We start from the raw sequence: 110832 nt of genomic DNA on the forward strand, positions 1-110832 counted from the left end.
CCGCATGTGCGCGGCACCGCGTCCATGGCCCGCGCCCAGAGCCCGGATTCCGCCAATTCGCAGTTCTTCATCTGCTTCGACGACGCGCCCTTCCTCAACCGCCAGTACACGGTCTGGGGCAAGGTCATCGAGGGCATGGAGAATGTCGATCAGATCAAGCGCGGCGAGCCGGTGCGCGATCCCGACAAGATCGTCTCCATGAAGGTCGCCGCCGACGCCTGATGCGCGTCGACGCCTTCGATTTCGACCTGCCGGAGCGCCTCATCGCGCTTCGGCCGGCCGTGCCGCGCGAAAGCGCGCGGCTTCTCGCGGTGGACGGGACCGGCGCGCTAGCCGACCGCGCCATCGCCGACCTGCCGTCGCTGCTTGAGCCGGGCGACGTTCTCGTCTTCAACGACACCCGCGTCATTCCCGCCCAGCTCGAAGGCCGCCGTCTCGGGCGCGGCGAGGCCGAGCCCGCCATCGGCGCCACCCTGCACCAGCGTCTCGATCCCGCCACCTGGAAGGCCTTCGTGCGCGGCGCGCGCAAATTGCGGCGCGGCGATCGCGTCCGCTTCGGCGAGGGCTCGGATGTCTGCCTTCTCGGCGCGCTGGAGGCCGAGGTGCGCGAGACGGGCGAGGGCGGCGAGGTGACCTTCGCCTTCGACCTGTCCGGGCCCGCTCTGGACGAGGCGATCGCCGCCGTCGGCCGCATCCCGCTGCCGCCCTATATCGCCTCGAAGCGGGCGGTGGATGAGGCCGACCGGCGCGACTACCAGACGATCCATGCCCGCGAGGAGGGCGCCGTCGCCGCCCCGACGGCCGGTCTTCACTTCACCGAGGCTTTGGTCGCGGCGCTGGACCGGCGCAAGATCGGGCGCGAATATCTGACGCTGCATGTCGGTGCCGGCACCTTCCTGCCGGTGAAGGCAGAGACGACCGAAGCGCATCGCATGCATGCCGAGAACGGCCATATCGACGCCGCGACGGCCGAGCGGCTGAATGCCGTGCGCGCGAAGGGCGGCCGGCTCGTCGCGGTCGGCACGACGTCGCTGCGCCTTCTCGAAAGCGCCGCCGATGCGGACGGCACCATCCGCCCGTTTTCCGGCGCCACCGACATCTTCATCACGCCCGGCTATCGCTTCCGGGCGGTCGATCGCCTGATGACGAATTTCCACCTGCCGCGCTCGACCCTCTTCATGCTGGTCTCCGCCTTCAGCGGTTTCGAGACGATGCGCCGCGCCTATGCGCATGCCATCGCCGCCGACTATCGCTTCTATTCCTATGGCGATGCCTGCCTTCTCGACCGATCCGCACCATGACCGACCATTTCGCCTTCCGCCTTCTCGCGACCGATGGACGGGCGCGACGCGGCGAGATCACCATGCCGCGCGGCACGATCCGCACGCCCGCCTTCATGCCGGTCGGCACCGGCGGCACGGTGAAGGCGATGTATCTCGACCAGGTGCGCGAACTCGGCGCCGACATCATTCTCGGCAATGTCTACCACCTGATGCTGCGGCCGGGCGCGGAGCGCGTGGCGCGGCTCGGCGGGCTGCATGAATTCGCCCGCTGGCCGCATCCGATCCTCACCGATTCCGGCGGCTTCCAGGTCATGTCGCTGGCGGGACTGCGCAAGCTCGACGAGACCGGCGTCGTCTTCAAGTCGCATATCGACGGCTCCGAACATTCGCTGACGCCCGAGCGCTCGATCGAGATCCAGGGCCTGCTCGACAGCGACATCCAGATGCAGCTCGACGAATGCATCCGCCTGCCGGCCGAGCGGGCCGAGATCGAGCGGGCGATGGAAATGTCGCTGCGCTGGGCCGAGCGCTGCAAGGTGGCCTTCGGCGACCAGCCGGGCAAGGCGATGTTCGGCATCGTGCAGGGCGGCGACGTGGTCGATCTGCGGTTGCGCTCGGCCGAGGCGCTCGCGGCGCTCGACCTCAAAGGCTATGCCATCGGCGGCCTCGCGGTCGGCGAGCCGCAGGCGGTGATGCTGTCGATCCTCCACGAGACCTTGCCCGCCATGCCTGAGGCGAAGCCGCGCTATCTCATGGGGGTCGGCACGCCGGACGATATCGTCGAATCGGTGCGGCGCGGCATCGACATGTTCGACTGCGTGATGCCGACGCGCGCCGGCCGGCATGGACTGGCCTTCACGCGGCGCGGCAAGGTGAACCTGAAGAACGCCCGCCATGCGGAAGACCCGCGTCCGCTGGACGAGACCTCCTCCTGCCCGGCGGCGCGCGACTACAGCCGCGCCTATCTGCATCATCTCGTCCGCTCCGACGAGCAGCTCGGCGCGATGCTGCTGACCTGGAACAATCTCGCCTATTACCAGTCGCTGATGGCGGACCTGCGCGACGCGATCGAGCGCGGCGCCTTCGAAAGCCGCGCGGGCGCCATCAAGGACGAATGGGCGCGCGGCGACATCCCGGCGCGTTGAAACCCCGTCAGGCGGACACGTCCTCGCCCTTGCGGATGCGGCAACTGGTGATCTTCAGCGAGCCGTCCGGTTGCCGGCTGAGCGTATAGCTCGCGATATAGCTCTGGCCTTTCGCGTCCGTCATGTTCACATCCTGGCGGAACCCGCCGCCTTCCGCCTGCAACGGCCCGAAGGTCACGTTGCGGGCATCGGCCACGACCGCATAGCCGCCGCGCACCATGGCCATGAAACTGTCGGGCGAGGGAAACATCGCCTTGATGCCGGGCGCCGCATAGGAATAGGCGGCAGCGCCGTCGCCGGCCTTGAACGCATTGAGCTGGGCGGAGATCACGGCCTGGATATCGCCGGCATCGTCGGCGCGCGCGACGAGCGGCGCGGAGAACGACAGCGCGGCGGCAAGGAAGAGGAGGATGCGCGAGCTCGGCATGACGGACCTCGGTTCTGTGGACGAAAGACACAATCTCGCGCAGCTACGGGGGCAGTCAGGACAGGGATGATCAAATCTTGTTGATCGAGGTGGCATTGCTCATCCTGCGTTCAGGTGGAGTCGCCGAGGTTCAGTGAGCGCCCTAGCTTGGTCTGGGGAGTTGAGGAGACATGACATGCGCCCGCTGATGATCGCGCTCGCGCTGGCAATGGCGGGAACGGGTTTGACGGCCTGTGAAACGGCCGGCGTCAACGAAGGGCCGGTCGAATATGCTACGCGTCCCGACTATCGCGACGTCTATCGGCGCCCGCCGCCTCCACCGGTGCGCTACGATACCTATCGCCGCTATGACGATCGCGACGCCTATTACGACGCGCCGCCCCCTCCGCCGCCGCCGCGCCGCTACTATCGTCCCTATGACGGTTATTCCCCCTACGACGCCTATTGAGACGCCGCCTGCCTCCGGCGGGCTTCACGCATCATATCGATTTTAACATTCCGGCAACCTTTCCGGGCCCGGCGCCATTTAGGCGGACGGGACGGAGAGACGGTTATGAAAGTGATCGACGGACGAAAGCGGCTCGGACCCTCGGAACTGACGGCCTATGGCAGTGTCGGCGCGGCGATCCTCTTCATCTTCGCGCTGACATTCGGCCTGTTCGATCACCCGCCGGCCGACCGGCAGGTGGCCTCCAACGCGAGTCAGGCCGAAGCTGTTTCTACGCCTTGAGCGGGATGGCTTTGCCGGCGCTTACCGCTTTCGGATCGGCGACCGCCTCGGCCCAGGGAGGTCGCCCAATATCCCTCGTCGCGGCTTTGAAACAAATTCGATAGTTGCTTCGATCACGTCGTCTTACGGCGTGATCTATTCCTTCGACCACGCACCGGCCCCATGGCCGGCACGCCGTCGAGGTCGATTTCTCTACTTCTCCCCCGGCAGAACCGACGCCAGAACCTGACGCGCCGTATTGGCGATGATGCCGCCCTCGCGCTGATCACCCTGCGCCAGCGTCGACATGAAGGCCTTGGCCTGCGCGAGCTTGATATGCGGCGGCAGCGGCGGAACCTCGGGATCGGTCTTGACCTCCAGCACTACGGGCCGCTCGCTGGCCAGCGCGACGTCCCAGGCGGCGCCGAGCTTTTCGGGATCGTCCACATAGATCCCCTTGAAGCCGATCAGCTCGCCGAACTTGTGATAGGGAACGTTCGGGATCTCCTGGCTCGCGACGAATTTCGGATCGCCCTCCATCACCCGCTGCTCCCAGGTCACCTGGTTCAAGTCCTCGTTGTTGAAGACGCAAACCACCCAGGTCTTGTTCGGGAAGCGGTCCCAATATTTGGCGAGCGTGATCAACTCGGCCATGTTGTTCATCTGCATGGCGCCGTCGCCGACCAGGGCCACCACCGGACGGTCGGGATGGGCGAATTTCGCGGCGATCGCATAGGGAACGGCCGCGCCCATCGAGGCGAGGCCGCCGGACAGTGAGCCCATCATGCCAGACCGCAGCTTCAGGTCGCGCGCATACCAATTGGCGCAGGAGCCGGAATCGGAGGTGACGATCGCCCGGTCCGGCAGGCGCGGCGACAATTCCCAGACGACGCGTTGCGGATTGACCGGATCGGCCTTGGCCGTGGCGCGGTCTTCCGCCAGTTTCCACCAGCGCGCGGTGCTCTTCTCCACGCGCTCGCGCCAGGACCGGTCGCTCTTGCGCACGAGAAGCGGTAGAAGCGCCTTCAGCGTTTCCTTCGCCTCGCCCTGAAGATTGACCTCCATTGGATAGCGGATCGACAGCATGTCCGCCTTGAGATCGATCTGGACCCCGCGCGCGGCGCCTTCCTTCGGCAGGAATTCCGAATAGGGGAAGCCCGAGCCGACCATCAGCAGCGTGTCGCAATGCTGCATGAGATCCCAGCTCGCCTCCGTGCCGAGGAGCCCGATGGAGCCGGTGACGAAGGGCAGGGCATCCGGCAGGACCGCCTTGCCGAGCAGGGCCTTCGCGACGCCGGCGCCAAGCACGTCCGCGACCGCCGCCACCTCGTCGCCGGCACCGAGCGCGCCGGCGCCGACGAGCATCGCCACCTTCTTGCCCTCGTTCAGCACCGCGGCGGCCCGTTGCAGGTCGGCGTCGAAGGGCACGACCTTCGGCCGGGAATAGCCGACGCCGGACAGGACTGCGCCATGCGCGCGCGGCGGCTCTTCGTAGGGCAGGTCCTGGAGGTCGTTCGGGAAGATCAGCGCCGCGACCTTCCGTTCGCCGAGCGCCGTGCGGATGCCGCGATCGATCATGTGGCGCACCTGGGCGGGCGCCATCGCCTGCTGCACATAGGCGCCGGCCACATCCTTGAACATCGAGACGAGATCGAGCTCCTGCTGGTAATGCGCCCCGACGGCGGTGCGCGCTTGCTGCCCGACCAGCGCGAGCACCGGCTGATGATCGAGCCGCGCATCGTAGAGACCGGTCAGGAGATGCGAGGCGCCGGGGCCGGAGGTCGCGATGCAGACGCCGAGTTCGCCGGTGAACTTGGCATGGGCGGAGGCCATGAAGGCCGCCATTTCCTCGTGACGCGCCTGCACGAACTCGATCGTTCCGAGCGAGCGGCGCATGGCGCCGAAGACGCCGTTGATGCCGTCGCCGGGATAGCCGAAGATCCGCTTCACGCCCCAGGCGGCAAGCCGCTCCACGATGAAGTCGCCGACGGTCTGGCTCATGAACGGCTCCGTTCGCTGCGAAAAGGAACGGGCACGGCCGAACGATCCGCGCCGCGCCCCTCCGCCTAACGCCGCGTCGCCCGATCTCGTTCACTGCGCGCGTCGTGTCCTGTGTTCTGAGGTCTCCACAGACGCTCGCCTTCGACGAAACGGAGCCACGCCGGCAAGCGATGGCGCGACGGACAGGACAGCCGTGATCGAAGCTTTTGAATCGGAGCGGAAAATGGTGAGCGCGCTGGGACTCGAACCCAGGACCTACAGATTAAAAGTCCGTTGCTCTACCAACTGAGCTACGCGCTCCCGAGCCCGCCGGGAGAATCCGGCAGGCGGGTCGCCTTCCCATAGGAAGCGGGCCGCCCACGGTCAACCGGAATCTCCGCGCGCCCGGCTCCGATTGGCATCGCTTTGGCGAGGTTTCCGCGGCTTTGGCGGGGTGCTAGAACGGCCGCGCGATGAGGATCGAAGCGACCGCCCCTTGATTTCCGACGTCACCTATTCCTGGGCGATCCTCGCCGGCGCGCTCTCCTTCCTGTCGCCCTGCGTCCTGCCGCTGGTGCCGCCCTATCTCTGCTACATGGCCGGCGTTTCGGTGGAGGAGCTGCGCGGCGGTCCGTCCCGAAGCGGCGCGCAGGCCGGATACGGCCGCGTCGTCGGCAGTGCCATGCTCTTCGTTCTCGGCTTCTCGACGGTCTTCGTCGCCCTCGGCGCGGGAGCGAGTTCGATCGGCCGCCTGCTCCGCGAGAATCTGTCCTGGCTCGGCATCGCCGCCGGCCTCGCGATCATCGTCATGGGTCTCAACTTCCTCGGCGTCTTCCGTCTGCGCTTTCTGGCGGGCGAGAAGCGCTTCCGCTCGCCCGATCGGCCGGGCAGCTTTCTCGGCGCCTATCTGATGGGCCTCGCCTTCGCCTTCGGCTGGACACCCTGTATCGGCCCGGTTCTCGGCGCGATTCTGGGGCTGGCCGGCGCGCGCGACACGGTGGGCGAGGGCGCCCTCATGCTCGGCGCCTATTCGCTCGGGCTCGGCATTCCCTTCCTCTTCGCCGCCGCCTTCTCAGGCCTTTTTCTCGCTTGGTCGCGGCGGCTTCGCCGCCATTTCGGCATGATCGAGAAGGCGATGGGCGGCCTTCTGGTCGTCACCGGCGTCCTGTTCCTGACCGGGGGAATGCAGAGCCTATCTTTCTGGCTGCTCGAGACCTTCCCGGCTCTTCAGAAGATCGGGTAACCCTTCCGCGCGGTTCTGGCCGCATCCGCAAGACGAGCCGGCCCTTCTCCACTATAGGTCGCGCCCACTGCTTCGCCGAGGTCGAGAATGTCGAGAACCTGCCTGTCCGTCATCCTGGCCGCCGGCGAGGGCACCCGCATGCGCTCGTCGCGCGCGAAGGTGCTGCACGAGGTCGCGGGCCTGCCGATGGTCGGGCATGTGGTGCGGGTGGCGGAGACGGTCGGTGCCGGCGGCATCGCCCTCGTGACGGGCCGCGACGCCGACAAGGTGGAAACCGCCGTGCGGGCGATCGCGCCGGAGGCGAGCTTCCATGTGCAGGAGCAAAGGCTCGGCACGGCCCATGCGGTGCTCGCGGCGCGTTCGGCCATTGCGGCAGGCTTCGACGACGTCCTCATCCTTTTCGCCGATACGCCGCTCGTGCGGCCGGAGACGCTCGAAAAGGCGCGGCGGTCATTGGCCGACGGGGCCGAGATCTGCGTCGTCGGCTTCCGCCCCGTCGATCCGTCCGGCTATGGCCGCCTGATCGAGGCGGAGGGCGAGCTCGTCGCCATCCGCGAGGACAAGGATGCCAGCGATGCCGAGCGGGCGGTCGGCTTCTGCAATGCCGGGCTGATGGCGGTGCGCGGCGCCGCTCTCCTTTCGCTGCTCGACGCGGTGGGCGATGCCAATGCCAAGGGCGAATTCTATCTGACCGACATCGTCGCGATCGCCCGCGAGCGCGGCGGCGTGGTGCGCGCCATCGAGGCGGATGCCGACGAGGTGCTGGGCGTCAATACGCGCGTCGAGCTCGCCGCCGTCGAGGCGATCTGGCAGGAGCGCCGACGCCGCGAGGCCATGCTGTCCGGCGCGACGCTGATCGCGCCGGGAACGGTGTTCTTCAGCCACGACACCGCGCTCGGCCGCGACGTCGTCGTGGAGCCGAATGTCGTCTTCGGACCGGGCGTCCATGTCGCGGACGGCGTCATCATCCATGCCTTCAGCCATATCGAGGGCGCCTCGGCCGCCAGCGGTGTCTCGGTCGGGCCGTTCGCGCGACTTCGGCCGGGCACGGACCTTGGCGAGGGCGCGAAGGTCGGCAATTTCTGCGAGACTAAGAACGCGCGGATCGAGGCTGGCGCGAAGGTCAATCACCTCACCTATATCGGCGACGCGCGCATCGGCGCGGGCTCGAATATCGGCGCCGGCACGATCACCTGCAATTACGACGGCGCCAACAAGTGGTTCACCGATATCGGCGCCAATGTCTTCGTCGGGTCCGACACGGCGCTGGTTGCGCCGGTGAAGGTCGGCGACGGGGCCTATATCGGCTCCGGCAGCGTGATCACCGAGGAAGTGCCGGCCGATGGCCTCGCCATCGCCCGCGGCCGGCAGGTGGTGAAGGAGGGGCGGGCCGTCGAGCTTCGCGCCCGCGCCGCGGCGATCAAGGCCGCGGCGAAGTCCGGCAAGTCCTGAAGCGCGAAAGGAAGGATCGGCTCCCATGTGCGGCATCATCGGCATCGTCGGCACCAATCCAGTCGCGCATCGCCTAGTCGAGGCGCTGAAGCGGCTCGAATATCGCGGCTATGATTCCGCCGGCATCGCGACGCTCGGGCCGGACGGGCTCGACCGGCGCCGCGCGGAAGGCAAGCTCGTCAATCTGGAACGCTTCGTCGGCGAGAACCCGTTGCCGGGCACGATCGGCATAGGCCATACGCGCTGGGCGACGCATGGCGTGCCGACGGTTCGCAACGCCCATCCTCATGCGACGCAGCGTCTCGCCGTCGTCCATAACGGCATCATCGAGAATTTCCGCGAGCTGCGCGCCGAACTGGAGCGCGACGGCTACCGCTTCGAGAGCGACACGGATTCCGAAGTCGTCGCCGTCCACGCGACGCGCGCGATGGATCGGGGCGCCGCGCCGCGCGAGGCGGTGCACACGACCCTCCGGCGGCTGGAAGGCGCCTTCTCGCTCGCCTTCATCTTCGCCGGCGAGGAGAATCTCCTGATCGGCGCGCGGCGCGGCAGCCCGCTCGCCGTCGGCGAGGGGCGGGGCGAAATGTTCCTCGGCTCCGACGCGATCGCGCTGTCGCCCTTCACCGACGCGATCCGCTATCTCGAGGATGGCGACTGGGTGGTTCTCGACCGCGACGGCGCCACGATCCTCGATGCCGAGGGGCGTGCGGTGGAGCGGGTGCTGACGCGCTCGGTCGGCAAGCCCTTCTATGTCGACAAGGGCAACTACCGGCACTTCATGCAGAAGGAGATCTACGAGCAGCCGGAAGTCGTCGGCCATACGCTCGGCGCCTATGTCGACATGACGAGCGGCCGCTCGCGCCTGCCGGGCGAGGTCGCGCTCGATTTCGGCGCCGTGCGGCGCATGGCGCTTTCCGCCTGCGGCACCGGCTATTACGCCGCCCTGACGGGGCGCTATTTCTTCGAGCGCTATGCGCGGATCGCCTGCGATCTCGATGTCGCGTCCGAGTTCCGCTATCGCGAAAGCCCGCTCGACGGCGTCGATCTGGCGCTTTTCGTGTCGCAGTCGGGCGAGACGGCCGATACGCTCGCCTCGCTGCGCTACGCCAAGGCCGCCGGCCTGAAGACGGCCGCGATCGTCAACGTTCCGGAATCGACCATCGCGCGCGAGGCCGATGCCGCGCTGCCGACGCTCGCCGGCCCGGAGATCGGCGTCGCCTCGACCAAGGCCTTCACCTGCCAGCTGACGGCGCTCGCGGCGCTTTCGGTGCGGGCGGGCGTCGAGCGGGGCCGAATTTCCGGCGCCGAGGAAGCGGAGTTGACGCGCGCGCTCAGCGAGGCGCCGCGCATGATCGCCGAAGCCTTCAAGCTGGAGTCGCAGATTGAGGCGATCGCCCGCGAGATGACGACGCATCGCCATGCGCTGTTCCTCGGGCGCGGCTCCTCCTTCCCCCTCGCGCTCGAAGGGGCGCTGAAGCTGAAGGAGATCAGCTATATCCATGCCGAAGGCTATGCCGCCGGCGAGCTGAAGCACGGGCCGATCGCCCTGATCGACGAGACGATGCCGGTGATCGTCATCGCGCCCTATGACGGCGTGTTCGAGAAGACGGTCTCCAACATGCAGGAAGTGGCGGCGCGGGGCGGCCGGATCATTCTCGTCACCGACGAGAAGGGGGCGAAGGCCGCGCCGGTCGCGGCGGCGGCGACGCTCGTCCTGCCGGACATGCCGGAGATTCTGACGCCGATCGTCTATGCCGTGCCGCTGCAGATGCTCGCCTATCACACGGCGGTGCATATGGGCACGGATGTCGACCAGCCGCGCAACCTGGCGAAATCGGTCACCGTCGAATAGGCGGCCGGCGGCACCGATCACGAAAGCGCTTGTCGCACTGCGGCATGGAGCCTGCTAACGTCCGGCTCCGACAACGGATCGTGCCGCCATGATGGTGAAGCTGCGTACCTATTTCCTCACCGGCTTCGTGATCTGCGCGCCGCTGGCCATCACCATCTGGATCACCTGGGCCTTCATGGAGTGGGTGGACAGCTGGGTGAAACCCTATATCCCGGCGCGCTACGACCCGGACAGCTATCTGTTCGTCAGCGTGCCGGGCTTCGGCCTGCTCGTCGCGCTCGTCCTCATCACGCTGATCGGCTTTCTCACCGCCAATCTCGTCGGCCGCACGATCGTCGGCTGGGGCGAGCGCCTGCTCGGCCGCATGCCGCTGGTGCGCACGCTCTATACGGCGCTGAAGCAGATCTTCGAGACGGTGTTCGCCGACCATTCGTCCTCGTTCAAGACGGCGGCGCTGATCGAATATCCGCGCAAGGGCCTCTGGTCGATCGCTCTCGTGGCGACGACGGCGAAGGGCGAACTCATCGAGAAGTTCGATGGACGCGAGATGCTGGCCGTCTTCCTGCCGCCGACGCCCAATCCGACCTCCGGCTTCCTCATCTACGTGCCGCGCGACGAGGTGAAGATCCTCGACATGCGCGTCGAGGACGCGATGAAGCTCATCGTCTCGGCCGGCATCGTCGGCCCGGAGGGCGACCGGGTGCTGACCCAGGTCGAGGCGTCGAAACTCGTCGCCGAGGAGGCGACGGGCCGGAAGGAAGCGGCCGAATAGAACCGGGCGCTCAGCCGGCGCGCAGCAGCCGGATCGCGTCGTCGCGGCCGAAGAGGTAGAGGAGCACGCGCAGCGCCTCGCCGCGCGGGCCTTCGAGATCGGGATCGGTCGCCATCACGAGCCGCGCGTCGTCGCGGGCGATCTCCATCAGGTCGCCATGGATCTCGAGATCGGCCAGACGGAAGCTCGGCAGGCCCGATTGCTTGGTGCCGAGAAGATCGCCTTCGCCGCGCAGCTTCAGATCCTCCTCGGCGATGCGGAACCCGTCCTCCGTTTCGCGCATCACCGCGAGCCGCGCCTTCGCCACTTCGCCGAGCGGCGCGCGGTAGAGCAGGACGCAGGAGGACGGCTTGTCGCCGCGCCCGACGCGGCCGCGCAGTTGGTGCAGCTGGGCGAGACCGAAGCGCTCGGCATGTTCGATGACGATGATCGTCGCGTCCGGGACGTCGACGCCGACTTCGATCACCGTCGTCGCGACGATGATGCGGGTGCGCCCCTCCTTGAAGGCCGCCATCGCCGCGTCCTTCTCCTCGCCCGGCATCTGGCCATGCACGAGGCCGACGAGATCGCCGAAGAGGCCGGCCAGCTGACGATGCCGCTCCTCGGCGGCCATGAGATCGCTCTTCTCCGATTCCTCCACCAGCGGACAGACCCAATAGACCTTGCCGCCCTCGGCGACGGCTGCCGCGATGCGCTCGACGATCTCGCGCAGCCGCTCCAGCGGCACGGCGACGGTGGTGATCGGCTTGCGGCCCGCCGGCTTGCCGTGCAGCCGCGACACGTCCATGTCGCCGAAGGCGGCGAGGACCAGCGTGCGCGGGATCGGCGTCGCCGTCATGACGAGAAGGTCGGGCGAGCGGCCCTTGCGCGCGAGGCTGAGGCGCTGGTGCACGCCGAAGCGATGCTGCTCGTCGACGACGACGAGGCCGAGATCGTGATACTCGACGCTTTCCTGGAAGAGGGCATGCGTGCCGACGACGATATCCGCCTTGCCGGAGGCGATGGCCTCCTGCTTGGCGGCGCGCACCTTGCCGGTATCGCGGCCGGTGAGGAGCACGATGTCGAGGCCGATCTTCTCGCAGATCGGCGCCAGGCCGTTGAAATGCTGGCGAGCCAGGATCTCGGTCGGCGCGAGAAGGGCGGATTGCGCGCCGGCTTCGGCGGCCGTCGCCATCGCCATCAGCGCCACCACCGTCTTGCCGGCGCCGACATCGCCCTGGAGGAGGCGCAGCATGCGGTCCTCCTCCGCCATGTCGGCCACGATTTCCGCAACGGCCATGTCCTGCGCGTCCGTCAGCCGGAAGGGCAGGGCGGCGGTCACCCGGGCCGTCAGGCGTCCGTCGCCCGCCAGCGGCCGCCCCTTCGCCTTCTTCATCCGCCGCCGCGACAAGGCGAGGGCGAGCTGGCCGGCGAGCAGCTCGTCATAGGCGAGACGGCGGCGATGCGCCGCCCGCCGATCGACATCGATCGCGTCCGCCGGATTGTGGGCCTGCCGCAACGCCTCGGCGAAGGGCACGAAGGACTGGCGCTGCACGACGCTCGGCTCGATCCATTCCGGCAGCGCCGGCAGGCGGGCGAGGCTCGCCGCGATCGCCTTGCGCAGCACCTTCGGCGACAGGCCCGCCGTCATCGGATAGATCGGCTCGACCAGCGGCACCGTATCGGCCTCGGCCAGCGGGATCACCAGGTCGGGATGCACCATCTGCGGCCGGCCGTTGAACCATTCGACCTTGCCGGAGACCAGCATCGCCTCGCCGACGGGCAGCAGCTTCTCCATCCATTGCGCCTGGGCGCGGAAATAGACGAGGGCGATCTCGCCGGTCTCGTCGCGGCCATAGACGCGATAGGGCGTCGAGCCTTGCCCGCGCTCCGGCGCCCGGTGCCGGTCGATCACGAGGTTCAGCGTCACCAGCGCGCCGTCCGGGGCGGTCGTCACCTCCTCCCGGCGGCGCCGGTCCACGAGGCCGCTCGGCAGGTGGAAGAGAAGATCGCGCACCCTGAGCGCCGCGTCGGAACCGGCGGGCAGGAGCAGGGCGCGGAAGAGTTCGGCGAGCTTCGGGCCGATGCCGTCGAGCGCCGTCAGGCCGGCAAAGAGAGGATCGAGAACGGGAGGCCGCATGCCTTCCTCATAACCGCCGGGCCGATGGAGACAAGTGCCATGGCTGACAGGGAGTTGCGCTCCCTATATATGCGGTGAAGACCCTCCCGAGGCATGCCATCCATGACCGGAACGTCCCGTTCCTCGACCGATCTCGACATCCGACGCCGCAAGGCCCTGTTCCGATCCTGGCATCGCGGCACGCGCGAGATGGATCTGGTGCTGGGCCGCTTCGCGGATGCCGAGATCGATCGGCTCGACGACGCCGAGATGGACGATTACGAGCTCCTGATGGAGGCGCCGGACCGCGACCTCTTCCAATGGCTGACGGGTGAGGCGGAAACCCCGCAAAACTACGACACTTCGGTGTTTCGCAGGATCCGCTCCTTCTACGCAGTGGACGGAGTGTTCCGGCCGTGACGAAGGCGGACGATCTGAAGAAGGCGCTCGCCTCCGGCGACGGGCTTGCCATCGGCAATGTGCTCGACGGCTACGAGCCGTTTCTCGTCGCCGAGATCGCGCGGCAGCGCGCCGCCAAGGCGCCGCTGGTCTTCGTCATGCGCAACGGCAACCGGCTGACGGAATTCGAGGACGCGCTGCGCTTCGTCGCGCCGGAACTGCCGGTCGTCGCCCTGCCGGCCTGGGACTGCCTACCCTATGACCGCGTCGGCCCGTCCGGCGAGGCGGCGGCGCTGCGGCTTTCCGCCATGTCGGCGATTCAGGCGTTGCGGGACGCGCCGCATCGCGCTGTGATCCTGACGACCGCGAATGCGCTGATCCAGAAGATGCCGCCGGCCGGTATGCTCGCCGCCGAGACGATCGATGCCAAGGCGGGCGGGCGCATCTCGATGGATGCCATCGTCAAGGTCCTCGTGCGCGGCGGTTTCGAGCGCGTCGCGACCGTGCGCGAGAGCGGCGAATATGCCGTACGCGGCGGTATCCTCGATCTCTTCGCGCCGGGCGACGAGGAGCCGATCCGGCTCGACTTCTTCGGCGACACGCTGGAATCGATCCGCACCTTCGATCCGGCGACGCAGCGCACCACGGCGCAGCGCAAGGCCTTCTCGCTGGCCCCCGTCAGCGAGGTCACGCTGAACGAGGCGACGATCAGCCGCTTCCGCACCAATTACGTCCGGCGCTTCGGCGCGCCGTCGCGCAATGACGGGCTCTACACCGCCGTCAGCGAGGGACGGCGCTTCGCCGGCCTCGAACATTGGCTGCCCTTCTTCTACGAGAAGCTCGACACGCTGTTCGACTATGTCGCGGGCTGGCCGGTCGTGCTCGACCATCTGGCGATCGAGGCGGTCGCCGAACGGCGCAAGACGATCGAGGATCATTACGACAGCCGCAAGCGCGGCGCCGGGGAGGGCACGGCCGATGCCGTTCCCTACAATCCCGTCGAGCCGGGCGAACTCTATCTGACGGAAGAGGAGATGGCCGGGGCGCTCGCCGTTTCCGATCCGATCCGCCTTTCCGCCTATGCCCTGACCGACGCCAGCCTTCGCCGCACGGTCAATCTCGACATCCAGCGTGGCCGCAATTTCGCGGCCGAGCGTGCGGCCGGCGACGTCAATGTCTTCGAGCAGGCGGTCGATCACATCGCGCGTCTGCGCGAGGCGGGCCGGCAGGTGATCCTCGCCGCCTGGACGGAAGGCTCGCGCGAGCGGCTGACGCAGGTGGTCGAGGAGCACGGTCTCGGCAATATCAAGGCGGTCGGAAGCCTGAAGCAGGCTCTGGAAGCCGGCCGCAACATGGTGGCGACGGCGGTGCTCGGCCTGGAGGCCGGCTTCGAGACCGACCGCTTCGTCGTCATCGGCGAACAGGACATTCTCGGCGACCGTCTCGTGCGCCGGGCGCGCAAGCGCAAGAAGGGCTCTGACTTCATCGCCGAGGTCACCGGGCTCAACGAGGGCGACATCGTCGTCCATGTCGATCACGGCATCGGCCGTTTCGTCGGCCTGCGCACGATCGAGGCGGCCGGCGCGCCGCATGACTGCGTCGAACTGCATTATGCCGGCGACGATCGCCTGTTCCTGCCGGTCGAGAATATCGAACTCCTGTCGCGCTATGGCGGCGAGGGGTCGGACGCGATTCTCGACAAGCTCGGCGGCGGCGCCTGGCAGGCGCGCAAGGCCAAGCTCAAGAAGCGTCTCCTCGACATGGCGGGCGGCCTCATCCGCATCGCCGCCGAACGGCAGATGCGCGGGGCGCCGAAGCTTTTGCCGCCGGAAGGCCTCTGGGGCGAGTTCGCGGCGCGTTTCCCCTATGAGGAGACGGAGGAGCAGCAGGGCGCGATCGACGCCGTCTCCGACGATCTGGCGCTCGGTCGGCCGATGGATCGCCTCGTCTGCGGCGATGTCGGCTTCGGCAAGACCGAGGTCGCGATCCGCGGCGCGTTCATCGCGGCGATGAACGGCCTCCAGGTCGCGGTCGTGGTGCCGACGACGCTGCTCGCCCGCCAGCATTTCAAGACCTTTGCCGAGCGCTTCCACGGGTTGCCGCTGAAGATCGCGCAGGCCTCCCGGCTCGTCACCGCCAAGGAACTCAACGCCACGAAGAAGGGAATCGCCGACGGCACCGTCGACATCGTCGTCGGCACCCATGCGCTGCTCGGCAAGGCGGTGGACTTCAAGCGGCTCGGCCTGCTGATCATCGACGAGGAGCAGCATTTCGGTGTGAAGCACAAGGAGCGGCTGAAGGAGCTGAAATCCGACGTGCATGTGCTGACGCTCTCGGCGACGCCGATTCCGCGCACGCTCCAGCTGGCGCTGACCGGCGTGCGTGAGCTCTCGCTGATCACCACGCCGCCGGTCGATCGCCTGGCGGTGCGTACCTTCGTCACGCCCTTCGACGCGCTGGTAGTGCGCGAGACCCTCTTGCGCGAGCGCTATCGCGGCGGTCAGAGCTTCTATGTCGCGCCGCGTCTCGCCGATCTCGCCGGCATCAAGGACTTCCTCGACGAGCACGTGCCGGAGCTGAAGGTGGCCGTCGCCCATGGCCAGATGGCGGCGGGCGAGCTCGAGGATATCATGAACGCCTTCTACGAGGGCCAGTACGACGTGCTGCTCTCGACGACGATCGTCGAATCCGGTCTCGATATCCCGACGGCCAATACGATGATCGTGCATCGCGCCGACATGTTCGGCCTTGCCCAGCTCTATCAGCTTCGCGGGCGCGTCGGCCGCTCCAAGCAGCGCGCCTATGCGCTTCTGACGATTCCCGCCAACAAGACGCCGACGCCGGGCGCCGACCGGCGCCTCAAGGTGCTGCAGTCGCTGGATACGCTGGGCGCCGGCTTCCAGCTGGCGAGCCACGATCTCGACCAGCGCGGCGCCGGCAATCTCCTCGGCGAGGAACAGTCCGGCCATGTGAAGGAGGTCGGCTTCGAGCTCTATCAGCAGATGCTGGAGGAGGCGGTCGCCGAGATGAAGGGCGAGCCGGAGGCCACAGACGGTCATTGGTCGCCGCAGATCACGCTCGGCACGGCGGTGATGATCCCGGATGCCTATATCCCGGACCTGCAACTGCGCATGGGCCTCTACCGGCGCCTCGCCGAACTCAACGACGCGCGCGAGATCGACGCCTTCGGCGCCGAACTCATCGACCGTTTCGGGCCGATGCCGGAGGAGGTGCAGCACCTTCTGAAGGTCGTGTTCATCAAGTCGCTCTGCCGCAAGGCGAATATCGAGAAGCTCGATGCGGGGCCGAAGGGCGTCGTCATCCAGTTCCGCGAGAAGAACTTCGCCAATCCGGCGGCTCTGGTCCGCTATATCGCCGAACAGGGCTCGGCCGCGAAGATCCGTCCCGACCAGTCGATCGTGCTGATCCGCGACTATCCGACGCCGGAAAAGCGCCTGAACGGCGCGGCGACCATCGCGACGCAGCTCGCGCGCTTCGTCGACGAGGCGCTGAAGAAGGCGGCATGAGGCCGTCCCGCTCGGTCGCCGCGCTCGCCGAATTCGGGCGGGTGCGGCTGTCGAAATCCTTCTTCATGCGCGATTTCCTGTTCTCGGATATCGCGGCGATCCATGGCTTGGCCAATGTGCCGGACGATCCGGGCCTCGCGATCGCGGCGGGAACACGGCTCTGCGAGGACCTGCTGGAGCCGTTGCAGGAGCGGTTCGGCCGGATCGCGATCCGCTCCGCCTTTCGCTCGGCCGAGGTGAACGGCTTCGGCAACGCGCGCCAGAAGGCCGGGCAGGCGGGCTATAACTGCGCGGAGAACCATAAGAACTTCGCCGGCCATATCTGGGACCGGCGCGACGCGGCTGGCAATATGGGCGCGACGGCCTGTATCGTGGTGCCGGCCGTCTGGGACCGCTTCCAGGCCGAAGGCGACTGGCGCCGTCTCGCCTGGTGGGTGCACGACCATCTGCCCTATGCCGACATGGAATTCTTCCCGCGCTACTGGGCGTGCAATCTCACCTGGCGCGAGAACCGGCTTCGCGAGGGAATCTACAGCTTCGCCAAGCCCAAGGGCTTCCTGACGAAGCCGGGCATGGCGAATTTCGAGGGCGGGCACGAGGCCGAATGGCGGGCGCTCGCCGATCAGTTCTCCGGCTCGCGCCAGAAGGACGGCAGATAGTAGCCGACGAGCGGCGTCCTGTCCGGATGGTGGACGAAGGTCCAGCGCGCCAGCCACTGCTTGCCGACATAGAAGAGCGGCACGACATAGGCTTCCGAGATCAGCACCCGGTCATAGGCGCGCACGGCGGAAACGAAGTCCTCGCGAGTGCGCGCCGAGGTCATGGCGTCGATCATCGCGTCCACCGCCGGATTGGCGGCGCCCGCATAGTTGAACGAGCCGTTGACCTTGGCCGAGCCCGAGCCCCAGCGGCCGCGCTGTTCGGCGCCGGGCGACAGGGTGGCGTTGAAGGGCGAGATGAGGACGTCGTAATCGAAGCGCTGCTTGCGCAGCTGATACTGCGCGTCGTCCACGAGCCGGATCGAGACCGCGATGCCGATGCGTCCGAGCGTGCGCTGATAGCCGAGCGCGATACGCTGCTGATCGGCATTCTGCGCGAGGATCTCGAAGCCGAAGGGCTGGCCGTTCGGATCGACCAGCCGGCCGTCGACGAAGGTGAAGCCGGCCGCCTTCAGCTGATCGACGGCCTCCTTTAGGAGCCGGCGGTCGGCGCCGGAAGCGTCGCTGACCGGCGGCGTCCAGCGGCCGTCGAGCACCTCGGGCGACACCGCGTCGGGGAAGGGGGCGAGGAGCGCCTTTTCCCTCGCATCCGCCGGCCGGCCGACGCTCGACAATTCGGAATTGGCGAAATATCCCGCGATGCGGCTATAGGCGCCGAAATAGAGATTCTTGTTCGCCCATTCGAAATCGTAGAGCAGGCCGAGCGCCTGCCGCACCCGCCGATCGTGGAAGATCGGCCGCCGCGTGTTGAAGAAGAAGCCGTAGGTGCCGGCCGGCCGGCCGGTCTCGAACTCCTCCTTGACGACGCGCCCGTCGCGCACCGCCGGAAAGTCGTAGGCCGTGCGCCAGTGCTGCGGGCTGCCATCGGCATAGACGTAGAAGAGGCCCTTCTGGAAGGCCTCGAACTGTGCGTCGGGGTTGCGATAATAGTCGATGACGATGGACTCGTAATTGTCGAGCCCGCGCTTCACCGGCAGGTCCTTCGCCCAATAGTCGGGGTTCCTGCGATAGGTGATGCGCCGCCCCGGATCGAGGCTTTCGATGCGATAGGGACCGGAGCCGATGACCGGCTTCAATGTCGTCTGAGCGAAGGTGGCGCGGTCGAAGGCATGTTCCGGCAGGACCGGCAGGCCGGCGAGCAAGAGCGGCAGTTCGCGATCGGCCTTCTCGTTGAAGGTGAAGCGGATGCCGCGTTCGCCGACCTTCTCGATCGTCGCGACGCGCGACAGCCAATCGGTATATTGCGGGCGCACCACGCCGACCTGCTTCATCATCTCGGTGGTGAAGAGAACGTCCTCCACCGTCACCGGCGTTCCGTCCGAGAAGCGCGCCTTCGGATTCAGCGTGAACTCGACGAAGCGGCGCTCGGCATCGGTCTCGACGCTTTCGGCGAGAAGGCCGTAGAGCGTGAAGGGCTCGTCCGGCGAGCGCCACATCAGCGGCTCGAAGACGAGACTGCCGAATTCCGGGTCGAACCAGATGCCGCGCGCCGTGGTGGTGGCGCCGCGCACGATGATCGGGTTGAGATTGTCGAAGGTGCCATAGACGCCGTAGCGCATCGTGCCGCCCTTCGGCGCCGCCGGATCGACGAAGGGCAGATGGTCGAAGCCGGCCTCGAGCTTCGGCTCGCCGTGCATCGCGATGGCATGGGCGGGCGCGGCAAGCGCCGGAAAGGCGCTCGCGGCGAGGAGCGCGAGCGTCGTGGCAAGTCTGGCGCAGGGCTTGCGGACTAGGGGTCCGGGCATCGACAACGGCCTCACGGCGAATGGTGACCGGCGCTTCTTACCCGCTTCGCGGGGCCTTGCCTACGGTTTCGCGGGGCCTCGCCTACGGCGCGAAACACCATGCGCGGCAGGGCTTTGGGCCTTCAAACGGCCTCATTTGCGAAAGAGCACCGCAGCGTCTAGAGAGGCGCCGTTCCGTCGACACCGACCATCGCGCGAGAGGATTGCAGGCCCGTGAAGAACCGTTCGCTCCATGTCACCGCCCATACGCTGGCTGCCGGCCTTCTCGGCCTGGCCGCCATGGGCGCCTTTGCGGGTGAGGCGGCCGCTCAAAGCGCGCAGAAGCCGGCCCCCGCCAAGCCCGCCGCGGCCGCGCCGGCCGCGGCGCAGCAGCCCGAGCCGGTGCCGGGCACGCAGTGGTTCAAGGTCTGCTCCAAGCAGGGCGACAACGAGATCTGCAACACCCAGTACACGCTGATCGCCGATACGCGCCAGCTGATCACCGCCGTGAACCTGATCGACGTGAAGGGCAAGGTGAACCAGAAGGTCGTGCAGGCCGTGGTGCCGACAGGCCGCGTGATCCCGGCCGGCGTGCAGCTGCAGATCGACACCGGCAAGCCGCAGACGATGAACTATTCGGTCTGCTTCCCGGATCGCTGCATCGCCGAGGCGCAGCTCACCGACGCGATGGTCGCGGCGATGAAGAAGGGCAACGCCATCACCGTCACCTCGATCAACTTCCAGCGCCAGCCGAACCCGATCAAGATCACGCTGGCCGGCATGGGCAAGGCCTATGACGGCGCCGCCGTGCAGCAGTCGGATCTCGCCAAGCGCCAGCAGGAGCTGAACGACGCGCTGAAGAAGCAGGCGGATGCCCGCCGCAAGAAGTTCGAGGACGCGCAGGCCCAGGCGAAGGCCGGTGCCGCCGACGCGCCGGCGGCCGCCGCGCAGTAATCACGGCGAAAGGCCCGCGCCCTTTCCGGCGCGGGCCCTGCTTCAGTTGCGGTGCTGGCCCTTCAGGCGATAGGCGCCGCCGATCGGTCCGTCGAAGATCTCCTCGATATGGGGATGGCGCACGGGCTGGCCGCTCTCGTCCGGCTCGAGATTCTGCTCGGAGACATAGGCGACATATTCCGTCTCCGCATTCTCGGCGAGGAGATGGTAGAAGGGCTGGTCCTTGCGCGGCCGCACCTCTTCGGGAATGGACATGTACCATTCCTCGGTATTGTCGAATTCGGGATCCACGTCGAAGATCACGCCACGAAACGGAAAGATCCGGTGGCGGACGATCTGGCCGATGAAAAATCTGGCGGTCTGCATCTCGAGACCTGAGATGGGCGGCCTGCCGGGCCGCCGCAAGACTTGTTCCATCTAACCACGATGAATTGTCGGACGGCGAAGGGCAAGAGCCTTGCCCCCACTCGTCCCCAGCTCTTCCGTCGAGCGCCGATCAGCGGACCCGCGCCGGCTCGGTTTCGCCCCGGTCCTCGCGCATCGAGGCAGGCAGGCCGAACAGGCCGGCGCCGGGCACCGTTCCCTCGCGCATCGCGAAGCGCCGGAGCGGGCCGAAGGCGGCCATGGCGGCGAGGCCGACCGAGCGCGCCGCCTGGATCGGCAGATAGCCGGCGAGCAGCGAACGGTTGAGGAGATCGACGCCGAGCGTGCGCGACAGGACGTCCTGGCGGCGCTCGGCCTCGTAGCGCAGCGTCACCGCGCGCCGGCCCGGATCGTCGCGGGCCGTCGCCGCGATCCGCGCGAGATCGGCCGCGTCCCGAAGGCCGAGATTGAGCCCCTGCGCCCCGATCGGCGGAAAGACATGGGCCGTCTCGCCGATCAGCGCGACGCGGCGGCCCGTCATCGTCTCCGCCACCGCGCCCTTCAGCGGAAAGGACTGCACCGGCCCGTCGATCCGCACCGTGCCGAGGATCGAATGCAGCTTCTCCTCGACGGTCATGGCCAGCCGCTCGGGCTTCAGGTCCACCAGGAGCGCGGCCGTTTCCGGCCGCTCGACCCAGACGAGCGAGGACCGGCGGCCCGGCAGCGGCACCTGGGTGAAGGGGCCGGTGCGGGTGTGGAACTCCGTCGAAACGCCGTTATGGGCGATGTCGTGCTCGAAATTGAGGACGAGCGCGGCCTGCGGATAGTGCCAGTCGCGCAGGCGGATGCCGGCCTCCCGGCGCAGCAACGAGTTGCGCCCGTCTGCCGCCACCGCGAGCGCGGCGACGACCCGCCCGCCCTCGAAATCGATTCTGACCTCGTCTTCCGAAACCGCGAAGCTCCGCGCGGCGCTCTCGACGATCGTCAGTCGCTCCGCGAGTTCGGCGGCGCGGGCTCGCAGCGCGGCGTTGAGTTCGGAATTCAGGACATTGTAGCCGAAGGCGGCAAGGCCGATCTCGCCGGCCTTGAACTCCACCGTCGGGGCGCGCAGCAGCCGGCCGGTATCGTCCACGATCCGCATCGTCGCCAGCGGCTGCGCCGACGCGCCGAGCCGGCCGACCACGCCGAGACGATCGAGAAAGCCGACGGAAGCGCCGAGCAGCGCGGTCGATCGGTGATCCTTGCCCGGGGGCGGCGCGAGGAGGGCGGTGGCGAACCCCTCCGCCGCGAAGGCGATCGCGGCGGAAAAGCCGGCGAGGCCGCCGCCCACCACGACTATTTCCCGTTTGAGCTCTGTCACGTAAGGAACTCCGAACATCGTCGCGCGATAGAACCGGCGAGGCGAACCGTTCTCGATCGGCACCCTGAAATACGAAAGATGAAGCTGATGACAATGGCAATCGCTAGCCCAGCTTCATCGGCGGAAGGAGAGCCCGCAATTCCCATGCCCGACCCGGTTTCGAAAATCGACGAATGGCGCGCCTTCTCGATCCATCTCCTGACGGCGAGCGGAGCGTTCTGGGCCTTTCTCTCGATCATCGCCGCCGCCGAGCGACGCTGGGCGGATATGTTCGGCTGGCTCGGCCTCGCGCTCTTCGTGGACGCGATCGACGGCCCGATGGCCCGTAAGGTGAATGTCCAGCGCATCCTGCCGAATTGGTCGGGCGACGTTCTCGACCAGATCATCGACTATGCGACCTATGTGATCATTCCCGCCTTCGCGCTCTACCAATCCGGCATCATCGGCCGGCCGCTGTCCTTCGTCGCGGCCGCGCTCATCGTCATCACCAGCGCGATCTACTATGCCGACACGCGGATGAAGACGTCGGACTATTACTTCCGCGGCTTCCCGGTGGCCTGGAACATGGTCGTCTTCACCTTCTTCGCCACGCAGCCGAACAGCATCACCGCGTTCCTCTTCGTCGCCTTCTGCGCGGTCGCGACCTTCCTGCCGATCAAGTTCGTCCATCCGACGCGGGTGAAGCGGCTGCGGACCCTCAGCCTCGCCGTCACGGCCGTCTGGGCGCTGCTCTCGACCGGCGCGATCTTCTACCATTTCGACGTTTCGGGCTGGGTGAAGCTCGGCATCGTGGCGACCGGGCTCTATCTCCTCGGCATCGGCGCGGTGCTGCAACTCGTCGACCGGTTCACCAGACGCAAGGAGGCTTGAGCGGCATGAAGGCGATCACCGTTCACCATGTCGGCGGTCCCGAGGTGCTGACCCTCGAAGATCGCGACGTACCGCAGCCGCAGGCCGGCGAGATCCTCGTCGCGCAGAAGGCGGCCGGTCTCAACTTCATCGACGTCTATTTCCGCACCGGCCTCTACAAGGCCGAGAGCCTGCCCTTCGTGCTCGGCAAGGAAGGGGCGGGGACTGTGGTGGCGCTGGGCGAGGGCGTCTCGTCCTTCGCGATCGGCGACCGCGTCGCCTATACCGCCGGCAAGGGCACCTATGCCGAACAGGTCCTGGTCGATGCGGCGATGGCGGTGAAGCTGCCGGACGAGATCGACGAGGAGACCGCCGCCGCCGCGATGCTGAAGGGCATGACGGCCGAATATCTCCTGCGGCGCACCTTCCGGGTGGGGCCGGAAACGGTCCTCCTCTTCCACGCCGCCGCGGGCGGCGTCGGCCTGATCGCGGGGCAATGGGCGAAGCATCTCGGCGCGACCGTCATCGGCACCGCCGGCTCGGCGGAAAAGTGCGAACTCGCGCGGGCGAACGGCTACGACCATGTCGTGAACTATCGCGAGGAGAATTTCGTCGAGCGCGTGCTGGAGATCACGGGAGGACGGAAATGCGACGTCGTCTATGATTCGGTCGGCAAGGACACGTTCCCCGCCAGCCTCGACTGCCTGAAGCCGCGCGGCCTCTGGGTGAGCTTCGGCCAGTCCTCCGGCAAGCTGCCCGACATCGATCTGGCGATCCTCAACCAGAAGGGATCGCTCTTCGCCACGCGGCCGAGCCTCTTCGGCTATGTCACGAACCGAGCCGAGCTTGACGAGTCTGCCGGTGCCCTGTTCGAGGTCATCCGCTCCGGCGCCGTGAAGATCCGCATCGACCAGCGCTATCCGCTGAACGAGGCGGCGGAGGCGCATCGGCATCTGGAAAGCCGCGCCACGACGGGCGCGACCATCCTGACGCTCGGCTGAGCGTCGCGCGTCACGCCGTTCGGATGATCGGCGTGACGCGGCTGCCTTCTTCCGGGTCCGGCTCGATGGGCGACACGCCATCGTCCGGCTCGCGGATGTCGTCCGGCTCCACGAGTTCGTCCGTATCAGGATCGATTTCGGGCGTGATGACGTCCGGCGGCCCCGGCGGCTTGGTCGGATCGATGATGTTCGGGTCGATATTCGACATTCGGCGTCTCCCGGAACCGTTTCGGCGCGCCGCGACTCGCGGCGCCTCGAAGAGGGAACGATCAATAGCCGGATTCGTCGCCCATCACGCGAGACTTCATCGGAACACCTGCAAGATGCCCGGTGGCGGGAGCGGTGTCAGCCGGCGACCTTCTCCTTCGCCGCGACGATGACGCCGCCGAGAACGAGGCCGATCACGCCGGAGATGATGGCGAAGACCGCCCAGGCGATCGCGGCGGAGGCGAAGGGCAGGAGGTGGCCGGCCGCTTCCGCCGCGTGTTCCGCGAGATCCGTCGGTCCGTGCCAGCCGAGCGAGCCCAGGCCGTGCAGCAGGATGCCGCCGCCGACCCAGAGCATCGCCGCCGTACCGACGACGGACAGGACCTGCATCACCTTCGGCATGCCGTTGACGAGGGCGCGGCCGAGGCGGCGCAGCCCGTCTGGCCCCCTCTCGACCAGATGCAAGCCGATATCGTCGATCTTCACGATCAGGGCGACGACGCCATAGACGCCAACGGTCATCAGAAGCCCGACCACCGCCAGGACCAGCGCCTGGGTGAGAATCGGCGATTGGGCGACATCGGCGAGCGCGATCGCCATGATCTCGGCGGACAGAATGAGATCGGTGCGGATCGCCCCGGACACCTTGGCCGCTTCCAGCGCGGCGGGGTCGGACATCTCCGTGGCCTCGTCGGCATGGGCACCATGGCCGTTGAAGGCATGCAGGACCTTCTCGGCACCCTCGAAGCAGAGATAAAGTCCGCCGAGCATCAGGATCGGCGTGATCGCCCAGGGTGCGAAGGCGCTGAGCAGCAGAGCTGCCGGCAGGATGATCAGGAGCTTGTTGCGCAGCGAGCCGAGCGCGATCTTGGCGATGATCGGCAATTCGCGCTGCGGCGAAAGACCCATCACATAGCGCGGCGTGACGGCGGTATCGTCGACGACGACGCCGGCCGCCTTGACGCTCGCACGGCCCGCCGCCGCCCCGACATCGTCGAGAGAGGCGGCCGCCAGCTTGGCGATCCCGGCAATGTCATCGAGAAGCGCAATCAGCCCGGATGCCATGGGCGACCCTCCAGCCACAGTAACCTGGAAGGGCTGGTAGATGGGGAAGCCGTCCGCGGCAAGCGCTGCTTTTCGCAGCGAAATCCCGGCCTCGGTCGGCGGGAGGCCGAAATGCCTTGCCGGGACGGAAACGGACGGTCAGCCGTTCGTTCGATGATCCCGCACGGCCTCGCCTGCCGCTCCGACGACATTCGAGATCTTGGAAGCGAGCGTGTCGCCGTCGCCTTTGGGCATCAGCCCTTGCTTCTCGGCTTCTTGGCTCGCCGCCTGATAGGTCTCGCTCGCGACATCCTTCACGGTCTCGAAGGCTTGCGTGCCGTAGTCGCGTGCCTGGTCGCGCAGGCGATCGCCGGCATCGCCGAGATATTCGTCCTCGATGCTGGTCGAGGGTAGGGACGCCCCGATGGCGGCGCCGACCGCGAGGGCGATGGCGCCGAAGACCAAGGGTTCGTCCTGGAGGGTGTCGAGAAGCCCGCGTCGCATCTGCGCGCCTGTCCGATAGGCACCGCCGCCGATCGAATGGATGCCGGACGAGGTCGCCTCGTGCGCCTGGCGAAGATGCGCTCCGGCGCCGGATGCCGTGGAGCCGACACGCGACGCCGCAGCCGATGCGCCGGATGCCAGGGACGAGGCCGCGTTCGACATGGCGCCCGTGGCGGAGGATGCCGCATCGGCGAGCCGGTCGCCGAGGCCGGGGGAACGTCCCTTATCCGATCCGGCCGCCATCGAGGACGCAATACCGCTTTCCGAGCCCAGACTTTCGTCATAGGCGGGATGGCTGTCCGACGACGCGCTGCCGCCATGGGGCGAGGCGGTTCGAGCGCCGTTGCCGAGAACGAGCCAGGCAAGGCCCGCGCCGACCAGTCCGAGAGCCAGTGGATTGTCCCGGACCTGGCGCCCGAGATTTTGCATGGCGGCATTCGCCTGTCCCTTGCCGAAATAATCCACCGCCTCGTCCAGGATCTGTCCCGGCGACATGCGGTTGCGCAGCTCCTCGATCGTCTCGTTGAGGGACGAGCGGCGGGCCTCGGCCTCGCGTTCGAGCCGTTCGGTATCCGTGCTCATCGCAGCTGTCCTTTCACCACCTTCGTATCTTCGCCGAGCTGACGCGCCGTCCGCGAGGGCGCGAGATCGACCGGCTCCAGATCGCGCCGACCCTTGGCCAGCAGCGCGGCGCCGATCACGGCGATGACGACACCGACGATCAGGGCGGCCCAGCCGGGGCCGATATCGGGATCGCCGATCTTCGACACGGCGGTCACCAGCGCCGCCGTCAGGGTCAGAAGGGCGACGAGAAGGCAGATGGCGCCGGCGACGAGCGAACCGCCCGCGACCTGCAACTGCGCGAACTTGTCGGAGACCTCGGAGCGCAGCAATTGCGCCTCGGTGCGAACGAGGTCCGTCGTCTCGCGGATGAGCCCGGTCAGGAGATCCGGGACGGATTTCGTTTCCCGCGGCTCATCGGGCATGGTCGTTGTCTCCCGGCAACGGCGTCGAAACGGAACTCGAAGCGGACTGCTTCTCCAGTCCGGCGCCGGCCGCCGCAGCGGCGTCGTCGCGGACCGCAGCGGAGGAGGGCGGTGCGTAAGCTCGCGCCGCCGATGGCGAACCGAAGCCGGGCGGCCTTTGCCCCGAAGCGGAAGGCGGAGCCGCCCCCGGTCGATCGCCGTCCGGAGCGGGCGAGCCCTGCCCGAGCGGCGTGCCGGCCGACCGCGTCTCGCTTCCGCCATGGCCGCCGGACGCGCGGGCAAGGCGTCCGAGCGCGATTCCCGCTAAAGTCGCGCCCAGCAGGAAGGCGGTGGGCTGGCGGCGAGCGAAGCCGGCGACCGATCGGCCGAGTTCCGGCAGGCTGCGCCCCTGGATCGAGGTCGCGGCCTGCTCGATGCCGGAAGCGACCTCGCGCATCATGTTCGCGGCCATCGACTGATCCCGCTCGCCGAGTTCCTCCGAGGCCTTGCGGATCGCACTCGCGAAATCGCCGAGGCTCGAACCCGCCTTGTCCATGCCGGCTTCGGCCTCGGCGGCAACATGCGCCTTGACCGAGGCGGACAGGTCTTCGGCCTGCTGCTTGGCTCCTTCATAGGCCGTGCGCGCCGCATCCTTGGCGTCCGCCGTCTCGCGCTTGATGGCGCTTTCCAGCCGATGCTTGTCGTCATGCAGCGCCGGGCCGGCACTCTGACGATCGCTCTTTCTGGGCACCTCATCGCGTGGGGTGGAGGCGACGCTCGCGGTATCTCTCCTGCGGCCGGGTTCTGGATCGAGCGTCTGCCCGAAGGCCCGCTCGTCCGGCAGAATTGACCTCTCGGATCCTGCCGATTGCGGCCGAGAAGGGTCATTCCCGCCGCCTGTGCCCGCAGGACCTGTCTTGTTGCGGTCGCCGAAATCAGAAGTCATGGGACTCATCCTCAACGCAAGCCGAAGAAGGAAAGGACAGCGAGAACGACGACGATCAGGCCGATCAGATAGATGATATTGTTCATGGTCTTTCGATCTTTGGGTTCGAAGACAGGCAAAGCGAGATCGCCTGCATCCGAAATTCGGATCAATAGTTGGAGTTCCAGCCGCAACCATTAGACATCGAAACTGTAGCTGTCTTAGAATGCTATGGATGCTTGCGAGAGGGCGTTCGACGCTGTCGTATCGAGCGACGGGCCGGAACCGCGAGGCGAAAGATGGCCCACCACATCCAGATCGGCCGAGCCGGTTGCCGATCAAATCGCGAACTCAGCGATGTGAATCGTAAGGCTGGAACGCTGCGTATCGCTGCGCTTTGAAATGCGCATGGAATATGTATTCGTCTACGGCACCCTGAAGCGCGGCTTTCCTCTGTTCGAGAAAGGGCTTTTCGGCGCCGAATTCGTCGGTGCCTGCCGGACGGTCCAGCCCTATCCGCTCGTCATCGCCATGCCGTTCTTCGGGCCGGTCATGCTGGATCGGCCGGGCATGGGGCTGCCTGTGCAGGGCGAACTCTACCGGGTGGCGGCCGAGGATCTGCCCCGTCTCGACGTCCTCGAGGATGTCGGGGAACCGGGCAGTTTCCGCAGTCGGCTCGACGTCGCGACGCTATCGGATCGGCGGACGATCGCCGCCATCGGCTTCATGAAGGACGAGCGCTGGCTGGACCCCGTCCATTCCGGCTTCATGACGGATTATCAGGACACCCGCTTCATACCTCCGTGGGATCGCTGAAGTCGAAGCTGGCGGCGGCCGGTGCAGCTGACGGACGATCCGACCAGTAGTCCCGGACCCAGGAAACCGGACCGAAGCCGAAGCGACGCCGGGTTCCCCAACGCCGGTTCCCTTCGCGCGCCACCTGATGCGGTCGCGGTTTGCCGTGGAAGACGACGATCCGCGCGCCGGCGGGCTTGCGCGGTTCGGGGAAGACGAGGTTGAGCGGATAATGCCAGACGCAGTGCTTCTTGAAGCTGACCGCCCAGCCCTGCGGCCAGTAATGCGGATGCGCCGCCGCATGGCCGATAAACTGCTGATCGTTCCGAAAGGCGGCGAGAACGCGGTCCGGCGCGCTGTGCAGCGCCTCGTATAGATGATGTTGTTCGCTCGGCCGCCACGCGAAGACGGAGGACTGCGCACCGCGATCGGGGCGAAGGGCGAGCGGCAGAAGATTCCAGAGGCCTGGGCTCCATTCCCGCAGGATATGGAGCCCTCCCAAGCTCCGCTGGCGCTCGACCAATGGATCGAGCCCACCCGTGATCACGACGTCGAGGTCGAGATACAGCGCCTGATCCTCCGCGATCAGCCCCGGCCGGAACAACCCGATCTTGGGCCAGCGCCCCCCATGCCAGCGCCGGTCGGGATCGGCGGAGAGCGTCGAATCCGGCAAGGGGCGAGCGATGATCCCGCTCGACAATCCGGCGGGATCGTCGGTGAAGCAGTAGAAGCGAAACGGCTGCGACAGGTGCGCGGCAACGCCGCGATACAGCACGTTGACATAGTCCGGTCCGAACGCCGTGCCCCATTTCATACACACGACGGCGATCAACGCGAATCTTTCCCATGCGGTCGATCGCAGAGATGTGAGGATACTGAGGCGCTTCGGCAAGATCCCTGCGGTTGAGGTGAGAAGGACGATGCGCGATTTTCGCGTGCGAACCTAGCGCTTTAAGGAGCGCACGAGATTGGCGGAGATCGGAAATTGGCGGATGGGGTGGGATTCGAACCCACGAGACGGTTTCCCGCCCGCCGGTTTTCAAGACCGGTGCCTTCAACCGCTCGGCCACCCATCCGTGCCTTGTTTTCGCTGAAGAATTCCGGCTGGCGCGAGGCCCGACAGGGGCGATCGCGGCCATTCTCCACCGAACGGTCTTTCTGCTCCGCCTTTACCGCTCGCCGGATCGTCGCGTCAACCTGTTGCGGACGCGCGATGTCCTTGCCCAATCGGAATCGCGAGACGTCGATAGCCTTGGATAGAACGATTGCCGAGCGGGCAGGCGTCACCGTTAGCAAGGCTTCACGGCGCTCCGCCGAGCCGTTGTCTTCGCAGATCGGACAACCCGGCCCAGGACCGCGGTTCGGGGAACCGAAGCGATCAGTACAGGCGTGAGCGCAACTCCGTCGCTTCCGCCGCGAGATGCGGCGCGAGTTCGAGCACGGCCTTGCGGTAAAGATCGTTGAGATCATCGACCATCGCCTGCTCCAAAGCCTCGTCTTCGGTGATCAGGTTGCGCTCGAGCGCCTTCACGGTTTCCGATGCGGACATGGCAGCTTCCCTCTTGGCTGACCAGGGACGAATCCACGAGGAGTCGCGCTGGTTCCATCGCCGCGTTTACGAGCACCTTTGCATGGCGCGTGCCGACCATACGGCTGCGCTTTGTTCGACTTTCCGCAACGCCCCGGCGAGGACGATGCCGGCGGCACGGAATATGTTTCGATATATCTTGATTGCGAACATATCTCGATATATATCGGAATCATGAAACACGATCATCATCACGGGTGCGACCCGCATTTCTTCCATGCCGAACGCAACGGCGATCATCATCCGCACCGCCATCATGGGCGGCATCGCGGCCCGCATCACGAAGGGGGGCGCCGTGGCGGGCGGCCCTTCGACTACGGCGAGTTGCGGCTCCTCGTTCTCGCCATGCTCGCCGAGACCCCGCGTCACGGTTACGAGATCATCAAGGCCATCGAAGAGCGTTTCGGCGGCAGCTACAGCCCGAGTCCGGGCGTCATCTACCCGACGCTCGCCTGGCTCGACGACATGGGCTACGCCGTCGTGGAAGCAGAAAGCGGTGCCCGCAAGCGCTACCGCGTCACGCCGGAGGGCGAGGCCTTCCTGACCGCCAACCGGGCGGCCGCCGACGATCTTCTGGCACGCGGCGCGCATGGGGAAGGCGGCCGCCGGCCGGACATGCCCCCGCCGGTGCTGCGCGCCATGGAGAACCTGAAGCTCGCGATGCGGCTGCGGCTGCGGACGGGACCGCTGGACGAGACGGCGGCCGAGGCCATCGCTTCCGCCCTCGACGCGGCGGCTCTCGCGGTGGAGCGCAGCCGATGAGCGGCCCTGCGACGGAACCGGCCGAGCTGGTCCGCCGCGAGGCGCGCATCACTACGGCCCATGCGAGCCGCTATCTCCAGCAGCTCTGCAAGCACTTCGCCCACAAGCGCCCTGTCTCTTTCGATGAGCGTGCCGGGCGGATCGAGTTCACGATCGGCGATTGCCGCCTGGCGGCAGACGACGAAGCCTTGACCTTGCGTCTCGAAGCGCCGGACGAGGCACAGTTGGAGCAACTCCAGGATGTCGTGATCCGCCATCTGGAGCGCTTCGCGTTCCGCGAAAGCCTCGCGGTTCGCTGGAAGGCGGCCTGAGGTAATGGGTCGCCATCGCACGGCTCGGATGACCGATGCGATGGCGGCCGGCTTCCGTCTCTCACATCCGATGGCAATCGAAGTCCGGGCGGCTTCGCCCAACGGTTCGACGCCGGCAACGTCCTCACAGCCGAGAACCGGGTCTCGCGACCGTATTTGTTACAATTCGTGAAGTCTTTCGATCAGATCGCAGAATCGGGCCATTTGATGGCGGATTCGAGGCGTCCCGAAGGTTTCAACTAGGTCTGTTTGATGCTTCGGCGCTGCGATGGTCCGCGCTTTGGAACAACAAAAACCCTTGTAGCACAGGCGTATAAACGAGATCCCCGTCGCCTGGAGTCGACTTCGGGACATACCTCCCGTTAACCATGCCATCGCATTGCTGCAATGTTGCAGATTGGCTGCGGTCAAGTTCGTTTTTCTTGCGTAGGGCCTGTCGAGACTCGGCCCGCGTGATTGAAACTCGATTTAATCTCTTGGTAACGTTCTGCGGCGAGGGATGGCGCGGGGGCGCCTCGAAGCCGGATGGCTGCGATCCCTTGCGAACGAAGCGGTCGGGGACCTTGGCATGCAGGATGGCCGGATGATGTGGGGGAAGGGCGCGACCGTTTCGGCTTTCGTCGTCGCTGCGCTTTTCCTCGGCGGGTGCCAGTCCGAGGTCAAGCACGAGACCGCCAAGCGCATCAAGAGCGATCCAAAGGAGCGGTTTACCGAATCCGAATATGGCGTGAAGGCCAGCCCGCGCGTCACCGATCTCGTCAAGGTTCCGAAGGGCGGCGGTCGCGAGCAGCTCGGTCGGCCCTACAAGGTCAAGGGCAAGTGGTACTATCCCAAGGAGCAGCCGGGCTATGTCCAGGTCGGCAATGCCTCCTGGTATGGTTCCAGCTTCCATGGTCGTCTGACCGCGAATGGCGAAGTCTACGACATGTTCGGCCTGTCGGGGGCTCATCCGACCTTTCCGCTGCCCTCCTATGCGCGCGTCACGAATATGGAGACCGGCGCGAATGTCGTCGTCCGCATCAACGATCGCGGCCCCTATGTGGCCGATCGAATGATGGACCTGTCGTCGAAGGCGGCCGACATGCTCGGCTACAAGTCGACCGGTCTCGGCCGGATCAAGGTGGAATATATCGGCAAGGCGCCGCTCGAGGGCGACGACACGCCCATGCTGATGGCGAGCTATCGGCCCGGCAACGTGGCGCCTTCCGTCAATGACGGGCTGCCGACCGGCGTGATGCTGGCGATGAACGAACAGTCGAACGTGCCGGGCTACGCCACCCTGGCACGGATGCCGGCGCGAACGGCGACGACCGCCGCGAAGCCGGCGAATGACGCGGCCAGCATCGACTCGATCATCCGCGACGCGGCGACGAGCGAGACGGGCCGGCGGGTGACGCTTCCGACCCGGCGCCCCGATCGCGTCCCCTCGGTGGTCGCCTCCTATGCGCCGGCGATCAAGGCGGCCTCGCGCCCCGGCGCGGCGGCGCCGCTCGGCGCCTTGGCGCGCCCGCTCGGGGCGAAACCCCAGCGCATCGAGATCGGCGCCGTTTCCGACGCCGCCAAGCTCGGCCTCCTGCGCGACCTCGCCGCCCGCAATGGCGGCGCGTTGATCGCCGACGCGGGCGAGGGGGCCATGACCTATGCCATGGAGATCGCGGCGGCAGCCGATGCCGATACCGTGCTGCGGGAACTCTGGCGGGACGGTGTCGCGGACGCCTTCGTTCTTCGCGATTGACGGGGCGCCGCGCCGCCGCGACGCGCGCTTTCCACTCACCTTTCGGGACCGATCTGCGCTATGCTCCATCGCAGCAGAATCCGCGCGCCCATTTCCATGATGCCCTTTCTTCAATTTGACGATCATCCCGCGGCCGGCGCGCCGGGCCGGCCGCGATCGCGCCGGATCGCCGCCTTGCTGGCGCTCGGGCTTTCGCTCGGTGCCGCCTTTCCCGCCACGGCGGCGGAGCCATGGGCGCCGGAGCAGACCAAGGCGAAACAGGCGCTCGTCCTCGACGGCGAGACGGGTGCGATCCTCTTCGAGAAGGATGCCGACCAGCCGTTCCGTCCGGCCTCGCTCGCGAAGCTGATGACGATGGAGGTCGTGTTCGAGGCACTTGAAACCAAGAAGCTGGCGCTCGATCAGAATTTTCGTGTCAGCGACCATGCCTGGCGCACCGGCGGCGCGCCCTCCGGCACCTCGACCATGTTCGCCAAGCTGAAATCCGACGTGCCGCTGGAGGCGCTGATCCGGGGCACGATCGTGCAGGCGGCCAATGACGCGGCGATCGTGATCGCGGAAGGCATGGCGGGGTCCGAGGAGGCCTTCGCCGGCCTGATGAACGAGCGCGCCCGCCAGCTCGGCCTGACAGGCTCGACCTTCGTCAATCCGACCGGTCTGCCGGCCGAGGGACAGAAGGTGACGGCGCGCGATCTCGTGGCGCTGGCGCGCCATATCGAGGAGCACCATCCCGACCTCTACCGGATCTATGCCGAGCCGCAGTTCGAGTGGAACAAGATCACCCAGCGCAACCGCAATCCGCTGCTGCAGGAAGGGCTTGGCGCCACCGGCATGGGCACCGGCTATACCGAGGCCTCCGGCTATTCGATCGTCGGCGTGACGGAGAAGGAGGGCCACACGACCTTCGTCGTCCTCGGCGGCCTGCCCTCGATCGCGGATCGGCAGGCGGACGCCCGGCGCATGATCGAATGGGCGGACGGCGCCTTCCGGCGCGAGACGCTGTTCCAGCCGGGACAGACGGTCGGCGCTGCGGCGGTCTATGGCGGCCTCGTGCCGAGTGTCGCCATGGTCGCCAGGGAGCCGATCCGCGCCTTCGTACCGCAAGCCAAGCCGGAGGAGGCCAGCGCCCGCATCGTCTATGACGGCCCCATCCAGGCGCCAGTGGCGGCCGGCCAGAAAATCGGCCATCTCGACATCCTGATCGGGCGGCAGGTCAGCGTGTCCTACGATCTCTTCGCGGCGCGGGCCGTGGAGCAGGGCACCTTCGCCGGGCGGGCGCTCGATGCCGCGCAGGAACTCGCCTTCGGCTGGATCCGGGCATTGTGAGGCCGGAGACGGGCGTGAGCGGCTTCTTCATCAGTTTCGAGGGCGGCGAGGGCAGCGGGAAGTCGACGCAGATCGCCCGGCTTGCCGAACGGCTCGCCGAGAAGGGCTACGATACCTTCACGACGCGCGAGCCGGGCGGCTCGCCGGGCGGCGAGGCCTTGCGCCATGTCATCCTGTCCGGCGCCGCCCGGCTGCTGGCGCCGGATCTCGAAATCCTGCTCTTCGCGGCGGCGCGGGCCGACCATGTGACGAGCGTCATCCGTCCGGCGCTGGCGCGAGGCTCCGTCGTCATCTGCGATCGCTTCCAGGATTCGACCCGCGTCTATCAGGGTCTCGCCGGCGCTGACCGGCGCCTCGTCGCGGCGCTCGAACACTTGGCGATCGGAGCCACGCAGCCGGACCTGACGGTGCTGCTCGACCTCCCGGCCGCGACCGGGCTCGCCCGGGCGGACCAACGCCGGGGCGGTGCCGTCGCCGACCGTTTCGAGAGCGAGGCGCTCGCCGTTCACGAGGCGCGTCGACAGCGATTTCTGGAGATCGCCCGAAGCGAGCCGCAGCGTTGCGTGATCGTCGACGGCGACCGTCCCATCGACGATGTGGCGCGCGAAGTGGCCTTCCTGGCGCTCGATCGACTCGACGGACGACGGCGCGAAGGACGGCTCCCGCCTGCCGAGCCCGCCGCGACCGTACCGGGTCCGGCATGAGCGACGTCGATCTCGCGCCGGCCGAGCACGATGCGCTCGAAGGCGTTCCGTCACCGGCCGAAAACGACCGGCTGCGGGGGCACGAGGCGGCTCTCGCGCAGCTGCTTGCAGCCCATCGCGCGGGTCGGCTTCATCACGCCTGGCTGCTTCAGGGGCCGCGCGGCATCGGCAAGGCGACGCTCGCCTTCGCCGTCGCCCGTCAGCTTCTCGGCGGGGACGATGCCGGGAACGCGGCGCGGCAGATCGCTTCCGGCTCCCATCCCAATCTCCTGCATCTGACGCGCGCCGAGGCCGATCGCGGCGGCTTCAAGACCCAGATCACCGTCGACGAGGTGCGCAAGCTCAACCGCTTCTTCCAGACGACCGCCGGCAACGACCGCTGGCGCATCGCGATCGTCGATCCGGCGGACGACCTGAACCGCAATGCCGCGAACGCACTGCTGAAGACGCTGGAAGAGCCGCCGGATCGCTCGCTGTTCCTCATCGTCAATCACTTGCCCGGCCGGCTGCTGCCGACGATCCGCTCGCGCTGCCGCGTGTTGCGTCTCGATCCGCTGCCGGCGCCGGTCTTGACCGGCATCCTGGACGAGCTCGCGATTCCCGCGACGGAGGCCGATCGCGGCTCGGCCGCTGCGCGGGCCGAAGGCAGCGTGCGCGGCGCCATCATGCTTCTCACCAGCGGTGGCCTGGAGATCGAGAAGCGACTCGATGCCCTGTTCGCGGCGCCCGAACCGGAATGGCACGGCATCCAGGCGCTGGCCGACGAGGTGACGCAGCGTGGCCGCGAAACCAGCTTCGACCTGACGCTGGCGGCGCTGTTCGCAAGGCTCGCGGCGGACGGCGAGGCGGCGGCGCTCAGCGGGCAGGGGCGCCGCGCGGCGCGCCTCGCCCGGCTCCATGCCGAGGAGGCGGCGCGCTTTCGCGAGGGGCTGGCCTTCAATCTCGACCGCAAGCAGATGCTGCTGACCCATTTCCATCGCCGGTTCGCCCTGGCAGGACCGTGACGGCGCGCCGATTGAGGCGGGCCGTTCGATCGCCTATAGGGCATGGACCCGATGCCCTCCGATGACGAGCCGATGGCCGAACGCTTCTATCTGACGACCGCAATCTCGTATCCGAACGGCAGGCCGCATATCGGCCATGCCTACGAGCTGATCGCCACCGACGCGATCGCCCGCTTCAAGCGGCTCGACGGCTACGACGTCATGTTCCTTACCGGCACGGACGAGCACGGCATGAAGATGCTGCAGACGGCCCGCGCCGAGGGCATCGCCGTGCGCGATCTCGCGGATCGCAACGCGGCCGAGTTCCAGCGCATGGCGGAGGTGCTCGGCGCGTCCAACGACGACTTCATCCGCACCACGGAAGAGCGGCACAAGCTGGCCTGCCAGGAGATCTGGCGCCGCATGGCGGCGTCGGGCGACATCTACAAGGATGCCTATTCCGGCTGGTATTCCGTCCGCGACGAGGCTTTCTACGCCGAAGACGAGACCGAGGTTCGGGCCGATGGCAACCGCTACGGCCCGCAGGGCACGCAGGTGACCTGGGTCGAGGAGGAAAGCTATTTCTTCCGCCTTTCGGCCTTCCAGGACCGGCTTCTCGCCCATTACGAGGCCAATCCCGATTTCGTCGGGCCGGCCGAGCGGCGCAACGAGGTCGTCTCCTTCGTCAGGCAGGGCCTGCGCGACCTGTCGGTCTCGCGCACGACCTTCGACTGGGGCATCCCTGTGCCCGGCGACGAGAAGCATGTGATGTATGTCTGGGTCGATGCCCTGACGAACTATCTGACGGCGACCGGCTTTCTCGATGACGGCGAGCGCGCGGCGTTCTGGCCGGCGGATCTGCATGTCATCGGCAAGGACATCGTCCGATTCCACGCCGTCTACTGGCCGGCCTTTCTGCTCTCGGCCGGCCTGCCGCTGCCCAAGCGCGTCTTCGCCCATGGCTTTCTCTTCAATCGCGGAGAGAAGATGTCGAAATCGGTCGGCAATGTCGTCGATCCGTTTTCGCTCGTCGCCAATTACGGGCTCGATGCGGCGCGCTACTTCTTCCTGCGCGAGGTGCCCTTCGGCCAGGATGGCAGCTATTCGCACGAGGCGATCGTCAACCGCACCAATTCCGAACTCGCCAACGATCTCGGCAATCTCGCGCAGCGCTCGCTCTCGATGATCGCCAAGCATTGCGATGGCCGGGTCCCGCAACCGGGCGCCTTCGGCGAGGCCGACAAGGCGATCCTGTCGACGAGCGGCGCGCTCCTGATCGCGGCGCGCGAGGCGGTCGACCGGCAGGAGATCCATGCCATGCTGGCGCCGATCTTCGCCGTCGTCGCCGAGGCGAACCGCTATTTCGCCGGCCAGGAGCCCTGGGCGCTGCGCAAGAGCGATCCGGCCCGCATGGCGACCGTGCTCTATGTCACGGCCGAGGTGCTGCGCCGCGTCGCGATCCTGCTTCAGCCGATCATGCCGGAAAGTATGGCGAAGCTTCTCGACATTCTCGCCGTGGCGGCGGACGAGCGCAGCTTCACCGAACTGACGCCCGACATCCGGCTGGAAGCCGGCCGCGCCATGCCGGCACCGGCGGCGATCTTCCCGCGCTACGTGGAACCGGACACCGTCTGACATGACTGCCGCGCCTTTCATCGTCGACAGCCACTGCCATCTGGATTTCCCGGATTTCGACGCCGATCGCGACGCCCTGATCGAGCGGGCGCAACAGGCCGACGTGCGGCTGATGGTGACGATCTCGACCCGCGTCGCCCGGCTGGCGCGCCTTCTGGAGCTGACGCGCGCCTATCCGAATGTCTATGCCTCGGTCGGCACCCATCCGCTCAGCGCCGGCGAGGAGCCGGATCTCGATACGGACGAGTATGTGCGCTGGTCCGCGGAGCCGAAGATCGTCGCGATCGGCGAAGCTGGGCTCGATTACTTCCACGAGGGCGCGCCGCCTGCGGTGCAGGAGCGCGTCTTCCGCAAGCAGATCGCGGCGGCGCGGGTTACCGGCCTGCCGCTCGTCATCCATTCGCGCGAATGCGATGCCGACATGATGCGCATCTTGACGGACGAGATCAGGCAGGAGCGGTTCGGCTTCGTCCTCCATTGCTTCACCGCAGGGCGCGAATTGGCCGAGCACGGTCTGGCGCTCGGCGGCTACGTCTCGTTCTCGGGCATCCTGGCCTTTAAGCGGTCCGAGGATCTGCGCGCGATCGCCGTGACGATCCCGGATGACCGGATTCTGGTCGAGACCGACGCGCCCTATCTCGCGCCGCCGCCGAACCGGGGCAAGCGCAACGAACCCGCCTTCGTGCGCGACACGGCGGCGGCGCTTGCCGAGGTGAAGGGGCTGACGCTCGAGGAACTCGCCACCCGGACCTCGGACAATTTCTTCCGGCTCTTCTCGAAAGTGCCGGACCCCCGCCAAGCCGCCGCCAAAGCCGCATGAGCGACCGGCTGCGCCTCACGATCCTCGGCTGCGGTTCCTCGCCCGGCACGCCGCGCATCACTGGCGACTGGGGCGCCTGCGACCCGACCAATCCGCGCAACCGGCGTCTGCGCGCTTCGGCCCTGGTGCAGCGCGTCTCGGCGCAAGGCGAAACGAATGTGCTGATCGATTGCGGGCCGGATCTGCGGGCGCAGATCATCGCCAGCGGCATCCGGCATCTCGACGCGGTGCTCGTGACGCATCCGCATGCCGACCATATCCACGGCATCGACGATCTGCGCGGCTTTGCCCTCGACCAGCGCCGCATCATTCCGATCCATGCGGACGACGCCACCTACGACCGCATGTTCGAGGCGTTCCGTTATTGCTTCGAACGCGCACCCGGCAGTTCCTACGATCCGATCGTGACGCGCCAAGCCATCATGGAAAGCCAGGGCTTCGCCATCGAAGGCGCCGGCGGCCGCCTCGACATCCTGCCGTTCCGCCAGATCCACGGCGCGATCCATTCGCTCGGCTTCCGCTTCGGGCCCTTGGCCTATTGCAGCGATGTCAGCGATTTTCCGCAGGGCGCCATCCGGGCGCTCGGCGGTTGCCGTCATATCGTCATCGACGCGCTCCAATACCGTCCGCATCCGAGCCATCTGTCGCTGGACCAGGCACTTGGCTGGATCGAGCGCCTCGGCGTCGAGAGCGCGACGCTGACGCATATGCACACGCCGCTCGACTACGAGACGCTGCTCGGCGAACTGCCGCGTCATGTGCGTCCGGCCTTCGACGGCATGGTCTTGGAATTCGATCTGACCTGAGCGGCACGCGCCGCCACGCGTTCGGAAATCCTCCTCAGATCTCTCGATGATATCCTGCGAAGGCGATGCACGCGTGCGAGCGCCGACTGGCTTGCGAGCGGCGTCCGGCGACAGGGGAGATGAAAGGCCGACGGCGACGCATGCTCCAAACAGCGTCCGCCCTTCGCGAAAGCAAATGTTCCATAATCTATCTTATGCAACTTATATGGATAGCGATGGCGCCCTACTTCGGCGGTTGACGCAGGACCCCTGGCCGGCTTTTGTCCTCTCTCCGACAAGGTCGGCTCCGGCCGCGAGCGACCTTGGCTCACATCGATTGCCATGAGGTTTCCGTCATGCAGCCTTCGCGCGATATCCGGCGCCTGGTCGAGATCATGGCCGCGCTGCGCGATCCGCAGCATGGGTGTCCCTGGGATATCGAGCAGAGCTTCGACACCATCGTGCCCTATACGCTGGAGGAAGCTTACGAAGTGGCCGACGCGATCGAGCGCCGGGATGCCGACGACCTGCGCGAGGAACTCGGCGATCTCCTGCTTCAGGTCGTCTATTACGCGCAGATGGCGGCGGAACGCGGCTTCTTCGATTTCGAGGACGTGGTCGAAGGCATCACGCGCAAGATGGTGCGCCGGCATCCGCATGTCTTCGGCGACGAGGTGGCGCGAAGCGCCCGTTCGGCCAAGGGCCAATGGGAGCGGATCAAGGCCGAGGAACGCGCCGAGAAGGCGCTGCGGCAGGCCGAACTCGCGACTCGGCTCGATGGACGCTCAGGCGCCGCCGGCGAAGACTGGAAGCAGTCCGCGCGGCTGGACGCGGCGCCGCTTCTGCTCGACAGCGTGCCGGGCAATTTTCCGGCGCTCGTCCTGGCGCTGAAGGTGCAGCAGAAGGCGGCGACGGTCGGGTTCGACTGGGACGCGGCCGAGCCGATCCGCGCCAAGATCGAGGAGGAATTCGCCGAGTTCGACCAGGCCTTCGCCAAGGACGACCGCGAGCACATGGTGGACGAGTTCGGCGATCTCCTGTTCAGCCTGGTCAATCTCGGCCGCTTCCACGGCCTCGACCCCGAAATGGCGCTGCGCGGCTGCGTCGCGAAGTTCCGCTACCGCTTCGGCCATATCGAGCGCCAGTTGGCGGCGGCTGGCCGCACGCTCACCGAGGCTTCGCTGGCCGAGATGGAAGCCTTATGGGTCGAAGCGAAGACCGCGCCGGCCGCCGCTCAGCCGGCGGGCGATGCCACGCGCACGTCCGGATAACGGGCGGTCATGCGTCGCAGCTCGGCCCGGGCCTGGGCCGTCATGCCGGCCGTCAGCGACACGCCGCCATCCTCGCGATCGGTGCGCTCCTGCACCGAGGCGTTCTCGTAGATCCAGGGCAGGATCGGCAGGCTGTCGGCCGGAATGTCGAGCGCGATGTCGCTGATCCGACCCGCGACCCGCGTCTCGATATTGGCGAGGAGGGCGTCGATCCCCTCGCCCGTCACAGCCGAAACCAGATGCACGTCCAATCCCTTGGCGCCGCTTTCCGAGGCCGTCACCAGCGCCGCCCGCGCCGCCTCGTCCAGGAGGTCGACCTTGTTCCAGACCTCGACCACGTGCTCGGCATCGGCCGTGTCGATCTCCAGATCGGCGAGGATCTTGTTGACGTCGCCCGCCTGCGCCGAGGCGTCGTGGTTCGCCATGTCGCGGACATGCAGCACGAGTTCCGCTTCGATCACCTCTTCGAGGGTCGCGCGGAAGGCCGCGACGAGATGGGTCGGGAGGTCCGAGATGAAGCCGACCGTATCCGACAGGATCACTTCCGTGCCATGCGGCAGCGTGATCCGCCGGAGCGTCGGATCGAGAGTCGCGAACAGGAGGTCCTTCGCCAGGACCTCGGCGCCGGTGATCGCGTTGAACAGCGTCGACTTGCCGGCATTGGTATAGCCGACCAGCGCCACGACCGGGTGCGGCGCCTTCTTGCGCTTGGAGCGATGCAGCGTGCGCGTGCGGCGCACCGCTTCGAGCTCCCGCTCTAGTCGGCCGATCTTCTCCTGCAACTGCCGACGATCCGACTCGATCTGCGTCTCGCCGGGACCGCCGAGAAAGCCGGCGCCACCGCGCTGGCGTTCGAGATGGGTCCAGCTGCGCACGAGCCGGCCCTTCTGATAGTTCAGATGCGCGAGCTCGACCTGCAGGCGGCCTTCCTTGGTGCGCGCGCGGCGGCCGAAGATCTCCAGGATCAGGCCGGTCCGGTCGAGGACCTTGGCGCCGAGTTCCTTTTCGAGATTGCGCTGCTGGACGGGCGTCAGGGGATGATCGACGATCACGAGGCCGATCTCCTCGGCCGCGACGACGCCCTTCAACTCTTCCACCTTGCCGGCGCCGATGAGCGTCGCCGGGCGCGGCTTCGACACCGGCACGATCACCGCCGAAACGATCTCGAGATCGATCGCCGCCGCGAGCCCGACCGCTTCCTCCAGACGGCTTTCGTCGGCGCGGGGCACCGTCTCGCCCTCTTCCGTCGCCTGCGTCTGCCGCAGCACCGGCACCACCACCGCGGCACGCGTCACCACGGTCTTGTGTTCAATCGGCTGGCGGGGCCGCCGTTCCTCGTATTCCGTCAAAATGCCGTCGCTCTCATTCTTCGGGCTCGTACATATGAACCGGTTGTGACGGCATGATGGTCGAGATCGCATGCTTGTAGACGAGCTGCGAATGACCGTCGCGTCGCAGAAGAACGCAGAAATTGTCGAAGGACGTGACGACGCCGGTGAGCTTCACGCCGTTCACCAGGAAGATCGTCAGCGAGATTTTCTGCTTGCGGACAGTGTTGAGAAAGAGGTCCTGAAGGCTCTGCGGGCGTTCGGCCATCGGGCGTCCGTTCTTGTCGTTGGCGGGAGCTTTCGATGCGGAAGGCCCCAGCATGTCCACGGCTCGCTGCCTAGCATTCGCGGCCGATTCGGCGCAACTGAATCAAATGCCGAGCGACTTCAGCTTGCGATGCAGGGCCGAGCGCTCCATGCCGACGAATTCCGCCGTGCGCGAGATATTGCCGCCGAAGCGGTTGATCTGCGCGACGAGATATTCCTTCTCGAACACCTCGCGCGCATCGCGCAGCGGCAGGGCCAGGATGCGCCCGTCCGCCTGCGAGGGCGTGCGCGGCAGCATCTCGCCGACCTCGTGCGGCAGCATGTCGACCGTGATGGCGCTGCCCTCGTCTTCGCGCGACAGGATCATCAGCCGTTCGACATTGTTACGCAGCTGCCGGATGTTGCCCGGCCAGTCGCTCGCCTGGAGCACGGCCATGGCCTCGCCGCTGATCTCCTTCGGCTTGATGCCGGTCTGCTCGCCGATCTGCTTCATGAAGGCCTCGATGAGCAAGGGAATGTCGGCCCGGCGTTCCGACAGCGGCGGCACGCTGATCGGCACCACCGACAGGCGGTGATAGAGGTCCTCGCGGAAGCTCCCCTCGGCGATCATCGATTCCAGATTGTGCGAGGTGGAGGAGATGATGCGCACATCGACCTTCACCTTCTTCGCGCCGCCGACGCGCTCGAAGGTCTGCTCGGTGAGAACGCGCAGGATCTTGTTCTGCGTCTCGCGCGGCATGTCGCCGATCTCGTCCAGGAACAGGACGCCGCCATGCGCTTCCTCGAAGGCGCCGACCTTGCGCTCGATGCCGGGCGGCGTTTCCGTGCCGAAGAGCTCCACTTCCATGCGGTCGGGCGTGATGGCGGCGGCGTTCAGCGCGACGAAGGGCCCTTTCGCCCGCGACGAGCGCGCGTGGATGGCGCGGGCGACCATCTCCTTGCCCGAGCCCGAGGGCCCAAGGATCATGATGCGGCTGTTGGTCGGGGCGACGCGCTCGATCGTCGTGCGCAACTGGTTCATCTGATGCGACTTGCCGACGAGTTCGGAGAAGTCGGCGGAGCGGCGGCGAAGATCCGAGACCTCCCGCTTCAGCTTCGAGGTTTCCAGCGCGCGCTCGGCGACGAGCACCAGCCGGTCCGCCTTGAACGGCTTCTCGATATAGTCGTAGGCGCCGCGCCGGATGGCGGAGACCGCCGTCTCGATATTGCCATGGCCGGAAATCATCACCACGGGCACTTCCGGATGCTGCGTCTTGATCGCTTCCAGGAGATCCAGCCCGTCGAGCCGGCTACCCTGCAGCCAGATGTCGAGAAACACCAGACGCGGAACGCGATCGGCGATCGCCTGCAGCGCCGCCTCGGAATTGCCGGCCATCCGGGTCTCGTGGCCCTCGTCCTCGAGGATCCCGGCAACCAGCTCACGAATGTCCGCTTCGTCGTCGACGACCAGGATGTCCGATGCCATCAGTTCGCAGTCCTCTCGTTGTTCGTGTCGCGGCGCGCGGTGGCGCCGAACTCATCGGCCTCGCCGGCCGGCAGACGGATGCGCACCACGGCGCCGCGCTCGCCCTCGGGCGCATCGTCGAGCTCGATCGAGCCGCCGTGCTCCTCGATGATCTTGCGCACGATCGCAAGGCCGAGCCCGGTCCCCTTTTCCCGCGTCGTCATATAGGGCTCGAGCAGGCGGTCTCGATCCTCGCGCGGGAAACCTTTGCCGTTGTCGGCGATCTCGACGCGGAACATGGCGCCGTCCCGCCTCGCCTCGATGCGGATCGCCGGATCGGCGACCTCGACGCCCTCGAAGGCTTCGGTCGCATTCTTCACCAGATTGCCGAAGGCCTGGCTGAGAAGGCGGATGTCGAAGGAGCCGAGCATCGGCTCGTCCTCGAAACGGGTGGTGAAGCGGATGCCGTGATCGCCCATTTCCCGCATGAACACGGCTTCCTTCAGCGCCTCGCGCAGGTCCTTGGCCTCCATCTTCGGCTTCGGCATGCGGGCGAAGGTCGAGAACTCGTCCACCATCCGGCCGATATCGGCGACCTGACGGCCGATCGTGTCGATGCAGCGATCGAAGATCTCGCGGTCGTTCTCGACATATTTGCCGTAGCGACGGCGGATGCGCTCGGCGGAGAGCTGGATCGGCGTCAGCGGGTTCTTGATCTCGTGCGCGATGCGCCGCGCCACATCCGCCCAGGCCGAGGAGCGTTGCGCCTCGACGAGATCGGTGATGTCGTCGAGCGTGATGACGCTCGAATGGCGGCCGACGACGCTCTCTTCCGAGGTGATCCGGACGACCAGCGCCCGGTCGCGGTCGCGCACGCGGAGCTTCAGCTCCTCCTGATATTCGGCCTTCTTGGAGGACCCGGCGGCGCGATAGATGCCGCCGAGCATCGGAAAGGCGTCGCTGAGATTGCGGCCGACGACATCGTCGGCCTGGACCGCCAGGATGCGCTCGGCCGAAGGGTTCAGCATCGCGATCGTGCCGTCGCTGCCGACGCCCATGACGCCGGCCGTGACGCCGGAGAGAACCGCCTCGGTGAAGCGGCGGCGCTCGTCGATGACGGCGTTCGTGGCGATCAGCTCGTCGCGCTGGCTGCGCAATTGCTGCGTCATGTTGTTGAAGGTGTTGGACAGCGAGCCGACATCGCCGTCCGAGCCGCGCACCGGCACCGAGACCGCGAGATTGCCCTCGCTCACCTCGTCCGCCGCCGTGATCAGCAGCCGGATCGGCCGCACCAGCCGGTCGGCGACGCCGATGCCGGTCCAGATCGCCGACAGGAGCACGATGAGAGTGATGCCGAGATAGAGGAGCGCGAAGGCGATCTGCGTGCCGACGCGGTTGTTCTGGAGATTGCGATATTCGCGGGTGCGGTCCTCCATCAGCCGGAGGGCCGCGACGACCTGCGGGTCGAGCGGGCGGATCGTGTAGAGATAGATGTCGCCGAGCGTCTGGAGCTTCAGCAGCGCGCCAACGAGATTGGTGGCACCCGGTGGAATGAAGACGAGATTGCCGGCCTTGGCGCGCGCCAGCGCATCCTCGGGCGGCGGCGGCAGCGGCTTGTCGGTCTGGATGTCGGCGGCCAGCACCTGGCTGCCGTCCGGCGCGATCAACTGGGCGCCGAGCAGCGAGCGGCCCCTCGCCTGCTCGTCGAACATCTCCTGGAAGCCGTTGCGGTCGAGATCGAACAACCGGCGCTGCGAATCGAGATCGTAGCGCATCGACAGGGTCGAGCCCTGGAGGTTCCGGGCATTCTCGTTGACATAGGCATGCGCGACGCTGACGGAGGAATCGACGATCGCGCGGGTGCGGATCTCGAACCAGCGGTCGAGGCCGAGATCGAGCGTGATGCCGGCGACGATCGCCACCAGCAGCGCGGGAATGGCGGCGACGATGGCGAAGAGCACGACGATGCGCACATGCAGCCGCGAGGCGGCCTTGCCCTTGCGCCGTGCGTTCAGCATGCGCACCGCCTCGCGGCCGATCAACCCGCAAAGGATGAGGACGAAGGCGCCGTTGACGAGCGTCGCGATCTTCACGACCTGCCCGTCCGGCTCGATCGGCGTCAGCCCCATCAGGACGACGAAGGAAATCGCGCCAGTGATCAGGGCACCGGCCACGGCGATCAGGCCGGGGACAAGCATGAAGCGGCGACGTTCCGGGAAGAACGGCGCCGCCTCGACCTGCGTCAAGGATCGCGCGGGCATCGAATCGCGTCGCTGAAATCACATCTCATCGTTGCGATAATGCAACGCTTTGTGTTCAAAATGCAACGACGCGGCGGATTTATTTATTTTTAACGGATGGAGCGGACGACCGAGATATCGAGGTCGCGGATCTTCTTGCGCAGCGTGTTGCGGTTCACGCCGAGAAGATCGGCTGCCTTTACCTGATTGCCGCGCGTCGCCGCAAGGGCCGCCGCGATCAGCGGGTATTCCACATCGCGCAGGATACGCCCGTGCAGGCCCGCCGGCGGCAGATCGTCGCCGAAGGAGGCAAAATATTCCGTTAGGTAGCGCTCGACCGAGGCGCTGAGATCGACGGGCTTCGTCCCGTCCACCGGCCCATCCAGCGTGCGGGCATGGTCGGCGGCGAGTTCGTGCTCGATGATCTCCGCCGAAATCTCGTCCTGCGGATAGAGCGCGGCGAGGCGGCGGATGAGGTTTTCTAGTTCACGCACATTGCCCGGCCAATGGTAGCGGCGCAGCACGTCGAGCGCGCCGGAGGTCAGAACCTTGCGGGGCAGGCCTTCCTTCTGCACGATCTGGAAGAAATGGCGGGCGAGATCGGGCAGGTCCTCGATGCGCTCGCGCAGGGGCGGCAGACGCAGCGGCACGACGTTCAGGCGATAGAAGAGATCCTCGCGGAACAGGCCCCGGCCGATGAGTTGGCGGAGGTCCTTGTTGGTGGCGGCGACGATGCGCACGTCGGTGGCGATCGGCGTGCGGCCGCCGACCACCGTATATTCGCCCTGCTGCAGGACGCGCAGCAGGCGCGTCTGCGCTTCCATCGGCATGTCGCCGATTTCGTCGAGAAAGAGCGTGCCGCCTTCGGCCTGCTCGAAACGGCCGCTGGATCGGGTCTGCGCGCCGGTGAAGGCGCCCTTCTCATGGCCGAAAAGCTCCGATTCGATGAGATCGCGCGGGATGGCCGCCATGTTGATCGCGACGAAGGGGCCCTTGCGGCGGCGGCCATAGTCGTGGAGCGCGCGCGCCACGAGTTCCTTGCCGGTGCCGGATTCGCCGGTGATCGTCACCGTCAGATCCGTCTGCATCATCCGCGCCAGAGCGCGATAGATGTCCTGCATCGCGGGCGAGCGGCCGACGAGCGGCATGTTCTCGCCCGCATCCTCCGCCTGGGTGGACTGCGCGCTCTTCGGCTCGGCCAGGGCCCGGCGGACGATCGAGACGAGCTCGGTCAGGTCGAAGGGCTTCGGCACGTAGTCGTAGGCGCCGCGCTCCGAGGCCTTGATCGCCGTCATGAACGTGTTCTGGGCGCTCATCACCACGACCGGCAGTTCCGGCCGCAGGTTCTTGATCCGCGGCAGGACGTCGAAGGCATTGCCGTCCGGCATCAGGACGTCGGTGATCACGAGATCCCCCTCGCCCGCCGAGATCCAGCGCCAGAGCGTCGCGATGTTCGAGGTGACGCGCACCTCGAAGCCGGCGCGGATCATGGCCTGCGAGATGACGGTTCGGATCGCGGCATCGTCGTCGGCGACGAGAATCTGAGCGGAGGCGGCCATGGGATCGTCTTATCTAGCTCCGGCGCGCATGGGCGGAACGCTTGTCGGTCTCGTCCTGCCAGGCCGGCATCAAAACGCGGAATACGGTGTGGCCCGGCTGGGACTCGCATTCGATGACGCCGCCATGATCGCCGATGATCTTCGCGACCAGGGCGAGGCCGAGACCGGACCCGCTGGGTTTGGTGGTGATGAAGGGATCGAAGATGTTCTCGCGAATATCGTCCGGCACGCCCGGCCCGTTATCCTCCACCACGAATTCGAGCGGCAGGGTCATCCGGGCCTTGGTGCCGGGAACCGACAGGCGCACGCCGGGCCTGAAGGCGGTCGAGAGCCGGATCTCGGCGCCCTCCTGGCCGTGCAGCGCCTCGGCGGCATTCTTCACGAGATTGAGGAAGACCTGGACGAGCTGGTCGCGGTTGCCGAAGACATAAGGAAGCGACGGATCGTAGGTCTCGAGGAACTTCACCTCGCGGGCGAAGCCGCTGCGCGCCAGCGTCTTCACATGTTCCAGCACGGAATGGATGTTCACCGCCGAACGCTCGATCGGCCGCTGGTCGGAGAAGACCTCCATGCGGTCGACCAGCTTGACGATGCGATCGCTCTCCTCGCCGATGAGACGCGTCAGGGCGCGATCCTCGTCGCTGGCCGATGCTTCGAGCAGCTGCGCCGCGCCCTTGATGCCGGACAGCGGGTTGCGGATCTCGTGCGCCAGCATCGCGGCGAGGCCCGTCACCGAACGCGCGGCGGAGCGATGCGTCAGCTGGCGGTCCATCTTGTCGGCAATCGAGCGCAGCTGGATCATGATCACGACATGATCGGTATCCTCGGCGAGGCTCGACACATAGAGGTCGACCAGCCGATCGGCTCCGAGCCGGGGCGAGGAGACGTCGACGCGATATTCGCTGATGCGCGAGCGATCGCCGCGCACCTGATCGATCAGCGCGAAGAGCGGACTGTCGGCGGGAATGAAATCGGCGAGCTTGCGCTTCGTCAGATAGGTGGCGCCGGCCGAGAAGAAGTGCTCGGCATCCGAATTGACGAAAACGAGCTGCCCCGCGCCGTCAATGACGACGACGGGATGCGGCAGGGCATTCAGCGTCTGAACCGCGATCTCCGCCGCGGGCTTGGCCGGCTTCATGTCAGGCCGCCTCCCGCCGCGAGACAGCCGCGCTGAACTCGGCATCGGCCGCGGACAGGCCGGCGAAGCGCCGGCGTACGAGACGCGGCACGAGGGCCGGATCGTCCGTGCTCAAGAGTTCCGTCCTCGCGGGCGAGGCTCCAGGCTCCAGGCGATCGAGATACCATCCGAGATGCTTGCGGGCGGCCTTCGCGCCGACCTCCTGGCCGTAATGCTCCAACATCGCTTCATAATGCTCGCAGATAAGATCGCTGAGGCTCACCGCTTCGAGATCGGCGCGACCGACGGCCCCGGCGACGAGCCCCGGCAGCCAGGGTCGCCCCTGCGCGCCGCGTCCGATCATCAGCGCATCGGCGCCGCTGAGACGGAGCATGGCTTGCGCCTCGTCCGGGCGGGTGAGATCGCCATTGGCGACGAGCGGCACCGACACGGCCGTCTTCACGGCCGCGATCGCCGGCCAGTCCGCCCGGCCGCTGTAGAATTGCATGCGGGTGCGGCCATGCACGGCGATCATGCGGATGCCCGCCGCCTCGGCACGGGCCGCGATCGCCGGCGCATTGATGGACTGCTCGTCCCAGCCGAGCCGCATCTTCAGCGTCACCGGCACCGAGCCCGCCCCGGCGACCGTCGCCTCGACGATGGCGAGCGCCAGTTCCGGCTCGCGCATCAGGGCCGAGCCGGAAAGACCGCCGACCACCTTCTTGGCCGGGCACCCCATATTGATATCGATCGCATCGGCGCCGAGATCGGCCAGCCGCTCGGCCGCCGCGCGCATCCACACCGGATCGCGCCCGGCGAGCTGCACGATATGGGCGCCCATGCCGTCACGCATCGCCCGCAACAGGCTTTCGGGGTGATTCTTCACCAGTTCGGCGCTGGCCACCATCTCCGAGACCACCGAGCCGGCACCGAAGCGGCGCGCGAGCCGGCGGAACGGCACGTCGGAGATGCCGGACAGCGGCGCGAGGAAGACGCGGTTCGGCAGTCGCAGCGAAGCGACCGCGAGCGGCTCCGCCAGCGACCGATCGGCCGGACGGGAGACACGCGGCATTTCGCTCAAAAGCTCAGCAGCCGGAACATGTGTCGATTCTTGCGCCATCGACTGCCAACTTATCCAGTGGTGCACAAAAGACAAGCAGTTTAGCTTGCAGCGCAGCAAAAGCTGTGGTCCATCCGAAGCCGATGATCATTCTTCCCGCAGAACCCGGGCTGCCGCGCCGATCCGCCGCCGCCATCGTCGTCGCGGCCGGTCGCGGCCTTCGGGCCGGCCCGCCCTTCGACGAGCCGAAGCAGTTCCGACTTCTCGCCGGCCGGCCGGTGCTGGAGCATGCCGTGGCCCGTCTGGTCGAAAGCGGGTTCTTCGCGACGATCGTCGTCGTCGTGCATCCCGACGACCTCGACCGGACACGGCAGCTTCTTTCCGTCTACGATGGAATCGACTTCGCCCTCGGCGGCGCGACCCGCCAGCAATCCGTCTTCGCCGGTCTCGACCGGCTGCGGGACGCGGCGCCCGAGGTGGTGCTGATACACGACGCCGCCCGGCCCTTCGTCGATCGCGACACCATCGGCCGGGTGATCGCGGCCATCGAGCCGCGCCTCGCCGCCCTGCCCGGCTCGGCCATCGCCGACACGCTGAAGCGCGTCGACGCGGCGGGACGGGTGCAGGCGACGGTCGACCGCACGGGCATCCATGGCGCGCAGACTCCCCAGGGCTTCGATTTCCGCACCATTCTCGCCGCCCACGAGCGCGCCGCCGCCGAGGGCCGGCACGACTTCACCGATGACACGGCGGTGGCCGAATGGGCGGGCTGCGCCGTCAGGCTGGTGGAAGGCTCGCCCGACAATGTGAAACTCACCTATCCCGGCGATTTCGAGCGGGCGGAGGCGCGACTGCGGATGATCGATGTCAGGACCGGCAACGGCTACGACGTGCACCAACTGGTGCCCGGCGACCATGTCACCCTTTGCGGCGTGCGGATCGCGCATGACGGCGCGCTGTCCGGCCATTCGGATGCCGATGTCGGCCTCCATGCCTTGACCGACGCGCTGCTCGCGACCTGCGGCGCGGGCGATATCGGGACGCATTTCCCCCCGACGGACGAGCGCTGGCGCGGGGCCGCCTCCCACATCTTCGTGCGGCATGCCGTCTCGATCGTGCGTGAGAACGGCGGACGCATCTGCAATGTCGACGTGACGCTGATCGCCGAGGCGCCGAAGATCATGCCGCATCGCGACGCCATGTGCGCCGCGCTCGCGGAGATGACCGGGCTCGATGCGGGCCGCGTCTCGGTGAAGGCGACCACCAACGAGGGGATCGGCTTCATCGGCCGGCGTGAGGGCATCGCGGCGATCGCGACGGCCAGCGTCAGCTATGGCGAGGCGGGTCCGCGATGACCGCGCGCCAGGATCTTCGGACGCGCGCCGAGGATCTCGTCGCCCGCCTCGCGGCGCGCGGCATGCGGATCGTCACGGCGGAATCCTGCACCGGCGGGTTGATCGCGGCCTTCGTCACCGATGTCCCCGGCTCTTCCGCTGTGCTCGATCGCGGCTTCGTCACCTATTCGAACGAGGCGAAGAGCGAGATGACCGGCGTCTCCCCCGCGCTCATTGCCGCCCATGGCGCGGTCTCGCCCGAGGTCGCGCGCGCCATGGCGGAAGGCGCCCTCGCCGCCTCGCGGGCCGAACTGGCGGTGGCCGTCACCGGCATCGCCGGGCCGGGCGGCGGCAGCGATGCCAAACCCGTCGGTCTCGTCCATTTCGGCCTCGCGAGCGGGTCCGGCACGCGGCATGTCGAGCGCCGCTTCGGCTCGCTGACGCGCGAGGAGATCCGCCATCGCAGCGTGGCGACCGCCTTCGATCTTCTGGAGGAAGCGCTTCAGGCGGCCGGCAGCGCCGAGGCGCGGCCGTAGACCTTGTTCGCCCGTTCCTCGAAGGCCTGGGCGAAGCGCCGGAAGGCATAGTCGAACATCGAGCCCATCAGCATGCCGAGCATGCGGCTCTTGAACTCGTAGTCGATGAAGAAGCGCACATTCGTGCCGCCGCCCTCGCGCGGCTCGAAGGTCCAGCGATTGTCGAGATAGCGGAACGGCCCCTCGATATATTTCACGTCGATCTCGCGGTCCTGCGGCTTCAGCAGGACCTGCGAGGCGAAGGTCTCGCGCACCATCTTATAGGCGACGGTCATGTCGGCGATCAGCAGGCGCTTGCCGTCGCGCTCCTGTTCCGAGCGCACCTCCAGCCGCTCGCAGAGCGGCAGGAATTCCGGGTATCGCTCCACGTCGGCGACGAGATCGAACATCTGTTCCGGCGCGTGCTCGACGGGGCGGACCGTCTCGAATTTCGGCATGCGAAGCGCTCTCCCTCAGGCCGCCGCCTGGCGTGCCAGCCGCGCGGCCTGGAGCCGGGCAAAGTCCTCGCCCGCATGATGCGAAGAGCGCGTCAGCGGGCTGGACGAGACGAGAAGGAAGCCGCGGGCATAGGCGACCGTCTCGTAGGACTTGAACTCGTCCGGCGTGACATAGCTCATCACGGCGTGGTGCTTCTTCGTCGGCTGCAGATATTGGCCGATGGTCAGGAAATCGACATCGGCGGTGCGCAGGTCGTCCATCAGCTGCAGGACCTCGTTCCGCGTCTCGCCGAGACCGACCATGATGCCGGACTTGGTGAACATCGTCGGGTCGAGTTCCTTCACCCGCTGCAGCAGGCGGATGGAATGGAAATAGCGCGCGCCGGGCCGCACCGTCAGATAGTTCGAGGGCACGGTTTCGAGATTGTGGTTGAAGACGTCAGGCTTTGCGGCGACCACCACCTCCAGCGCGCCCGGCTTCTTCAGGAAGTCCGGCGTCAGGATCTCGATGGTCGTGCCGGGCGCCGCGGCGCGGATCGCGCGAATCGTCTCGGCGAAATGTTCCGCGCCGCCATCGGCGAGATCGTCGCGATCGACCGAGGTGACGACGACATGGCTGAGCCCCATCGCCGCGACGGCGCGGGCGACGCTCTGCGGCTCGTCCCGGTCCAGGGCGTGCGGCTTGCCCGTCGCGACGTTGCAGAAGGCGCAGGCGCGCGTGCAGATGCCGCCCATGATCATGAAGGTCGCGTGCTTCTTCTCCCAGCACCCGCCGATATTGGGACAGCCCGCCTCCTCGCAGACCGTGACGAGCTTGTTCGAGCGGACGATCTCGCGCGTCTCGTCATAGCCCTTCGACACGGGCGCGCGGACCCGGATCCAGTCCGGCTTTGGCAGGCTCTCGTTGTCCGGCCGGTGGGCCTTTTCGGGGTGGCGCGGCCGGGGCGTGGCGGCGGCGGGAGCGCGGGTGTCGAGAATGGTGACCATGGCGAGGAATTTAAGCCCGCTGAGCTTGCCGTGCAAATGAAACAAGACGCCGCCCCCGGCGGACCGGGAGCGGCGTATCAGAATTCGGCCTCGGCGATCGAAGCGGTCGACGTCAGACCCTGCGGCCTCGGAACATCCGGGCCACCGCGATCAGCAGGCAGGCGCCGATGAAGCCGATGATCAGATAGGCGATGACGCCGACGAAGCCGACATTGAAGGCCGCCAGAATCGCATTGAGGACCACGGCACCGACAATGCCGAGGATGATGTTCATGAGGACGCCCATGTCGCTCTTCATGAACTGCTCGGCGAGCCAGCCGGCGATGCCGCCGATAATGATCGCACCGAGCCAACCAACGCCGTTCGTGCTCATTCCGTTACTCCATGCAGTGGTTTTCGTTACTGATGGAGATTGGGCGGCGGCCCGGCGCGGCAAGATGACGCCGCATCAAAATATCGAGGCGCGGCCGGGATTTCGCCCGGTTCCGCGCCCCGATCGGCCTCACATGTGGATGACGCGTCCGTAGGCGTCCAGCACGCTCTCATGCATCGTCTCCGACAGGGTCGGATGCGGGAAGACCGTGTGCATCAGGTCCTCCTCGGTGGTCTCCAGGCCCATCGCCACGACGAAGCCCTGGATCAGTTCCGTCACTTCCGCGCCGACCATGTGCGCGCCGAGCAGCTCGCCGGTCTTGGCGTCGAAGATGGTCTTCACCATGCCTTCCGGCTCGCCGAGAGCGATCGCCTTGCCGTTGCCGATGAAACGGAACCGGCCGATCTTCAACTCGCGACCGCTCTCCTTGGCCTTCGCCTCGGTCAGTCCGACGCTCGCCACCTGCGGCTGGCAATAGGTGCAGCCCGGGATGTGCTCCTTCTTCATCGGATGAGGATGCAGGCCCTTGATCGCCTCGACGCAGATGACGCCCTCATGCTCCGCCTTATGGGCAAGCATCGGCGGCCCGGCGACATCGCCGATGGCATAGATGCCGGCGACATTGGTGCGGCCGAGCCCGTCGGTCTTCACGATGCCGCGCTCGATGGCGACGCCGACGCCCTCGAGATTGAGCCCTTCCGAATTGCCCTGGACGCCGACGGCCGAGATCAGCCGCTCGGCCTTCAGCGTCTCGATCTTGCCCTTCGCCTCGATATCGACGCTGACGCCATCGGCACCCTTGGCGACCTTCGTCACCTTGGCGTCGGTCATGAAGCGGATGCCGAGCTTTTCCAGCTGCTTGCGGGCGACGCCGGCGATCTCCGCATCCTCCACCGGCAGGATCTGCGGCAGGAGTTCCACCACGGTCACCTCGGCGCCCATGGTGCGGTAGAAGGAGGCGAATTCGATGCCGATGGCACCCGACCCCATCACGACCAGCGACTTCGGCATGGCCTTCGGCTTCATCGCCTCGAAATAGGTCCAGATGCGGTCGCCGTCCGGCTCGATGCCGGGCAGGACGCGCGGCCGCGCGCCGGTGGCGACGATCACGTGCTTGGCCTTATAGGTCCCCTCGCCCAGCACCGTCTTCGGCACGGGATTCTGCGGCTCGACCGCCGGCTTCTTCATCTTGCCGACCGAGATCTCGACCGGGCCGCCCTGCGGCGCCTTCTCGATGCGGGCCTCGCCCCAGATCACGTCGACCTTGTTCTTCTTCAGAAGCATGCCGACGCCGCCATTGAGCTGCGCCGAGACCCCGCGCGAGCGCTTCACGACATCGGCGATGTCGAAGCCGGGCTTCTCGATCTTCAGGCCGTAATTCGCACCGTGCTCGGCATAGTGGAAGATCTCGGCCGAGCGCAGCAGCGCCTTGGTCGGGATGCAGCCCCAGTTGAGGCAGATGCCGCCGAGATGTTCGCGCTCGACGACGGCGGTCTTGAAACCGAGCTGCGCGGCGCGGATGGCGGCGACATAGCCGCCGGGGCCACCGCCGATGACGATGATGTCGTAAGTGTCAGCCATGGCTTGCAGGGTTCTCCAGAACGGGGCCGGCGAATGTCTGTCGGATCAGGAACGGGCGAGGATCGCGCGGACCGGCTCGACCAGGGCCTCGCCCAGCCGCTTCGTGTTCTCCGCGTCGAGATGGAAGCCGTCGCGCGGCGTCGTCTCGCAGACCTCGCCGGCATCGAAGAGGTCGCAGCCATATTCCTCCGCGACGAAGGCATAGCAGTAGGACAGTTTCTGCGATTCTTCGATCGCATGGCCGAGGAGCATCTGCGCTTCCGGGTCCTCCGTCGCGACGAAGCAGGGCGGCGAGACGATCAGGATCTTCGGCACCGCGTAGCCGCGCTGATAGGGGAAGGTCTGGACGATCTCCACCAGACGCTCGATGCCGATGCCCGCCTCGAAGGCACGGCCGCCGCCGGTATGGCGCTTCAGATCGTTCGTGCCGAGCAGGAAGATCACGAGATCGATCGGCTGATGCGTGCCGAGAATGGTCGGCAGAACGCGCGCACCGTTGCGATCCGCAACGGTGCTGGGATCATCGAAGATGGTCGTGCGGCCGTTGAGGCCCTCGGCGATCACCTCGATCTCCGGCCCGAGGCCCGCGGCGAGGACCGAGGGCCAGCGGGTTTCGTGGGAATGGCGGCCGGCGGTCTCCGCGTCGTAGCCCCAGGTCAACGAGTCGCCGTAGCAGAGAACCGTCGTCATGGCCGCGCTCCCTTAGACGAGCATGCTCATCGGATTTTCGATGAAGCCCTTGAAGGCCTGGAGCAGTTCGGCACCGAGCGCGCCGTCCACCGCCCGGTGATCCGTCGAGAGCGTCACCGACATCACCGTCGCGACCGTGACGGCGCCGTTCTTCACCACCGCCCGCTGCTCGCCCGCGCCGACCGCCAGAATCGTCGCATGCGGCGGATTGATGATGGCGGCGAAGTCGCGCACGCCGAACATGCCGAGATTGGAGACCGCCGTCGTGCCGCCCTGATATTCCTCCGGCTTCAGCTTGCGCGACCGGGCGCGGCTCGCGAGATCCTTCATCTCGTTGGAGATGGCGGAGAGCGTCTTCGCCTCGGCCTTGCGGATGATCGGGGTGATGAGACCGCCCTCGATCGACACCGCGACGCCGACATCCACCGCCTTGTGCTTCAGCATCGCGCCGTCGGTCCAGGAGACGTTGGCGTCCGGCACGGCCTTGAGGGCGAGGGCCATGGCCTTGATCACCATGTCGTTGACCGAGAGCTTGTAGGCCGGCTTCTCGCCGGCCGAGGTCTTGACCGTCGGCGAGGCGGAATTCAGCTGCGTGCGCAGGGCCAGAAGCGCGTCGAGCTCGCAATCGACCGTCAGATAGAAATGCGGAACCGTCGTCTTCGCCTCGACGAGGCGGCGGGCGATGGTCTTGCGCATGCCGTCATGCGGCACCTTCTCGTAGGAGCCTTCGGCGAAGAGCTTCGTCACCTGATCGTCGCTCGGCGCCTTCGGCGCTGCGGCGGCGGCCGGCGCTTCGGCAACCGGCGCGGCCGACTTCGGCGCCTCGGCGGCGGACGCGGCCTTGGCCGCCCCTCCCTTCGCGGCGCCTTCCAGATCCGCCTTCACGATACGGCCATGCGGACCGGAGCCCGTGACGGCGCCAAGATCGATGCCCTGCTCCTTGGCGAGGCGACGGGCGAGCGGCGAGGCGAAGACGCGCTCGCCGTTCGACGCCGAGGCTCCTTTCGGCGCCGCAGCGGCGCCGGCGCTCATCGCGTCGCTCTTCGCGTAGCCGCGCAGTTCCGGGTCCTTCGCCTCGGCTTCCGTGCCGATCACGGCATTGTCGGCCTTCGGATCGCCAACCGGCTTGGCATCGGCGGCCGGCGCAGCGCTGTTGCCGGCACCCGCTGCGCCCGCATCCTCGCCGTCGGCGGCGAGGATCGCGATGACGGCATTGACCTTCACGCCTTCCGTACCGGCAGGCACGACGATCTTCGCCACCGTGCCCTCGTCCACGGCCTCGACTTCCATCGTCGCCTTGTCGGTCTCGATCTCGGCGATGACGTCGCCGGAGGAGACCTTGTCTCCTTCCTTCACCAGCCACTTGGCGAGATTGCCCTCCTCCATGGTCGGGGAAAGCGCCGGCATCGTCACGTTGATCGGCATGGAGCGTCTCCGCGAATCAGGTCTCGGTTGCAGATGTCGCCGGAGCGGTTCCGGCGGCGGGCTCGGCGGTCTGGCTGAACGGCCAGAGCTCGGCGAGCGGAAAGGAAATCGCGTCGAACGGCGGCGCGGCAACCGCGTCGAGACCGGTATAGGTCCCGGTCAGCAGCCAGCCGCCGTCGCGACGCTCGAAGGTTTCGAGAAGCTCGGCCCGAGGGTCGAGCAGCCAGAGATAAGGAAGGCCGGCGCCGGCATAGATCTCGCGCTTCACGCCGCGATCGTAGGCCTCGGTGGAGGGCGAGACGACCTCGCAGATCCAGTCCGGAACGGTGGCGAAATAGGCCGTCTCCGGCAGGACCGGCATGCGCTCGCGCCGCCAGCCGGCGAGATCCGGCACCACGACATCCGTGCCGAGATGCAGTTCCGGCTCGTCGAGGATCAGCCAGCCGCCCGGTCCGCCCCGCCCGCGATCGAAGGGCGCGCCGATCGTCATGCCCAGCGCCGAGGAGGCACGAACATGCTTCGGCGCTGGGCGTGGATGAGTGACGAGCGAGCCGTGCAGGATCTCCGCCACGAGATGCGGCGGCACCCGTTCGAGATCGGCATAGGTGGCCGGGCGCGCGCGGGAAAGAGCCGACATCAGCGGCGACTCCTTCCGTCCTGTCTCGCGCTCCGGCCGCCCATGATCCGATCAGGTCCGGTAGCAGACCGCCTTCACCGCCTCGATCACGTCCTTGACCGACGGCAGAGCGAGCTTTTCCAGGTTGGCCGCGTAAGGCATCGGCACGTCCTTGCCCGTCACCTTCAGCACCGGCGCGTCGAGATGGTCGAAGGCGCGCTCCATCAGTTCGGAGGCGATGTGCGAGCCGATCGAGCTCTGCGGCCAGCCTTCCTCGACCGTGACGCAGCGATTGGTCTTCTTCACCGAGCGCACGACGGTGGCGATGTCGAGCGGGCGGATCGTGCGCAGATCGACGATCTCGGCCTCGATGCCCTCCTTCGCCAGTTCCTCCGCCGCCTTCACGGCATAGGTCATGCCGATGCCGAAGGAGACGATGGTGACGTCCTTGCCCTTGCGATGGATGCGGGCCTTGCCGATCGGCACGGTCCAGTCGTCCAGCTTCGGCACATCGAAGGAATGGCCGTAGAGGATCTCGTTCTCGAGAACGATGACCGGATTGGGATCACGGATGGCCGACTTCATCAGCCCCTTCGCGTCCGCTGCCGTATAGGGCATCACCACCTTGAGGCCCGGAATATGGCCGTACCAGGCGGCGTAGTCCTGGCTGTGCTGCGCGGCGACGCGGGCCGCCGCGCCGTTCGGGCCGCGGAACACGATGGGGCAGCCCATCTGGCCGCCGGCCATGTAGAGGGTCTTGGCCGCCGAATTGATGATCTGGTCGATCGCCTGCATGGCGAAGTTGAAGGTCATGAACTCGACGATCGGACGCAGGCCCCCGAAGGCCGCGCCGACGCCGAGGCCGGCGAAGCCATGTTCGGTGATCGGCGTGTCGACGACGCGGCGCGCGCCGAATTCGTCGAGCAGGCCCTGGCTGATCTTGTAGGCGCCCTGATATTCGGCGACTTCCTCGCCCATCAGGAACACGGCCTCGTCGCGCCGCATCTCCTCGGCCATCGCGTCGCGCAGGGCTTCGCGAACCGTCGTGGAAACCATCTCGGTGCCGGCCGGCACTTCCTCGGCGAGATCGCCATCGGCGTCCTCGGGCTCGGGATGCTTCATGCCCTCGGCCGGAACGGTCTTCGGGCCGGCCACCTTCTCGGACGTCGCCTTCTCGCCGGCCGAATCCTCGGTCGCCGCCTTGGCCGGCTTCTCCTCGGCGGGCTTGGCGCCCGCGGCCGCGCCGTTCAGCGCGGACTTGTCCTCGCCATCGGCGAGAAGCAGCGCGATCGGGGCGTTCACCTTCACGCCCTCGGTGCCGGCCTGGACGAGGATCTTGCCGAGGACGCCTTCGTCCACGGCCTCGACCTCCATCGTCGCCTTATCGGTCTCGATCTCGGCGATCACGTCGCCGGGGGCGACGGTGTCGCCCTCGTTCTTCACCCATTTCGAAAGGGTGCCCTCTTCCATCGTCGGCGAGAGGGCGGGCATCAAGATCTCGGTCGGCATGGTGCCCTCCAGTCCTTACTCGGCCGCCTGCGGAACTTCGCCCGCATAGATATCCGTCCAGAGTTCCGAAGCGTCCGGCTCGCGGTCGTTCTGGGCGAAGTCGGCGGAATCGGCGACGGTGTCGCGCACGTCCTTGTCGATCGACTTCAGATCGTCCTCGGACATCCCGTAGGTGTCGATGAGCCGCTGGCGGACCTTCTCGATCGGATCGTTCTCCGAGCGCATCCGCTGCACCTCGTCGCGCGTGCGGTACTTGGCGGGGTCCGACATCGAATGGCCGCGATAGCGATAGGTCAGCATCTCGAGGATGATCGGGCCGTTGCCCTCGCGGCAATGGGAGAGCGCCAGCTCGCCCGCCGCGCGCACGGCGCGGACATCCATGCCGTCGACCTGAATGCCGGGAATCTTGAAGGAGAGGCCGCGATGGGCGAAGTTCGTCTCCGCCGAAGCGCGGTTGACGGCCGTGCCCATGGCGTAGCGGTTGTTCTCGATCACATAGACCGCCGGCAGCTTCCAGAGCGAGGCCATGTTGAAGGCCTCGTAGACCTGGCCCTGGTTCGCCGCGCCGTCGCCGAAATAGGTGATCGAGGCGCTGCTATTGCCCTTGTAGCGGTTGGCGAAGGCGAGACCCGTGCCGATCGGCACCTGGGCGCCGACGATGCCATGGCCACCGTAGAAATGCTTCTCCTTGGAGAACATATGCATGGAGCCACCCTTGCCCTTGGAGTAGCCTCCACGGCGGCCGGTGAGCTCCGCCATCACGCCGCGTGCTTCCATGCCGGTGGCGAGCATATGGCCGTGGTCGCGATAGCCGGTGATGACCTGGTCGCCTTCCTGCATCGCCATCTGCATGCCGACGACGACGGCTTCCTGGCCGATATAGAGATGGCAGAAGCCGCCGATGAAGCCCATGCCGTAGAGCTGGCCGGCCTTCTCCTCGAAGCGGCGGATGAGAAGCATGTCGCGATAGGCGCGCAGCTCCTCGTCCTTCGAGAACTCGGCGGGCGCGGGCGCCTCAAACTGTTCCAGCGTCCTGACGATCGCCTCGGCGCCCGGCGCCGCCTCCGCCTCGCCCGCCTTCTTCTGCTTGACCGCCGGCATCGTGCGTCTCCGTTTCGCGGGCATCCCGGTGAAGGGATGCGACTGGCGCGCGAATATACCGATGGCGGGGGGCGCCGCAAGCCGGACGCCGCAGATAAACCTCTATCTGGTTGAATTGCTGCGATGCGGTAGAATTAACTCACGTTCGGTTCAATTTACCGCATGATCATGACTTCGTCCGGCGTCGAATAGTTCAACGCCTGACGCGCCCGTTCGTCGATCATGTCGCGATCGAGCGTGCCGTCGTGAAGAAGCTCCACACGCTTCTCCAAACGCTCGCGCTGGTCGCGCAACTTGTCGTAGCGCTCGGCGGCGGCGGCTAGGCTCTGCATCAACTCGCGCTTCGATTCCAGGCCGTAATGGCCGCTCTGGGCGTGGAAGGCGAAATAGGCCAGGAAGCTGCAGCTGACGACCGGGACAATCAGCCGCGCCAGCTTCGACTTCCGATATTGCTTCGTCAGGATCGATCTCGCCATGCCGCGATCCTATCCCGCGGCCATTAATGGGCGGTTAAGCATGTCGTCCTTCGCCACCCCGACGATCCGCTCCAGATCATTGCTCCGAGGGACGCGCGCATCGGGCGTGGGCGTCCGGCGGAAGCGGGTGGATGGACGAAGAGCGTCGAACGATCGAAGGCGAAGGCGCGAAGCCGGCCGGACGGAGCGAAACGGCTCGGGATCCCTCGAATCATGTCACGCGCCGGCGCCTGAACGACGAGGGCTCGTCCCTGTCGGAAACGGAACTGGAGGAGGTCAGGGAAAGCCGCAAGCTGCGGCCTCTCGCCGTCTACGAGACCGTGCGGCAGGAAGGTGAGGACGAACTGGCCCGGCCCGGTGCCAGTCTCTGGTGGTCGGGGCTTGCGGCTGGGCTTTCCATCGGCTTCTCGCTCTTCACGGAAGCTGCTCTACGCGCCCATCTGCCCGACGCGCCCTGGCGACCCCTGGTCGAGAACTGGGGCTATGCCGTCGGCTTTCTGATCGTGATTCTCGGCCGCCAGCAGCTCTTCACCGAGATCACGCTCACCGCGACGCTGCCGATCCTCGCCCGGCCGACCGCGAAGGGCGTCCTGGCGCTGCTGCGCCTCTGGGCCATCGTGCTTCTCGCCAACATGGTCGGGACGGCCATCTATGGCGGCGCCATGGCGCTGGAGGTGATGGGGGAGCCGGAGATCACCAGGGCGGCGCTGTCGATCGCCGAGGAGGCGGTGGCGTCGGGCGCCTCCGAAACGCTGCTTCACGGCATCGCCGCCGGCTGGATCATGGCGACCCTCGTCTGGCTGATGCCGTCGAGCGAGGCCTTCGGCTTCTTCGTGATCGCGCTCCTCACCTATCTGATCGCGCTCTTCGATCTCGCCCATATCGTGGCAGGGTCCGTCGAGGTCTTTCTCCTCGTCTTCCATGGCGAGCGGAGCTTTGGCGAGCTTCTCTGGAATTTCCAGATCCCTGCCCTTGCCGGCAATATCATCGGCGGCGCGGCGCTCTTCGCGCTCTTGTCCTATGGTCAGGTGGTCAAGGAGATGGACGGAAACGACAACGGGCGCGCCTGAGGCGCGCCCGCTTCGAAATCTGCTTTGCGGCGATGCGGATCAGCGACGCCGCAGGATCGAGCGGCCGGCATAGACCGCCTGCTCGCCGAGTTCCTGCTCGATGCGCAGCAGCTGGTTGTACTTGGCGAGCCGGTCGGAGCGCGACAGCGAGCCGGTCTTGATCTGCCCGCAATTGGTGGCGACGGCCAGGTCGGCGATGGTCGCGTCCTCGGTCTCGCCGGAGCGGTGCGACATGACCGCCGTATAGCCGGCACGGGTCGCGACATCGACCGCTTCCAGCGTCTCGGTGAGCGAGCCGATCTGGTTGACCTTCACGAGAATCGAATTGGCGACGCCGAGATCGATGCCTTGGCGCAGGCGCTTGGCGTTGGTGACGAAGAGATCGTCGCCGACGAGCTGCACCTTGTTGCCGACCTTCTCGGTGAGCGCCTTCCAGCCTTCCCAGTCGTCCTCGGCCATGCCGTCCTCGATCGAGATGATCGGATAGGCGGACGAGAGCTCAGCCAGGTAGTCGGCCATCTCGACGGAGGACAGCTTGCGGTTCTCGCCTTCGAGATCATAGACGCCGTTCTTGAAGAATTCGGTCGAGGCGCAGTCGAGCGCCAGAAACACGTCCTCGCCCGGCTTGTAGCCGGCGGTCTCGATCGACTTCAGCACGAAGTCGAGCGCGTCGCGAGCCGAGGCGAGGTTCGGAGCGAAACCGCCCTCGTCACCGACATTGGTGTTGTGTCCGGCGCGCTTCAGATCCTTCTTCAGCGCCTGGAAGATCTCGGCGCCGGCCCGCAGAGCCTCCGAGAAGCTGTCCATGCCGACCGGCATGATCATGAATTCCTGGAAGTCGATCGGATTGTCGGCATGCGCGCCGCCATTGATGATGTTCATCATCGGCACCGGCAGGACATGGGCATTGGCGCCGCCGACATAGCGGTAGAGCGGCAGGCCGCAGGATTCGGCGGAAGCCTTGGCGACGGCGAGCGAGGCACCGAGAATGGCGTTGGCGCCGAGCCGGCTCTTGTTTTCGGTCCCGTCCAGCTCGCGCAGCGTCTTGTCGATGGCGATCTGGTTCTCCGATTCGAGGCCGATCAGCGCTTCCATGATGTCGCCGTTCACGGCGTCCACGGCCTGACGCACGCCCTTGCCGCCGTAGCGCTCGTCGCCGTCGCGCAGTTCCACCGCCTCGTGGGCGCCGGTCGAGGCGCCCGAGGGCACGGCGGCCCGGCCCATGGCGCCGTCGTCGAGAATGACGTCGACCTCGACCGTCGGGTTGCCCCGGCTGTCCAGAATCTCGCGCCCGATGATGTCGATGATCGCGGCCATGTGTTCCTCCTTGCTCGAAGCGCCCGCATGGCGCGCCCGGCGAAACCGTTTGCGGAACCTGCGACGGCCGGGCCGCGTCGGATGTCTCGCGCTTCCGGATCGGCGCCCGTCGCCCCCGATGTCGAGGCAGCGACGCGGTTCGGCGGCGAACCGGAAGCGGAAAGGACCCGCCGGGCCAACCCGCAGACTTTCTCCAGCGGTCTCATAGAACAGGCCCGTGACGGTTTGAACAGGCGCGCGGCGAAAAACCGACGATCAGCGGCGCCGGGTCTCGAAGGCGAGAAAGATGCCGCTCTCGTCCCCGATCGGCACGACGAGGCGGCCCAGGATTTCGGTCGGCCGCCGGCCGGTTTCGGGGGCGAGCGCGCCGACGGTTTCCAACGCCTCCGTTTCCAGCAGCAGGCCGACGAGCCGCAGACCGCTCTCGGCCCGGACGCTCGTGCCGTAGCGCGCCGCGAGACCGTCCGGTGTCAGAACCTCGATCCGCGCATTGCCGATCGCCGCCGAAAAACCGAGGGAATTGATCACTTCGCTCTCGCAGCGCAGCACCGCTTCGAGGAACCCTCGAAAGCGGTCCGGCTCGTCGGCGGCGAAGACGAGATGGGCAATGCCCGTCACGCGGTTCGGATGGCGCGTCAGCGCCGAGCGGTCGAGCGCGAAATCGAACAGCCTCTGGCAGGCGAAGACGAAGGTTTCCGGCGCCGCGCGCTCGGCGGCGAAGGCGAGCCGGAACGAGAGATCGATCACCCGGCCGTCCGGCCCGGTGAAAGGCCGGCCGAATTCCAGGATCTCGCCGCCGTCGAAACCTGCGAAGGAAAAGGTGTCGCGATCCGCCAGCGCATCGGCGCTGCGAATGGCGACGCCGGTGAAGGCGGGAAGCGGATGGCGCAGGCGATAGGCGATGTCGCGGCGCAGAAAGGCGTTGCCCTCGGCGGCACGGGTTTCGGCGAGATCCCGGTCGAGCAGCGCCAGCGGCTCCAGATAGCTGCCATCCGCGAAGAAGACGCAGGCATTGCCGCTGCCGAAGGGATGGGAGGCTTCCGGCGCCACCGTGAAGCCGAGGCCTGTCAGAAGCTCGCGAGCGCTGCCGAGATCGGCGACGGGCATGACCACATGGTCGAGATCGCGCCCGCCGCGCATCGTCAGACGAGCCGCGAGCGTTCGACCGAGGCCGCGATGAAGGAGCGGAAGAGCGGATGCGGCTCGAAGGGCCGCGACTTCAGTTCGGGATGGTATTGCACGCCGATGAACCAGGGATGGTCGGGCAGTTCGACGGTCTCCGGCAGCAGCCCGTCCGGCGACATGCCGGCGAAGCGCAGTCCGGCCGCCTCCAACTGTTCCTTGTAGGCGCGGTTCACCTCGTAGCGGTGGCGGTGCCGCTCGACGATCTCCGTGTTCCCGTAGATCTCGGCGATGCGCGATCCCGGCGCCAGCGCGGCGCGATAGGAACCGAGCCGCATCGTGCCGCCGAGATCGCCCTCGGCGCGGCGCTGCTCAAGCTCGTTGCCGCGCATCCATTCCGTCATCAGGCCGACCAGCGGCTCCTCGGCGGGACCGAACTCCGTGGACGAGGCCTTCTCGATGCCGGCGAGCGAACGCGCCGCCTCGATCACCGCCATCTGCATGCCGAAGCAGATGCCGAAATAGGGCACCTGATGCTCGCGCGCGAATTTGGCGGCGAGGATCTTGCCTTCCGAGCCGCGCTCGCCGAAGCCGCCCGGCACGAGAATGCCGTTGACGCGCTCCAGATAGGGCGCCGGATCCTCCTGCTCGAAGACCTCGGAGGAGATCCAGTCCAGCTTGACGCTGACCCGATTCGCGAGGCCGCCATGATGCAGCGCCTCGATCAGCGACTTATAGGCGTCCTTCAGCCCGGTATATTTGCCGACGACGGCGATCGTGACCTCGCCTTCCGGGTTGCGGATGCCGTTGACGATCTGCTGCCAGCGCTCGAGCTTCGGCTTCGGCGCCGGATCGATGCCGAAGGCGGCCAGCACCTCGGTGTCCAGCCCTTCCGCGTGATAGGCGATCGGCACGTCGTAAATCGTCGCGACGTCGAGCGCCTGGATCACCGCCGTTTCCCGCACATTGCAGAAGAGGCTCATCTTCCGCCGCTCCTCCACCGGGATCGGCCGATCGGCGCGCACCAGGAGGATGTCCGGCTGGATGCCGATCGAGCGCAGCTCCTTCACCGAATGCTGGGTCGGCTTGGTCTTCAGCTCGCCCGCCGTCGGGATATAGGGCATCAGCGTCAGGTGGATGTAGACGGCGCCGTTGCGCGGCAGGTCGTTGCCGAGCTGGCGAATCGCCTCCATGAAGGGCATCGCCTCGATGTCGCCGACCGTGCCGCCGATCTCGCAAAGGACGAAATCGTAATCCTCGTTGCCGTCGAGGACGAAAGTCTTGATGGCGTCGGTCACGTGCGGAATCACCTGGACCGTCGCGCCGAGAAAGTCGCCGCGTCGCTCCTTGGCGATCAGATCCATATAGATCCGGCCGGTGGTGACGTTGTCGAGCCGGTTGGCCGAACGGCCGGTGAACCGCTCGTAATGGCCGAGATCGAGATCCGTCTCGGCGCCGTCCTCGGTGACGAAGACCTCGCCGTGCTGGGTCGGGCTCATCGTCCCGGGATCGACATTGAGATAGGGATCGAGCTTGCGAAGGCGCACGCGATAGCCGCGCGCCTGCAGCAGCGCGCCGAGCGCGGCCGATGCGATGCCCTTCCCAAGAGATGAAACCACGCCGCCGGTGATGAAGATGTAACGCGCCATGGACTTTCCCGATACTGCGATGCGCTGGATTCCGCCAGCCCGAAATGCGGCCGGAACGAAAAAGGGCGCCCGGCGGCGCCCTCTTCTCATGAGTTTCGGGCCGCGATCGAACGCGGCCGCTCGATCACTGCGCCGGCGTCGCCGGGGTCGCGGGCGCCTGTCCGCTCGCGGTCGGAGCCGGCGCCTCGGTGGCGGGGGCCGCCGGGGTCGGCGCCGCGCTGCCGCCGGCCGGAACGCCGGTCTGCGGGGTCGCATCGACGGGCGCCGTGGTCGTCGCGCTCGACGGAGCGATCGCGGGATCGGCGCTGGCCGGCGTGCCCGCCGGGGTCTGCACTTCCGACTGCGACTGCGACGCCGTGCCGCCGGCCGGGACGCCGCTCGTCGCCGGCATGCCGCCGATCTGATCGAGGAGATTGCCGCCTGTATTGCCGGCGGGCGCCCTCTGGTTCGCCGGAATCCGATCCAAAATGTCGGTCGGCCGCGCGCCGTAGCGGGCGGTGAGTCCGAGGGCGAGCGAGGTGATGAAGAAGCCCGCGGCGAGGATCGCGGTCGTCCGCGTCAGGGCGTTCGCCGCGCCGCGCGCCGTCATCAGACCGCCGCCGCCTCCGCCGATGCCGAGGGCACCGCCTTCCGAGCGCTGAAGCAGAACGACGACGATCAGCGCGAGCACGATCATCAGGTGGATGATGATAAGGATCGTATCCATGATTGTTTTTTCGGGCGGCGCGGCCGCCCCGATGGAGTTCGAAGTCGCCGGCTTCTTATAGGAGGCTCCGGCCAAATCCAAATGCTTTCACGACAGGAAAGCCGCGATAGCATGAAGGAATTCGCCGCCGGGCTCCTTGCGTCGGCGCCAGTCCTTTTCCTAATAGGGCCGACAAAGGTGGACGGAGACGCCCTATTCCATGCTGAAGACGTTGCGCCACAAGACGTCCGGCCTCATCGCCAAGCTGATCCTCGGTCTCGTCGTCCTCGCCTTCGTGGCGACGGGCTTCGCCGGCTTCTTTCAGAGCAGCCCATCCTCGACGATCGTCGCCGCCGGCCGCACGAAGCTGACGGCGGAGGATTATCTGCTCGCCTGGCGGCAGGCGGAGGTCGGCCTCGCGAACCGTCTTCAGCGCCGCCCGACGCGCGAGGAGGCCGAGGCGAGCGGCATCGAGTCGCAGGTGATGGCGCAACTCGTCAGCCAGGCGGCGCTGGACGAGCAGGCGCGCCGGCTGGATCTCGGCCTTTCGCAGGAGCGGCTGGCGCAGCTGATCGCCGACGATCCGTCCTTCCACGACGCCGCGGGCAATTTCTCGCGCGCCAATTTCCGCCAGCTCCTGTCGAGCATCGGCATGTCCGAGAACGACTTCATCCGCAATCGGCAGAAGGCGGCGGTCCGAAGCCAGATCACCGATGCCGTGGCACGCGGCGCGACCGCGCCGATGGCGCTGAAGACCGCCTTCGGCCTTTATACCGGCGAGCGGCGGACGGTCGATTACATCACGCTTTCGCCCGCCAGCGTCGAGCCCGTCGCGGAACCCGCCGCCGACGCCGTGCAGGCCTATTTCGACAAGTACAAGCAGCGCTATGCCGCGCCGGAATATCGCTCCGTCGCCTATGTCGTGGCGACGCCGGAGACGCTCGCCGATCCCGCCTCCATCTCGCAGGAGGCGATCGCCCAATATTACGACGCCAACAAGAGCCGCTTCGCCACGCCCGAGAAGCGTCAGGTGCAGCAGATCATCTTCCCGAATGCGGAGGCCGCCAAGGCCGCGAAGGGCGAGGCGACGTCCGGCAAGAGCTTCGAGGACATCGCGGCCGCGAGCGGCCGCAAGCTCGCCGATGGCGACCTCGGCCTGCGCACCAGGTCCGAAATCCCGGACAAGGCGATCGCCGAGGCCGCCTTCGCTCTCCCCGAGGGCCAGATCTCCGATGTCGTCCAGGGCGTGTTCGGGCCGGTGCTGCTGCGCGTCGCGAAGATCGAGCCGGAAAGCGTGAAGCCGCTCGCCGAGGTGCAGGACGAGATCCGGCGGCAGCTGGCGCTCCAGGCCGCCGGCGAGGAGATGCAGCAGGCGCAGAACAATTTCGACGATGCCCGCGCGGGCGGCGCGAGCTTCGAGGAAGCCGCGCAGCGCGCCGGCCTGGCGGTGAAGACCATTCCCGCCATGTCGCATTTCGGCGAGGGTCCGGACGGGCAGCGCCTCGCCGATCTGCCCGAGGCGGAGGGCTTCCTTCAGGCCATCTTCGCCGCCGATACCAATGCCGAGAACCCGCCGCTCGCCATGCAGCCGAGCGGCAGCCTGTTCTACGACGTGACGAAGGTCGAACCGGCGCGTGACCGCACGCTCGACGAGGCGCGCGCCCGCGTCATCGCCGATTGGAAGACCGACGAGGCGCAGCGCCTGCTCGGCGAGAAGGCGGAGGCGCTGAAGAAGCGCCTCGAAGGCGGCGAGACGCTGGATCAGGTCGCGGCCGGCGAGAAGCTGTCGAAGCAGACCGCCGCCGCCATCACCCGCCAGTCGGGTCCGGGGCAGCTCGGCGGCGAAGGCACCGAGGCCGCCTTCGCCGGCAGCGAAGGGCTCGCGGCGGTCGCCGTCGGACCCGACGGACAGTCGCGTCTCCTGCTGAAGGTCGTCTCAGTCGCGCCGCCGATCGATCCCGTCGCCTCGCTTCGCGCCGGCGACGTGCAGCAGCTCGATCAGCTGATGGTGAACGACCTCGTCCAGTCCTATGTCGACGGGCTGCGCGAGGCCTATCAGATCGTCTCCTATCCGCAGGCGATCGAGCGGGCCCAGGCGATGATCCGATGAGCGCTTCGCTGAAGCCCCTCATCGGCAAGGTCGCGGCGGGCGCCGCGCTGTCGCGGGCCGAGGCGGAAGAAGCCTTCGGCATCATGATGTCCGGCGAGGCGACGCCGACCCAGATCGGCGGCTTCCTGATGGCGCTGCGGGTGCGGGGCGAGACGGTGGACGAATTGGCGGGCGCGGTCTCCGTGCTGCGCGCCAACATGCTGAGGGTGGCGGCGCCGCCCGGCGCGATCGACATCGTCGGCACTGGCGGCGACCATGCGGGCACGCTGAATGTCTCCACCTGCTCCGCCTTCGTCGCGGCGGCCTGCGGCCTCGTCGTCGCCAAGCACGGCAACCGGGCGCTGTCCTCGCGCTCCGGCTCGGCCGATGTTCTCGTCTCGCTCGGCGTCAAGGTGGATCTCACGCCGGACGACATCGCCCGGACCATCTCGGAGGCGGGGCTCGGCTTCATGTTCGCGCCGCTGCATCATCCGGCGATGCGCTTCGTCGGCCCGAGCCGCGTCGAACTCGGCACGCGAACGATCTTCAACCTTCTCGGCCCCCTGTCGAACCCGGCGTCGGTGAAGCGCATGCTGGTCGGCGTCTATAGCGACGAATGGCTGCTGCCCGTCGCCGAGACGCTTCTGGAGCTCGGCGCCGAGGCCGCCTGGGTGGTGCATGGCGCCGGGCTCGACGAGATGACGGTCTGCGGCACGACCAGCATCGCCGCGGTCGAGGCCGGGCGCATCGAACGGTTCGACATCGAGCCCGAGGATGTCGGCCTCTCCCGCGCACCGGTCGACGCGATTCGCGGCGGCGACGCCGATGCGAATGCGGTGGCCCTTCGCGCCGTGCTCCGGGGCGAGCGGAACGCCTATCGCGACATCGTGCTCCTGAACGTCGCCGGGGCGCTCGTGATGGCCGGTGCGGCGGCGGACCTGCCCGCCGGCATCGCGCGCGCGGCGGAGGCGATCGATTCGGGATCGGCGCTCGCCGCGCTGGAGCGGCTCGTCATGTCCTCCAATCGAACGGTGGAACAAGCGCCATGACCGACATTCTGCGCCGGATCGAGACCTACAAGCGCGAGGAGATCGCCGAAGCGATACGCGCGCGCCCCCTGGCCGAGATCGAGGCCGCCGCCCGGGCCCAAGACGCGCCGCGCGGCTTCGCGGCGGCCATCCGCCGCAAGCATGCCGAAGGGCGCCACGCGCTGATCGCGGAGATCAAGAAGGCGAGCCCGTCGAAGGGGCTGATTCGCGCCGATTTCGATCCGCCGGCGCTCGCGAAAGCCTATGAGCGCGGCGGCGCCGCCTGCCTCAGCATCCTCACCGATGGACCGTCCTTCCAGGGCGAACCAGCCTTTCTCACGGCCGGGCGCGCCGCGACCGCGCTGCCGGCGCTGCGCAAGGACTTCCTGTTCGACACCTATCAGGTGGCGGAAGCCCGCGCCTGGGGCGCCGACGCGATCTTAATCATCATGGCGGCGGTGGACGACGCGCTGGCGGCGGATCTCGAAGCCGCCGCCTTCGACCATGGCATGGACGTCCTTCTCGAAGTCCATGACGAGGTGGAGACCGAGCGCGCCCTGAAGCTCCGCTCGCCGCTCTTCGGGATCAACAATCGTAATCTGCGCACGTTCGAGACCGATCTCGGCGTGGCGCTGCGGCTGGCGCGCCTCGTGCCGGAGGATCGCATCCTCGTCGGGGAAAGCGGCATCTTCACGCCGGCCGATTGCGCCCGTCTTGCAGAAGCGCGCATCCGCGCCTTCCTTGTCGGCGAGAGCCTGATGCGTCAGGCGGATGTGGAAGCCGCGACCCGCGCGCTTCTCGCCACCGATGCGGCGGAGGCGGCGTCGTGAGCGAAGCGCGCCTCACCCATCTCGACGCAGAGGGCGCCGCCGCGATGGTCGATGTCGGCGATAAGGCGGTCACGCGGCGCAGCGCCACGGCGGAAGGTCTGGTGATCATGGCGCCGGAAACGCTGGCGCTCATCCAGGCGGGCCAGGTCAAGAAGGGCGACGTCCTGTCGATCGCCCGCATCGCCGGCATCATGGGCGCGAAGCGGACGGCGGATCTCATTCCGCTCTGCCATCCCCTGTCCCTGAACAAGGTGGATGTGCGAATCGCGATCGAACCCGCCCTGCCCGGTCTGCGCGTCGCCGCCACCGCCAGCGTCACCGCGAAGACGGGCGTCGAGATGGAGGCGCTGACCGCCGTCTCGGTCGCGTGTCTCACGATCTACGACATGGCGAAGGCGGTCGATCGCGGCATGGAGATCACCGGGCTGCGACTGGTCGAGAAGTCGGGCGGCGCGTCCGGCGACTGGCGGACGGACGCGCGCCGGCCATGAGCCTGATCCCGGTCGAGGAAGCGTTCCGGCGCATCGTCGGCGATGCCGCCCCGATCGGCGACACCGAAACTCTGCCGCTCGGCGAGGCCTTCGGCCGTGTCCTGGCGCGGGATCTTCCGGCCGGCCGCAGCCAGCCGGGCTTCGACGCCTCGGCGATGGACGGCTACGCGCTCCGGTCCGAAGATATTGGCTACAAACCGGAGCCACTGCGGATCGTTGGCGAATCGGCCGCCGGGCGGGCCTTCGAGGGACGTTGCGACACCGGGGACTGCGTGCGGATCTTCACCGGCGCGCCGATGCCGGACGGCGCCGACGCCGTGCTGATCCAGGAAAATGCCGAGCGCCTCGCCGATGGCCGCCTCCTGCCCAGGACGGGGGTAAAGGTCGGCCAGCATGTCCGCCGGGCGGGCATCGACTTCCAGGCAGGTGACATCCTCGTTCCGGCGCGCGGGATCCTGACCGCCGGCCGCATCGCGCTCGCGGCGAGCGGCTCCCATCCAACCCTCGACGTCGTCCGCCGGCCGCGCGTCGCGATTCTGGCAACGGGTGACGAACTGGTCCCGCCCGGAGCGCCGGTCGGGCCGTCGCAGATCGTCGCGTCCAACAGCTTCGGCATCGCCGGTCTCGTCCGGGCGGCGGGCGGCGAGCCGCTCGATTACGGCATCGCGCCGGACGCGGCGGAGACGATCGGCCGGCTGGTCGATCGCGCCGTGGCCGAACGCGTCGACATTCTCGTCACGATCGGCGGGGCGTCGGTCGGCGATCACGATCTCATCGGGCCGGTCTTCGCCTCGCGCGGCGTGGCGCTCGATTTCTGGAAGCTGGCGATGCGTCCCGGCAAGCCGCTGATGGCGGGCCGTCTCGGTCCGCTGCGCCTGCTCGGCCTGCCGGGCAATCCGGCATCGAGCATGGTCACCGCCACGCTCTTCCTGCAACCCCTCGTCCGAGCCCTGCTCGGCCTTGTCGCGACGATTCCCTATCGCGAGGGGATCCTCGGCGCCGACATGGTCGCCAATGACGAGCGCGCCGACTTCATCCGCGCGACGATCGGCGATTCGACGGCCGTCGTGCCGATCGTCAGCCCGTTCGGACGTCAGGACTCCTCTCTGCTCTCGGTCTTCGCCCGCGCCGACGCCCTGCTCCTGCGCGAGCCGCATGCGCCGGCCGCGAAGGCGGGCGAACCTTGCCGGTTCATCGTGCTCGGCTGACGAAGTCAAAGCTTGAACGCTTGCGGAACACAACTAGAACATATAATCCTTGTTCAGGTTTTGTTTTGATGGACTCGCCGCGATGTTGACGCGCAAGCAGCACGACCTTCTCGTCTTCATTCATGAGCGCCTGCAGGAGGTCGGCGTTCCGCCCTCCTTCGACGAGATGAAGGACGCTCTCGACCTTCGTTCGAAATCCGGCATCCATCGCCTGATCACCGCGCTGGAGGAGCGCGGCTTCATCCGTCGTCTGCCCAACCGAGCGCGGGCCCTCGAAGTGCTGCGCCTGCCCGAATCCATGGCGCAGCGGGCGCCGAAGGGCCGCGCCGGGTTCACGCCGAGCGTCATCGACGGTTCGAAGGGCCTCCGGTCGGCGAGCCCGGCCGAGGCGGCGGAGCGGCGCCCGCGCGCCGCCGTTCCGGAAGCGGCGAACCAGTCGGTCGGCATTCCGGTGATGGGCCGAATCGCGGCGGGTGTGCCGATCTCGGCGATCCAGAACAACACCCATCATGTCCATATGCCGCCGGATATGCTCGGCACCGGCGAGCATTACGCGCTCGAAGTGAAGGGCGATTCGATGGTCGAGGCCGGCATTCTCGACGGCGACACGGTCATCATCCGCAAGGCGGAAACGGCTGCCCAGGGCGAGATCGTCGTGGCTCTCGTCGATGACGAGGAGGCGACGCTGAAGCGTTTCCGCCGTCGCGGCGACGCGATCGCTCTAGAAGCCGCCAATCCGGCCTATGAAACGCGCATCTTCGGCTCGGACCGGGTGAAGGTGCAGGGCAAGCTGGTGGCGCTGCTGCGCAAATATTGAGGCGCGGCCGCCCGGTCAGGGCGTCTCGTCTCCATTCGCGGCGGTCGCTCCGGTGGCGGGCCGGTGCCAGGCTTCCGGCCAGGGCGCCTGCCGATGCCGGTTCCACTCGACCTCGGTCGTGGCTATGGCGGCATCAAGGATCGGACCTGCCGCAACGGGATCGCGACGGATGGCGAGCGATCCGCTGAGACGCAGGCTGCGGAGCGTGAAGAGTCTCGCGCCGGAACGGCAGGTGGTCAGACGAATGGCGCGCGCGACGATGGCGAGGTCGGCTTCGTCGCAGGCCCGGCCGGTCCGGCGATAGTCGTCCGTCCAGACGACGCGCAGGCCGCTACGCGTCCGGGCCCGGCAATATTCCAGGGCCTTCGGCTTTTTCGGTTTTTGGATATCGGTCTCGCCCTTGGTCGGGCCGACCGGCTCCAGAATTGTCTCGCAGGCAAAGGCGAGATCGGACGGCGCCGTCGCGCCGCGCGGGGTCGGATAGGCGCGGCGCCATTGTTCGAGGACAAAGGCGTTCGGCTTGGCATGGAGCGGCACGAGATCTCCGGCCGTGTCGATCAACGCCGCCTCGCGGCCGTTCTCGAAAAGCAGCAGGTCGGGTCGTTCCCCGGCGCTTCGCCCGGAGATCAGCCCGGCGACGGCCAGCGGAATTGCCAAGAGGCGAAGATGGCTCGCCAGAAAGCAGGCGGTGAGCAGGGCTGCGGTCAGCATGAACAGTCCCGCCAGCGTGACGAGGCCGGTCGGATCGTCGGGCAAGTGGTCGTAAAGGAAACGGGCGACGGCGAAGACCAGTGTCAGGCCCTTACCTAAAAGCACGAGAAACGGCCCGTCGAGGCCGAAGGGCATGGCGACGACGGCGATCAGCGCCAGCGGCATGATCCAGAAGGAGAAGAGCGGCAGCGTCGCGAGATTGGCGAAGAGCCCGTAGGGCGCGATGCGCTGGAAGTGATAGGCGGCGTAGGGCGCCGTCGCGAGGCCGGCGACCGTCGAGGACAGGGCGATGCCGAAAAGCGCAAGGGAAAGGGTGACGAACGGACCGTCTTGGACCTCCCTCGCCCGCCGATGGCGCCAGCGCACGAAGCTGCCATAGCCGCCGACGATGGCGGCGGTCGCCGCGAAGGACATCTGGAAGCTGGCGGAAAGCAGGGCGTGCGGGGTCGTCGCGAAGATGATCAATGCGGCCAGCGCGACATTGCGCAAGGTAACGGCCGAGCGGTCGCAGATCACCGCGACGAGCATGATGGCGATCATGACGAAGGATCGCGTCGTCGCGACATCCATGCCGGAAAGGACGAGATAGAAGGCCGAGATCGCGAGCGCCGTGCCGGCCGCGATCTTCTTCGCCGGCAGATGGAGGGTGAGTCGCGGGATCGCCGCGCAGAACAGGCGGACGAGCGTCATCGCGAAGCCGGCAACGAGCGCCATGTGCAGGCCGGAGATCGAAAGGACGTGCGACAGCCCGGCGGCGCGCAGCCATGCATCGACCTCGCGTGGGATGCCGGTCCGCTCGCCGGTGATGATGGCGCTGGCGACGGCGCCCTCCCCGCCGCCGATCGCATCGCGGATCCGATCGCTCATCCACAGCCGGAGATCGATGAGCCGCTCGCCGAGGGACAGCGAGTTTTCGCCGGCTGCGGCCGGCTCGGGCGGGCCGAGCGCGAAGCCCTCTGCGCCGATTCCCTCGAAGAACGCTCCTTCGGCGAAGTCGTAGCCTCCCGGCAGCGCCGGACCGGACGGCGCCCGCAGCCGCACGAGCCCGCGATAGGAGGAGCCGACCGGCAGAGGCGCGTGGCGGTTGGAGACGAGGAGTTCCGCCCGGTTCGGCGGGCGCGACAGGGTCGGGCGCGTCGTCGCCTCAATCGCGACGAGATAATGCAGGCGTCCGCGCGCATCCCGGTCGCGCCAGAGCACGCGCCCTTCGATCCGCACCGTCGCTTCGCCGGAAAAGATCACGGTCTCGGTTCTGGAGAGTTCGAAACCCGCGCTGGCGGCGCCGAAGCAGGCGAAGGCGGCGAAGATCGACGCATGGCGCGCAAGCCCGCTCTCGATCCGCCACAGGGTCAGACCGAGGATCGCGCCGCCGGAGGCCAGAAGCATGGCCGGCTCCAGTCGCCAGCCAAGGCCGTCGATGGCGAGGATGCCGGCCATCATGGCGAGCGGCAGCAGATAGAAGGCGGTTCGCGCCTCGATCTCGGCGGCGATCTGCCTCCGGAACCAGAGCCACCATTCCGCTTCGCGCCAACGCCGGAGCGGGCGCGCGAGACGAAACATCGCCGGTGCCGAGGATCGCTTCGTTCGGGTCGCGCTCATCCCCTTCCGCCGCCACGCGCTTGTGTCGCCTTTCTCCTATGCTACACAGCCGCCTCGAAGACCCGATCGAAAATCTTCGATCCCCTATCGTTTCACACGGGACATTCGACATGACCGCAAAGGTGGTGACGCGCTTCGCCCCCTCGCCCACCGGATTCCTGCATATCGGCGGAGCCCGCACGGCGCTGTTCAACTGGCTCTACGCGCGCCATACCGGCGGTCGGATGCTGCTGCGGATCGAGGATACCGATCGCGAACGGTCCACCGACGCCGCCGTCGAGGCGATCATCGAAGGCCTCGACTGGCTAGGTCTGAAAGCCGACGAGCCGGCCGTCTCGCAGTTCGAGCGCGCGGCGCGCCATCGCGCCGTCGCGCAGGAGCTGCTGGCGGCCGGCAAGGCCTATCTCTGCTTCGCCACGCCGGCGGAACTCGAGGAAATGCGCGAGAAGGCCAAGGCGGAGAAGCGCCCGCCGCGCTATGACGGCCGCTGGCGCGACCGCGATCCGTCCGAGGCGCCCGCCGGGGTGAAGCCGGTCATCCGCCTGAAGGCGCCGCGCGAGGGCGAAACCGTCGTCCACGATCAGGTGCAGGGCGACGTCCGCTTTCCCAATCGCGATCTCGACGATTTCGTGCTGCTGCGCTCCGACGGCACGCCCACCTATATGCATGCCGTCGTCGTGGACGATCACGACATGGGCGTCACCCATATCATCCGGGGCGACGACCATCTGACCAATGCCGGCCGTCAGACGCTAATCTATCAGGCCATGGGCTGGGACGTGCCCCATATGGCGCATATCCCGCTGATTCACGGCGAGGACGGCGCCAAGCTGTCGAAGCGGCACGGCGCGCTCGGGGTCGAGGCCTACCGGGCCATGGGCTATCTGCCGGAGGCGCTTCTCAACTACCTAGCGCGTCTCGGCTGGAGCCATGGCGACGACGAGGTGATGTCCATCGCCCAGATGGTCGAATGGTTCGACGTCACCGACGTCAACAAGGGCGCCGCGCGCTTCGACTTCGCCAAGCTGAACGCACTGAACGGCCTCTATATCCGGGCGACGGCGGACGCGACGCTGGTCGACATGCTGATGGCGGAACGAGACCACCTGCCGAACGGCGCGATCCTGCGCGCCGCGCCGGACGACGCCGTCCGCGATGTCCTCGGCCGCGCCATGGCCGGCCTGAAGGACCGGGCGAAGACGCTGGTGGAACTCGTCGACATGGCCGGCTTCTATTTCGCGCAGCGTCCCCTCGCCTTCGACGATAAGGCGGCGGCGATTCTCGCGGAGGGTGGCCGCGACATCATCGCCAAGGTCCTGCCGGCATTGACCCGCTCCGCCCGATGGGAGCACGATGCCTTGGAAGAGGTGGTCCGGCAGAGCGCCGAGGAGCATGGGCTGAAGCTCGGCAAGGTGGCGCAGCCGCTGCGCGCGGCGCTGACCGGAAGGTCCACGTCGCCCGGCGTCTTCGACGTTATGGCCGTGCTCGGCCGGGAAGAGGCCTTGGCGCGACTCACGGATCAGGCGAAAATGTGACCGGCGGCAACCTCCCGGTAGGTTTGCACTGCCATATAAGGCCCATGTCGCGGCTTGTCGCAGGCGACACGAACGGATAGGCAGTGCGCTGCGACGGTTCTTGCACCGCAGCATGCGGGGCGGCCGCCGTGCTTCGAGAAAGGACCCTCGCATGAGCAACATACCGGCGACGATCGCGGTTGATGGCAAGACTGCGGAACTCAAGACCATGTCCGGCACCATCGGGCCGGATGTGGTCGATGTGACCTCGCTCTACAAGAACACCGGCGTCTTCACCTACGATCCCGGCTTCTCGTCGACCGCCTCCTGCGAGTCGAAGATCACCTATATCGACGGCGACGAGGGCATCCTCCTCCACCGCGGCTACCCGATCGAGCAGCTCGCCGAGAAGGGCGACTTCCTCGAGACCTGCTACCTGCTGCTCTATGGCGAATTGCCGAGCGAGCGCGAGATGGCTGATTTCCGCCATCGCGTCACCCATCACACGATGGTCCACGAGCAGATGTCGCGCTTCTATTCCGGCTTCCGTCGCGACGCGCATCCGATGGCCGTCATGGTCGGCTCGGTCGGCGCCCTCTCCGCCTTCTATCACGATTCGACCGACATCGCGGACCCGCACCAGCGGATGGTCGCCTCGATCCGCATGATCGCGAAGACGCCGACGCTTGCCGCGATGGCCTACAAGTACCATATCGGCCAGCCCTTCGTTTATCCGCAGAATCATCTGTCCTATGCGGAAAACTTCCTGAACATGTGCTTCGCCGTGCCCTGCGAGAAGTACGAGATCAACCCGATCCTCGCCAAGGCGATGGACCGGATCTTCATCCTGCATGCCGATCACGAGCAGAACGCCTCGACCTCGACGGTCCGCCTCGCCGGATCCTCGGGCGCCAACCCCTTCGCCTGCATCGCGGCGGGTATCGCCTGTCTCTGGGGGCCGGCGCATGGCGGCGCGAACGAGGCGGCGCTGAACATGCTGACCGAGATCGGCACCAAGGACCGCATCCCGGAATTCATCGCCCGCGCCAAGGACAAGAACGATCCGTTCCGCCTGATGGGCTTCGGCCATCGCGTCTACAAGAACTACGATCCGCGCGCCAAGATCATGCAGCAGACCTGCCATGAGGTTCTGGACGAGCTCGGCATCAAGGATGATCCGCTGCTCGAAGTGGCGATGGAGCTGGAGCAGATCGCGCTTCACGACGAATATTTCATCGAGAAGAAGCTCTATCCGAATGTCGACTTCTATTCCGGCATCACGCTGAAGGCGCTCGGCTTCCCCACCGCCATGTTCACGGTGCTCTTCGCCGTCGCGCGCACCGTCGGCTGGATCGCGCAGTGGAAGGAGATGATCGAGGACCCGCATCAGCGCATCGGCCGCCCGCGCCAGCTCTATACCGGCGCGCCGCAGCGCGACTATCTGGCGATGGATCAGCGCGGCTGATCCATCCTGCCGCGACGTCTCGCGAGTTCGTCCACCACGATCCCGGCGGCCATGTCGCCGGGATTTTTTTCGACCTGCATGCGCTCGGCGACAAGCCTCAACCCTTCCACCTGCGCCCGGCGTTCCGGCGTATCGGTGAGCAGCCGTTCCAGCCGGCGGGCCAGATGTTCGGGCCGCACCGTCTCGTGGAAATGTTCCGGCACCAGCGGATGGCCGGCGACATAGTTCGGCAGCGCCGCCGTCCAGCCCGTCATCCAATGCCGGAAGCGATAGCTGATCGGGTCGAGACGGTAGCAAAGCGCCATCGGCACGCCGGCAAGCGCGAGCTCCAGCGCCACGGTGCCGGACGCCGCGAGCGCGGCATCGGCCGCCGCGAAGGCCTGCCATTTCGCCGCCTCGCCGCTCACGATCTCGGGCTTCACCTCGAACCGCGCGACGCGATCGCGGATCTTCGCTTCGAGACGCGGCACCGCCGGCAACAGCGCACGAAGCTCCGGAAGCCGCTGTTTCAGGAGGGCGAGCGTCGCGCCGAAATCGTCCAGCAGCCGGTCGACCTCGCCGCTGCGCGAGCCAGGCAGAAGAAGCAGCGTGGGCACAGGTTTCGGCCGGCCATCCGCGACGCGCCGATGCTCCATGATGGCGCGAAGCGCGGGGTTGCCGACCAGCGGATGACCGACATAGGTCGCATCCGGCCCGCCGAGCGCGCGATAGGCCTCCGGCTCGAAGGGAAAGACCGACACGACCCGATCGATATAGGCCGTCATCGCCGCCGCCCGCTCGCCGTGATAGGCCCAGACCGCTGGCGGCACATAGTTGATGATCGGCAGATCCGGCAAACGTCTGCGTACGCGCCGCGCGACGCGATGCGAGAAGGCATAGTTGTCGATCACCACCAGCGCGTCCGGCCGCTCCGTGACGATGAAGCTCTCCATCTGGTGCAAACGGCGCAGCAATTGCGGCAGCCGGGACAGCACCGCGCCGATGCCGATGATCGAAAGCTCGTCGATATCGAACAGGCTGGCGACGCCCTCCTTCGCCATCTCGTCGCCGCCGAGCCCGATCGCCTCGACCTGCGATCCGAGCCGACGGCGCAAGCCGCGAATGAGCTCGGCTCCGAGCCGGTCGCTCGAATTCTCGCCGACGACGAAGGCGATGCGCGTCATGGCTGGTCCCGAGTCTCCGATTCGTACCCGATCACGAAGATCCGGCGGGCGTCGGCCATCCGGCGCAGATCGTCATAGTCCAGCATCAGCGCCTCGCCGGCGCTGATCGCGATCCCGGATAGGCCGGCATTCGCCGCCTCCTCGACCGTCGCCGCCCCGATGCTCGGCAAGTCGAGCCGTCGATCCTGGCCGGGCTTGCAGCGCTTCACCAGAACGCAACGTTCGGAACGGCCGATGCGCCCGCGTCGGTGCAGATCGGCAACGCGCTTCAGCATCTCGCGGGTGCCTTCGATCGCTTCGAGCGCGATCACCCGCTCGGCCGAGGCCACGGCCGCCTGGCCGATATCGAGCGCACCCAGCATCGCGGCCGCCCCGAAGCCGCGTTCGATCGCAGCCTCGTCGGCCACCGTCGCGGCCGGCCCGGCGATTCGCCCAGCCGGCGCCAGCAAGGCGGGAACGATCTCCTGCACACCGACCACCTCGAAGCCTCGCGCTTCGAAGGCTCGGGTCGCCGCCCGCAGCAACGAGTCGTCGCCACCGCGCACCACCGACAGGATCTGCGGCAGCATCAGCAGCGTGCGGATCGAAGGGAAAATCGAGCGAAAGTCGGGGCGTACGGAAATCGTACCGCACAGGACGAGCCGATGCGCACCCTTGTCACGAAGCCAGGCGAGGCCGTCGCCCAACTGACCCCAGGGCATCCGGCGTGACGGGTAGGGCGACCAGTCGGTCGCCAATCCGTCGCCGACGCCGAGCAGATGCGGGGACCAGCCATTGGCCGCCGCCGCATCGGCGACGACCCGTGGCAGGCTGCCGCCACCGCCGGCGATGCCGAGCGGCTCGCCCGTCGCGCGCGGCCGCAAAGGCGCAGCCGGCGGCATCGTCAATCCGGACGCGAATGCCGGGGGAAGCACAAGGCCCGGTCGCCGCCGGCACGGATGAAGGACAGAACGTCCTGCACCAGCGGATCCTCCGGATATTCCGCCTGGACCTCGTCCATATTCTCACGGAACGTCAGGTCGTCGGAGAAGAGCATGCGATAGGCGCGGCGGACATTGCGCACCGCTTCACGGTTGAAGCCGGCCCGCTTCATGCCGATAACGTTGAGGCCCGACAGATAGGCGCGGTTGCCGAGCACCATACCGAAGGGAATGACGTCGCCCTCCACCGCGGCGAGGCCGCCGATATAGGCATGATGGCCGATGCGCGTGAACTGGTGGATGCCGGAGCCGCCGGCGATCGTCGCGAAGTCGCCGACGACGCAATGGCCGGCGAGCATGACATTGTTGATGATCGTGACGTTGTCGCCGACGGTGCAGTCATGCGCGACATGTGCGGCGGTGAAGAAATTGCAGTTGTCGCCGATCGTCGTCTCGAACCGGCCCTGGCTCGTGCCCGGGTTCATCGTCACATGTTCGCGGATCAGGCAGTTGGCGCCGATGACGAGGCGCGTGTCCTCGCCTTTGTATTTCAGATGCTGCGGCGCGTGGCCGATCGAGGCGAAGGGGAAGATGTCCGCCTTCGGCCCGATCGACGTGTTGCCGGTCAGCACGACATGCGATCGAAGCTTGGAGCCGGCACCGAGCCGCACCTGCGGCCCGACGATGCAGAAGGGTCCGATGACCGACCCTTCCCCGATCTCGGCGCCATCCTCGATGATGGCGGTCGGATGAATTTCGCTGGACAAGGGCGTCAGGCCATTCCGTTCTCGGTCCGGGGCACCAGCATCGCGCTGATCGCCGCCTCAGCGACGCGCGCGTCGTCCACCTTGCCGACGCAGTCGAACCGCCAGATATTGCCGCGCCGCTTGGTCTGCTCGACATGGTATTCGAGCCGGTCGCCGGGGATCACCGGCTTGCGGAACTTCGCGCTGTCGATCGTCATGAAATAGACGAGCGGCGCCGTGCCCATATCGACATGCTTGCAGCAGATCGCGCCCGCGGTCTGGGCCATGCCCTCGATGATCAGGACGCCGGGCATCACCGGCGAGCCCGGAAAATGGCCGAGGAAATGCGGCTCGTTCGCGGTGACGTTCTTGATGCCGATGGCGCGCCGGTCCCCGTCGATGCCGATGATCCTGTCCACCATGAGAAAGGGATAGCGATGCGGCAGCAGCTCAAGGATCTTCAGGATGTCGATGCTCTCAAGCGTCGTCGTCTCTTGACTCATTCGCGTTTCCCCGGCGCCCTGCTTTGGCCATCTCGCTAACCCAAGTGATCTCGCGAAACCAGTCCCGAACAGGTTTTGCCGGACTTCCGCCGACCTTGGCGCCAGGGGCGATGTCGCCGGCGACGCTGCTGATGGCGGCGATGCGCGCGCCGTCGCCGATCACGGCATGGTTGTTGACGACCGTCTGGCCGCCGATCGACACGCCGTCACCGAGCGTCACGCTGCCGGCGAGCGCCACCTGCGACACAATGATGCAGGATCGGCCGATCCGCACATTATGGCCGATCTGAACCTGATTATCGATCTTCGTGCTCTCGCCGATCACCGTATCGCGAATCCCGCCGCGATCGACCGTCGTGTTGGCGCCGATCTCCACGTCGTCCTGAATGATGACACGGCCGATCTGCACCGTCTTGACGATACCCTTCGGACCGGCGGCATAGCCGAAACCGTCCTGGCCGATCCGCACGCCCGGATGCAGCACGACCCGATTGCCGATCAGGGCGAACTGGACCGTACTGCCAGCACCGATGCTGCAATGACGGCCGATCCGGCAGCCGGGACCGATCACCGCATTGGCGCCGATGCGCGTGCCCGCTCCGATCGCGACGCCCGCTCCGATCACGGCACCGGGCTCGACGGCGACCCCGTCCTCCAGCCTAGCGCTCGGATCGACATGGGCAGCCGGCGACACGCCCGCACCGCCAAGGCCGGCCGGCGACAGGGCCTCCGGATACAAGGCCTGTCCGGCGAGCGTGAAGGCGAGCCCCGGATCGCGCGCGACGATTCCCGGCAAATGCGACGGCAGATGCGGGAGGTTGCGCTTCGCGACGATCACGCAGCTCGCGGCCGTGGCGGCGAGCGCCGAGGCGTAGCGCGCATTGTCGAAGAACGAGAGATCGCCGGCCTTGGCTTCGTCGAGCGGCGCCAACCCGTCGATACGGATCTCGGCGGCGCTCGGCCCGACAAGCTCGCCACCGGTGAGCTCGGCGAGTTCCCGAAGGGTCAGCCCCTGCCCTTTGGCGAAGAAGGAAATGTCGGTCATCCGTGAATGGCCGCGCGCGCTGGCGCGCGGCCCTTTGCCATCAGAAGCGCGTCGAGAAGCCGAAGGACAGTTGCTGCGTCCGGTCGTATTCTTCCTTCAGGATGGGATAGGCGTAGTTGACGCGCAGCGGGCCGAAGGGCGAGGCCCAGATCAGGCCGACGCCGGCCGAGGCGCGGATCTTCAGATCGTCGCCGACGACACCCGGCTCGTCGGCGAATTCGGTGCCGAACAGCGTGCCGGCATCGGCGAAGACCGCACCACGAAAGCCGAAATCGCGCGAGATGCCGGGCAGCGGGAAGGTCGCTTCCGCCGAGGCGTTCAGATAGTTCTCGCCGCCGATCGCCACGCCCTTGCCGACGCGGTTGCCATTGGCGTCGAGCTCGAACTGGCGCGGACCCAGGCCCTTCGTCTCGAAGCCACGGACGATGTCCTGACCCTTGAAGAAGTTGTCGAAGACGCGGAGATCCTGGCCGAAGCCGAAGACATTGCCGCCACCGGCGCTGAGCTGGCCGACGACGTCATATTCCTCAACGAGCTGCTTGAAGTAGGAGGCCTTGCCGGTCGTCTTCAGGAACTGCGCGTCGCCGCCGAGGCCGGCCACTTCCTGGCCGATCGAGGCCAGAATGCCGTTATGCGGATCGTTGGACGAGTCGAGCGTGTTGTAGGTCAGCGCGTAGGAGACCGACGAGGTCGTGTACGGGCTTTCGCAGATCGCGGCATTAATGATGCGCGAGCGGGTGAACTTCGGCGCATTGGTGAAATCCGTCGCCTGCCCCGTCCGGGCACCGCTCACGAGCTGGAACGGATCGGGATCGCCGCAAGTCGCCTCGACCGATTTGAACTCGCCGTTGTAATTCGGGAAGGCCGTCGAATTCTCGAGGACTGGTCTGGCGACCACCAGATTGGTGTTCGGATCGATGTAGTTCGTACCGTCGTAATAGGCGCGGCCGATGCTGACGCCGTTATCGTCGCCGAACTTCTCGGACTTGAAGTTATAGGCGACCTGACCGGTCAGTTCCGTCGTGATCGGCGCCGCGAGGCGGACGTCGCCGCCCGTGCGCTCGACATCGTAGGATTCCGACGTGTTCTTGGTCGTATAGATGTCGAAGCCGGCCGCTAGGCGGCGCCCGAGGAAATAAGGCTCGGTGAAGGAGAGCTGATAGCTGCGCGTGTCGGTGCCGAAGCCGGCCGAGACCTTGATGAACTGGCCGCGCCCGAGGAAGTTGCGCTCCGTGACGCCGATCTCGGCGACCGGACCATCCGACTCGCCGCCGGTCGTATAGCCGCCGCCGATCGAGAACTCGCCGGTCGACTTCTCCTGCACGTCGACGATCACCACGACGCGATCCGGCTCCGAGCCCGGCGCCGTCGAGATGTTGACCTTCTCGAAGAAGCCGAGGCGCTCCAGGCGCTGCTTGGCGCGCTGCACCAGCACCTGGTTGAAGGCGTCGCCTTCCGAAACGTCGAATTCGCGGCGGATGACGTAGTCGCGCGTCTTCGTGTTGCCGCGGACCTCGAGCCGCTCGATATAGGCGCGCGGTCCCTGGTCGATGACGTAGTTGACCGAGATGGTGCGATTGTTGAAGTCGCGGTCGCCGCGCGGCGTCACCTGCGCGAAGGCGAAGCCGTTCGCCGCGACCCGGTTGGTGAGAGCGACGAGCGATTCCTCGATCTTCTGCGCGCTATAGACATCGCCCGGCCGGGTCTTCAGCTCGCCCTGCAGCGCCTGACCGTCGATGCCCGGAATCGCGCTGTCGACATTGACGTTGCCGAAGCTGTAGCGCTCGCCTTCCTCGACCGTGAAGGTGATGAAATACTTGTTCTGCGCGGCATCGAGATCGGCGGTGGCCGACACGATGCGGAAATCGGCATAGCCGCGATTGAAGTAGAAACGGCGCAGCGTCTCCTCGTCCGCGCGCAGACGGTCGTCGTCATAGACGTCGTTGCGCTGCAGGAAGCTGAGGATGCCGGATTCGCGGAGCGCGATGACTTCCTTCAGCCGGCCGTCGCTGAAGGCGTTGTTGCCGACGAAATTGATCTGGCCGATCTTGGTGCGGTCGCCTTCGTTGATGTCGAAGACGACGTTGACGCGGTTGTTTTCGATCGGAACCGTGCGGACCGACACCGTCGCGTCGCTGCGGCCGATGCGGGTATAGGCTTCCTTGATGCCCTGCACGTCGCTGTCGGCCGTCGCCTGCGAATAGGCCCCGCGCGCGGAGGTCTGGACGGCGGCGCGCAGCTGCTCGTCCTTCAGCTTGGAATTGCCCTGGAAGAGAACCTGATTGACGATCTGATTCTCGTTGACGTTGACGACGACGGTGCCGCCCTGCTGGCTGATCTTCACGTCGGAGAAGAGGCCGGTCGAGTAGAGCTTGCGGACGCCCTCGTCGATATCGGCGTCGCCGATATTCTGCCCGGCGCGGATCGCCAGGAGATTGCGGATCGTATCGGCCTCGACGCGCTGGTTGCCGCGCACCTCGATGCGGCTGACGACCGCCGCCTCGGCGGCGCCCACGATGAGGAAGCTCGCGCCGACGGAGGTTGCGAGGACCGTGGAGGAGAGCGCCAGCGCCGACGCGGCCCGCAGCAACTTAGATCCAGCCGTCATAGGCTTAACCACCTTTGTACAATGCCTTGGCGGGAGGCACCGTGAGCGCCCCGCACCCTCTGCCTTTTACCGGCTTTGGGCATGCATTCAAGCAAAGTGGACGCAATCTATTGAGGAATCGGAAAAGCGTTGCAGGGGGGCCACTGACAGCCAAAACATGGTTAATCTGCCATGAACGGCTTGCCCCAGCCTTTTGCGCTTCACGAGATGTCGTTCCAGAAGGCAAAGACCATCAAGGACATGACGAGGATCAGCCCGATCTTGAAGCCGGCCTCCTGCACGCGCTCGCTCAAAGGCCGGCCGCGCACGGCTTCCGCCAGATAGAACATCAGATGGCCGCCATCGAGCATGGGGATCGGCAGGAGATTGAGAAGGCCGATCGAGATCGAGAGCTGGGCCGCCAGCAGCATGATCGCGCCGAAGCCGATCGTCGCCATCTGGCTGGACACCTGCGCGATTCGGACCGGGCCGCCGATCTGTTCCGCGCCGTGCCCGCTGGAGAAGATGCCGCCGATGAAGCCGACCGTCGCCTTCGTGAAGAACCAGGTCTGCTCGGCGCCGTAGCGCAGCGATTCGAGCGCGCCGAGCTTCTCGACGCGAAAATCGGCGCTCGCCTTATCGGCGACGAGGCCGAGCAGCGGCCCCTCCATCTTGTTGCCGAACGGGTCGGTCTGCACTTCGATGCGCGGCGTGATCGAGAAGTCGCGAATCTCCTCGCCCCGCCGGACGGAGACATCGATCGCCGAGGTCGGATGCGTCGCGACATGTTCGAGAATGTCGCTGAAATAGCGGATCTTGTGTCCGTCCAGCGCGACGACGCGATCGCCCGGCAGGATGCCCGCCGCCTCGGCCGGCGAGCCGGGGCGGACCTGCGAGATCACCGGATCGCCGACGGTGCGGCCGGACACGAAGGCGACCGCCGCGAAGATGACGATCGCCAGGATGAAATTGGCCACCGGCCCGGCGAGCACCGTCGCGGCGCGGCGCCCGACGCTCTTGGCCGGGAAAGCCCCGTCCCGCTCGGCCGGGCTCATCCGGCGCAGGCCCTCGGCATCGGGCACGCTCGCGGCATTCTCGTCGCCGAAGAACTTCACATAGCCGCCGAGCGGGATCGCCGCGACGCGCCAACGGGTGCCCGAGCGATCGGTCCGGCCGAAGAGTTCCGGACCGAAGCCGATCGAGAAGGCGAGAACCCGGATGCCGCAGAGTCGGCCGACGATGTAATGGCCGAGTTCGTGGAAGAACACGATCACCGTCAGGACGAACAGAAAGGGCACGACCTTGATCAGGACCGTGTTCCAAAGGACATCGAAGCCGGTGACGAAGTCCATTCCGCTCGCTTTCTCAACCGTTGGATAGCGGCCGGCCCGTGGACCTACCGCATCGCCCTATATGGGAAGCGCGCGCCGCGCCCAAACACAAGGGCGCATCAATGCGCATGGCATCTAAGGCGTGAAGATGGCACGCGCCGGATGGTCGAAGCCGACGAGAAGGATGCCGACTAGCCAGGCGAAGCCGATCGAGACGATGAGGCCGTCGACGCGATCCATCAGACCGCCATGGCCGGGGATGAGGCTACCCGAATCCTTGACGCCGAAACGCCGCTTCACCCAGGATTCGAAGAAATCGCCGGCTTGACCGAGAACCGAAAGCGCGGCGGTGAAGAGCACGATGGTCGCATTGAGGCCGCCGGTCGCCCAGATGTGGAAGGCGCTGCCGAACAGGACACCGGCGACGAGACCGCCCACCGCGCCGGACACGGTCTTTTTCGGCGAGATCGCCGGAAGGATCTTCGGGCCGCCGAAGGTGCGTCCCGAGAAATAGGCGAAGATGTCCGTCGGCCAGACGACGCAGACGACGAGCCCCATCGCCAGCAGCCCGGAAAGGTCGTCGCTGCGCAACATGCCCGGCGCCAGCGACGCGAGGGCCGAATAGGCGAGGCCGCCGACGAGCCAGTTCGAACGCCGCCGGCGGATATCCACCAGAGCGACGGCGCAGCCGCTGGCGACCAGGATGACGATGGACAGGAAGTTGAAGCGGGAGAGGAAGGCGACGAGGCTGGCATAGAAGGCCCAGCGCGCGAGGCTGAACAGGAGGCCCTGCTCGCTTACTCGCGTCATCCGCGCCCATTCGCGGAAGACGATCACGCCGCTGAGACAGCAGAACAGGCGGAAGGCCCAGCCGCCGATCATCAGGAGCGCCAGGGATACCAGGCCGAGAATCACCGCCGACACGAGCCGGGACTTCAGGTCCTCCCAAGTCGGCGCATTGAGGATGCGCCCGATGCCCAGCCCCATCGCTTAGGACGCGATCTCGCGGGACAGGCCGCCATAGCGCCGGTCGCGCGCCCCATATTGGTGGAGAGCGTCCTCGAAGGCCTTGCGATCGAAATCCGGCCAGAAACAGGGCAGGAAGACGAATTCCGAATAGGCCGACTGCCACAGCAGGAAGTTGGACAGGCGAAGTTCGCCGCTCGTGCGGATGATGAGATCGGGATCCGGGATGCCGGCCGTGTCCATGTGGTCGGCGAGAAATTCCGGCGTCACGTCTTCGGGCCGGGCCTCGCCCCGCGCCACCTTCTCCGCGACGCGACGCGACGCGCGAGCGATCTCCTCGCGCGAGCCGTAATTGAAGGCGATGATGAGGGTCGTCGCCCGGTTGTCGCGGGTGAGATTCTCCGCCTCTTCCAGCAGGCAGCGGATGTCGGAGGCGAGATTGTCGCGCGCGCCGATCACCTTCACGCGGACGCCCTCCCGATGGAGATCGGCGAGATCGCGGCGGATGAAGAGCTTCAGGAGACCCATCAGCTCGCCCACTTCCTGGGGCGGCCGGCGCCAGTTCTCGGAAGAGAAGGCGAAGAGCGTCAGATAGGGGATCCGAAGCTCGCCGGCGGCCCGCACCGCCTGATGCACCGCATCGAGACCGCGACGATGACCGACCGTGCGTGGAAGACCGCGAGCCTGAGCCCATCGACCGTTGCCATCCATGATGATGGCGACATGCTGCGGATAGCGCACCGTGATCTCTTCTCCGGCTGGCATCTCTCGGAGCCGGACGACTCCGAGGCGAACGGGCGAGTGCTTCCCGTTGCGGGGAAGCGGTATCCGACGATCCTACACTTGCAGGATTTCCGCCTCTTTGTCGGCAAGGGTGCGATCGATGTCGGCGATGGTCTCGTCGGTCATCTTCTGCACGCGCTCGGACAACTGACGGCTTTCATCCTGCCCGATATCGCCGTCCTTCTCCATCTTTTTCAGCACATCCATGCCATCGCGCCGGACGTGGCGGGCCGCAACCTTGGCATTCTCGGCATAAGTCCCCGCAACCTTCACGAGTTCCTTGCGGCGCTGCTCGTTGAGTTCCGGCAGCGGGATGCGCAGCGTCGTGCCGTCGGTGATCGGGTTCAGGCCGAGATTGCTGTCACGAATCGCGCGCTCGACCTTGCCGACCAGCGTCTTGTCCCAGACGGAGACGGCCAGCATCCGGGGCTCCGGCACCGAGACGTTCGCCACCTGGTTCAGCGGCGTCTGCGCCCCATAGGCGTCGACATTAATCGGATCGAGCAGATTGGCGGAGGCGCGCCCGGTGCGCAGGCCGGCGAGGTCGTGCTTCAGCGAAGCCACGGCACCTTCCATGCGCCGCTTCAGTTCGTTGAAATCGAAATTGGCCATCGTCCTTCCCTGCCTTTCGTTATGCGTCGACGGGCGGCGCGAGCGAGCGGCACCACCCCATAGGAATATCGGTCAGTCGGACACGAAGGTGGCACGCCCTTCGCCCCGCAGGATATCGGCGAAACCGCCGGCCTGATGAATGGAGAAGACGACGATCGGGATACGGTTCTCGCGCGTCAGCGCCACGGCCGCGACATCCATGACGGCGAGACCGCGCTGCAGGACCTCGTCATGGGTCAGCTGATCGTAGCGCTCGGCATGCGGATTCTTCTTCGGGTCCTCGCTATAGATCCCGTCGACCTGCGTGCCCTTGAAGAGTGCTTCGGCGCCCATCTCCGCCGCGCGCAGCGCGGCGGCCGAATCGGTGGTGAAGAACGGGTTGCCCGTGCCGCCGGCGAAGATGACGACCCGCCCGGCCCCGGCATGCGACAGCGCGGCGCGCTGGGAGAAGCTTTCGCAGATTTCCGGCATCGGGATGGCCGAGAGCACGACCGTGTCGACGCCGAGCTTGGTGAGCGAGGTGCGCAGCGCCAGCGCGTTGATGACGGTGGCCAGCATGCCCATGTGATCGCCAGTCACCCGGTCGCCGCCCTTCGAGGCCACCGCGACGCCGCGGAAGATATTGCCGCCGCCGATGACGACGGACACCTCGACGCCGAGCTTGCGCGCCTCGGCGATGTCGCCGGCGATGCGGTCGGCCACCGCGACGTCGATGCCAAAGCCCTGGCTGCCCATCAGGGCCTCGCCCGAGACCTTGAGAAGCACGCGCTGGAAGCGAATTGGGTTCGTCATCGAATTCCCCGCCGGATGCCGACCTGCGATACAACAGGGGCGTCCGCTTGGGAAGCGAACGCCCCTATCGCGCGATAAATGCTGAATGCTTTACTTCTTGCCGGCGGCGGCGGCGACTTCGGCGGCGAAATCGCTCTTCTCGCGCTCGATGCCTTCACCGAGAGCGAAGCGGGCGAAGCCCGTAATCTTGGCCGGAGCGCCGAAATCCTTCTCGGCTTCCTTCAGCGCCTTCTCGACCGTCAGGTCGGGATTGATCACGAAGGCCTGGCTGAGCAGAACGGATTCCTCGAAGAACTTGCGCATGCGGCCCTCGACCATCTTCTCGATGATCGCGTCCGGCTTGCCGGAGGCACGCGACTGCTCGATGAAGATCGCCTTCTCGCGCTCGGCGACGGTCGGATCGACATCCTCCGCCTTCAGCGCCAGCGGATTGGTCGCCGCGACATGCATCGCGACTTGACGGCCGAAGGCGGCAAGCGCCGCAGCGTCGCCGGTCGACTCGATGGCGACGAGAACGCCCATCTTGCCGAGACCCTCGACGACCTGGTTGTGGATATAGGTGGCGACGACGCCCTGCCCGACCGACAGCATGGCCGAGCGGCGCAGCGTCATGTTTTCGCCGATCGTGCCGACCGCCTCGGCGATCGTCTCGGACACGGTCTTGGACGAGCCGGCATAGGTGGCGGCGCCGACCGCATCGACCGAGCCGTCGGTGCCGAGGCCCGTCTCGGCGATCTGGCGGACCATCGCCTGGAAGGCGTCGTTGCGCGCGACGAAGTCGGTTTCCGAATTCACCTCGACCAGGATGGCCTTCGAGTCGGCCGCCGCCGCGCCGACGAGACCCTCGGCCGCCGTGCGGCCCGACTTCTTGTCGGCCTTGGCGATGCCCTTGGCGCGCAGCCAGTCGATCGCGGCCTCCATGTCGCCATTGGTCTCGGCGAGCGCCGTCTTGCAGTCCATCATGCCTGCGCCGGACTTCTCGCGCAGTTCCTTTACCATCGCGGCGGTAACGGTCATTCGGTCGGCCTCATAAGGTCAAAGCAAATGGCGCACTCTTCGGCCCGCCGGGCGCGAAGAATGCGCTGGAATAATGACGGCGGCATGTCTCGGACGAGCGCCGCCGCGGAATGGCCGCCGGCAGAAGAACTGCCGGCGATGGGATCAGGCAGCCGTCTGGACGCCGTCCGAGGTCTCGTCGCCGGCGGCGCCGGTGGCCGAGGACTGCTCGGGCATGTCGAGATCCTCGACCGGAGCCTCGACGGCCGCGCCCGTGTCGACGCCCATGGCGCCGGCCTGACGGCCGATGCCGTCGACCGCCGCCTTGGCGATCAGGTCGCAATAGAGCGCGATGGCGCGCGCCGCGTCGTCATTGCCCGGGATCGGGAAGTCGATCAGGTCGGGATTGCTGTTGGAATCGACCACGGCGACGACCGGGATCTTGAGGCGCTTGGCTTCCTCGATCGCGATCGCTTCCTTGTTGGTGTCGATCACGAAGATCATGTCCGGCGTGCCGCCCATGTCGCGGATGCCGCCGAGGGCGCGGTCGAGCTTGTCGCGCTCGCGCTGGAGCGTCAGGCGCTCCTTCTTGGTGAAGCCCTGGGCCTCGCCGGCCAGCATCTCGTCGAGCTTGCGCAGGCGCTGGATCGAGTTGGAGATCGTCTTCCAGTTCGTCAGCATGCCCCCGAGCCAGCGGGAATTGACGTAATACTGGGCCGAGCGCTGGGCCGCGTCCGCCACGATCTCCGACGCCTGGCGCTTGGTGCCGACGAAGAGAAGACGGCCGCCGCGCGACACGGTGTTCGACACCGCCTGCAGCGCGCTGTGCAGCATCGGCACGGTCTGCGCGAGGTCGAGGATGTGGATGTTGTTGCGGGTGCCGAAGATGAAGGGCGACATCTTCGGGTTCCAGCGATGGGTCTGGTGACCGAAGTGGACGCCGGCCTCGAGCAGCTGGCGCATGGAATAATCGGGCAGTGCCATTCTTGATTGCCTTTCCGGTTGGCCTCCACGGAGAAGAGACGGCTTCGCCGCCACCGGTGGACCCGCTGCGCCCGAAAACCCGAGCGTTAAGGACCGAACTCCGTGTGTGGAATGAGGGGGCGCATACACGATCGCGGCCGCCGGGGCAAGGGAGACGCGCCCCCTCGCCCGGCGCTACTGGCAGCGCGGCGTGTCGAGAAGATCGAGCTTCTTCAGCGAGCCGCTCAGCGAATAGGTGCCGAAATCGAGCGTCAGGTCGTCGGACACGCCGTTTTCGTAGAGCACATAGGTGGTCTGGAACACCGGCATGCCGTCCGGATCGCTGTCGCTGTTGTAATAGCTCTCGGAAACGCGCCAGGCCGCCATGTTCTGAAGCTTGGCGCGGATCTCGGACCCCGCGCCGTCCGCCGTCGGCGCGGCGGCGGCCGTCGTCGGCTTGGCCTGGATCGGCGCGATGATCGCGGTGCTGCTCAGAAGCTTCTCGGCATCGTCGTCGCCGTCGAAGAGCTTGGTCTCGACGATGCGCTCGCCATTCGCCGCCCGCCGGATCAGCTCCTGCGTATGGGCGACGGGAAAGAGCGACAGCGGCAGCACGATCTCCTTCTTCTCCGGCGCCTCCATCGCGACGCGGGTCGCGCCCGCGTCGTGGCGCGCCTCGCCGCGGATCTCCTTTTCCGGCGAGCCGTCGACGAAGGTCTTGGTCGAGAAGGTGAAGACCTGACCCGGCACGTTTTCGGTCGACTTCGTCTGGAGGTCGGTCAGCGTCACTTCCTGCTCCTGCCGAAAGCGCGCGACGAAGCGATAGTCGAGATTCCAGACGCCGCAGGCATTCGAATCGAGCTTCATCGCGATCCGGCCATTGGCGTCGGCGATGTCGGAGTCCTGGGCGGAGAGTTTCAGATCGTAGATCGCCTGGTGGGCCGCGAAGGGCATGGCGGCGCCTGCGGCGGCGGGCGCGAGCATCGCGGCGGCCATGACCAGAAGGCGGATCGTCATCGGCATGTCCTTCCAATTGCGTGGCCGCGAGCTTAGACCATCGAGCGGAATCGGCTAGAGCCCCATCGAACCGCAAACAAAGGACAGACGATGACCGAAGCGATCGAAGAGCGTCTGCGGGCCGCCGGCGTCTCGCTGCCGGATGCTGCCGCGCCGGCCGCCAACTACGTCTCCTACGTACTGTTCGGCTCCATGCTCCAGACCTCCGGCCAGCTGCCGCTCGATGCCGGGCGAATCGCGGTGTCGGGCAAGCTCGGCGCGGATGTCGCGCTGGAGGACGGGCAGCGCGCCGCGCGCTTCTGCGCCATCAACATCCTCGCCCAGGCGAAAGCCGCGCTCGGCGGCGATCTCGGCCGCATTCGCCGCCTCCTGAAGCTCACCGTCTTCGTCGCCAGCGCCTCGACCTTCACCGAGCAGCATAAGGTGGCGAACGGCGCCTCGGACTTCCTGGTCGAAATCCTCGGCGATCTCGGCAAGCATGCCCGCTCCGCCGTCGGCGTGCCGAGCCTGCCGCTCGATGCCGCCGTCGAGATCGAGGCGCTGTTCGAGATCGCCTGACCGTCCATGACCGAACTCGGCTGGCTCACCGCGCGCCCGATCGCGCATCGCGGCTTCCATGACGCGCGATGGCCCGAAAACTCGCTCGGCGCCGCAAGGGCCGCCATGGCGCAGGGCTTCGCGATCGAATGCGACGTGCATCTCTCCCGCGACGGCGTGCCGATGGTCTTCCACGACGACACGCTCGATCGCCTGACTGGCGAGCCCGGACGCCTCGCCGAGCGGGATGCCGACGCGCTTTCGGTTCTGCCGCTGCTCGGCACGGGCGAGACGATCCCGACCGTCGCGGATTTCCTGAAGACGATCGACGGCGCGGTGCCGATCGTCATGGAGTTGAAGGGCGCCTCCGCCGACGCGGATCGAGGCTTCATGGCGCGTCTCGCTCCTCTTCTCGACGCCTATCGCGGCGAACTCGCCCTGATGTCTTTCGATGGCTGGCTGATCGATCAGGCGCTGGCCTATGGGCGCCGGCCGGTCGGGCTGACGGCGGAAGGTATCGCGGAGAGCGAACTGGCGGCGCATCGCGCGGTCTTCGATCGCGGCTGCGCCTTCGTGTCCTACAATGTCGAGCATCTGCCGAACGCCTTCACCGCCTATGTGCGGGAGGAACGTCGGGCGCCGCTCATCACCTGGACGGTGCGTGACGCGGCGGGCGTGGCGGCGACCCGCGCCCATGCCGACCAGATGACCTTCGAAGGCTTTCTGCCGCAGTCCTAGTGCTTGCGCTGCAGCATGGGAGGCCTAACTTCAGGCGCATGACATCCGACCCTTCGTCCTGCGCCGCGGATGACGCCTTCGCATCCGAGGAGACGTTCCAGATCCGCGTCGTGGACGATCTCCGCTCCATACCGGCGGAGCGCTGGGATCGGCTCGCCGGCAGCGGGCCGGCGCAGTCGAACGGCGTGCCGCGCGGCAATCCCTTTCTGCTCCACGCCTTCCTGCGTTCGCTCGAGGAAAGCCATGCCGTCGGGCCGAAATCCGGCTGGCTGCCGCAGCATCTCGTGCTCGAAAGCGCCAGCGGCGAGATGCTGGCGGCGGCCCCCGCCTATTTGAAGAGCCACAGCCAAGGCGAATATGTCTTCGACCACGGCTGGGCCGACGCCTTCGAGCGCGCCGGCGGCCGCTACTATCCGAAGCTCCAGCTCTCCGTGCCTTTCACGCCGGCCAGCGGCCCTCGCCTCCTCGTCGATGACAATGCCGCGAGCCCTGTCCTGCGCGATGCCCTGATCGCCGGAGTGAAGGGCTATGTCGCGCAGACCGGCGTCTCGTCCGCCCATGCCACCTTTCTCCAGTCGGACGACCTCGCGGCCCTGGAAGAGGCGGATTTCCTGCACCGCACCGATCAGCAGTTCCATTTCCGCAATCGCGGCTATCGCAACTACGACGACTTTCTCGAAACGCTCGCCTCGCGCAAGCGCAAGGGTCTGCGCAAGGAACGGCGCGAGGCTGTCGCGAACGGCATCGAGATCGTCCGGCTCACGGGCCGCGACCTGACCGAGGCGGCCTGGGACGCCTTCTTCGCCTTCTATATGGACACGGGCTCCCGCAAATGGGGTCGGCCCTATCTGAACCGCCGCTTCTTCTCGCTGATCGGCGAGCGGATGAGCGACCGCATCGTGCTCGTCATGGCGCGGCGCGCGGGGCGCTATGTCGCCGGCGCCCTGAACCTCGTCGGCGGCGACACGATCTACGGGCGCTATTGGGGCTGCACGGAGGATCACCCGTTTCTGCATTTCGAGGTCTGCTATCATCAGGCCATCGACTATGCGATCGAGCATGGGCTCGCCGTCGTGGAAGCCGGCGCGCAGGGCGAGCACAAGCTGGCGCGCGGCTACGAGCCCGTCATCACCCATTCGGCCCATTGGATCGCCCATGCCGGGCTTCGGCGCGCGATCGAGGAGCATCTCGACCACGAGCGCCGGCGCGTCGCCGAGATCCAGGAGGTTCTCGACACCCATACCCCGTTCCGCAAGGGGCCGAGGCTGGACGAGGAGGATGGCGGCGGCTAGCTCTTTCGCACCATCACCCGCGAGGCGCGCCATGAGCGACTACGATCCGTCCAACATCTTCGGCAAGATCCTGCGCGGCGAGATCCCGAGCGAGAAGCTTTTGGACACCGAGGACGCCCTCGTCATCATGGACGTGATGCCGCAGTCGAAGGGCCATTGCCTCGTGATCCCGAAGGCGCCCTCGCGCAATCTCCTCGATGCCAAGGACGCGACCTTGGAAAAGGTCATGCCGCTCGTCGCCCGCCTCGCCCGCGCAACGAAAGAGGCCTTCGCCGCCGATGGCGTCACCATCTGCCAGTATAACGAGGCGCCGGCCGGCCAGACCGTCTTCCATCTCCATTTCCACGTCATTCCCCGCTACGAAGGCGTGGAACTCGTCCGCCATGCCGGCGGCATGGCGGACCCGGCGCTCTTGAAGGAACAGGCGGACCGCATCCGCCAGGCTCTGGCCTGAACGCATGACGATCTCGGTTCGCGCGGCCACGGCCGCCGACCGGCACGCGTGGTCGCGGCTGCGCGGGCAGCTCTGGCTCGATGCCGGTGCCGATCACGATGCGAATATCGCCGCCATGCTCGCCCGACCGGACAGGGCCATGGCGTTCCTCGCCTTCGACGCGCCGGAAACACTCGTCGGATTCGCCGAAGCGAGCCTGCGCCACGACTATGTGAATGGCTGCGAGACCTCGCCCGTCGGCTTTCTGGAAGGCATCTTCGTGCTGGAGACCGCCCGCCGCCAGGGCGTGGCGAAACAGCTCTGCGAGGCGGCGGCAGCCTGGGCGGTCGCACAGGGTTGCCGCGAATTCGCATCGGACGCCGATATCGGGAATGCGCCGTCGCGTCGCTTTCATGCGGCGCTCGGCTTCGCCGAGACGGAAACGGTCGTCTATTTCCGCAAATCTCTCGACAGGCCGTAGCGGGGACATTTCTCCCCTATGCCGCAAAAAGGAACGGGGCGCTTTCGCGCCCCGCTCGATGGTCAAGGTCAGGTTCGGCGCGGCGGCTTTTGCGCCGTCGAGGGGCGCTTGGCGGTCTTCACCGCCACGTCGCCGTCCCCCTCGTCGCCGAAATCCTCGTCCTCGTCATAGTCGGGCTCGTCGGCCGACTTGCCCTTGCGGGCCTTCAGCGCGACCTCGTCGGCGATCGCCTCCAGCGCCAGCGTCTTAACCCCGGCGGCATCCTCGGCGATCGTCACCTTCACCGTGCCGCCGCGCCTCAGCTTGCCGAAGAGCAGCTCGTCGGCCAGCGGCTTCTTGATGTGCTCCTGGATCACGCGGCCGAGCGGCCGGGCGCCCATCTGCTCGTCATAGCCCTTGTTCGCCAGCCAGGCGATCGCCTCTTCCGAGAGATCGAAGGTGACGTTGCGCTCGGAAAGCTGCGCCTCGAGCTGCATGACGAACTTCTGCACCACCTGATGGATCACCGGCGTCGGCAGTCCGCCGAAGGCGATGACGGCATCGAGACGGTTGCGGAATTCCGGCGTGAACAGGCGGTTGATCGCCTCCACGTCGTCGCCCGTCCGCTTTGAGGAGCCGAAGCCGATCGCGGCCCGCGCGCCTTCCGCCGCGCCGGCATTGGTCGTCATGATCAGAATGACGTTCCGGAAGTCGATCTTCTTGCCGTTGTGATCGGTCAGCTTGCCGTGATCCATCACCTGCAGGAGGATGTTGAAGAGATCCGGATGCGCCTTCTCGATCTCGTCCAGGAGCAGCACGCAATGCGGATGCTGGTCGACGCCGTCCGTCAGGAGGCCGCCCTGGTCGAAGCCGACATAGCCGGGAGGCGCGCCGATCAGCCGCGAGACCGTATGGCGCTCCATATATTCCGACATGTCGAAGCGCAGCAGCTCGACGCCGAGCGAGGAGGCGAGCTGCTTGGCCACTTCCGTCTTGCCGACGCCGGTCGGGCCGGAGAACAGATAGGAGCCGATCGGCTTCTCCGGCTCGCGCAACCCGGCGCGGGCGAGCTTGATGGCCGAGGCGAGCGCCTCGATCGCCGCGTCCTGGCCGTAGACGACGCGCTTCAGCTGCTCGTCGAGATTGGCGAGCACTTCCTCGTCGTCCTTCGACACAGTCTTCGGCGGGATGCGGGCCATCGTGGCGATCGTCGCCTCGATCTCCTTGATGCCGATGCGCTTCTTCCGCTGCTCTTCCGGCAGGAGCATCTGCGAGGCGCCGGTCTCGTCGATCACGTCGATCGCCTTGTCCGGCAGCTTGCGGTCGTTGATGTAGCGGGCCGAGAGCTCGACCGCCGAGCGGATCGCGCCGGTCGAGAAGCGGACCTTGTGGAACTCCTCGAAATAGGGCTTCAGCCCCTTCATGATGGCGATCGCGTCCTCGATCGTCGGCTCCTTGACGTCGATCTTCTGGAAGCGCCGCACCAGGGCGCGGTCCTTCTCGAAGAACTGGCGATATTCCTTATAGGTCGTCGAGCCGATGCAGCGGATCGCGCCGGAGGACAGAGCCGGCTTCAGGAGATTGGACGCATCCATGGCGCCGCCCGAGGTGGCCCCCGCGCCGATCACCGTATGGATCTCGTCGATGAAGAGGATGGCGCCCGGATAGTCCTCGAGCTCCTTGACCACCTGCTTCAGCCGTTCCTCGAAATCGCCGCGATAGCGGGTGCCGGCGAGCAGCGTGCCCATGTCGAGCGAGAAGATGGTGGCGTCGGCCAGCACTTCCGGCACGTCGTTCTCGACGATTCGCTTGGCGAGGCCTTCGGCGATGGCGGTCTTGCCGACGCCGGGATCGCCGACATAGAGCGGGTTGTTCTTGGAGCGCCGGCAAAGGACCTGGATCGTGCGGTTGATCTCGTCCGTGCGGCCGATCAGCGGGTCGATCCGGCCGTTCTTCGCCTTCTCGTTCAGGTTGACGCAATAGGCCGTCAGCGCGTCCTGCGCGTTCTTGCGGCGGCCTTCGTCCTCCGTGCCGGTGGCGGCCTGCTCCTCCTCGGCGCCGCGCACGGCGCGGCTCTCCGAAGCGCCGGGCCGCTTGGCGATGCCATGGGCGATGAAGTTCACCGCGTCGTAGCGCGTCATCTCCTGCTCCTGCAGGAAATAGGCGGCATGGCTCTCTCGCTCGGCGAAGAGCGCGACGAGGACATTGGCGCCCGTCACCTCCTCGCGGCCGGACGACTGCACATGGATAACCGCGCGCTGGATGACGCGGTGGAAGCCGGCGGTCGGCTTCGATTCCTCGTCATGGCCGGTGACGAGATTGGCGAGCTCGGTGTCGATATATTCGACGAGATTGCCGCGCAGCGTATCGAGATCGACGCTGCAGCCCTTCATGACGGCGGCGGCGTCCTTGTCCTCGATCAGCGCGAGCAGCAGATGCTCGAGCGTCGCGAATTCCTGCTGGCGTTCATTGGCGAGCGTCAGGGCCTGATGCAGGCATTTTTCGAGGCTTTGGGAAAAGGTCGGCAAGGTTCACCTCAATTCTTTTCCATGACGCATTGAAGAGGATGCTGATGTTGGCGGGCGAAATCCATGACCTGCGTCACTTTGGTCTCCGCGACCTCGTAGGTGTAGATTCCGCATTCGCCGACCCCGTGATTGTGCACATGCAACATCACGCGCGTCGCGCTGTCATGGTCCTTTTGGAAGAACCGCTCCAGAACGTGGATGACGAACTCCATCGGGGTATAGTCGTCGTTCAGAAGCAGGACGCGGTAGAGGCTGGGCTTCTTCGTCTGGGGCTTGGTTCGCGTGATCACGGAGGTCCCGCGATCCGTCCCCGGCTCCTTGCTCCTGCCTGCCTGCGATCGCACCCTCGGCGCCCCGGCCATGGTGCTGGGTCGTTGAATGCTCACCGCCGCCACCTCTATCGTCGACCGATATGTATGATGCCGTTTCGCGATGTTAAGGGAAGCCCGCATACTGCTTACGGACGCTCCATTCTCGTTCGATGTCCTGCTCACCCAACGATCCTAGGACGGTTTGAAGGCAAGCGTCCATGACGATTTGCGCCTTCGCGCCCCCGAGTCCGATCGTCGCACCGTCCGAAACGACGAAGGACCCGGCGATCGCTCACCGAGTCCCTCGTTTTCGGGCATCCCGCCCGGCGGTCGCCGGGCGATGTCGGGATCGTCAGGCGGCCTGCTTGGCCAGCGACTGACCGAAATTCGCCGCGCTCATCATCGAGCTCTCGAACGGCTTGTAGACTTCCTTGGCGATCGAGCCGTAGAGCTCGCTCATCTTGGTCGCCTGGGCCAGCCAGTCCTGGTAGGCGCTCTTGGCGTAGTCGTTCTGGATCTCGACCGCCTTCTCGAAGCTGCGCGACTGCGCCAGCTGCTCGAACATGCGGGCGGACTGCTCGTAGGAGCGCTTGGTGAATTCCGTGGTCTCGGCCGCGATCTGCTGAAAGCCCTTGGTCATCGCGGAAAACGAACGCATCGCGCCGTCGAGCGATTCCTTGCCGACATTGCTGGCATCGTCGAGATTGCTCATTCCGGTTCTCCCTTCGAGGCGACCGGGATCGGCCGGCCGGCGGCAGCGATTGCTGCGACGCACCTTACATATTGCACTGCACAATAATGTCAAGGCGGCGCATTTTTGCGACAGGTCCGATGTCTTCGGCGCGGCCAACGCGAAGTTGAAGGCGAAGGCGGCGACCGGTCGCATTTTCGCCGCCTGCCCTTCGCAATCGCAAAGATGCGCCGGGTCTTCTGAAGACTCCGGCAACCATAAACGGATTGGTAACGGGCTTGCCCGTACGCTCCCCCCTCATGACAGGGCGCCGTCGACCGGGCGCTCTCCCCCGCATGCGACGGCTCTGCGCCGTCTCGAAGAGAGAAGAGCCGAAACGTGGGAACAGCACCGTCGCGCCTTCGCCGTCGTCTGGTTCAAGTGGTCAAGTCGGCGGGTGCCCTGGGCGTGGCTCTGGCGCTTCTGACGCAGGGCGCCGAGGCGGCCGGCCGCCATTCCGCCTTCGTGATCGACGCGAACAACGGCAAGGTGCTCTTCTCGGACGACGCGGACGAGCTGCGCTTCCCGGCCTCGCTGACGAAGATGATGACGCTCTACATGCTCTTCGAGGCCATGCATGACGGGCGGGTCAATCTCTCGACGCCGATGAAGGTCTCGGCCTATGCGTCGGCCCGGCCGCCGACGAAACTGCGGCTTCAGCCTGGATCGACGCTGACCGTGCAGGAGGCCATCCTCGGTCTCGTCACCCTTTCGGCGAACGACGCCTCTGTGGTGATTGCCGAACATCTCGGCGGCTCGGAGGCGCGCTTCGCCCAGATGATGACGGCGAAGGCCCACCAGCTCGGCATGAGCCGCACGGTGTTCCGCAACGCCAACGGCCTGCCGAACGAGAACCAGCATTCCACCGCCCGCGACATGGCGACGCTCGGCATCGCGCTGCGCGAGCACTTCCCGAGCGAATACCGCTTCTTCTCGACGAAGTCCTTCAACTTCCGGGGCCGCACGATCAACAGCCACAACAAGCTCGTCGGCCGCGTGAAGGGCGTCGACGGCATCAAGACTGGCTATATCAACGCCTCGGGCTTCAACCTCGTCTCCTCGCTATTCGACGGCGACCGCAAGATCGTCGGCGTCGTCTTCGGCGGCAACACGGCGGCCGCGCGCGACAACGAGATGGCGAAGCTTCTCGCGAAGTACCTGCCGTCCGCCAGCACCCGCTCCGCCGGGCCGCTCGTCGCCGAGCGCAAGCGCTCCGGCCGGGTGAATGCCGACATCCAGGTCGCCGCCGCCAGCGCCCTGCCCGCCGCCGGCAATGCGCCGGTGCCGCAATTCGCCGACCGCAAGGTCTCGATCAACGAGCGGATCGCCGAGGCCTACGGCTCCAGCGCCGGCGACGCCATCGCCCGCGTGACGAAGCCGGGCCGCCAGGTCATCGGCCGCGACGCCATCCGCGCGGCCCTCGCCTCGCGCCAGGATGCCGATCTGGTGCGCCCTACCGCGGCGCCGGCGCCCGTGGCGACCGCCTACGGCGAAAACCGCCCGGTGCCGCGCGCCGCCATTCCGAGCGCTGACCTCGATGCCGGCACGACGGGCGCGGTGGCCGAGGAGACGGCCGGCTCGCCCTGGGTCGTGCAGATCGCGGCGACCGCCGACCGGTCCCAGGCGCTGCAGATGCTGAACGACGCCAAGGACAAGGTCGGCAAGCCGCTGGCCCGCGCGATGCCGGTGGCGCAGCGCGTCGGCGCGCAGGGCCTCTACCGGGCGCGCTTCGCGGGCTTCGACACGAAGGACGCCGCGAATGCCGCCTGCGCGGCTCTCAAGAAGCGCTCCTACAGCTGCTTCGCCGTCGCCAACTAAGTCCTCTCCACCACGCTTCCCTCACGACAAAGCGCATAGCTGGGCATCGATGATGACGGTCGAATCGGAAATCCAGGCGCAGATCGATCCGCGCGCCCGCACCTCGATCATCCGCGCGGGGACGATCCATCCGCTGAAGCACGCCTCCACCAAGCTCGCGGAATTCCGCGAGGGGCGCTCCTCCTTCAAGGCCCGCGACCTCGTCGGCCTGCTCCTGTCGCATGGCGCCCGCGCCTGGCGCGCCTCGCAGCCGCAGACCGTCACCCGCCTGCGCGTCCGCTCGCCGAACGGCGTGCCGGCGGTGCGGCTGCGGATGTCGTGAGACGCCCGCCGTCGCGATCGGGTCAGAGAAGTCCCAGTTCGGCGAGTTCCCGCCGCAGGTCCGGCGGAACGGCCGCAAGATCCGCGTCGGCGCCGAGATCGCGCGGCGCGTCGTCCTCGGTGAGGTAGCGCCAGCCCTGGAAGGCGCGGCGCGGCTGCCATTCGGTCGGCACGAAGACCGGCTCCAGCACGATATGGCAGCGCCCGATGCCTTCCGCGTCCACCACCGGGCGCAGCGCCAGGATGCGCTGGCGCACCTGGATCGAGCCCTTGATCACCCAGTAGAGCGAACCGCCGGCGAGGACGTCCGTCTCTCGTTTCGGCTGCATGCGGGTCTGATGGATCTGTTCGACCGCGCGCCCGGTGCGCCGGGCCTCCTCCAGGCGGTCGGCGACCCAGGACTGAAGGTCCTCGATCGACTCGGCACCCACGCAAAGCTTGACCAGATGAAGCGGCATGGGGTTCTTCTGCCGCCGAGCTTTCGGCCGCGTCAAGCGTGGCGGCCGAGCCGCATGGCCATGGACGGATCGGCCCCATGACGCAAATCAGCCTGCCGGACATCTTCGTCCTTCTCGCCTTCCTGGCCGGCTGGGTGACCTATAACTGGGTCACCGATCGCAGCCCCTGGGCGCGCCACGGTCTCAGCGCGGCGATGAACGAGCAGCGGCGGCGCTGGATGGAGGTTCTGTCGCGCCGCGAACTGCGGATGATCGACACCGCGATCATGACCGGCCTGCAGCAGGGCACCGCCTTCTTCGCCTCCTCCTGCATCTTCGCCATCGGCGGCTGCTTCGCCCTTCTCGGCTCCAGCCGGCGGATCGCCGAGATCGCCGCCGACCTTCCCCTTCACAATCGCCTCGATGTCGGCCTGGTCGAGGCCAAGCTTCTCGGCCTCATCACCATCTTCGCCTATTCCTTCTTCAAGTTCGGCTGGTCCTACCGGCTGTTCAATTATTGCACGATCCTGATCGGTGCGATTCCGATGCGCGGCGATCGCGACGACGATCCGGTGCGGATGGAGGACGCCGTCCGGCGCGCTGCCCTGATGAACCAACTCGCCGCGACGCATTTCAACGCCGGGCTTCGGGGCATCTTCTTCGGCCTTGCCTATCTCGGCTGGTTTCTCGGCCCTTGGGTGCTGCTCCTGTCCACGAGCTTCGTCGTCGCCATCCTGGCGCATCGCCAGTTCTTCTCGGCAGCACGCTACGCGGCGGCCGAACTGCCGGTGCGCAAATGACGGACGAGATGCCGCCGGCCGAGCGGCTGGAGGCCGAGATCCTCGCCATGGTCGCGGCGCGCGGTGCCGACAAGACCATCTGCCCATCCGAAGTCGCACGGGCCCTGCTCGGCGCCGACGAGACGCGCTGGCGACTGGCCATGAAGCCGATCCGCCGCGTGGCGGTGCGGCTGGCGCAGGAAGGTCGCGTCGTGCTCCGCCGCAAGGGCCGGATCGTCGACCCGGCCGATTTCAAGGGAATCTACCGGATCGGCCCACCGGCCGACGAGGCGGGCGCGGGGAAAAGCGCATCCGTCCGGCCGGACAGCCGATAGGCGGCAAGCCCGATATATTCGCGGATCGCGAGTTGCACCTTATCGGCATTGCGCGCGACATCCGCCCAGGCCGGCCGCCAGCGGGCCGGCCCGGTCGGCGTCCGGTAATCGACCGGATAGGGCAGGACGTCGAAGCCGGCGACGCGAAAGCAGCCGACGCTGCGTGGCATGTGGAAGGCGGAGGTGACGAGCAGCCAGGTCTCCCCGGCCTTCGGCTGGACGAGGGCCTTGGTGAATTCGGCATTCTCGGCGGTGTTGCGGGCACGGCCTTCGAGAATCAGACGCTCGGGTTCGAGACCCAGCGACAGAAAGGCGCGCTCGGCGGCTTCCGTTTCGGGGATGTCGTCCTCGAACACCGCCGCGACGCCACCGGTGAAGGCGATCTTCGCCTTCGGATATCGCCGCGCGATGGCCATGGCCGCCGTCACGCGGTCGCCGGCCTCGCTCATCTCGTCATTGCCGCGCGACTTGGAGACGCGTGTGTCGAAGGAGCCGCCGAGGACGACGATGCCCGTCACGTCGTCGGGCAGCGGCGGGCGCGGAAAGCGATCCTCCAGCGCGCCAACCAGCACCAGCCCGAGGGGCGAGAACATCACGACGACATAGACGAGCGCCGAGACGACGAAGGACGCCGTCGCGAGATTGCGCAGGCCGAAGGCCAGGAGGACGAGGCCGAGGAGAACGAGCAGCGCGACGGCGACCAGCGGCTGGATGACGAACCAGACGAGCTTGGAGAGAACGAAGAACATGGCGGGCCGGCGCGATCAGACCCGGTCCCAGTTCGGCGCGAAGTCCGGATCGACCAGCCGTTGCCGGCGCTTCGTCAGGCCGGTGATCCGGTCCATCTCGTCTTCGGCGAGTTCGAACGAGAAGACGTCGAAATTCTCCCGCAGCCGGTCCGGGTTGCTCGTGCGCGGGATCGCCGCGACCCTTGCCTGCTGCACCTCCCAGCGCAAGACGATCTGCGCCGGCGTCCGCCCGTGGCGTTCGGCGATCGCGGAAATCACCGGGTCGTTCAGCAGTTCGCCGCCGCGCCCGATCGGCGAATAGGCGACGAGCGCCATGTCGTGCCGCGCGCAGGCGTCGAGAACCGCCTCCTGCGAAAGGAAGGGATGATATTCGACCTGGTTGCAGACGAGCGGCGCGGCGGAGATCGCCACCGCCTCGTCCATCATCGCGCTGGTGAAGTTCGCGACGCCGATATGGCGGGTGAGACCGCGACCGATCGTGTCGTTCAGCGCCCCGATCGATTCCTCGAGCGCGACGCCCGCATTCGGCCAGTGGATCAGGAGAAGATCGACCGGCCCGATGCCGAGCGCCTCGATCGCCGCTTCCGCGGCCTGCTGCAGCCGGCCCTCGGCGAGATCCTCCCACCAGACCTTGGTCGTGACGAAAAGCTCGTCGCGCGCGATGCCGGCGCGCCGGATGCCCTCGCCCACCTCGCGCTCGTTCGCATACATGCGGGCGGTGTCGATATGCCGGTAGCCGAACTCGATCGCCCGCGCCACGATGTCGCTCGCCGCCGGGCCTGAAAGCCGCCAGGTGCCGAGCCCGATCGCCGGGAGACGCGCCCCACCCGCTTCGATGATCTTCATGGCGAATTCCTTCTGTGGCATGACGCGACGGCGCGAGAGCGCCGCCCGCGTGGAAATAGGCGGGTGCCTCGTCCGTAAAGCCGCCGCGCGGCGCCGAGAAGCCCTTGACCGATTCCGTCCCGTCCGTCGGCGCTAGGCGCGCTCGCATCGAATTCATCGATATCCTGCGGGCGGTCGCGCTTCTGGCGATGGCCGTCTACCACTTCACCTGGGATCTCGATTTCCACGGTCTCGTCGCCCATGGCACGGCGACCGACGGTGGCTGGCGGCTTTTCGCGCGGGGCATCGCCGCGAGCTTCCTGTTTCTCGTCGGCATCAGCCTCGTCCTGGCGCATGGCCGCGCGATCCGCTGGCGGAGCTTCTGGATTCGCGAGGCGCAAGTTCTCGCCGGCGCCGTCGCGATCACCCTGGTCACGTCCTTCATCACGCCGGAGAGCTTCGTCTTCTTCGGCATCCTGCATCAGATCGCGCTGGCGAGCCTCGTCGGCCTTCTCTTCCTGCGCCTGCCGCCGCTTCTCACCGGCGTCCTCGGCATCGGCATCATCGTCACCGCCTTCCATGTCGCGACGCCGCTCACCGATCCGCGCTGGCTCGCCTGGATCGGACTGACGGCAGACGAGCCGCGCACCAACGACTATGTGCCCTTCTTCCCCTGGACAGGCGTCGTCCTCATCGGCATCGCCGCCGCCGGTCTCGCCGAGCGCTGGGGCGTGCCGGCGAAGCTCGCGCGGTTGAACACGTCGCTCCGGCCGCTGCGCGCGCTCGGCTGGCTGGGGCGCCATTCGCTGCTGTTCTACCTCCTGCACCAGCCGATCCTCTTCGGGCTCGTCGCCGGCTATGTGCAGATCTTTCCGCCGGATCAGGTGAAGCTCTTTGCCGCGAGCTGTCGGCACGAATGCCGCAAGGATCGCGACGGGCCGACATGCGAGGCCTTCTGCGGCTGCGTCGAGACCGATCTCGCCGCAAAGAACATCCTGGAGCGGCTGATCGCCGGAACGACGAGCGAGGCGGAGAACGCCACCGTCCGGCGCACCGTCCTGCAATGCTCGTTCCCCGGCCTGCCCGTCGATCCGTGACGGATGGGCGTCAGCTCGACGGCGAAACGCCGAGCTCCGCCATGCGGGTGAGGCAGGCTTCCTCGGCATTGTCGAGCTCGATCAGCAGCGCGTCGATGTCGCGCCGTTTCTGCTCCAGTTCCTTCCGGCGCTCCTCGACCCGGCGGATGATCGCCCGCAGCTGCCCGGCCTCGCCCGGCGGCTCCTTGTACATCTGGATGATCTCGCGGATCTCGGCGATGGAGAAGCCGAGGCGCTTGCCGCGCAGGATCATGCGCAGCAGCGTGCGGTCCGACTGGCGGAACAGGCGCGTGCGCCCGCGCCGCACCGGGGCGATCAGCCCTTCGTCCTCGTAGAAGCGGATGGTGCGGGTGGAAACGTCGAATTCCCGCGTGAGCTCGGTGATCGTGTAATACTCGCGCATCGTCGGTCCTGCCCTGGCCGTCCTGCATGGGGGCGGATCGACGGCGCTGTCAATCGAGGGCGGTCAAAGGCTTGAGGACAGGCCGAACCACCAGGCGGCGATGCCGAGGAAGGCGAAGAAGCCGATGACATCGGTGACGGTGGTGACGAAGGCGCCCGAGGCGATGGCCGGATCGGCGCCGAAGCGGTCGAGCACGATCGGGATCAGGATGCCGCCGAGCGCCGCCGCCAGCATGTTGATGATCAGCGCCAGCCCCATCACCTCGCCGAGGCCGAGATTGTCGAACCAGAGCCCCGCGACGACGCCGATGATCAGGGCGAAGGCAACGCCGTTGATGAGGCCGACCGCCAGTTCCTTTCGCACGATCCGCCCGGCATTGTAGATGTCGAGGTCGCGCGTCGCGAGCGAGCGCACCGCGACCGTCATCGTCTGCGTGCCGGCATTGCCGCCCATCGAGGCGACGATCGGCATCAGCACCGCCAGCGCCACCATCTGCTCGATCGTCGCGTCGAAGAGGCCAATCACCGCCGAGGCCAGCACGGCGGTGAGGAGATTGATGAACAGCCAGAGGAAGCGCGAGCGGACGATGGTGAGAACCGAATCCGACAGTTCCTCGTCGCCGACGCCGCCCAGACGCCGGATGTCCTCTTCCGCCTCGGCTTGGAGGACGTCCACCACGTCGTCGATCGTCAGGACGCCGACCAGCCGCTCGTTCTCGTCGACGACGGCCGCCGACAGGAGGTCGTATTGCTGGATGATCTGCGCCGCCTCTTCCTGGTCCATCGTGGCCGGAATGGCGTGGCGCGTCTCGCGCATGATGTCCTCGATCTTCGCCGGCCGCCGGGCCCGCAGGATGCGGTCGAGATCGACGGCGCCGAGCAGCTTGAACGAAGGATCGATGACGAAGATCTGCGTGAATTCCTCCGGCAGATCCGCCTCATCGCGCAGATAGTCGATCGTCTGGCCGACCGTCCAGAACGGCGGCACGGCGACGAATTCCGTCTGCATGCGGCGGCCGGCCGATTCGTCCGGATATTCCAGCGCCCGACGCAGCCGAACCCGCTCGCGGAACGGCAGGTTCTCCAGGATCTCCTTCTGATCGGCCTCATCGAGGTCCTCCAGAATGTAGACCGCGTCGTCCGAATCGAGTTCGCGCACCGCCTCGGCGATCTGCGCGTTCGGCATGGCGTCGACGATCTCGAGGCGGACGGCCTCGTCGACCTGCGTCAGCGCAGTATAGTCGAAATCCTCGCCGAGCAGGCGGACGAGCCCCTGCCGATCGTCGAAATTGATGTGCTGGAGGATGTCGCCGAGTTCCGAATCGTGCAGCGGCACGACGGAGGCGCGCAGCCTGTCCGCATCTTCTGCATGGATGGCGTCGCGGACCCGTTCGAGAAAGCCCTGATCGAGTTCGCCTTCCTCGTCGTAGATCTCGGGATGCTCGAAATCCTCGGCCTCCGCCGCGCGTTCGAGGACGCGATGATCGAGCTGTGAATCAGCCAAGGCCGCCCTCCGGACCGGATCAATTCCGTCGGTGGTCTAGCTCATCGATCATGGGATGGAATAGGCTGGAAACGCGCCCCGGACGGCTTTTCCGCACAGCGTCGCCGCAGAGCCTCACGCTCGCGCCAGCGCACTTGCGTGGTCATATGCCGGATGATCTTCGGGGGAGAAAGACTGGTGCGGTCGAGAAGACTCGAACTTCCACGGGTTGCCCCACAGCGACCTCAACGCTGCGCGTCTACCAATTCCGCCACGACCGCACGTCGTGTTTTTCTTCTTGTTCGCCGCCGTTCGTCGGCGGTGACGGGCATGTAACAAACCGGCCCGCACTGCACAAGCGGTTTTGCGAACTTCTTGTGAAAGAGATGGGCGGGAGGCGCTTCCGCGCCGGCTTCGGGATCGCTACATCTCGAACATGCTTGAGGAAACCGCCCTTTCCGCCGCGACCGACCGCCTTGCGGTGACGGCGCGCCAGTTCCTCCCCCTTCCTGGATCGCCGCCGGTGGAATGGCGAATCTGGCCGGGACTGACCGATTACGGACAGGCGGTCGAGGCGATGGAGCAGCGTGTCGCGGCGATCGCCGACGGCGCGCTGCCGGAGGCGGTCTTATTGGTCGAGCATCCGCCGCTCTACACGGCCGGCACCAGCGCGAATGCCGAGGATCTCGTCGATGCGACGCGCTTTCCGGTGCATCGGACGGGACGCGGCGGCGAATATACCTATCACGGCCCCGGCCAGCGCGTGGCCTATGTCCTTCTCGACCTGAAGCGCCGCCGGCAGGATGTCCGCGCCTTCGTCGCCGCGCTGGAGGAATGGCTGATCACGACGCTCGCCGAATTCCAGATTCGCGGCGAGCGGCGCGAGGACCGCGTCGGCGTCTGGGTGCGCCGCCCCGAACGGCCGCTCGGCTTCGACGGCGCCACGGCCGAAGACAAGATCGCCGCGATCGGCATAAGGGTGCGCCGCTGGGTGACCTTCCATGGCATCAGCCTGAACGTCGATCCCGAGCTCGAACATTTCTCCGGCATCGTGCCTTGCGGCATCCGGAAGCACGGCGTCACCAGCCTCCTCGATCTCGGCATCCCCGTCACCATGCCGGAGGTCGACATGCTGCTCCGCGCCCGATTCGAGGATGTTTTCGGGCCGACCCGCTAGGCCGTCTCGGTCACCAGGAAGCCGTCCGGCACGGCGCCGGTCCATTCCTGCGCCTCGACGTCATCGACGCCCCGGCCGGACGGGCCGTGCCGCAAGAGATCGAGCATGGCATCGACCATCGGCCCGTCGCCGGAGAGAATCGCCTCTACCGTGCCGTCGCGGCGGTTGCGCACCCATCCCGACAGGCGGCGCGCCTTCGCTTCCTTCGCGGTCCAGGCGCGAAAGCCGACGCCCTGCACCTTGCCCGTCACCCTCACCCGCACCGTCTTCGTCATCCCGCCGCTCCCCAAATCGCATGGGGCAAATGCACGGCCCCGGCACGGGTTCTCTGGCGCCACCCGCCACCGGCCGCTACATGCCCCGCATGCGCAGATTGTTCATCGATGCCGACGCCTGCCCGGTCAAGGAAGATGCCCACGAGATCGCCGGGCGCCACGGGGTCGAGGTGGTGCTCGTCTCAAATGGCGGCATCCGCCCGTCGCGCTTTCCCGGCGCGCGCGTCGTTACCGTGGCGGCGGGAGCGGACGAGGCCGACCACTGGATCGTGGAACAGGCGGCGGCGGGCGACATCGTCCTCACCGCCGACATTCCGCTCGCCGCCCGCGCGCTGGAGCGCGGCGCCGAGGTGCTCAATGCCGACGGCCGCTCGCTGACGACGGCGACGATCGGCACGGCGCTTTCCATGCGCGCCTTCCAGCAGCATCTACGCGAAACCGGCGAGAGCAAGGGCTATAATCGCAGCTTCTCGCCGGCCGACCGCTCGCGCTTCCGCCAGGCTCTCGACCGGCTGCTCCGCCGCGAATCGTGATCTCCCGCTGCATCCGCTGACGCGATCCTCACGTAAATGCGTCGAACCGGGACGAAGGGTCCGGTTGACGCGGCGTCTCGCGCGGCGGCAAGCGGAACGCGCCGCATGCAGCGGGACCGGATGGCAAGGCTCGGCACGATGACACTCGCAACAACGCCACGGGAAACGAGCGGAGGGCTGGTCTATCGCCAACGTCTCGCGACGCGCGTGACGCATTGGCTTTGGGCGATCAGCCTGTTCTTCCTCCTGCTCTCCGGCCTCCAGATCTTCATGGCAAGGCCGGATCTCTATATCGGCCAGCAATCCGGCTTCCAGTTCGACAATGCCGTCCTGTCGATCGACGCGGTACAGAATGCCGACGGCTCGCTGAGCGGGGTCACCGATCTCTTCGGCCATCGCTTCGACACGACCGGCTGGCTGGGCGTCGTCGAAACCGCCTCCGGCCCGACGCCGCGCGCCTTTCCCACCTGGGCGACGATCCCGTCCTATCGCGATCTCGGCTCGGGCCGGGTCGTCCATTTCTTCTTCGCCTGGCTGCTGGTCGGCACCCTTGCCCTCTGGCTGGTCGCCAGTCTCGCAAACGGCCATCTGCGGCGCGATCTCCTGCCCGGCCGCGCGGACTTTCGCGATCTGCCCCGCGACATCCGGCGCCATCTCCGGCTGCGCTTCGAGCATCGGCGTGAATACAACACGCTGCAGAAGCTCTCCTATGTCGCCGTGCTCCTCGTCGCCCTGCCGCTGATGATCGCGACGGGCCTTTCGATGTCGCCCGGCTTCAACGCCTTCGCGCCTTGGCTGCTGGATGTCTTCGGCGGCCGCCAGACCGCCCGCACGATCCACTTCCTCGCGATGCTCTTCCTCGTCGCCTTCTTCGTCGTCCATGTCCTGATGGTCGTCCTCGCCGGTCCTTTCAACGAATTGCGGTCCATCGTCACCGGCTGGTACCGCACGCGCCCGGAGGCGAGCGATGCGTAAGTTCGATCTGTCGCGCCGCCGCTTTCTCACGGCCTCGGCCGTCGGCGCCGCCTCGTTGCCGCTCGCCGGCTGCTTCGACGCGGCCGGGACGATCGGCGGGCCGGTGCGCGACACGCTGGAGCGCGCCAACTCGCTCACCTACCGCATCCAGCGCCTGCTGCTCGGCAGCGATCATCTGGCCGCCGAATATGCCGAAAGCGAAATCCGCCAGCCGCAGCGGCCGAACGGTACCGTCAGTCCGCAGGACGACGACTATCTCGCTCTCGCCGACAGCCAGTTCG

Annotated in this window: 109 protein-coding genes, 3 tRNA genes and 1 pseudogene (2 of these 113 only partly in view); 51 read left to right on the forward strand and 62 right to left on the reverse strand. The window is 67.0% G+C overall.

Going from position 1 to position 110832, the window contains the following annotated elements:
* The 3 genes in view from IEY14_RS02235 to tgt are tightly spaced (each overlapping or abutting the next) and all read left to right on the forward strand, a layout consistent with a single transcriptional unit that may run on beyond the window.
* Positions 1 to 222 carry the 3' portion of a peptidylprolyl isomerase gene (locus IEY14_RS02235; protein ID WP_188906586.1) on the forward strand. It extends 285 nt beyond the left edge of the window, so 222 of the gene's 507 nt are visible here — the last part of the coding sequence; its start codon lies off the left edge, out of view; it ends in the stop codon at positions 220 to 222.
* On the forward strand, positions 222 to 1301 hold the full coding sequence (gene queA, locus IEY14_RS02240; RefSeq protein WP_188906587.1) for a tRNA preQ1(34) S-adenosylmethionine ribosyltransferase-isomerase QueA: 1080 nt from the start codon (positions 222 to 224) through the stop codon (positions 1299 to 1301). The genes IEY14_RS02235 and queA overlap by 1 nt, the downstream gene beginning before the upstream one ends.
* Positions 1298 to 2428 (forward strand): tRNA guanosine(34) transglycosylase Tgt, encoded by a 1131-nt coding sequence (gene tgt / locus IEY14_RS02245; RefSeq protein ID WP_188906588.1) that lies wholly within the window; start codon positions 1298 to 1300, stop codon positions 2426 to 2428. Before queA ends, tgt begins: the two co-directional genes overlap by 4 nt.
* Positions 2429 to 2435: 7 nt before the next feature.
* Here tgt and IEY14_RS02250 read toward each other — a convergent pair whose 3' ends face one another.
* Positions 2436 to 2855, reverse strand: coding sequence for a DUF4864 domain-containing protein (locus tag IEY14_RS02250; RefSeq protein ID WP_188906589.1), 420 nt, complete (start codon positions 2853 to 2855; stop codon positions 2436 to 2438).
* Positions 2856 to 3030: 175 nt separating this feature from the next.
* Here IEY14_RS02250 and IEY14_RS02255 point away from each other — a divergent pair, with 175 nt between their 5' ends.
* Positions 3031 to 3303 (forward strand): hypothetical protein, encoded by a 273-nt coding sequence (locus tag IEY14_RS02255; RefSeq protein WP_188906590.1) that lies wholly within the window; start codon positions 3031 to 3033, stop codon positions 3301 to 3303.
* Between the two features lie 105 nt (positions 3304 to 3408).
* On the forward strand, positions 3409 to 3585 hold the full coding sequence (locus IEY14_RS02260) for a hypothetical protein (protein ID WP_188906591.1): 177 nt from the start codon (positions 3409 to 3411) through the stop codon (positions 3583 to 3585).
* Positions 3586 to 3777: 192 nt separating this feature from the next.
* On the opposite strand, the gene IEY14_RS02265 is transcribed toward IEY14_RS02260, so the two are convergent.
* Both IEY14_RS02265 and IEY14_RS02270 read right to left on the reverse strand, forming a co-directional pair.
* Positions 3778 to 5565 carry a thiamine pyrophosphate-requiring protein gene (locus IEY14_RS02265; protein ID WP_188906592.1) on the reverse strand — a complete coding sequence of 596 codons (1788 nt, stop codon included), beginning with the start codon at positions 5563 to 5565 and terminating at the stop codon, positions 3778 to 3780.
* A gap of 224 nt (positions 5566 to 5789) precedes the next feature.
* Positions 5790 to 5865, reverse strand: a tRNA-Lys gene (locus IEY14_RS02270).
* A gap of 178 nt (positions 5866 to 6043) precedes the next feature.
* Between IEY14_RS02270 and IEY14_RS02275 the strand changes: the two genes are divergently transcribed.
* From IEY14_RS02275 to IEY14_RS02290, 4 genes are all read left to right on the forward strand, one after another.
* Positions 6044 to 6787, forward strand: a complete 744-nt coding sequence (locus tag IEY14_RS02275) for a cytochrome c biogenesis CcdA family protein (protein ID WP_188907353.1) — start codon at positions 6044 to 6046, stop codon at positions 6785 to 6787.
* Between the two features lie 87 nt (positions 6788 to 6874).
* The gene (gene glmU / locus IEY14_RS02280; RefSeq protein WP_188906593.1) at positions 6875 to 8239 is read left to right on the forward strand and encodes a bifunctional UDP-N-acetylglucosamine diphosphorylase/glucosamine-1-phosphate N-acetyltransferase GlmU; all 1365 of its coding nucleotides are present in this window, start codon (positions 6875 to 6877) and stop codon (positions 8237 to 8239) included.
* Positions 8240 to 8264: 25 nt separating this feature from the next.
* Positions 8265 to 10091, forward strand: coding sequence for a glutamine--fructose-6-phosphate transaminase (isomerizing) (glmS, locus tag IEY14_RS02285; protein ID WP_188906594.1), 1827 nt, complete (start codon positions 8265 to 8267; stop codon positions 10089 to 10091).
* Positions 10092 to 10179: 88 nt separating this feature from the next.
* A complete protein-coding gene (locus IEY14_RS02290; protein WP_373288885.1) occupies positions 10180 to 10863 on the forward strand; it encodes a DUF502 domain-containing protein in 684 nt (227 codons plus the stop codon).
* A 10-nt stretch (positions 10864 to 10873) separates the two neighbouring features.
* Here the strand turns inward: IEY14_RS02290 and recG are convergent, their stop codons facing one another.
* On the reverse strand, positions 10874 to 12982 hold the full coding sequence (gene recG / locus IEY14_RS02295) for an ATP-dependent DNA helicase RecG (protein WP_188906595.1): 2109 nt from the start codon (positions 12980 to 12982) through the stop codon (positions 10874 to 10876).
* A gap of 102 nt (positions 12983 to 13084) precedes the next feature.
* Between recG and IEY14_RS02300 the strand changes: the two genes are divergently transcribed.
* The 3 genes and pseudogenes from IEY14_RS02300 (at position 13085) to IEY14_RS02310 (ending at position 17546) form a co-directional block, all read left to right on the forward strand.
* Positions 13085 to 13381, forward strand: coding sequence for an FAD assembly factor SdhE (locus IEY14_RS02300; RefSeq protein WP_188906596.1), 297 nt, complete (start codon positions 13085 to 13087; stop codon positions 13379 to 13381).
* A 173-nt stretch (positions 13382 to 13554) separates the two neighbouring features.
* A pseudogene (gene mfd, locus IEY14_RS02305) lies at positions 13555 to 16887 on the forward strand (transcription-repair coupling factor); the annotation flags it as partial.
* Complete coding sequence (locus IEY14_RS02310) at positions 16884 to 17546, forward strand: hypothetical protein (RefSeq protein ID WP_188906598.1); 663 nt, start codon at positions 16884 to 16886, stop codon at positions 17544 to 17546. The pseudogene mfd and the gene IEY14_RS02310, both read left to right, overlap by 4 nt.
* Here the strand turns inward: IEY14_RS02310 and IEY14_RS02315 are convergent.
* A complete protein-coding gene (locus IEY14_RS02315) occupies positions 17510 to 19351 on the reverse strand; it encodes an extracellular solute-binding protein (RefSeq protein WP_244639266.1) in 1842 nt (613 codons plus the stop codon). The two genes, IEY14_RS02310 and IEY14_RS02315, sit on opposite strands and share 37 nt — an antisense overlap.
* Before the next feature lie 279 nt (positions 19352 to 19630).
* On the opposite strand from IEY14_RS02315, the gene IEY14_RS02320 reads away from it, so the two are divergent.
* Positions 19631 to 20284 (forward strand): invasion associated locus B family protein, encoded by a 654-nt coding sequence (locus IEY14_RS02320; RefSeq protein WP_188907356.1) that lies wholly within the window; start codon positions 19631 to 19633, stop codon positions 20282 to 20284.
* Between the two features lie 42 nt (positions 20285 to 20326).
* On the opposite strand, the gene hspQ is transcribed toward IEY14_RS02320, so the two are convergent.
* Entirely contained in the window at positions 20327 to 20650 is a 324-nt protein-coding gene (hspQ, locus tag IEY14_RS02325; RefSeq protein ID WP_373288887.1) for a heat shock protein HspQ, read from the reverse strand.
* 130 nt (positions 20651 to 20780) lie between these two features.
* Entirely contained in the window at positions 20781 to 22007 is a 1227-nt protein-coding gene (locus tag IEY14_RS02330) for a UbiH/UbiF family hydroxylase (protein ID WP_244639268.1), read from the reverse strand.
* A 144-nt stretch (positions 22008 to 22151) separates the two neighbouring features.
* Here IEY14_RS02330 and pcsA point away from each other — a divergent pair, with 144 nt between their 5' ends.
* Together pcsA and IEY14_RS02340 are read left to right on the forward strand one after the other, a co-directional pair.
* Entirely contained in the window at positions 22152 to 22877 is a 726-nt protein-coding gene (pcsA, locus tag IEY14_RS02335) for a phosphatidylcholine synthase (RefSeq protein ID WP_188906600.1), read from the forward strand.
* Positions 22878 to 22882: 5 nt separating this feature from the next.
* A complete protein-coding gene (locus tag IEY14_RS02340) occupies positions 22883 to 23857 on the forward strand; it encodes a quinone oxidoreductase family protein (protein WP_188906601.1) in 975 nt (324 codons plus the stop codon).
* Positions 23858 to 23867: 10 nt separating this feature from the next.
* Here the strand turns inward: IEY14_RS02340 and IEY14_RS02345 are convergent, their stop codons facing one another.
* The 6 genes from IEY14_RS02345 to IEY14_RS02370 all read right to left on the reverse strand — a co-directional run bounded on the left by IEY14_RS02345 (position 23868) and on the right by IEY14_RS02370 (position 27696).
* Positions 23868 to 24065 (reverse strand): hypothetical protein, encoded by a 198-nt coding sequence (locus IEY14_RS02345; RefSeq protein ID WP_188906602.1) that lies wholly within the window; start codon positions 24063 to 24065, stop codon positions 23868 to 23870.
* 137 nt (positions 24066 to 24202) lie between these two features.
* On the reverse strand, positions 24203 to 25129 hold the full coding sequence (locus IEY14_RS02350; protein ID WP_188906603.1) for a DUF808 domain-containing protein: 927 nt from the start codon (positions 25127 to 25129) through the stop codon (positions 24203 to 24205).
* A gap of 138 nt (positions 25130 to 25267) precedes the next feature.
* The gene (locus tag IEY14_RS02355) at positions 25268 to 26194 is read right to left on the reverse strand and encodes a DUF3618 domain-containing protein (protein ID WP_188906604.1); all 927 of its coding nucleotides are present in this window, start codon (positions 26192 to 26194) and stop codon (positions 25268 to 25270) included.
* Complete coding sequence (locus IEY14_RS02360) at positions 26191 to 26598, reverse strand: phage holin family protein (RefSeq protein ID WP_188906605.1); 408 nt, start codon at positions 26596 to 26598, stop codon at positions 26191 to 26193. The genes IEY14_RS02355 and IEY14_RS02360 overlap by 4 nt, the downstream gene beginning before the upstream one ends.
* Positions 26588 to 27523 carry a hypothetical protein gene (locus tag IEY14_RS02365; protein WP_188906606.1) on the reverse strand — a complete coding sequence of 312 codons (936 nt, stop codon included), beginning with the start codon at positions 27521 to 27523 and terminating at the stop codon, positions 26588 to 26590. Before IEY14_RS02365 ends, IEY14_RS02360 begins: the two co-directional genes overlap by 11 nt.
* Before the next feature lie 11 nt (positions 27524 to 27534).
* Positions 27535 to 27696: a hypothetical protein gene (locus tag IEY14_RS02370; RefSeq protein WP_188907409.1), complete on the reverse strand. Its 162-nt coding sequence runs from the start codon at positions 27694 to 27696 to the stop codon at positions 27535 to 27537.
* Positions 27697 to 27910: 214 nt separating this feature from the next.
* On the opposite strand from IEY14_RS02370, the gene IEY14_RS02375 reads away from it, so the two are divergent.
* A complete protein-coding gene (locus tag IEY14_RS02375) occupies positions 27911 to 28318 on the forward strand; it encodes a gamma-glutamylcyclotransferase family protein (protein ID WP_188906607.1) in 408 nt (135 codons plus the stop codon).
* On the opposite strand, the gene IEY14_RS02380 is transcribed toward IEY14_RS02375, so the two are convergent.
* From IEY14_RS02380 to IEY14_RS02390, 3 genes are all read right to left on the reverse strand, one after another.
* Entirely contained in the window at positions 28296 to 29129 is an 834-nt protein-coding gene (locus IEY14_RS02380; protein WP_188906608.1) for a glycosyltransferase family protein, read from the reverse strand. The two genes, IEY14_RS02375 and IEY14_RS02380, sit on opposite strands and share 23 nt — an antisense overlap.
* A gap of 154 nt (positions 29130 to 29283) precedes the next feature.
* Positions 29284 to 29373, reverse strand: a tRNA-Ser gene (locus tag IEY14_RS02385).
* Positions 29374 to 29675: 302 nt separating this feature from the next.
* Positions 29676 to 29846, reverse strand: coding sequence for a hypothetical protein (locus IEY14_RS02390; protein ID WP_188906609.1), 171 nt, complete (start codon positions 29844 to 29846; stop codon positions 29676 to 29678).
* Positions 29847 to 30059: 213 nt separating this feature from the next.
* Between IEY14_RS02390 and IEY14_RS02395 the strand changes: the two genes are divergently transcribed.
* From IEY14_RS02395 to mazG, 10 genes are all read left to right on the forward strand, one after another.
* A complete protein-coding gene (locus IEY14_RS02395; protein ID WP_188906610.1) occupies positions 30060 to 30647 on the forward strand; it encodes a PadR family transcriptional regulator in 588 nt (195 codons plus the stop codon).
* Positions 30644 to 30958, forward strand: coding sequence for a DUF2218 domain-containing protein (locus IEY14_RS02400; RefSeq protein WP_188906611.1), 315 nt, complete (start codon positions 30644 to 30646; stop codon positions 30956 to 30958). The genes IEY14_RS02395 and IEY14_RS02400 overlap by 4 nt, the downstream gene beginning before the upstream one ends.
* Before the next feature lie 583 nt (positions 30959 to 31541).
* Positions 31542 to 32693, forward strand: a complete 1152-nt coding sequence (locus tag IEY14_RS02405) for a septal ring lytic transglycosylase RlpA family protein (protein ID WP_188906612.1) — start codon at positions 31542 to 31544, stop codon at positions 32691 to 32693.
* A gap of 177 nt (positions 32694 to 32870) precedes the next feature.
* The gene (locus IEY14_RS02410; protein ID WP_373288926.1) at positions 32871 to 34019 is read left to right on the forward strand and encodes a D-alanyl-D-alanine carboxypeptidase family protein; all 1149 of its coding nucleotides are present in this window, start codon (positions 32871 to 32873) and stop codon (positions 34017 to 34019) included.
* Positions 34020 to 34033: 14 nt separating this feature from the next.
* Entirely contained in the window at positions 34034 to 34723 is a 690-nt protein-coding gene (tmk, locus tag IEY14_RS02415) for a dTMP kinase (protein ID WP_188906613.1), read from the forward strand.
* Positions 34720 to 35727, forward strand: a complete 1008-nt coding sequence (locus tag IEY14_RS02420) for a DNA polymerase III subunit delta' (protein ID WP_188906614.1) — start codon at positions 34720 to 34722, stop codon at positions 35725 to 35727. Before tmk ends, IEY14_RS02420 begins: the two co-directional genes overlap by 4 nt.
* 72 nt (positions 35728 to 35799) lie before the next feature.
* The gene (gene metG, locus IEY14_RS02425; RefSeq protein WP_188907359.1) at positions 35800 to 37341 is read left to right on the forward strand and encodes a methionine--tRNA ligase; all 1542 of its coding nucleotides are present in this window, start codon (positions 35800 to 35802) and stop codon (positions 37339 to 37341) included.
* A gap of 1 nt (position 37342) precedes the next feature.
* Positions 37343 to 38161 (forward strand): TatD family hydrolase, encoded by an 819-nt coding sequence (locus tag IEY14_RS02430; RefSeq protein WP_188906615.1) that lies wholly within the window; start codon positions 37343 to 37345, stop codon positions 38159 to 38161.
* Positions 38158 to 38967 carry an MBL fold metallo-hydrolase gene (locus tag IEY14_RS02435; protein ID WP_188906616.1) on the forward strand — a complete coding sequence of 270 codons (810 nt, stop codon included), beginning with the start codon at positions 38158 to 38160 and terminating at the stop codon, positions 38965 to 38967. Before IEY14_RS02430 ends, IEY14_RS02435 begins: the two co-directional genes overlap by 4 nt.
* A gap of 335 nt (positions 38968 to 39302) precedes the next feature.
* Positions 39303 to 40217 (forward strand): nucleoside triphosphate pyrophosphohydrolase, encoded by a 915-nt coding sequence (gene mazG / locus IEY14_RS02440; RefSeq protein WP_188906617.1) that lies wholly within the window; start codon positions 39303 to 39305, stop codon positions 40215 to 40217.
* Here mazG and hflX read toward each other — a convergent pair.
* From hflX to dusB, 7 genes are all read right to left on the reverse strand, one after another.
* Complete coding sequence (gene hflX / locus IEY14_RS02445; RefSeq protein ID WP_188906618.1) at positions 40181 to 41638, reverse strand: GTPase HflX; 1458 nt, start codon at positions 41636 to 41638, stop codon at positions 40181 to 40183. The two genes, mazG and hflX, sit on opposite strands and share 37 nt — an antisense overlap.
* Entirely contained in the window at positions 41580 to 41813 is a 234-nt protein-coding gene (gene hfq, locus IEY14_RS02450) for an RNA chaperone Hfq (RefSeq protein ID WP_188906619.1), read from the reverse strand. Before hfq ends, hflX begins: the two co-directional genes overlap by 59 nt.
* Positions 41814 to 41915: 102 nt before the next feature.
* Complete coding sequence (ntrX, locus tag IEY14_RS02455; protein ID WP_188906620.1) at positions 41916 to 43277, reverse strand: nitrogen assimilation response regulator NtrX; 1362 nt, start codon at positions 43275 to 43277, stop codon at positions 41916 to 41918.
* Positions 43277 to 45517, reverse strand: coding sequence for a sensor histidine kinase NtrY-like (locus IEY14_RS02460; RefSeq protein ID WP_188906621.1), 2241 nt, complete (start codon positions 45515 to 45517; stop codon positions 43277 to 43279). The genes ntrX and IEY14_RS02460 overlap by 1 nt, the downstream gene beginning before the upstream one ends.
* 89 nt (positions 45518 to 45606) lie before the next feature.
* Entirely contained in the window at positions 45607 to 47055 is a 1449-nt protein-coding gene (gene ntrC, locus IEY14_RS02465; RefSeq protein WP_188906622.1) for a nitrogen regulation protein NR(I), read from the reverse strand.
* A 13-nt stretch (positions 47056 to 47068) separates the two neighbouring features.
* Positions 47069 to 48193: a two-component system sensor histidine kinase NtrB gene (locus IEY14_RS02470; protein WP_188906623.1), complete on the reverse strand. Its 1125-nt coding sequence runs from the start codon at positions 48191 to 48193 to the stop codon at positions 47069 to 47071.
* A 1-nt stretch (position 48194) separates the two neighbouring features.
* Complete coding sequence (gene dusB / locus IEY14_RS02475; RefSeq protein WP_188906624.1) at positions 48195 to 49244, reverse strand: tRNA dihydrouridine synthase DusB; 1050 nt, start codon at positions 49242 to 49244, stop codon at positions 48195 to 48197.
* 131 nt (positions 49245 to 49375) lie between these two features.
* Between dusB and IEY14_RS02480 the strand changes: the two genes are divergently transcribed.
* Together IEY14_RS02480 and IEY14_RS02485 are read left to right on the forward strand one after the other, a co-directional pair.
* Positions 49376 to 50587, forward strand: coding sequence for a bifunctional 2-C-methyl-D-erythritol 4-phosphate cytidylyltransferase/2-C-methyl-D-erythritol 2,4-cyclodiphosphate synthase (locus tag IEY14_RS02480; RefSeq protein ID WP_188906625.1), 1212 nt, complete (start codon positions 49376 to 49378; stop codon positions 50585 to 50587).
* Positions 50584 to 51102: a CinA family protein gene (locus IEY14_RS02485; RefSeq protein WP_188906626.1), complete on the forward strand. Its 519-nt coding sequence runs from the start codon at positions 50584 to 50586 to the stop codon at positions 51100 to 51102. Before IEY14_RS02480 ends, IEY14_RS02485 begins: the two co-directional genes overlap by 4 nt.
* Here the strand turns inward: IEY14_RS02485 and IEY14_RS02490 are convergent.
* The 10 genes from IEY14_RS02490 to IEY14_RS02535 form a co-directional block, all read right to left on the reverse strand.
* On the reverse strand, positions 51069 to 51539 hold the full coding sequence (locus IEY14_RS02490; protein WP_188906627.1) for a type II toxin-antitoxin system RatA family toxin: 471 nt from the start codon (positions 51537 to 51539) through the stop codon (positions 51069 to 51071). The genes IEY14_RS02485 and IEY14_RS02490 overlap by 34 nt on opposite strands.
* A gap of 15 nt (positions 51540 to 51554) precedes the next feature.
* Positions 51555 to 52526: a lipoyl synthase gene (gene lipA, locus IEY14_RS02495; protein WP_188907360.1), complete on the reverse strand. Its 972-nt coding sequence runs from the start codon at positions 52524 to 52526 to the stop codon at positions 51555 to 51557.
* 112 nt (positions 52527 to 52638) lie between these two features.
* Complete coding sequence (locus IEY14_RS02500; protein WP_188907361.1) at positions 52639 to 52899, reverse strand: GlsB/YeaQ/YmgE family stress response membrane protein; 261 nt, start codon at positions 52897 to 52899, stop codon at positions 52639 to 52641.
* A 129-nt stretch (positions 52900 to 53028) separates the two neighbouring features.
* Positions 53029 to 54480, reverse strand: coding sequence for a dihydrolipoyl dehydrogenase (gene lpdA / locus IEY14_RS02505; RefSeq protein ID WP_188906628.1), 1452 nt, complete (start codon positions 54478 to 54480; stop codon positions 53029 to 53031).
* Positions 54481 to 54525: 45 nt separating this feature from the next.
* Entirely contained in the window at positions 54526 to 55170 is a 645-nt protein-coding gene (locus tag IEY14_RS02510) for an SGNH/GDSL hydrolase family protein (RefSeq protein WP_188906629.1), read from the reverse strand.
* A 12-nt stretch (positions 55171 to 55182) separates the two neighbouring features.
* Positions 55183 to 56595, reverse strand: a complete 1413-nt coding sequence (locus IEY14_RS02515) for a pyruvate dehydrogenase complex dihydrolipoamide acetyltransferase (protein ID WP_188906630.1) — start codon at positions 56593 to 56595, stop codon at positions 55183 to 55185.
* 16 nt (positions 56596 to 56611) lie between these two features.
* Positions 56612 to 57232 (reverse strand): Uma2 family endonuclease, encoded by a 621-nt coding sequence (locus tag IEY14_RS02520; protein ID WP_188906631.1) that lies wholly within the window; start codon positions 57230 to 57232, stop codon positions 56612 to 56614.
* Between the two features lie 51 nt (positions 57233 to 57283).
* Positions 57284 to 58720, reverse strand: coding sequence for a pyruvate dehydrogenase complex E1 component subunit beta (locus IEY14_RS02525; RefSeq protein WP_188906632.1), 1437 nt, complete (start codon positions 58718 to 58720; stop codon positions 57284 to 57286).
* Positions 58721 to 58735: 15 nt separating this feature from the next.
* Positions 58736 to 59821, reverse strand: coding sequence for a pyruvate dehydrogenase (acetyl-transferring) E1 component subunit alpha (gene pdhA / locus IEY14_RS02530; protein WP_188906633.1), 1086 nt, complete (start codon positions 59819 to 59821; stop codon positions 58736 to 58738).
* Positions 59822 to 59976: 155 nt separating this feature from the next.
* Positions 59977 to 60297, reverse strand: coding sequence for an FtsB family cell division protein (locus IEY14_RS02535; protein WP_244639270.1), 321 nt, complete (start codon positions 60295 to 60297; stop codon positions 59977 to 59979).
* A 131-nt stretch (positions 60298 to 60428) separates the two neighbouring features.
* Here IEY14_RS02535 and IEY14_RS02540 point away from each other — a divergent pair, with 131 nt between their 5' ends.
* Positions 60429 to 61367, forward strand: coding sequence for a formate/nitrite transporter family protein (locus IEY14_RS02540; RefSeq protein ID WP_188906634.1), 939 nt, complete (start codon positions 60429 to 60431; stop codon positions 61365 to 61367).
* A 39-nt stretch (positions 61368 to 61406) separates the two neighbouring features.
* Here the strand turns inward: IEY14_RS02540 and eno are convergent, their stop codons facing one another.
* From eno to secG, 4 genes are all read right to left on the reverse strand, one after another.
* Positions 61407 to 62684 (reverse strand): phosphopyruvate hydratase, encoded by a 1278-nt coding sequence (gene eno / locus IEY14_RS02545; RefSeq protein WP_188906635.1) that lies wholly within the window; start codon positions 62682 to 62684, stop codon positions 61407 to 61409.
* Positions 62685 to 62939: 255 nt separating this feature from the next.
* Complete coding sequence (locus tag IEY14_RS02550; protein ID WP_188906636.1) at positions 62940 to 63824, reverse strand: VOC family protein; 885 nt, start codon at positions 63822 to 63824, stop codon at positions 62940 to 62942.
* Positions 63825 to 63826: 2 nt separating this feature from the next.
* The gene (gene pyrG, locus IEY14_RS02555) at positions 63827 to 65455 is read right to left on the reverse strand and encodes a CTP synthase (RefSeq protein ID WP_188906637.1); all 1629 of its coding nucleotides are present in this window, start codon (positions 65453 to 65455) and stop codon (positions 63827 to 63829) included.
* 124 nt (positions 65456 to 65579) lie between these two features.
* Positions 65580 to 66161 (reverse strand): preprotein translocase subunit SecG, encoded by a 582-nt coding sequence (gene secG / locus IEY14_RS02560; protein WP_188906638.1) that lies wholly within the window; start codon positions 66159 to 66161, stop codon positions 65580 to 65582.
* 199 nt (positions 66162 to 66360) lie between these two features.
* Between secG and IEY14_RS02565 the strand changes: the two genes are divergently transcribed.
* The 6 genes from IEY14_RS02565 to lexA all read left to right on the forward strand — a co-directional run bounded on the left by IEY14_RS02565 (position 66361) and on the right by lexA (position 72603).
* Positions 66361 to 68250, forward strand: a complete 1890-nt coding sequence (locus tag IEY14_RS02565) for a peptidyl-prolyl cis-trans isomerase (protein WP_188906639.1) — start codon at positions 66361 to 66363, stop codon at positions 68248 to 68250.
* A complete protein-coding gene (gene trpD, locus IEY14_RS02570; RefSeq protein WP_188906640.1) occupies positions 68247 to 69278 on the forward strand; it encodes an anthranilate phosphoribosyltransferase in 1032 nt (343 codons plus the stop codon). Before IEY14_RS02565 ends, trpD begins: the two co-directional genes overlap by 4 nt.
* Entirely contained in the window at positions 69275 to 70087 is an 813-nt protein-coding gene (gene trpC, locus IEY14_RS02575) for an indole-3-glycerol phosphate synthase TrpC (protein WP_188906641.1), read from the forward strand. The genes trpD and trpC overlap by 4 nt, the downstream gene beginning before the upstream one ends.
* Positions 70084 to 70578: a cyclic pyranopterin monophosphate synthase MoaC gene (gene moaC, locus IEY14_RS02580; RefSeq protein WP_188906642.1), complete on the forward strand. Its 495-nt coding sequence runs from the start codon at positions 70084 to 70086 to the stop codon at positions 70576 to 70578. The genes trpC and moaC overlap by 4 nt, the downstream gene beginning before the upstream one ends.
* Entirely contained in the window at positions 70575 to 71786 is a 1212-nt protein-coding gene (locus tag IEY14_RS02585) for a molybdopterin molybdotransferase MoeA (RefSeq protein ID WP_188906643.1), read from the forward strand. Before moaC ends, IEY14_RS02585 begins: the two co-directional genes overlap by 4 nt.
* 82 nt (positions 71787 to 71868) lie before the next feature.
* Entirely contained in the window at positions 71869 to 72603 is a 735-nt protein-coding gene (gene lexA, locus IEY14_RS02590; RefSeq protein WP_188906644.1) for a transcriptional repressor LexA, read from the forward strand.
* A gap of 15 nt (positions 72604 to 72618) precedes the next feature.
* On the opposite strand, the gene IEY14_RS02595 is transcribed toward lexA, so the two are convergent.
* Positions 72619 to 74874 carry a ComEC/Rec2 family competence protein gene (locus IEY14_RS02595; RefSeq protein ID WP_188906645.1) on the reverse strand — a complete coding sequence of 752 codons (2256 nt, stop codon included), beginning with the start codon at positions 74872 to 74874 and terminating at the stop codon, positions 72619 to 72621.
* 149 nt (positions 74875 to 75023) lie between these two features.
* On the opposite strand from IEY14_RS02595, the gene gltX reads away from it, so the two are divergent.
* Together gltX and gltA are read left to right on the forward strand one after the other, a co-directional pair.
* Positions 75024 to 76448, forward strand: a complete 1425-nt coding sequence (gene gltX, locus IEY14_RS02600) for a glutamate--tRNA ligase (RefSeq protein WP_188906646.1) — start codon at positions 75024 to 75026, stop codon at positions 76446 to 76448.
* A 151-nt stretch (positions 76449 to 76599) separates the two neighbouring features.
* Positions 76600 to 77892 carry a citrate synthase gene (gene gltA, locus IEY14_RS02605; RefSeq protein WP_188906647.1) on the forward strand — a complete coding sequence of 431 codons (1293 nt, stop codon included), beginning with the start codon at positions 76600 to 76602 and terminating at the stop codon, positions 77890 to 77892.
* Here the strand turns inward: gltA and lpxB are convergent.
* From lpxB to IEY14_RS02675, 14 genes are all read right to left on the reverse strand, one after another.
* The gene (gene lpxB / locus IEY14_RS02610) at positions 77880 to 79055 is read right to left on the reverse strand and encodes a lipid-A-disaccharide synthase (RefSeq protein WP_188906648.1); all 1176 of its coding nucleotides are present in this window, start codon (positions 79053 to 79055) and stop codon (positions 77880 to 77882) included. The genes gltA and lpxB overlap by 13 nt on opposite strands.
* The gene (locus IEY14_RS02615) at positions 79052 to 79936 is read right to left on the reverse strand and encodes an LpxI family protein (RefSeq protein WP_188906649.1); all 885 of its coding nucleotides are present in this window, start codon (positions 79934 to 79936) and stop codon (positions 79052 to 79054) included. The genes lpxB and IEY14_RS02615 overlap by 4 nt, the downstream gene beginning before the upstream one ends.
* A gap of 2 nt (positions 79937 to 79938) precedes the next feature.
* Positions 79939 to 80742, reverse strand: coding sequence for an acyl-ACP--UDP-N-acetylglucosamine O-acyltransferase (lpxA, locus tag IEY14_RS02620; RefSeq protein WP_188906650.1), 804 nt, complete (start codon positions 80740 to 80742; stop codon positions 79939 to 79941).
* 5 nt (positions 80743 to 80747) lie between these two features.
* Positions 80748 to 81224 carry a 3-hydroxyacyl-ACP dehydratase FabZ gene (fabZ, locus tag IEY14_RS02625; protein ID WP_188906651.1) on the reverse strand — a complete coding sequence of 159 codons (477 nt, stop codon included), beginning with the start codon at positions 81222 to 81224 and terminating at the stop codon, positions 80748 to 80750.
* The gene (lpxD, locus tag IEY14_RS02630; RefSeq protein WP_188906652.1) at positions 81199 to 82269 is read right to left on the reverse strand and encodes a UDP-3-O-(3-hydroxymyristoyl)glucosamine N-acyltransferase; all 1071 of its coding nucleotides are present in this window, start codon (positions 82267 to 82269) and stop codon (positions 81199 to 81201) included. The genes fabZ and lpxD overlap by 26 nt, the downstream gene beginning before the upstream one ends.
* A 40-nt stretch (positions 82270 to 82309) precedes the next feature.
* Positions 82310 to 84877: an outer membrane protein assembly factor BamA gene (gene bamA / locus IEY14_RS02635; RefSeq protein WP_188906653.1), complete on the reverse strand. Its 2568-nt coding sequence runs from the start codon at positions 84875 to 84877 to the stop codon at positions 82310 to 82312.
* Between the two features lie 200 nt (positions 84878 to 85077).
* Positions 85078 to 86208, reverse strand: coding sequence for an RIP metalloprotease RseP (gene rseP / locus IEY14_RS02640; RefSeq protein WP_188906654.1), 1131 nt, complete (start codon positions 86206 to 86208; stop codon positions 85078 to 85080).
* Positions 86209 to 86322: 114 nt separating this feature from the next.
* Positions 86323 to 87174: a phosphatidate cytidylyltransferase gene (locus tag IEY14_RS02645; protein ID WP_188906655.1), complete on the reverse strand. Its 852-nt coding sequence runs from the start codon at positions 87172 to 87174 to the stop codon at positions 86323 to 86325.
* Positions 87175 to 87177: 3 nt separating this feature from the next.
* Entirely contained in the window at positions 87178 to 87918 is a 741-nt protein-coding gene (locus IEY14_RS02650) for an isoprenyl transferase (protein WP_188906656.1), read from the reverse strand.
* 72 nt (positions 87919 to 87990) lie between these two features.
* Positions 87991 to 88548 carry a ribosome recycling factor gene (gene frr / locus IEY14_RS02655; RefSeq protein ID WP_188906657.1) on the reverse strand — a complete coding sequence of 186 codons (558 nt, stop codon included), beginning with the start codon at positions 88546 to 88548 and terminating at the stop codon, positions 87991 to 87993.
* A gap of 72 nt (positions 88549 to 88620) precedes the next feature.
* On the reverse strand, positions 88621 to 89340 hold the full coding sequence (gene pyrH / locus IEY14_RS02660) for a UMP kinase (protein ID WP_188906658.1): 720 nt from the start codon (positions 89338 to 89340) through the stop codon (positions 88621 to 88623).
* A gap of 90 nt (positions 89341 to 89430) precedes the next feature.
* Positions 89431 to 90357: a translation elongation factor Ts gene (gene tsf / locus IEY14_RS02665; protein ID WP_188906659.1), complete on the reverse strand. Its 927-nt coding sequence runs from the start codon at positions 90355 to 90357 to the stop codon at positions 89431 to 89433.
* A 144-nt stretch (positions 90358 to 90501) separates the two neighbouring features.
* Positions 90502 to 91320: a 30S ribosomal protein S2 gene (rpsB, locus tag IEY14_RS02670; protein ID WP_188906660.1), complete on the reverse strand. Its 819-nt coding sequence runs from the start codon at positions 91318 to 91320 to the stop codon at positions 90502 to 90504.
* Positions 91321 to 91494: 174 nt separating this feature from the next.
* Positions 91495 to 92316 carry an EipB family protein gene (locus tag IEY14_RS02675; RefSeq protein WP_188906661.1) on the reverse strand — a complete coding sequence of 274 codons (822 nt, stop codon included), beginning with the start codon at positions 92314 to 92316 and terminating at the stop codon, positions 91495 to 91497.
* Between the two features lie 90 nt (positions 92317 to 92406).
* On the opposite strand from IEY14_RS02675, the gene IEY14_RS02680 reads away from it, so the two are divergent.
* From IEY14_RS02680 to aac(6'), 5 genes are read left to right on the forward strand one after another with little or no spacing between them, the layout of a single operon-like run.
* On the forward strand, positions 92407 to 92874 hold the full coding sequence (locus IEY14_RS02680; RefSeq protein WP_188906662.1) for a RidA family protein: 468 nt from the start codon (positions 92407 to 92409) through the stop codon (positions 92872 to 92874).
* 6 nt (positions 92875 to 92880) lie between these two features.
* On the forward strand, positions 92881 to 93591 hold the full coding sequence (locus IEY14_RS02685; protein ID WP_188906663.1) for a glycerophosphodiester phosphodiesterase family protein: 711 nt from the start codon (positions 92881 to 92883) through the stop codon (positions 93589 to 93591).
* Positions 93592 to 93629: 38 nt separating this feature from the next.
* The gene (locus IEY14_RS02690) at positions 93630 to 94883 is read left to right on the forward strand and encodes a GNAT family N-acetyltransferase (RefSeq protein WP_188906664.1); all 1254 of its coding nucleotides are present in this window, start codon (positions 93630 to 93632) and stop codon (positions 94881 to 94883) included.
* Positions 94884 to 94914: 31 nt separating this feature from the next.
* Positions 94915 to 95337, forward strand: coding sequence for an HIT family protein (locus IEY14_RS02695; protein WP_188906665.1), 423 nt, complete (start codon positions 94915 to 94917; stop codon positions 95335 to 95337).
* Between the two features lie 4 nt (positions 95338 to 95341).
* Positions 95342 to 95797: an aminoglycoside 6'-N-acetyltransferase gene (gene aac(6'), locus IEY14_RS02700; RefSeq protein ID WP_188906666.1), complete on the forward strand. Its 456-nt coding sequence runs from the start codon at positions 95342 to 95344 to the stop codon at positions 95795 to 95797.
* A 68-nt stretch (positions 95798 to 95865) separates the two neighbouring features.
* Here the strand turns inward: aac(6') and clpA are convergent, their stop codons facing one another.
* The 3 genes from clpA to IEY14_RS02715 all read right to left on the reverse strand — a co-directional run bounded on the left by clpA (position 95866) and on the right by IEY14_RS02715 (position 99327).
* Positions 95866 to 98304: an ATP-dependent Clp protease ATP-binding subunit ClpA gene (gene clpA, locus IEY14_RS02705; RefSeq protein ID WP_188906667.1), complete on the reverse strand. Its 2439-nt coding sequence runs from the start codon at positions 98302 to 98304 to the stop codon at positions 95866 to 95868.
* 8 nt (positions 98305 to 98312) lie between these two features.
* Complete coding sequence (gene clpS, locus IEY14_RS02710) at positions 98313 to 98666, reverse strand: ATP-dependent Clp protease adapter ClpS (protein ID WP_188906668.1); 354 nt, start codon at positions 98664 to 98666, stop codon at positions 98313 to 98315.
* 301 nt (positions 98667 to 98967) lie between these two features.
* On the reverse strand, positions 98968 to 99327 hold the full coding sequence (locus IEY14_RS02715; RefSeq protein ID WP_188906669.1) for a phasin family protein: 360 nt from the start codon (positions 99325 to 99327) through the stop codon (positions 98968 to 98970).
* Between the two features lie 426 nt (positions 99328 to 99753).
* Here IEY14_RS02715 and IEY14_RS02720 point away from each other — a divergent pair, with 426 nt between their 5' ends.
* Positions 99754 to 101163, forward strand: coding sequence for a D-alanyl-D-alanine carboxypeptidase (locus IEY14_RS02720; RefSeq protein WP_244639271.1), 1410 nt, complete (start codon positions 99754 to 99756; stop codon positions 101161 to 101163).
* A gap of 52 nt (positions 101164 to 101215) precedes the next feature.
* On the forward strand, positions 101216 to 101485 hold the full coding sequence (locus tag IEY14_RS02725; RefSeq protein ID WP_188906671.1) for a hypothetical protein: 270 nt from the start codon (positions 101216 to 101218) through the stop codon (positions 101483 to 101485).
* Between the two features lie 22 nt (positions 101486 to 101507).
* On the opposite strand, the gene IEY14_RS02730 is transcribed toward IEY14_RS02725, so the two are convergent.
* A complete protein-coding gene (locus tag IEY14_RS02730; protein ID WP_188906672.1) occupies positions 101508 to 101942 on the reverse strand; it encodes a DUF1489 family protein in 435 nt (144 codons plus the stop codon).
* A gap of 77 nt (positions 101943 to 102019) precedes the next feature.
* On the opposite strand from IEY14_RS02730, the gene IEY14_RS02735 reads away from it, so the two are divergent.
* Together IEY14_RS02735 and IEY14_RS02740 are read left to right on the forward strand one after the other, a co-directional pair.
* Positions 102020 to 102721 carry a DUF599 domain-containing protein gene (locus tag IEY14_RS02735; RefSeq protein WP_188906673.1) on the forward strand — a complete coding sequence of 234 codons (702 nt, stop codon included), beginning with the start codon at positions 102020 to 102022 and terminating at the stop codon, positions 102719 to 102721.
* 8 nt (positions 102722 to 102729) lie between these two features.
* Positions 102730 to 103035, forward strand: coding sequence for a DUF3253 domain-containing protein (locus IEY14_RS02740; protein WP_244639272.1), 306 nt, complete (start codon positions 102730 to 102732; stop codon positions 103033 to 103035).
* Here IEY14_RS02740 and IEY14_RS02745 read toward each other — a convergent pair.
* The gene (locus tag IEY14_RS02745; protein WP_188906675.1) at positions 102963 to 103784 is read right to left on the reverse strand and encodes a YdcF family protein; all 822 of its coding nucleotides are present in this window, start codon (positions 103782 to 103784) and stop codon (positions 102963 to 102965) included. The two genes, IEY14_RS02740 and IEY14_RS02745, sit on opposite strands and share 73 nt — an antisense overlap.
* Positions 103785 to 103799: 15 nt before the next feature.
* The gene (locus IEY14_RS02750; RefSeq protein ID WP_188906676.1) at positions 103800 to 104630 is read right to left on the reverse strand and encodes an aldo/keto reductase; all 831 of its coding nucleotides are present in this window, start codon (positions 104628 to 104630) and stop codon (positions 103800 to 103802) included.
* 104 nt (positions 104631 to 104734) lie between these two features.
* Here IEY14_RS02750 and IEY14_RS02755 point away from each other — a divergent pair, with 104 nt between their 5' ends.
* Positions 104735 to 105706: a heparan-alpha-glucosaminide N-acetyltransferase gene (locus tag IEY14_RS02755; protein WP_244639273.1), complete on the forward strand. Its 972-nt coding sequence runs from the start codon at positions 104735 to 104737 to the stop codon at positions 105704 to 105706.
* 10 nt (positions 105707 to 105716) lie between these two features.
* Here the strand turns inward: IEY14_RS02755 and IEY14_RS02760 are convergent, their stop codons facing one another.
* The 3 genes from IEY14_RS02760 to IEY14_RS02770 all read right to left on the reverse strand — a co-directional run bounded on the left by IEY14_RS02760 (position 105717) and on the right by IEY14_RS02770 (position 107872).
* A complete protein-coding gene (locus IEY14_RS02760) occupies positions 105717 to 106109 on the reverse strand; it encodes a MerR family transcriptional regulator (RefSeq protein ID WP_188906677.1) in 393 nt (130 codons plus the stop codon).
* Between the two features lie 63 nt (positions 106110 to 106172).
* Positions 106173 to 107612 carry a magnesium transporter gene (gene mgtE, locus IEY14_RS02765; RefSeq protein ID WP_188906678.1) on the reverse strand — a complete coding sequence of 480 codons (1440 nt, stop codon included), beginning with the start codon at positions 107610 to 107612 and terminating at the stop codon, positions 106173 to 106175.
* Between the two features lie 175 nt (positions 107613 to 107787).
* Positions 107788 to 107872: transfer RNA gene (locus IEY14_RS02770), tRNA-Leu, on the reverse strand.
* 155 nt (positions 107873 to 108027) lie between these two features.
* On the opposite strand from IEY14_RS02770, the gene lipB reads away from it, so the two are divergent.
* Positions 108028 to 108768, forward strand: a complete 741-nt coding sequence (gene lipB / locus IEY14_RS02775; protein ID WP_188906679.1) for a lipoyl(octanoyl) transferase LipB — start codon at positions 108028 to 108030, stop codon at positions 108766 to 108768.
* On the opposite strand, the gene IEY14_RS02780 is transcribed toward lipB, so the two are convergent.
* The gene (locus tag IEY14_RS02780; protein ID WP_188906680.1) at positions 108765 to 109043 is read right to left on the reverse strand and encodes an acylphosphatase; all 279 of its coding nucleotides are present in this window, start codon (positions 109041 to 109043) and stop codon (positions 108765 to 108767) included. The genes lipB and IEY14_RS02780 overlap by 4 nt on opposite strands.
* An 89-nt stretch (positions 109044 to 109132) precedes the next feature.
* Here IEY14_RS02780 and IEY14_RS02785 point away from each other — a divergent pair, with 89 nt between their 5' ends.
* The 3 genes from IEY14_RS02785 to IEY14_RS02795 form a co-directional block, all read left to right on the forward strand.
* The gene (locus IEY14_RS02785; protein ID WP_373288890.1) at positions 109133 to 109576 is read left to right on the forward strand and encodes a YaiI/YqxD family protein; all 444 of its coding nucleotides are present in this window, start codon (positions 109133 to 109135) and stop codon (positions 109574 to 109576) included.
* Between the two features lie 138 nt (positions 109577 to 109714).
* Positions 109715 to 110551, forward strand: coding sequence for a cytochrome b/b6 domain-containing protein (locus tag IEY14_RS02790; protein ID WP_188906682.1), 837 nt, complete (start codon positions 109715 to 109717; stop codon positions 110549 to 110551).
* A protein-coding gene (locus IEY14_RS02795) for a molybdopterin-dependent oxidoreductase (RefSeq protein ID WP_188906683.1) crosses the window boundary here: on the forward strand, positions 110544 to 110832 show its beginning. It continues 497 nt past the right edge of the window; the window shows 289 of its 786 coding nt (coding positions 1-289); the start codon lies at positions 110544 to 110546; its stop codon lies off the right edge, out of view. Before IEY14_RS02790 ends, IEY14_RS02795 begins: the two co-directional genes overlap by 8 nt.

This window comes from Aureimonas endophytica, assembly GCF_014642635.1.
Lineage (GTDB): Bacteria > Pseudomonadota > Alphaproteobacteria > Rhizobiales > Rhizobiaceae > Plantimonas > Plantimonas endophytica.

Coding starts and splice junctions, on each gene's coding strand:
- queA (WP_188906587.1), top strand. CDS start 222: ATGCGCGTCGACGCCTTCGATTTCGACCTGCCGGAGCGCCTCATCGCG.
- tgt (WP_188906588.1), top strand. CDS start 1,298: ATGACCGACCATTTCGCCTTCCGCCTTCTCGCGACCGATGGACGGGCG.
- IEY14_RS02250 (WP_188906589.1), bottom strand. CDS start 2,855: ATGCCGAGCTCGCGCATCCTCCTCTTCCTTGCCGCCGCGCTGTCGTTC.
- IEY14_RS02255 (WP_188906590.1), top strand. CDS start 3,031: ATGCGCCCGCTGATGATCGCGCTCGCGCTGGCAATGGCGGGAACGGGT.
- IEY14_RS02260 (WP_188906591.1), top strand. CDS start 3,409: ATGAAAGTGATCGACGGACGAAAGCGGCTCGGACCCTCGGAACTGACG.
- IEY14_RS02265 (WP_188906592.1), bottom strand. CDS start 5,565: ATGAGCCAGACCGTCGGCGACTTCATCGTGGAGCGGCTTGCCGCCTGG.
- glmU (WP_188906593.1), top strand. CDS start 6,875: ATGTCGAGAACCTGCCTGTCCGTCATCCTGGCCGCCGGCGAGGGCACC.
- glmS (WP_188906594.1), top strand. CDS start 8,265: ATGTGCGGCATCATCGGCATCGTCGGCACCAATCCAGTCGCGCATCGC.
- IEY14_RS02290 (WP_373288885.1), top strand. CDS start 10,180: ATGATGGTGAAGCTGCGTACCTATTTCCTCACCGGCTTCGTGATCTGC.
- recG (WP_188906595.1), bottom strand. CDS start 12,982: ATGCGGCCTCCCGTTCTCGATCCTCTCTTTGCCGGCCTGACGGCGCTC.
- IEY14_RS02300 (WP_188906596.1), top strand. CDS start 13,085: ATGACCGGAACGTCCCGTTCCTCGACCGATCTCGACATCCGACGCCGC.
- IEY14_RS02310 (WP_188906598.1), top strand. CDS start 16,884: ATGAGGCCGTCCCGCTCGGTCGCCGCGCTCGCCGAATTCGGGCGGGTG.
- IEY14_RS02315 (WP_244639266.1), bottom strand. CDS start 19,351: ATGCCCGGACCCCTAGTCCGCAAGCCCTGCGCCAGACTTGCCACGACG.
- IEY14_RS02320 (WP_188907356.1), top strand. CDS start 19,631: ATGGGCGCCTTTGCGGGTGAGGCGGCCGCTCAAAGCGCGCAGAAGCCG.
- hspQ (WP_373288887.1), bottom strand. CDS start 20,650: ATGCAGACCGCCAGATTTTTCATCGGCCAGATCGTCCGCCACCGGATC.
- pcsA (WP_188906600.1), top strand. CDS start 22,152: ATGCCCGACCCGGTTTCGAAAATCGACGAATGGCGCGCCTTCTCGATC.
- IEY14_RS02340 (WP_188906601.1), top strand. CDS start 22,883: ATGAAGGCGATCACCGTTCACCATGTCGGCGGTCCCGAGGTGCTGACC.
- IEY14_RS02345 (WP_188906602.1), bottom strand. CDS start 24,065: ATGTCGAATATCGACCCGAACATCATCGATCCGACCAAGCCGCCGGGG.
- IEY14_RS02350 (WP_188906603.1), bottom strand. CDS start 25,129: ATGGCATCCGGGCTGATTGCGCTTCTCGATGACATTGCCGGGATCGCC.
- IEY14_RS02355 (WP_188906604.1), bottom strand. CDS start 26,194: ATGAGCACGGATACCGAACGGCTCGAACGCGAGGCCGAGGCCCGCCGC.
- IEY14_RS02360 (WP_188906605.1), bottom strand. CDS start 26,598: ATGCCCGATGAGCCGCGGGAAACGAAATCCGTCCCGGATCTCCTGACC.
- IEY14_RS02365 (WP_188906606.1), bottom strand. CDS start 27,523: ATGACTTCTGATTTCGGCGACCGCAACAAGACAGGTCCTGCGGGCACA.
- IEY14_RS02375 (WP_188906607.1), top strand. CDS start 27,911: ATGGAATATGTATTCGTCTACGGCACCCTGAAGCGCGGCTTTCCTCTG.
- IEY14_RS02390 (WP_188906609.1), bottom strand. CDS start 29,846: ATGTCCGCATCGGAAACCGTGAAGGCGCTCGAGCGCAACCTGATCACC.
- IEY14_RS02395 (WP_188906610.1), top strand. CDS start 30,060: ATGAAACACGATCATCATCACGGGTGCGACCCGCATTTCTTCCATGCC.
- IEY14_RS02400 (WP_188906611.1), top strand. CDS start 30,644: ATGAGCGGCCCTGCGACGGAACCGGCCGAGCTGGTCCGCCGCGAGGCG.
- IEY14_RS02405 (WP_188906612.1), top strand. CDS start 31,542: ATGATGTGGGGGAAGGGCGCGACCGTTTCGGCTTTCGTCGTCGCTGCG.
- IEY14_RS02420 (WP_188906614.1), top strand. CDS start 34,720: ATGAGCGACGTCGATCTCGCGCCGGCCGAGCACGATGCGCTCGAAGGC.
- metG (WP_188907359.1), top strand. CDS start 35,800: ATGGCCGAACGCTTCTATCTGACGACCGCAATCTCGTATCCGAACGGC.
- IEY14_RS02430 (WP_188906615.1), top strand. CDS start 37,343: ATGACTGCCGCGCCTTTCATCGTCGACAGCCACTGCCATCTGGATTTC.
- IEY14_RS02435 (WP_188906616.1), top strand. CDS start 38,158: ATGAGCGACCGGCTGCGCCTCACGATCCTCGGCTGCGGTTCCTCGCCC.
- mazG (WP_188906617.1), top strand. CDS start 39,303: ATGCAGCCTTCGCGCGATATCCGGCGCCTGGTCGAGATCATGGCCGCG.
- hflX (WP_188906618.1), bottom strand. CDS start 41,638: ATGCGATCTCGACCATCATGCCGTCACAACCGGTTCATATGTACGAGC.
- hfq (WP_188906619.1), bottom strand. CDS start 41,813: ATGGCCGAACGCCCGCAGAGCCTTCAGGACCTCTTTCTCAACACTGTC.
- ntrX (WP_188906620.1), bottom strand. CDS start 43,277: ATGGCATCGGACATCCTGGTCGTCGACGACGAAGCGGACATTCGTGAG.
- IEY14_RS02460 (WP_188906621.1), bottom strand. CDS start 45,517: ATGCCCGCGCGATCCTTGACGCAGGTCGAGGCGGCGCCGTTCTTCCCG.
- ntrC (WP_188906622.1), bottom strand. CDS start 47,055: ATGGCCGCCTCCGCTCAGATTCTCGTCGCCGACGACGATGCCGCGATC.
- IEY14_RS02470 (WP_188906623.1), bottom strand. CDS start 48,193: ATGAAGCCGGCCAAGCCCGCGGCGGAGATCGCGGTTCAGACGCTGAAT.
- dusB (WP_188906624.1), bottom strand. CDS start 49,244: ATGCCGCGTGTCTCCCGTCCGGCCGATCGGTCGCTGGCGGAGCCGCTC.
- IEY14_RS02480 (WP_188906625.1), top strand. CDS start 49,376: ATGATCATTCTTCCCGCAGAACCCGGGCTGCCGCGCCGATCCGCCGCC.
- IEY14_RS02485 (WP_188906626.1), top strand. CDS start 50,584: ATGACCGCGCGCCAGGATCTTCGGACGCGCGCCGAGGATCTCGTCGCC.
- IEY14_RS02490 (WP_188906627.1), bottom strand. CDS start 51,539: ATGCCGAAATTCGAGACGGTCCGCCCCGTCGAGCACGCGCCGGAACAG.
- lipA (WP_188907360.1), bottom strand. CDS start 52,526: ATGGTCACCATTCTCGACACCCGCGCTCCCGCCGCCGCCACGCCCCGG.
- IEY14_RS02500 (WP_188907361.1), bottom strand. CDS start 52,899: ATGAGCACGAACGGCGTTGGTTGGCTCGGTGCGATCATTATCGGCGGC.
- lpdA (WP_188906628.1), bottom strand. CDS start 54,480: ATGGCTGACACTTACGACATCATCGTCATCGGCGGTGGCCCCGGCGGC.
- IEY14_RS02510 (WP_188906629.1), bottom strand. CDS start 55,170: ATGACGACGGTTCTCTGCTACGGCGACTCGTTGACCTGGGGCTACGAC.
- IEY14_RS02515 (WP_188906630.1), bottom strand. CDS start 56,595: ATGCCGATCAACGTGACGATGCCGGCGCTTTCCCCGACCATGGAGGAG.
- IEY14_RS02520 (WP_188906631.1), bottom strand. CDS start 57,232: ATGTCGGCTCTTTCCCGCGCGCGCCCGGCCACCTATGCCGATCTCGAA.
- IEY14_RS02525 (WP_188906632.1), bottom strand. CDS start 58,720: ATGCCGACCGAGATCTTGATGCCCGCCCTCTCGCCGACGATGGAAGAG.
- pdhA (WP_188906633.1), bottom strand. CDS start 59,821: ATGCCGGCGGTCAAGCAGAAGAAGGCGGGCGAGGCGGAGGCGGCGCCG.
- IEY14_RS02535 (WP_244639270.1), bottom strand. CDS start 60,297: ATGGCGAGATCGATCCTGACGAAGCAATATCGGAAGTCGAAGCTGGCG.
- IEY14_RS02540 (WP_188906634.1), top strand. CDS start 60,429: ATGGACGAAGAGCGTCGAACGATCGAAGGCGAAGGCGCGAAGCCGGCC.
- eno (WP_188906635.1), bottom strand. CDS start 62,684: ATGGCCGCGATCATCGACATCATCGGGCGCGAGATTCTGGACAGCCGG.
- IEY14_RS02550 (WP_188906636.1), bottom strand. CDS start 63,824: ATGCGCGGCGGGCGCGATCTCGACCATGTGGTCATGCCCGTCGCCGAT.
- pyrG (WP_188906637.1), bottom strand. CDS start 65,455: ATGGCGCGTTACATCTTCATCACCGGCGGCGTGGTTTCATCTCTTGGG.
- secG (WP_188906638.1), bottom strand. CDS start 66,161: ATGGATACGATCCTTATCATCATCCACCTGATGATCGTGCTCGCGCTG.
- IEY14_RS02565 (WP_188906639.1), top strand. CDS start 66,361: ATGCTGAAGACGTTGCGCCACAAGACGTCCGGCCTCATCGCCAAGCTG.
- trpD (WP_188906640.1), top strand. CDS start 68,247: ATGAGCGCTTCGCTGAAGCCCCTCATCGGCAAGGTCGCGGCGGGCGCC.
- trpC (WP_188906641.1), top strand. CDS start 69,275: ATGACCGACATTCTGCGCCGGATCGAGACCTACAAGCGCGAGGAGATC.
- IEY14_RS02585 (WP_188906643.1), top strand. CDS start 70,575: ATGAGCCTGATCCCGGTCGAGGAAGCGTTCCGGCGCATCGTCGGCGAT.
- lexA (WP_188906644.1), top strand. CDS start 71,869: ATGTTGACGCGCAAGCAGCACGACCTTCTCGTCTTCATTCATGAGCGC.
- IEY14_RS02595 (WP_188906645.1), bottom strand. CDS start 74,874: ATGTTTCGTCTCGCGCGCCCGCTCCGGCGTTGGCGCGAAGCGGAATGG.
- gltX (WP_188906646.1), top strand. CDS start 75,024: ATGACCGCAAAGGTGGTGACGCGCTTCGCCCCCTCGCCCACCGGATTC.
- gltA (WP_188906647.1), top strand. CDS start 76,600: ATGAGCAACATACCGGCGACGATCGCGGTTGATGGCAAGACTGCGGAA.
- lpxB (WP_188906648.1), bottom strand. CDS start 79,055: ATGACGCGCATCGCCTTCGTCGTCGGCGAGAATTCGAGCGACCGGCTC.
- IEY14_RS02615 (WP_188906649.1), bottom strand. CDS start 79,936: ATGCCGCCGGCTGCGCCTTTGCGGCCGCGCGCGACGGGCGAGCCGCTC.
- fabZ (WP_188906651.1), bottom strand. CDS start 81,224: ATGAGTCAAGAGACGACGACGCTTGAGAGCATCGACATCCTGAAGATC.
- lpxD (WP_188906652.1), bottom strand. CDS start 82,269: ATGACCGACATTTCCTTCTTCGCCAAAGGGCAGGGGCTGACCCTTCGG.
- bamA (WP_188906653.1), bottom strand. CDS start 84,877: ATGACGGCTGGATCTAAGTTGCTGCGGGCCGCGTCGGCGCTGGCGCTC.
- rseP (WP_188906654.1), bottom strand. CDS start 86,208: ATGGACTTCGTCACCGGCTTCGATGTCCTTTGGAACACGGTCCTGATC.
- IEY14_RS02645 (WP_188906655.1), bottom strand. CDS start 87,174: ATGGGGCTGGGCATCGGGCGCATCCTCAATGCGCCGACTTGGGAGGAC.
- IEY14_RS02650 (WP_188906656.1), bottom strand. CDS start 87,918: ATGCCAGCCGGAGAAGAGATCACGGTGCGCTATCCGCAGCATGTCGCC.
- frr (WP_188906657.1), bottom strand. CDS start 88,548: ATGGCCAATTTCGATTTCAACGAACTGAAGCGGCGCATGGAAGGTGCC.
- pyrH (WP_188906658.1), bottom strand. CDS start 89,340: ATGACGAACCCAATTCGCTTCCAGCGCGTGCTTCTCAAGGTCTCGGGC.
- tsf (WP_188906659.1), bottom strand. CDS start 90,357: ATGACCGTTACCGCCGCGATGGTAAAGGAACTGCGCGAGAAGTCCGGC.
- rpsB (WP_188906660.1), bottom strand. CDS start 91,320: ATGGCACTGCCCGATTATTCCATGCGCCAGCTGCTCGAGGCCGGCGTC.
- IEY14_RS02675 (WP_188906661.1), bottom strand. CDS start 92,316: ATGACGATCCGCCTTCTGGTCATGGCCGCCGCGATGCTCGCGCCCGCC.
- IEY14_RS02680 (WP_188906662.1), top strand. CDS start 92,407: ATGACCGAAGCGATCGAAGAGCGTCTGCGGGCCGCCGGCGTCTCGCTG.
- IEY14_RS02685 (WP_188906663.1), top strand. CDS start 92,881: ATGACCGAACTCGGCTGGCTCACCGCGCGCCCGATCGCGCATCGCGGC.
- IEY14_RS02690 (WP_188906664.1), top strand. CDS start 93,630: ATGACATCCGACCCTTCGTCCTGCGCCGCGGATGACGCCTTCGCATCC.
- IEY14_RS02695 (WP_188906665.1), top strand. CDS start 94,915: ATGAGCGACTACGATCCGTCCAACATCTTCGGCAAGATCCTGCGCGGC.
- clpS (WP_188906668.1), bottom strand. CDS start 98,666: ATGGCCGGGGCGCCGAGGGTGCGATCGCAGGCAGGCAGGAGCAAGGAG.
- IEY14_RS02715 (WP_188906669.1), bottom strand. CDS start 99,327: ATGAGCAATCTCGACGATGCCAGCAATGTCGGCAAGGAATCGCTCGAC.
- IEY14_RS02725 (WP_188906671.1), top strand. CDS start 101,216: ATGACGGTCGAATCGGAAATCCAGGCGCAGATCGATCCGCGCGCCCGC.
- IEY14_RS02730 (WP_188906672.1), bottom strand. CDS start 101,942: ATGCCGCTTCATCTGGTCAAGCTTTGCGTGGGTGCCGAGTCGATCGAG.
- IEY14_RS02735 (WP_188906673.1), top strand. CDS start 102,020: ATGACGCAAATCAGCCTGCCGGACATCTTCGTCCTTCTCGCCTTCCTG.
- IEY14_RS02740 (WP_244639272.1), top strand. CDS start 102,730: ATGCCGCCGGCCGAGCGGCTGGAGGCCGAGATCCTCGCCATGGTCGCG.
- IEY14_RS02745 (WP_188906675.1), bottom strand. CDS start 103,784: ATGTTCTTCGTTCTCTCCAAGCTCGTCTGGTTCGTCATCCAGCCGCTG.
- IEY14_RS02750 (WP_188906676.1), bottom strand. CDS start 104,630: ATGAAGATCATCGAAGCGGGTGGGGCGCGTCTCCCGGCGATCGGGCTC.
- IEY14_RS02760 (WP_188906677.1), bottom strand. CDS start 106,109: ATGCGCGAGTATTACACGATCACCGAGCTCACGCGGGAATTCGACGTT.
- lipB (WP_188906679.1), top strand. CDS start 108,028: ATGCTTGAGGAAACCGCCCTTTCCGCCGCGACCGACCGCCTTGCGGTG.
- IEY14_RS02780 (WP_188906680.1), bottom strand. CDS start 109,043: ATGACGAAGACGGTGCGGGTGAGGGTGACGGGCAAGGTGCAGGGCGTC.
- IEY14_RS02785 (WP_373288890.1), top strand. CDS start 109,133: ATGCGCAGATTGTTCATCGATGCCGACGCCTGCCCGGTCAAGGAAGAT.
- IEY14_RS02790 (WP_188906682.1), top strand. CDS start 109,715: ATGACACTCGCAACAACGCCACGGGAAACGAGCGGAGGGCTGGTCTAT.